General features: G+C 70.7%; 103 protein-coding genes, 1 tRNA gene, 2 pseudogenes and 1 riboswitch (2 of these 107 only partly in view). Of the genes and pseudogenes, 62 read left to right on the plus strand and 44 right to left on the minus strand.

Annotated elements, in window-relative coordinates:
• The 3 genes from QF037_RS27505 to QF037_RS27515 form a co-directional block, all read left to right on the plus strand.
• Positions 1-928, plus strand: the 3' end of a protein-coding gene (locus tag QF037_RS27505; protein ID WP_307029649.1) for an SUKH-4 family immunity protein. The gene continues 1,745 nt to the left of window position 1, outside the view; the window shows 928 of its 2,673 coding nt (coding positions 1,746-2,673); its start codon lies beyond the left edge, outside the window; it ends in the stop codon at positions 926-928.
• Between the two features lie 195 nt (positions 929-1,123).
• Complete coding sequence (locus QF037_RS27510; protein WP_307029652.1) at positions 1,124-1,585, plus strand: carboxymuconolactone decarboxylase family protein; 462 nt, start codon at positions 1,124-1,126, stop codon at positions 1,583-1,585.
• Positions 1,586-1,721: 136 nt separating this feature from the next.
• Entirely contained in the window at positions 1,722-2,606 is an 885-nt protein-coding gene (locus QF037_RS27515; protein WP_307029654.1) for a cellulose-binding protein, read from the plus strand.
• A 37-nt stretch (positions 2,607-2,643) separates the two neighbouring features.
• Here QF037_RS27515 and QF037_RS27520 read toward each other — a convergent pair whose 3' ends face one another.
• The gene (locus tag QF037_RS27520; protein WP_307029656.1) at positions 2,644-4,263 is read right to left on the minus strand and encodes a sodium/solute symporter; all 1,620 of its coding nucleotides are present in this window, start codon (positions 4,261-4,263) and stop codon (positions 2,644-2,646) included.
• A complete protein-coding gene (locus QF037_RS27525; RefSeq protein ID WP_307029657.1) occupies positions 4,260-4,670 on the minus strand; it encodes a DUF485 domain-containing protein in 411 nt (136 codons plus the stop codon). Before QF037_RS27525 ends, QF037_RS27520 begins: the two co-directional genes overlap by 4 nt.
• Positions 4,671-4,929: 259 nt before the next feature.
• Here QF037_RS27525 and QF037_RS27530 point away from each other — a divergent pair, with 259 nt between their 5' ends.
• Complete coding sequence (locus QF037_RS27530) at positions 4,930-5,319, plus strand: hypothetical protein (RefSeq protein ID WP_307029659.1); 390 nt, start codon at positions 4,930-4,932, stop codon at positions 5,317-5,319.
• A 28-nt stretch (positions 5,320-5,347) separates the two neighbouring features.
• On the opposite strand, the gene QF037_RS27535 is transcribed toward QF037_RS27530, so the two are convergent.
• On the minus strand, positions 5,348-5,848 hold the full coding sequence (locus QF037_RS27535) for a GNAT family N-acetyltransferase (RefSeq protein WP_307029661.1): 501 nt from the start codon (positions 5,846-5,848) through the stop codon (positions 5,348-5,350).
• Between the two features lie 19 nt (positions 5,849-5,867).
• Positions 5,868-7,373 carry an MFS transporter gene (locus QF037_RS27540; RefSeq protein ID WP_307029663.1) on the minus strand — a complete coding sequence of 502 codons (1,506 nt, stop codon included), beginning with the start codon at positions 7,371-7,373 and terminating at the stop codon, positions 5,868-5,870.
• Between the two features lie 408 nt (positions 7,374-7,781).
• On the opposite strand from QF037_RS27540, the gene QF037_RS27545 reads away from it, so the two are divergent.
• The 3 genes from QF037_RS27545 (at position 7,782) to mfd (ending at position 15,070) form a co-directional block, all read left to right on the plus strand.
• Positions 7,782-8,570: an ABC transporter ATP-binding protein gene (locus QF037_RS27545; RefSeq protein WP_307029665.1), complete on the plus strand. Its 789-nt coding sequence runs from the start codon at positions 7,782-7,784 to the stop codon at positions 8,568-8,570.
• Positions 8,567-11,131 (plus strand): ABC transporter permease, encoded by a 2,565-nt coding sequence (locus tag QF037_RS27550; RefSeq protein WP_307029667.1) that lies wholly within the window; start codon positions 8,567-8,569, stop codon positions 11,129-11,131. The genes QF037_RS27545 and QF037_RS27550 overlap by 4 nt, the downstream gene beginning before the upstream one ends.
• A 408-nt stretch (positions 11,132-11,539) precedes the next feature.
• Positions 11,540-15,070, plus strand: a complete 3,531-nt coding sequence (gene mfd / locus QF037_RS27555) for a transcription-repair coupling factor (protein WP_307029669.1) — start codon at positions 11,540-11,542, stop codon at positions 15,068-15,070.
• 96 nt (positions 15,071-15,166) lie between these two features.
• Here the strand turns inward: mfd and QF037_RS27560 are convergent, their stop codons facing one another.
• On the minus strand, positions 15,167-15,751 hold the full coding sequence (locus tag QF037_RS27560; RefSeq protein WP_307029671.1) for a TetR/AcrR family transcriptional regulator: 585 nt from the start codon (positions 15,749-15,751) through the stop codon (positions 15,167-15,169).
• A gap of 117 nt (positions 15,752-15,868) precedes the next feature.
• Here QF037_RS27560 and QF037_RS27565 point away from each other — a divergent pair, with 117 nt between their 5' ends.
• The gene (locus tag QF037_RS27565; protein ID WP_307029674.1) at positions 15,869-16,789 is read left to right on the plus strand and encodes an SCO6745 family protein; all 921 of its coding nucleotides are present in this window, start codon (positions 15,869-15,871) and stop codon (positions 16,787-16,789) included.
• A gap of 158 nt (positions 16,790-16,947) precedes the next feature.
• On the opposite strand, the gene QF037_RS27570 is transcribed toward QF037_RS27565, so the two are convergent.
• Positions 16,948-17,133: an antitoxin gene (locus QF037_RS27570; protein ID WP_307029676.1), complete on the minus strand. Its 186-nt coding sequence runs from the start codon at positions 17,131-17,133 to the stop codon at positions 16,948-16,950.
• Positions 17,134-17,333: 200 nt separating this feature from the next.
• Here QF037_RS27570 and QF037_RS27575 point away from each other — a divergent pair, with 200 nt between their 5' ends.
• Positions 17,334-18,065, plus strand: a complete 732-nt coding sequence (locus QF037_RS27575; protein WP_373463973.1) for an HNH endonuclease family protein — start codon at positions 17,334-17,336, stop codon at positions 18,063-18,065.
• A gap of 62 nt (positions 18,066-18,127) precedes the next feature.
• Entirely contained in the window at positions 18,128-18,877 is a 750-nt protein-coding gene (locus tag QF037_RS27580) for an N-acetyltransferase (protein WP_307029679.1), read from the plus strand.
• A gap of 6 nt (positions 18,878-18,883) precedes the next feature.
• On the opposite strand, the gene QF037_RS27585 is transcribed toward QF037_RS27580, so the two are convergent.
• Together QF037_RS27585 and QF037_RS27590 are read right to left on the minus strand one after the other, a co-directional pair.
• A complete protein-coding gene (locus tag QF037_RS27585; protein WP_307029681.1) occupies positions 18,884-19,687 on the minus strand; it encodes a hypothetical protein in 804 nt (267 codons plus the stop codon).
• Between the two features lie 156 nt (positions 19,688-19,843).
• Complete coding sequence (locus tag QF037_RS27590; protein ID WP_307029683.1) at positions 19,844-20,524, minus strand: hypothetical protein; 681 nt, start codon at positions 20,522-20,524, stop codon at positions 19,844-19,846.
• A 230-nt stretch (positions 20,525-20,754) separates the two neighbouring features.
• Here QF037_RS27590 and QF037_RS27595 point away from each other — a divergent pair, with 230 nt between their 5' ends.
• The 16 genes and pseudogenes from QF037_RS27595 to QF037_RS27670 all read left to right on the plus strand — a co-directional run bounded on the left by QF037_RS27595 (position 20,755) and on the right by QF037_RS27670 (position 40,090).
• Complete coding sequence (locus QF037_RS27595; protein WP_307029685.1) at positions 20,755-22,851, plus strand: N-6 DNA methylase; 2,097 nt, start codon at positions 20,755-20,757, stop codon at positions 22,849-22,851.
• Between the two features lie 226 nt (positions 22,852-23,077).
• Positions 23,078-23,713: a hypothetical protein gene (locus QF037_RS27600; RefSeq protein ID WP_307029688.1), complete on the plus strand. Its 636-nt coding sequence runs from the start codon at positions 23,078-23,080 to the stop codon at positions 23,711-23,713.
• Between the two features lie 38 nt (positions 23,714-23,751).
• Entirely contained in the window at positions 23,752-25,245 is a 1,494-nt protein-coding gene (locus QF037_RS27605; RefSeq protein ID WP_307037385.1) for a serine/threonine-protein kinase, read from the plus strand.
• 175 nt (positions 25,246-25,420) lie between these two features.
• On the plus strand, positions 25,421-26,065 hold the full coding sequence (locus QF037_RS27610) for a SurA N-terminal domain-containing protein (RefSeq protein WP_307029690.1): 645 nt from the start codon (positions 25,421-25,423) through the stop codon (positions 26,063-26,065).
• A gap of 88 nt (positions 26,066-26,153) precedes the next feature.
• Positions 26,154-27,140, plus strand: a complete 987-nt coding sequence (locus QF037_RS27615; RefSeq protein WP_307029692.1) for a nucleoside triphosphate pyrophosphohydrolase — start codon at positions 26,154-26,156, stop codon at positions 27,138-27,140.
• Positions 27,141-27,182: 42 nt separating this feature from the next.
• Positions 27,183-29,201, plus strand: coding sequence for a hypothetical protein (locus QF037_RS27620; protein ID WP_307029694.1), 2,019 nt, complete (start codon positions 27,183-27,185; stop codon positions 29,199-29,201).
• A gap of 4 nt (positions 29,202-29,205) precedes the next feature.
• Positions 29,206-29,490, plus strand: a complete 285-nt coding sequence (locus tag QF037_RS27625; RefSeq protein ID WP_307029696.1) for a tetratricopeptide repeat protein — start codon at positions 29,206-29,208, stop codon at positions 29,488-29,490.
• Positions 29,487-30,776, plus strand: coding sequence for a cytochrome P450 family protein (locus QF037_RS27630; RefSeq protein WP_307029698.1), 1,290 nt, complete (start codon positions 29,487-29,489; stop codon positions 30,774-30,776). Before QF037_RS27625 ends, QF037_RS27630 begins: the two co-directional genes overlap by 4 nt.
• A 215-nt stretch (positions 30,777-30,991) precedes the next feature.
• Positions 30,992-31,915 (plus strand): LysM peptidoglycan-binding domain-containing protein, encoded by a 924-nt coding sequence (locus QF037_RS27635; protein WP_307029701.1) that lies wholly within the window; start codon positions 30,992-30,994, stop codon positions 31,913-31,915.
• Positions 31,916-32,119: 204 nt separating this feature from the next.
• Positions 32,120-32,287, plus strand: a riboswitch (cyclic di-AMP (ydaO/yuaA leader).
• Between the two features lie 3 nt (positions 32,288-32,290).
• Positions 32,291-32,977, plus strand: a complete 687-nt coding sequence (locus QF037_RS27640) for a transglycosylase family protein (protein ID WP_307029702.1) — start codon at positions 32,291-32,293, stop codon at positions 32,975-32,977.
• Between the two features lie 353 nt (positions 32,978-33,330).
• Positions 33,331-34,626: a phosphopyruvate hydratase gene (gene eno, locus QF037_RS27645; protein ID WP_307029704.1), complete on the plus strand. Its 1,296-nt coding sequence runs from the start codon at positions 33,331-33,333 to the stop codon at positions 34,624-34,626.
• A 142-nt stretch (positions 34,627-34,768) separates the two neighbouring features.
• Positions 34,769-35,245 carry an FtsB family cell division protein gene (locus QF037_RS27650; protein WP_307029707.1) on the plus strand — a complete coding sequence of 159 codons (477 nt, stop codon included), beginning with the start codon at positions 34,769-34,771 and terminating at the stop codon, positions 35,243-35,245.
• Positions 35,246-35,290: 45 nt separating this feature from the next.
• Positions 35,291-35,695 (plus strand): annotated as a pseudogene (locus QF037_RS27655) (DUF501 domain-containing protein); the annotation flags it as partial.
• 234 nt (positions 35,696-35,929) lie between these two features.
• The gene (locus QF037_RS27660; protein ID WP_307037386.1) at positions 35,930-36,853 is read left to right on the plus strand and encodes a Ppx/GppA phosphatase family protein; all 924 of its coding nucleotides are present in this window, start codon (positions 35,930-35,932) and stop codon (positions 36,851-36,853) included.
• 420 nt (positions 36,854-37,273) lie between these two features.
• Positions 37,274-38,656 (plus strand): NAD(P)/FAD-dependent oxidoreductase, encoded by a 1,383-nt coding sequence (locus tag QF037_RS27665; RefSeq protein ID WP_307029710.1) that lies wholly within the window; start codon positions 37,274-37,276, stop codon positions 38,654-38,656.
• Between the two features lie 144 nt (positions 38,657-38,800).
• Positions 38,801-40,090, plus strand: a complete 1,290-nt coding sequence (locus tag QF037_RS27670) for an SAM-dependent methyltransferase (RefSeq protein WP_307029712.1) — start codon at positions 38,801-38,803, stop codon at positions 40,088-40,090.
• 53 nt (positions 40,091-40,143) lie between these two features.
• Here QF037_RS27670 and QF037_RS27675 read toward each other — a convergent pair whose 3' ends face one another.
• Complete coding sequence (locus QF037_RS27675; RefSeq protein WP_307029714.1) at positions 40,144-42,672, minus strand: ABC transporter permease; 2,529 nt, start codon at positions 42,670-42,672, stop codon at positions 40,144-40,146.
• The gene (locus tag QF037_RS27680; protein WP_307029716.1) at positions 42,672-43,496 is read right to left on the minus strand and encodes an ABC transporter ATP-binding protein; all 825 of its coding nucleotides are present in this window, start codon (positions 43,494-43,496) and stop codon (positions 42,672-42,674) included. The genes QF037_RS27675 and QF037_RS27680 overlap by 1 nt, the downstream gene beginning before the upstream one ends.
• A 391-nt stretch (positions 43,497-43,887) precedes the next feature.
• On the opposite strand from QF037_RS27680, the gene QF037_RS27685 reads away from it, so the two are divergent.
• The 3 genes from QF037_RS27685 to QF037_RS27695 all read left to right on the plus strand — a co-directional run bounded on the left by QF037_RS27685 (position 43,888) and on the right by QF037_RS27695 (position 46,535).
• Positions 43,888-43,970: transfer RNA gene (locus QF037_RS27685), tRNA-Leu, on the plus strand.
• A 268-nt stretch (positions 43,971-44,238) separates the two neighbouring features.
• Positions 44,239-45,414 (plus strand): 4-hydroxybenzoate 3-monooxygenase, encoded by a 1,176-nt coding sequence (locus QF037_RS27690; protein ID WP_307029718.1) that lies wholly within the window; start codon positions 44,239-44,241, stop codon positions 45,412-45,414.
• Positions 45,415-45,608: 194 nt separating this feature from the next.
• Positions 45,609-46,535, plus strand: coding sequence for a Bax inhibitor-1/YccA family protein (locus tag QF037_RS27695; RefSeq protein WP_307029720.1), 927 nt, complete (start codon positions 45,609-45,611; stop codon positions 46,533-46,535).
• Positions 46,536-46,606: 71 nt separating this feature from the next.
• Here the strand turns inward: QF037_RS27695 and QF037_RS27700 are convergent, their stop codons facing one another.
• Positions 46,607-46,837, minus strand: coding sequence for a DUF4287 domain-containing protein (locus tag QF037_RS27700; RefSeq protein ID WP_307029722.1), 231 nt, complete (start codon positions 46,835-46,837; stop codon positions 46,607-46,609).
• A 122-nt stretch (positions 46,838-46,959) separates the two neighbouring features.
• On the opposite strand from QF037_RS27700, the gene QF037_RS27705 reads away from it, so the two are divergent.
• Together QF037_RS27705 and QF037_RS27710 are read left to right on the plus strand one after the other, a co-directional pair.
• Entirely contained in the window at positions 46,960-47,253 is a 294-nt protein-coding gene (locus tag QF037_RS27705) for a hypothetical protein (protein WP_307029723.1), read from the plus strand.
• 181 nt (positions 47,254-47,434) lie between these two features.
• Positions 47,435-48,658: an RNA-guided endonuclease InsQ/TnpB family protein gene (locus QF037_RS27710; protein WP_307029725.1), complete on the plus strand. Its 1,224-nt coding sequence runs from the start codon at positions 47,435-47,437 to the stop codon at positions 48,656-48,658.
• Between the two features lie 57 nt (positions 48,659-48,715).
• Here QF037_RS27710 and QF037_RS27715 read toward each other — a convergent pair whose 3' ends face one another.
• The 3 genes from QF037_RS27715 to QF037_RS27725 form a co-directional block, all read right to left on the minus strand.
• Entirely contained in the window at positions 48,716-49,498 is a 783-nt protein-coding gene (locus QF037_RS27715; RefSeq protein WP_307029727.1) for a hypothetical protein, read from the minus strand.
• A 274-nt stretch (positions 49,499-49,772) separates the two neighbouring features.
• On the minus strand, positions 49,773-50,993 hold the full coding sequence (locus QF037_RS27720; RefSeq protein ID WP_307029729.1) for an acetyl-CoA C-acetyltransferase: 1,221 nt from the start codon (positions 50,991-50,993) through the stop codon (positions 49,773-49,775).
• Between the two features lie 146 nt (positions 50,994-51,139).
• The gene (locus tag QF037_RS27725) at positions 51,140-52,171 is read right to left on the minus strand and encodes an SGNH/GDSL hydrolase family protein (RefSeq protein WP_307029731.1); all 1,032 of its coding nucleotides are present in this window, start codon (positions 52,169-52,171) and stop codon (positions 51,140-51,142) included.
• A 148-nt stretch (positions 52,172-52,319) separates the two neighbouring features.
• Here QF037_RS27725 and QF037_RS27730 point away from each other — a divergent pair, with 148 nt between their 5' ends.
• Complete coding sequence (locus tag QF037_RS27730; RefSeq protein WP_307029733.1) at positions 52,320-53,705, plus strand: cystathionine beta-synthase; 1,386 nt, start codon at positions 52,320-52,322, stop codon at positions 53,703-53,705.
• Between the two features lie 576 nt (positions 53,706-54,281).
• On the opposite strand, the gene QF037_RS27735 is transcribed toward QF037_RS27730, so the two are convergent.
• Complete coding sequence (locus QF037_RS27735) at positions 54,282-55,145, minus strand: helix-turn-helix transcriptional regulator (RefSeq protein WP_307029735.1); 864 nt, start codon at positions 55,143-55,145, stop codon at positions 54,282-54,284.
• Between the two features lie 150 nt (positions 55,146-55,295).
• Here QF037_RS27735 and QF037_RS27740 point away from each other — a divergent pair, with 150 nt between their 5' ends.
• Positions 55,296-56,057 carry an SDR family oxidoreductase gene (locus tag QF037_RS27740; RefSeq protein WP_307029737.1) on the plus strand — a complete coding sequence of 254 codons (762 nt, stop codon included), beginning with the start codon at positions 55,296-55,298 and terminating at the stop codon, positions 56,055-56,057.
• A gap of 9 nt (positions 56,058-56,066) precedes the next feature.
• Here QF037_RS27740 and QF037_RS27745 read toward each other — a convergent pair whose 3' ends face one another.
• The 5 genes from QF037_RS27745 to QF037_RS27765 all read right to left on the minus strand — a co-directional run bounded on the left by QF037_RS27745 (position 56,067) and on the right by QF037_RS27765 (position 59,859).
• Entirely contained in the window at positions 56,067-56,504 is a 438-nt protein-coding gene (locus QF037_RS27745; RefSeq protein ID WP_307029740.1) for a hypothetical protein, read from the minus strand.
• A gap of 78 nt (positions 56,505-56,582) precedes the next feature.
• Positions 56,583-57,512 carry an ABC transporter substrate-binding protein gene (locus QF037_RS27750; RefSeq protein ID WP_307029742.1) on the minus strand — a complete coding sequence of 310 codons (930 nt, stop codon included), beginning with the start codon at positions 57,510-57,512 and terminating at the stop codon, positions 56,583-56,585.
• Between the two features lie 9 nt (positions 57,513-57,521).
• The gene (locus tag QF037_RS27755; RefSeq protein WP_307037388.1) at positions 57,522-58,184 is read right to left on the minus strand and encodes an ABC transporter permease; all 663 of its coding nucleotides are present in this window, start codon (positions 58,182-58,184) and stop codon (positions 57,522-57,524) included.
• Entirely contained in the window at positions 58,184-58,825 is a 642-nt protein-coding gene (locus QF037_RS27760) for an ABC transporter permease (RefSeq protein ID WP_307029744.1), read from the minus strand. The genes QF037_RS27755 and QF037_RS27760 overlap by 1 nt, the downstream gene beginning before the upstream one ends.
• Positions 58,822-59,859, minus strand: a complete 1,038-nt coding sequence (locus tag QF037_RS27765; RefSeq protein WP_307029745.1) for an ABC transporter ATP-binding protein — start codon at positions 59,857-59,859, stop codon at positions 58,822-58,824. The genes QF037_RS27760 and QF037_RS27765 overlap by 4 nt, the downstream gene beginning before the upstream one ends.
• Positions 59,860-60,001: 142 nt before the next feature.
• Here QF037_RS27765 and QF037_RS27770 point away from each other — a divergent pair, with 142 nt between their 5' ends.
• The 3 genes from QF037_RS27770 to QF037_RS27780 all read left to right on the plus strand — a co-directional run bounded on the left by QF037_RS27770 (position 60,002) and on the right by QF037_RS27780 (position 63,188).
• Entirely contained in the window at positions 60,002-61,588 is a 1,587-nt protein-coding gene (locus tag QF037_RS27770; protein ID WP_307029747.1) for an aromatic amino acid ammonia-lyase, read from the plus strand.
• Positions 61,585-62,514, plus strand: coding sequence for a MurR/RpiR family transcriptional regulator (locus QF037_RS27775; RefSeq protein WP_307029748.1), 930 nt, complete (start codon positions 61,585-61,587; stop codon positions 62,512-62,514). Before QF037_RS27770 ends, QF037_RS27775 begins: the two co-directional genes overlap by 4 nt.
• Positions 62,515-62,594: 80 nt before the next feature.
• Positions 62,595-63,188 carry a hypothetical protein gene (locus QF037_RS27780; RefSeq protein WP_307029750.1) on the plus strand — a complete coding sequence of 198 codons (594 nt, stop codon included), beginning with the start codon at positions 62,595-62,597 and terminating at the stop codon, positions 63,186-63,188.
• 3 nt (positions 63,189-63,191) lie between these two features.
• Here the strand turns inward: QF037_RS27780 and QF037_RS27785 are convergent, their stop codons facing one another.
• From QF037_RS27785 to QF037_RS27805, 5 genes are all read right to left on the minus strand, one after another.
• On the minus strand, positions 63,192-63,566 hold the full coding sequence (locus QF037_RS27785; protein WP_307029752.1) for a hypothetical protein: 375 nt from the start codon (positions 63,564-63,566) through the stop codon (positions 63,192-63,194).
• A gap of 35 nt (positions 63,567-63,601) precedes the next feature.
• Complete coding sequence (locus QF037_RS27790) at positions 63,602-64,087, minus strand: roadblock/LC7 domain-containing protein (RefSeq protein WP_307029755.1); 486 nt, start codon at positions 64,085-64,087, stop codon at positions 63,602-63,604.
• Between the two features lie 34 nt (positions 64,088-64,121).
• Positions 64,122-65,000, minus strand: coding sequence for a transcriptional regulator (locus tag QF037_RS27795; protein ID WP_307029756.1), 879 nt, complete (start codon positions 64,998-65,000; stop codon positions 64,122-64,124).
• Positions 64,997-65,383: a hypothetical protein gene (locus tag QF037_RS27800; protein ID WP_307029758.1), complete on the minus strand. Its 387-nt coding sequence runs from the start codon at positions 65,381-65,383 to the stop codon at positions 64,997-64,999. Before QF037_RS27800 ends, QF037_RS27795 begins: the two co-directional genes overlap by 4 nt.
• Positions 65,384-65,570: 187 nt before the next feature.
• A complete protein-coding gene (locus tag QF037_RS27805) occupies positions 65,571-66,974 on the minus strand; it encodes a diaminopimelate decarboxylase (RefSeq protein WP_307029760.1) in 1,404 nt (467 codons plus the stop codon).
• 115 nt (positions 66,975-67,089) lie between these two features.
• On the opposite strand from QF037_RS27805, the gene hutU reads away from it, so the two are divergent.
• From hutU to hutI, 3 genes are all read left to right on the plus strand, one after another.
• Positions 67,090-68,769, plus strand: a complete 1,680-nt coding sequence (gene hutU / locus QF037_RS27810) for a urocanate hydratase (protein WP_307029762.1) — start codon at positions 67,090-67,092, stop codon at positions 68,767-68,769.
• A 65-nt stretch (positions 68,770-68,834) separates the two neighbouring features.
• On the plus strand, positions 68,835-71,393 hold the full coding sequence (locus QF037_RS27815; protein WP_307037390.1) for a formimidoylglutamate deiminase: 2,559 nt from the start codon (positions 68,835-68,837) through the stop codon (positions 71,391-71,393).
• A complete protein-coding gene (gene hutI, locus QF037_RS27820) occupies positions 71,390-72,685 on the plus strand; it encodes an imidazolonepropionase (protein WP_307029764.1) in 1,296 nt (431 codons plus the stop codon). Before QF037_RS27815 ends, hutI begins: the two co-directional genes overlap by 4 nt.
• Positions 72,686-72,756: 71 nt before the next feature.
• Here hutI and QF037_RS27825 read toward each other — a convergent pair whose 3' ends face one another.
• A complete protein-coding gene (locus QF037_RS27825) occupies positions 72,757-73,662 on the minus strand; it encodes an RNA polymerase sigma factor SigF (RefSeq protein ID WP_307029765.1) in 906 nt (301 codons plus the stop codon).
• Between the two features lie 240 nt (positions 73,663-73,902).
• Between QF037_RS27825 and QF037_RS27830 the strand changes: the two genes are divergently transcribed.
• The 6 genes from QF037_RS27830 (at position 73,903) to QF037_RS27855 (ending at position 79,526) form a co-directional block, all read left to right on the plus strand.
• Positions 73,903-74,280, plus strand: a complete 378-nt coding sequence (locus tag QF037_RS27830) for an STAS domain-containing protein (protein ID WP_307029767.1) — start codon at positions 73,903-73,905, stop codon at positions 74,278-74,280.
• Positions 74,281-74,515: 235 nt separating this feature from the next.
• Positions 74,516-75,031 carry an ATP-binding protein gene (locus QF037_RS27835; RefSeq protein WP_307029769.1) on the plus strand — a complete coding sequence of 172 codons (516 nt, stop codon included), beginning with the start codon at positions 74,516-74,518 and terminating at the stop codon, positions 75,029-75,031.
• A 336-nt stretch (positions 75,032-75,367) separates the two neighbouring features.
• A complete protein-coding gene (serS, locus tag QF037_RS27840) occupies positions 75,368-76,645 on the plus strand; it encodes a serine--tRNA ligase (RefSeq protein ID WP_307029772.1) in 1,278 nt (425 codons plus the stop codon).
• Between the two features lie 168 nt (positions 76,646-76,813).
• Positions 76,814-77,512 (plus strand): LPXTG cell wall anchor domain-containing protein, encoded by a 699-nt coding sequence (locus QF037_RS27845; RefSeq protein ID WP_307029773.1) that lies wholly within the window; start codon positions 76,814-76,816, stop codon positions 77,510-77,512.
• A 149-nt stretch (positions 77,513-77,661) separates the two neighbouring features.
• On the plus strand, positions 77,662-78,477 hold the full coding sequence (locus QF037_RS27850; protein ID WP_307029775.1) for an LPXTG cell wall anchor domain-containing protein: 816 nt from the start codon (positions 77,662-77,664) through the stop codon (positions 78,475-78,477).
• A 2-nt stretch (positions 78,478-78,479) separates the two neighbouring features.
• Positions 78,480-79,526, plus strand: coding sequence for a hypothetical protein (locus tag QF037_RS27855; RefSeq protein WP_307037392.1), 1,047 nt, complete (start codon positions 78,480-78,482; stop codon positions 79,524-79,526).
• Here QF037_RS27855 and QF037_RS27860 read toward each other — a convergent pair.
• Positions 79,516-81,153 carry a transposase gene (locus QF037_RS27860; protein WP_307029777.1) on the minus strand — a complete coding sequence of 546 codons (1,638 nt, stop codon included), beginning with the start codon at positions 81,151-81,153 and terminating at the stop codon, positions 79,516-79,518. The two genes, QF037_RS27855 and QF037_RS27860, sit on opposite strands and share 11 nt — an antisense overlap.
• Positions 81,154-81,352: 199 nt before the next feature.
• On the opposite strand from QF037_RS27860, the gene QF037_RS27865 reads away from it, so the two are divergent.
• Positions 81,353-82,639 (plus strand): hypothetical protein, encoded by a 1,287-nt coding sequence (locus QF037_RS27865; protein WP_373463822.1) that lies wholly within the window; start codon positions 81,353-81,355, stop codon positions 82,637-82,639.
• 88 nt (positions 82,640-82,727) lie between these two features.
• Here the strand turns inward: QF037_RS27865 and QF037_RS27870 are convergent, their stop codons facing one another.
• Both QF037_RS27870 and QF037_RS27875 read right to left on the minus strand, forming a co-directional pair.
• A complete protein-coding gene (locus QF037_RS27870) occupies positions 82,728-83,540 on the minus strand; it encodes an alpha/beta hydrolase (RefSeq protein WP_307029779.1) in 813 nt (270 codons plus the stop codon).
• A gap of 95 nt (positions 83,541-83,635) precedes the next feature.
• Positions 83,636-85,132 carry an oligopeptide:H+ symporter gene (locus QF037_RS27875; protein WP_307029781.1) on the minus strand — a complete coding sequence of 499 codons (1,497 nt, stop codon included), beginning with the start codon at positions 85,130-85,132 and terminating at the stop codon, positions 83,636-83,638.
• Between the two features lie 325 nt (positions 85,133-85,457).
• On the opposite strand from QF037_RS27875, the gene QF037_RS27880 reads away from it, so the two are divergent.
• Together QF037_RS27880 and QF037_RS27885 are read left to right on the plus strand one after the other, a co-directional pair.
• Positions 85,458-86,135, plus strand: coding sequence for a response regulator transcription factor (locus QF037_RS27880; RefSeq protein WP_266826134.1), 678 nt, complete (start codon positions 85,458-85,460; stop codon positions 86,133-86,135).
• A gap of 142 nt (positions 86,136-86,277) precedes the next feature.
• Positions 86,278-87,549, plus strand: a complete 1,272-nt coding sequence (locus QF037_RS27885) for an ATP-binding protein (RefSeq protein WP_307029784.1) — start codon at positions 86,278-86,280, stop codon at positions 87,547-87,549.
• A gap of 9 nt (positions 87,550-87,558) precedes the next feature.
• Here QF037_RS27885 and QF037_RS27890 read toward each other — a convergent pair whose 3' ends face one another.
• Entirely contained in the window at positions 87,559-88,116 is a 558-nt protein-coding gene (locus tag QF037_RS27890; protein ID WP_307029786.1) for a GtrA family protein, read from the minus strand.
• Positions 88,117-88,311: 195 nt separating this feature from the next.
• On the opposite strand from QF037_RS27890, the gene QF037_RS27895 reads away from it, so the two are divergent.
• From QF037_RS27895 to QF037_RS27905, 3 genes are read left to right on the plus strand one after another with little or no spacing between them, the layout of a single operon-like run.
• Complete coding sequence (locus QF037_RS27895) at positions 88,312-89,451, plus strand: 5-(carboxyamino)imidazole ribonucleotide synthase (protein WP_307029788.1); 1,140 nt, start codon at positions 88,312-88,314, stop codon at positions 89,449-89,451.
• Positions 89,448-89,972, plus strand: a complete 525-nt coding sequence (gene purE / locus QF037_RS27900; protein ID WP_307029791.1) for a 5-(carboxyamino)imidazole ribonucleotide mutase — start codon at positions 89,448-89,450, stop codon at positions 89,970-89,972. Before QF037_RS27895 ends, purE begins: the two co-directional genes overlap by 4 nt.
• Before the next feature lie 5 nt (positions 89,973-89,977).
• Positions 89,978-91,156, plus strand: a complete 1,179-nt coding sequence (locus QF037_RS27905; RefSeq protein WP_307029793.1) for a dipeptidase — start codon at positions 89,978-89,980, stop codon at positions 91,154-91,156.
• On the opposite strand, the gene QF037_RS27910 is transcribed toward QF037_RS27905, so the two are convergent.
• Complete coding sequence (locus QF037_RS27910) at positions 91,105-92,244, minus strand: alkene reductase (RefSeq protein ID WP_307029794.1); 1,140 nt, start codon at positions 92,242-92,244, stop codon at positions 91,105-91,107. The two genes, QF037_RS27905 and QF037_RS27910, sit on opposite strands and share 52 nt — an antisense overlap.
• A gap of 56 nt (positions 92,245-92,300) precedes the next feature.
• Here QF037_RS27910 and QF037_RS27915 point away from each other — a divergent pair, with 56 nt between their 5' ends.
• On the plus strand, positions 92,301-92,660 hold the full coding sequence (locus QF037_RS27915) for a MerR family transcriptional regulator (protein ID WP_307029796.1): 360 nt from the start codon (positions 92,301-92,303) through the stop codon (positions 92,658-92,660).
• Positions 92,661-92,763: 103 nt separating this feature from the next.
• Complete coding sequence (locus tag QF037_RS27920) at positions 92,764-93,882, plus strand: dipeptidase (protein WP_307029798.1); 1,119 nt, start codon at positions 92,764-92,766, stop codon at positions 93,880-93,882.
• Between the two features lie 64 nt (positions 93,883-93,946).
• Here the strand turns inward: QF037_RS27920 and QF037_RS27925 are convergent, their stop codons facing one another.
• Both QF037_RS27925 and QF037_RS27930 read right to left on the minus strand, forming a co-directional pair.
• A complete protein-coding gene (locus QF037_RS27925) occupies positions 93,947-94,330 on the minus strand; it encodes a VOC family protein (RefSeq protein ID WP_307029800.1) in 384 nt (127 codons plus the stop codon).
• A 17-nt stretch (positions 94,331-94,347) separates the two neighbouring features.
• Positions 94,348-94,710 (minus strand): VOC family protein, encoded by a 363-nt coding sequence (locus QF037_RS27930; protein ID WP_307029802.1) that lies wholly within the window; start codon positions 94,708-94,710, stop codon positions 94,348-94,350.
• Between the two features lie 89 nt (positions 94,711-94,799).
• Between QF037_RS27930 and QF037_RS27935 the strand changes: the two genes are divergently transcribed.
• Positions 94,800-95,300 (plus strand): CGNR zinc finger domain-containing protein, encoded by a 501-nt coding sequence (locus QF037_RS27935; protein ID WP_307029804.1) that lies wholly within the window; start codon positions 94,800-94,802, stop codon positions 95,298-95,300.
• Positions 95,301-95,310: 10 nt separating this feature from the next.
• On the opposite strand, the gene QF037_RS27940 is transcribed toward QF037_RS27935, so the two are convergent.
• From QF037_RS27940 to QF037_RS27965, 6 genes are all read right to left on the minus strand, one after another.
• Positions 95,311-96,006: a cupredoxin domain-containing protein gene (locus QF037_RS27940; protein ID WP_307029806.1), complete on the minus strand. Its 696-nt coding sequence runs from the start codon at positions 96,004-96,006 to the stop codon at positions 95,311-95,313.
• Positions 95,985-96,476 carry a YceI family protein gene (locus QF037_RS27945; RefSeq protein WP_307029808.1) on the minus strand — a complete coding sequence of 164 codons (492 nt, stop codon included), beginning with the start codon at positions 96,474-96,476 and terminating at the stop codon, positions 95,985-95,987. The genes QF037_RS27940 and QF037_RS27945 overlap by 22 nt, the downstream gene beginning before the upstream one ends.
• 113 nt (positions 96,477-96,589) lie before the next feature.
• On the minus strand, positions 96,590-97,573 hold the full coding sequence (locus QF037_RS27950; protein ID WP_307029810.1) for a cupredoxin domain-containing protein: 984 nt from the start codon (positions 97,571-97,573) through the stop codon (positions 96,590-96,592).
• A gap of 27 nt (positions 97,574-97,600) precedes the next feature.
• Positions 97,601-98,902, minus strand: a complete 1,302-nt coding sequence (locus tag QF037_RS27955; RefSeq protein ID WP_307029812.1) for a copper resistance CopC/CopD family protein — start codon at positions 98,900-98,902, stop codon at positions 97,601-97,603.
• Positions 98,899-99,513, minus strand: coding sequence for a hypothetical protein (locus tag QF037_RS27960; RefSeq protein WP_307029814.1), 615 nt, complete (start codon positions 99,511-99,513; stop codon positions 98,899-98,901). Before QF037_RS27960 ends, QF037_RS27955 begins: the two co-directional genes overlap by 4 nt.
• A gap of 426 nt (positions 99,514-99,939) precedes the next feature.
• Positions 99,940-101,283 (minus strand): UDP-glucose dehydrogenase family protein, encoded by a 1,344-nt coding sequence (locus QF037_RS27965; RefSeq protein ID WP_307029816.1) that lies wholly within the window; start codon positions 101,281-101,283, stop codon positions 99,940-99,942.
• Between the two features lie 189 nt (positions 101,284-101,472).
• Here QF037_RS27965 and QF037_RS27970 point away from each other — a divergent pair, with 189 nt between their 5' ends.
• From QF037_RS27970 to QF037_RS27995, 6 genes are all read left to right on the plus strand, one after another.
• A complete protein-coding gene (locus QF037_RS27970) occupies positions 101,473-102,630 on the plus strand; it encodes an acyl-CoA dehydrogenase family protein (protein ID WP_266826168.1) in 1,158 nt (385 codons plus the stop codon).
• Between the two features lie 218 nt (positions 102,631-102,848).
• Positions 102,849-103,379: a hypothetical protein gene (locus QF037_RS27975; RefSeq protein WP_307029818.1), complete on the plus strand. Its 531-nt coding sequence runs from the start codon at positions 102,849-102,851 to the stop codon at positions 103,377-103,379.
• Entirely contained in the window at positions 103,345-104,385 is a 1,041-nt protein-coding gene (locus tag QF037_RS27980) for a tyrosine-type recombinase/integrase (RefSeq protein ID WP_307029820.1), read from the plus strand. The genes QF037_RS27975 and QF037_RS27980 overlap by 35 nt, the downstream gene beginning before the upstream one ends.
• Positions 104,386-104,554: 169 nt before the next feature.
• Positions 104,555-104,914: a four-helix bundle copper-binding protein gene (locus QF037_RS27985; RefSeq protein WP_307029822.1), complete on the plus strand. Its 360-nt coding sequence runs from the start codon at positions 104,555-104,557 to the stop codon at positions 104,912-104,914.
• 71 nt (positions 104,915-104,985) lie between these two features.
• Complete coding sequence (locus QF037_RS27990) at positions 104,986-105,483, plus strand: CbrC family protein (protein ID WP_307029824.1); 498 nt, start codon at positions 104,986-104,988, stop codon at positions 105,481-105,483.
• Between the two features lie 38 nt (positions 105,484-105,521).
• Positions 105,522-106,310, plus strand: a complete 789-nt coding sequence (locus tag QF037_RS27995; protein WP_307037396.1) for a class I SAM-dependent methyltransferase — start codon at positions 105,522-105,524, stop codon at positions 106,308-106,310.
• Here the strand turns inward: QF037_RS27995 and QF037_RS28000 are convergent.
• Positions 106,291-107,574 (minus strand): LCP family protein, encoded by a 1,284-nt coding sequence (locus QF037_RS28000; protein ID WP_307029826.1) that lies wholly within the window; start codon positions 107,572-107,574, stop codon positions 106,291-106,293. The genes QF037_RS27995 and QF037_RS28000 overlap by 20 nt on opposite strands.
• Positions 107,575-107,693: 119 nt before the next feature.
• Here QF037_RS28000 and QF037_RS28005 point away from each other — a divergent pair.
• Positions 107,694-108,243: pseudogene (locus QF037_RS28005) on the plus strand (acyl-CoA thioesterase).
• A 34-nt stretch (positions 108,244-108,277) separates the two neighbouring features.
• On the opposite strand, the gene QF037_RS28010 reads toward QF037_RS28005, so the two are convergent.
• A complete protein-coding gene (locus tag QF037_RS28010; protein ID WP_307029828.1) occupies positions 108,278-109,720 on the minus strand; it encodes an LCP family protein in 1,443 nt (480 codons plus the stop codon).
• 126 nt (positions 109,721-109,846) lie between these two features.
• On the opposite strand from QF037_RS28010, the gene QF037_RS28015 reads away from it, so the two are divergent.
• Positions 109,847-110,875, plus strand: a complete 1,029-nt coding sequence (locus QF037_RS28015; protein WP_307029830.1) for a glycosyltransferase family 2 protein — start codon at positions 109,847-109,849, stop codon at positions 110,873-110,875.
• 56 nt (positions 110,876-110,931) lie between these two features.
• On the opposite strand, the gene QF037_RS28020 is transcribed toward QF037_RS28015, so the two are convergent.
• From QF037_RS28020 to QF037_RS28030, 3 genes are all read right to left on the minus strand, one after another.
• Positions 110,932-111,351 (minus strand): spore-associated protein A, encoded by a 420-nt coding sequence (locus QF037_RS28020; protein WP_307029832.1) that lies wholly within the window; start codon positions 111,349-111,351, stop codon positions 110,932-110,934.
• Between the two features lie 115 nt (positions 111,352-111,466).
• Positions 111,467-113,023 (minus strand): LCP family protein, encoded by a 1,557-nt coding sequence (locus QF037_RS28025; protein WP_307029835.1) that lies wholly within the window; start codon positions 113,021-113,023, stop codon positions 111,467-111,469.
• Positions 113,024-113,291: 268 nt separating this feature from the next.
• On the minus strand, positions 113,292-113,856 hold the end of the coding sequence (locus QF037_RS28030) for an LCP family protein (RefSeq protein ID WP_307029837.1). Its footprint extends 1,052 nt past the window's final position; only the last 565 of its 1,617 coding nucleotides appear in the window; the start codon falls outside the window, past its right edge; it ends in the stop codon at positions 113,292-113,294.

The raw sequence follows: 113,856 nt of genomic DNA on the forward strand, positions 1-113,856 counted from the left end.
GCAGGACGGGTCGGAGCAGCAGCTGATCCGGCGTTCGGCGCCGGGTACGCCGCACCCGGAGTGGCAGATCTTCCATGAGCTCCGGGGGATGAACATCCCGCCGGACCAGGTGCTGGAGCTGCACACGGAGCTGGAGTCGTGCGCGCTGCCGGGCGCCTACTGCGCGCGGATGATCCGGGAGCAGTGGCCGCAGGCGAGGATCGCGAGCATCGCGCCGTACGGCACGGATCACGCGAGCCGGCAGCAGGGGATGCAGCAACTGCTGGCGCACCAGGGTGAGTTGCACCAGGTGGCGGACGGTCCGGCGCGTCCGGCGCCCGTCCGCGCCCCGCTTCCCCCGGTGCAGCCGGCGCCGCCGATCCCGCCGGAGAGCATCGCGCAGGAGATGGCGGGGGCGTTCGGGCCGGGAGTGTTCCGGTTCGAGCAGGCCGCGGTCTCCCGGCAGGGCGTGCCGCCGGTGGTGGCGCACTCCCTGGTGGCCGCGGGGCTGCCGATGGACATGGGCCCGTTCTTCTGGGCGCAGGCCCAGCCGGGGCGGCCGGTGCCCACGCTCGCCGAACTGGCGCAGGAGCGGGGGGTGCAGCCGGCGGCGGACGCGGGGTCGTACCTCGTCATGGGCAGTGACTTCGGCAAGGCGATCTGTGTGCAGTACGGGACGGCGAACATCGTCGCCGTGCCGGTGGAGGCCGGGCCCGGCGGTGCGCCGGTGCCGCCGCAGTTCGTGAACACGGGACTGCCGGAGTTCCAGCGGTGCCTGGCGCTGCTCGGGCGGATGTGGCGGCTCAGGTTCGGGCTGAACCAGGAGCAGGCGGGCCGTTGGACCGTCGACTTCCAGGCCCAGCTGGCCTCGCTCGACCCGGCGGCGCTCGGTTCGCCGGAGAGCTGGTGGTCGGTGCTGCTGGAGCAGATGTGGGACGGCCTGCTGTGAGGCGGCGCCTTCACTGAGACCGATCCGACACGGTCTGACACCGTCTGAAGGAGCCGGGCCCGGTCATCGCGACCGGGTCCGGCTTTCTGCTGTCTCCGCAGGGCGCCGAAGTTCTTCCGCCGCACGGTCACATCCGTCCTCCGCGCTCCGTCAGTGGAGTGACAGCAGCTCACCACTTGCTTCAGGAGGCAGACCATGAAGGCACGCATGACGAACCCGGCGTACGTCCTCCCCAGTGCGATGAACGGCATCGGCACGCTCTTCCAGTCGATCGGCGAGAGCGGCCTGGACCAGGAGCTGTCGGAGCTCGTGGGACTGCGGGTCAGCCAGATCAACGGGTGCAGCGCCTGTGTGCACGCGCATGTGCTGAATCTGCGGAAGGCCGGGACGGGCGAGGAGCGGATCGCGGCGGTCGCGGCGTGGTTCGAGGCGCCGTTCTTCAATGACGCCGAGCGGGCGGCGCTGCGGCTGAGCGAGGCGATGACGAGGCTCTCGGACCGGTCTCACGAGTCCGTGCCGGACGAGCTGTGGGACGAGGTGGCCGACCACTTCGACGAGAAGGAACTGTCCGGCCTGATCCTCTTCGTCTCGCTCATGAACCTGTTCAACCGCGTCAACACGACGATCAAGGAGCCCGCGGGCACCACCTGGGGCTGAGCCTCGTCCGCCCGACCGCAGAGGGGCGGCCGTGACCTCTGTGCGGAGTGTCGCGTTATGCACATTTCTGCCTGATACATCAAGATATGCGCGAAATCGTCATTTCGCACACATCTCGATGGAGAGGGGTCCCAGGATGAGCGGCACATCTGTCCCGTCCCACGGCTTCATGGCCGTACGGCGTGGCTACCGCCCCGAACAGGTCGACGCGTACGCCGCGGCGCTCTCCCAGGACCGTGACATCTCCTGGGAGCGCGCCGCCCGTCTCACCGTGCTCGCCAAGGAGATGGAGGCGGAGCTCGAAGGGTTGCGCGAGAGGGTCGCGCGGCTCGCTCCGCAGACGTACGAGACGCTCGGGGAGCGTGCGCGCCGGCTCTTCCAGCTCGGGCAGGAGGAGGCCGCGGCCGTGGGTGACGCCGCGCGACAGGAGGCGCGGCGCCTCGCGGAGGCGGCGCGGGAACGTGCGAACGGCGTGCGGGACGCGGCACAGGCGCACGCCGACGCCGTACGCGCCGACGCGGAGGAGCGCGCCCGGCAGCGCCTGCTCGTCGCGCGCGCCGAGGCCGACGAGATCCGTATCGCCGCCCGGCGCGAAGTGAAGGAAGGCCGCACGGAGGCGCTCGCCGCGTTGCGCGAGGTACGGCAGCGCACCATCGGGATGCTCGCCGAACAGGACAAGGAGCACGCCGAGCGCTGGGCCGAGGCGGAGCGCGAGGAGGCCGAGCGGGCGGCGGCGCTCGACGCCCGGCACGCCGAACAGGTGGCCCGCGCCGAGGCCGCGCTGTCCGAGGCGAAGCAGGCGTTCGCCGACGCGGAGACCTCCGCCAGGCAGCGCCAGGAGGAGGCACACGTACGTGCCGCCGAGATCCTCGCCGAGGCGCGCGTACGGGAGGACCGGATCGCTCGTGAGACGGAACGTGTGCTGCGTGAGCACGGCGAGCGCTGGGACGACGTACACGCCCACATCGACCTCGTACGCAACAGCCTGACGACACTGACGGGGCGCGCACCGGCAGAGTAGGACGCGCGCACGCCCCCTGGGGCACCCGGCCCGACGGTCACTCCTCCCGTCGTACCGCCCCCGCCAGGATCCACCCCTCCACCGCTTCGTACTGCCGTCGCTGCTCCTCCGCCGTGCGCCGCCCCGACGCCACCGTCCCGAGCCAGCCGAAGGCGAAGCCGGCCGGGATGGAGACGAGGCCGGTGGTGGTGAACGGGAACCAGTTGAAGTCGGCGTCGGGGAACGCGGAGACGGGAGAGCCGGAGACGAGGTTGGTGCCCGGCATCAGCAGCAGCACCGTCAGGGAGCCGCCGATCAGGGTGCAGAGCAGGCCCGTTCGGGTGTAGCGGCGCCAGAACAGGCCGTAGACCAGGGCGGGGGCTATCGCCGAGGCGCCCAGGCAGAAGGACAGGGTCACCAGAGGCTGCAGACTGCGGTGCTGGACCAGCGTGGCCAGCAGGATCGCCGGGATGCCGACGGCCAGTGCCGAGACCCGGGCCAGGGTCATCTCGCGGCGCGTCGAGAGTTCCCGCGCCCGGACCGCGAACACGTCGTGGGCGAGGGAGTTGGCGCAGGCGAGGATCATGCCGGCGACGGAGGCGAGCAGGGTGAGGAAGAGCGCCGTGGTGACCGTCGTGAACAGCAGGGTCTCCGCCGTCGAGACGTCCGCGCCGAACACCGCCCGGGAACCCAGCAGATACGCCGTGTTGCCCTGCGGGTCCGCCTCCGCGATCGCCGCGCGCCCGATCAGGGCGGTGGCCCCGAACCCCACGATCGTGATGACGAGCACGAACAGCACCACCGCCGACACCGCCCAGGACATCGAGCGGCGTACCTGGCGGGCGCTGGAGGCGGTGTACATACGCATGGTGACGTGCGGGAGGCAGGCACCGCCGACGACCACCGTCAGCTGCGAAGTGATCATGTCCAGCCGGGGGTTGGACCCGCCCGCGAACTGCAGCCCCGACTCCAGGAAGGCCGGTCCCACCCCGCTCTGCGCGGCGGCGGCGTCGAACAGCGTGCCGGGGTTCCAGTCGAACCGCCGCAGCATCAGGACGGCGACCACGGCGCCCGAACCGAGCAGCATCACGATCTTCAGGATCTGGATGAGAGCGGTGCCCTTCATCCCGCCGATGGCCGCGTAACTGATCATCAGCACGCCGAGCCCGATGATGCAGCCCGTCTGCAGCCCCTCGCCGGAGAAGCCGAGGATGAAGGACAGCAACTGCCCCGTCCCCGCGAGCTGGACCAGCATGAGCGGCAGCAGCGCCGCTAGCGTCACCGCGCAGGCCGCGATCCGCACGGAACGCCCCGGCATGCGCCGTGCCAGCGCGTCGCCCATGGTGAACCGGCCCGCGTTGCGCAGGGGTTCGGCCAGCAGGAACATCAGCAGCATGAGCGACAGCGCGGTGCTGAGGGCGAGGACGATCCCGTCGTAGCCGCACAACGCGATCACCCCGCCCGTGCCGAGCACGGTCGCGGCGGAGATGTAGTCGCCCGCGATGGCGAGGCCGTTGCGCAGGGAGCCCAGGGATCCGTAGCCGGTGTAGAACTCGTCCAGGTCGTCCCTGTCGGGCCCGGTCATCACACACAGCAGCAGCGTGATCGTGGCGACGGCCGAGAACGCCACCAGGGACATCGCCTGCGCCGAGTCGCTGAAGCCCGTCTGTCCCGTCATCGCGTCGCTCCCCGCTTGGCGTCCAGCTCGGACTGCTTGCGGATGCGGTCGGCGAGCGGGTCGACGCGAACCCGGGCCGTGCGCTCGTACAGGACGATCGCCAGCCAGGTGACCGGGAGTTGGAACAGGGCCAGCAGCAGACCGGTCGGGGGTGCGTCGCCGATGCGCCCGGTCATGAAGGACGGGGCGAACGCGGACAGGATGAGGAAGAGGGTGAAGTAGCCGAGTGCGGTGAGGGTCGCGACGCGGCGTTGCCAGCGGTAGGCGCTGCGCAGGATCCGCAGATCGCTGTGGTGCCCGAGCGCCTCGTGGCGGGGACGGTGTCCGGGGGCTCGGCCGGGAGCGTGTTCGGGGGCGAAGGGCGGCTGCCAGGGGTAGGTGGGCGGTGGGGCCGGGTCGTAAGACATCCCGGTGGCTCCTTGCGTGGCTCGGGGCCCGGTGCGGACCGCAGGGAGTTGGGAGGTGGGGTGAGCGGAGCCACGCACGCTACTCGTTGGTAGTCGGATGCGGGAGATGGTTCACCAAACTGATTGGTCGGTACGCGCTTACTTCTCTGACCTCGGGTGTTACCCGGATTAACTCAGATTTTTGAGTGGTGTGAACGGCTACTTCAAGTGAACGAGCGCTACGGACGGATACGATGCCGGCTCTACCGGGGGAGTGTTGATGTCCGACGTACGTGAAGCCGTCATGCCCAGACAGGTGCGGGGCGCTCAGGTTCTGCTGTTCGTGCTCGCCGTCGGCGGCCTCGTCTCGATGCTCGCGCTCTCGGACGGGCTCACCGCTTATGGACAGGGCGAGATGCTCGCGCCCTGGTCGCTGGTGTGGGTGTGCGCCCTGCTTGCCCTCACCTACGACGGGGGCGCTCGGGGCGGGGTACGGATCACGACCATCGTGCTGATGGTGTTCATGGTGCTGCCGACCATCACGAGGATGGGCGAGGCGGTGGGGGTGGGGCTGTTTCTGGACGCCGCGCTGCGGATCCTGCTCGGGGTGCCTGTCGTCGTGCTGCTGTTTCTGCCGGAGTCGACGGCATGGTTCGACCGGGAGCGGTGAGGGGTCGGGCCGGTCGCGTCCTGGTCCCTCAGTGTCCGAGGAGCACGCGCGCGTAGCGCACTCCCGGGCGTTCCATCAGGGTGATCCGCTCGGTGAGCACGAAGCCGTTGCGTTCGAGGACGGTCCGGGACGCGGTGTTGTCCTCCGTCGTCTTCGCCGTCAGGGAGCTCAGGCCGTACGACGTTCCCGCCATCCGGCACACCTCGCCCACCGCCGCCGTGGCGACCCCGCGTCCCGCGGCCCGTTCGCCGACGCGGTACCCCAGCTCCGCCGAACTGCCCGCCGCATCCATGAGGTTGAAGCGGCCGAGCAGCGAACCCTCCGCGTCCAACAGGACATGGAAGTGGCAGTCGCCGGACTCCTGCTCGTCCAGCATGGCACGGTGGCGGGCGGCGAATCCCTCCGGTGTGAAATAGGCGTCGCCGCGATCCGGCACCGAGCGCGCGAAGTACTCCCGGTTCTCCCGCTCGAAGGCCAGCAGGGCCGCCGCGTGGTCCGGCCGCAGCCGTTCCAGTCTCAGGTCCGCCATGTCCGCCACCGTACGCAGCTCACTCCGTGATCACCGGAAATTTCCGTGGCGCCAGCACCAGCAGCACCACGAACGCCAGCGCCGCCGCCCCCGCCGCCCCCAGATACACCGCGTGCACCGCGTCCGCGATCGCCCGCCGCAGCGGCTCCGAACCGGCGCCCGAATCCAGCGCCCGGGTCACGGAGTCCAGATCGCTCGCGCCGCCCAGCCGCGCCGACAGCACCCCGTTGGCCACCGCGCCGAAGAGGGCCGCGCCGATCGTCTGGCCGGTCTGGCGGCAGAAGAGGACCGACGCCGTGGTCGTGCCGCGCTCCGACCAGACCACCGTCGACTGCACGCCGATGATCAGCGGCAGTTGGAAGAGGCCCAGCGCGGCGCCCAGAAGCAGCATCAGGAGGGTCGGCTGCCAGGCCCGGCCGGGGTACGGCAGGAAGGGGAAGGCGAAGAGGATCAGCGCCGCCGCTCCCATGCCCAGCATGGCCGTGTTGCGGAAGCCGATCCTTCGGTACACGTGTTGGCTGAGGGCCGCCGACACCGGCCAGCTCAGTGTCCAGACCGTCAGGACGAAGCCGGCCGCCACCGGTGCCAGACCGAGGACGGACTGGGCGTACGTCGGGAGGAAGACCGTCGGTGCCACCATCAGCAGGCCCAGCGCGCCCAGGGCCAGGTTGACCGCCGCGATGGTGCGGCGGCGCCACACCCAGCCGGGGATGATCGGCTCGGCGGCCCGGCGTTCGACCAGGACCACCACAGCGATCAGGGCAAGTCCCGTGCCGAACAACGCCAGTGACGGGGCCGACAGCCACGGCCAGGCCACCCCGCCCTGCACCAGCGCCGTCAGCAGGACGCCTCCGCAGGCGAACACCGTCAGGGCGCCCGCCCAGTCGACACGGGGGCGGCGGGCGGGGGAGTCCCGTTTCGGTTCGTGCAGGTAACGGGCTATCAGCCAGAGGGCGAGTGCTCCCACCGGCAGGTTGACCAGGAAGATCCAGCGCCAGTCCGCGTACGCCACGAGCAGGCCGCCCACACCCGGGCCGGCCACCGCCGACACCGCCCACACCGTGGACAGCTTGGACTGGATCTTCGGGCGTTCCTTCAGGGGGTAGAGGTCGGCGGCCAGGGTCTGGACCGTGCCCTGGAGCGCGCCGCCGCCCAGGCCCTGCACGATACGGAACGCGATCAGCGAGCCCATGTTCCAGGCGACCGCGCAGAGCAGGGAGCCCAGGAGGAAGAGCGCCGCGCCCGCGATCAGGACCGGCTTGCGGCCGAAGGTGTCGGAGAGCTTGCCGTACACCGGGAGTGACACCGTCACGGCCAGCAGATAGCCCGAGAAGAGCCACGAGAAGACGGAGAAGCCGCCGAGGTCGCCGACGATCTGCGGGACGGCCGTGGAGACGATCGTCGAGTCGAGGGCGGCCAGGGCCATCGCGAGCATCAGCGCGGCGACGACGGCGCCGCGGCGGCGCGAGTCCTTCGGGCCGTCGGCCCTCGCCGCGGGCTGTATCTCCGTGTCCCCCCGGCCCATGAGATCCCTTCCCCCTGCATCTATCCGCCGCGCACACCTTCTCACTTGACCCTCACGTCGCGGCAGGGCGCAGCCTGATCGGGGCCGCGGGTGGAGCTGACCCCTAGATCGGCTCCACCCTCGGGTGGATCGCCCCTAGGGGTACCTCCGTACTACGGCTGGGGGAGGGTTCGTACCGCCGGAGGACGTGAGGGCACCCGGCCCGTCCTTAACCTGGCTTTACGCCGCTGGGGGGCGGTGCACCGCAGCAGCGGGGGTGGGGTTTTCCCCACCAGAAGACGGCGCTCAGCACCAGCGCGCCGGACCACCCGCCGCGGCCAGACTCATCACCACAGCAGCACGTACGACTCGGCACGGATCGAAAGAGATCAGTGCGCGCCAATTCCTGACCGACATAGGAGATATACCGTGACATCGGCTGTGACCATCACCAGGCACGGGGGCACTGGAGGGACTACGGCCGTTGCCGCGCGGGCGCGGCAGGTCGTCAAGGCGTACGGGGCCGGCGAGACCCGTGTCGTCGCCCTCGACCATGTGGACGTGGACATCGCACGCGGGCAGTTCACCGCGATCATGGGGCCCTCGGGCTCCGGCAAGTCCACGCTCATGCACTGCCTCGCCGGACTCGACACTGTCACGTCCGGGCAGATCTATCTGGACGACACCGAGATCACCGGGCTGAAGGACAAGAAGCTCACGCAGCTGCGCCGGGACCGGATCGGGTTCATCTTCCAGGCGTTCAACCTGCTCCCGACGCTCAACGCCATAGAGAACATCACGCTGCCCATGGACATCGCCGGCCGGAAGCCGGACAAGGCGTGGCTGGGGCAGGTCGTCGACACCGTCGGGCTGAGCGACCGGCTCAAGCACCGGCCCACCCAGCTCTCCGGCGGTCAGCAGCAGCGAGTCGCGGTGGCCCGGGCGCTGGCCGCGCGGCCCGAGATCATCTTTGGTGACGAGCCGACCGGGAACCTCGACTCCCGTGCGGGCGCCGAGGTGCTGGGCTTCCTGCGCAGGTCCGTGTCCGAGCTCGGGCAGACCATCGTGATGGTCACGCACGACCCGGTCGCGGCCTCGTACGCCGATCGTGTGCTGTACCTCGCCGACGGCCGGATCGTCGACGAGATGTACAAGCCGACCGCGGACGCCGTCCTGGACCGCATGAAGGACTTCGACGCCCGGGGACGGACGTCATGACCGTCCTGAAGACCTCGATGCGCAACTTCTTCGCGCACAAGGGGCGTATGGCCCTGTCGGCCGTGGCCGTGCTGCTGTCGGTGGCGTTCGTGTGCGGCACGCTCGTCTTCACCGACACGATGAACACGACGTTCGACAAGCTGTTCTCGACCACCGCGTCCGATGTCACGGTCTCCCCGAAGACGGCCAAGAGCGACGACACCCCGCAGAACGGCAAGCCCGAGTCGCTGCCGGCCTCCACGGTCCAGCAGGTGACGAAGGCGGACGGCGTCAAGTCGGCCGAGGGCGCGGTCAGTTCGATGAACGTGACCGTCGTCAACAGCGACAACAAGAACATGGGGTCGTCGACCGGAGCGCCCACCATCGCGGGCAACTGGACCAAGAGCGACCTGCGTTCGATGGAGATCACCTCCGGACACGCGCCACGCGGGCCCACCGAGACGATGGTCGACGCCGACACCGCCGACAAGCACGACCTGAAGATCGGCGACGAGCTGCGCACCATCTCCGTCATCGGTGACTTCAAGGCGAAGATCGTCGGCATCGCCACCTTCAAGATCACCAACCCCGGTGCCGCGATCGTCTACTTCGACACCGCCACCGCGCAGCGCGAACTCCTGGGCGCCGAGGGCCGGTTCACCCAGGTCTACGCCACCGCCGCGGCCGGCGTCAGCGACACCCAGCTCAAGCAGAACGTCACACAGGCCCTGGACGGCACGTACAAGATCCAGACGGCCAAGGAGAACGCCGACGAAAACCGTGAGGGTGTCGGCGAGTTCATGAACGTCATCAAGTACGCCATGCTCGGCTTCGCCGGGATCGCGTTCCTGGTCGGCATCTTCCTGATCATCAACACCTTCTCCATGCTGGTCGCCCAGCGGACCCGCGAGATCGGCCTCATGCGGGCCATCGGTTCCTCCCGCAAGCAGGTCAACCGCTCGGTGCTGGTGGAGTCGCTGCTCCTCGGCATCGTGGGCTCGATCCTCGGTGTCGGCGCCGGTGTCGGTATCGCCGTCGGGCTGATGAAGCTCATGGGCATGGCCGGCATGAACCTCTCCACCGACGACCTCACCGTCAAAACGACCACCCCGGTCATCGGCATGATCCTCGGCGTCGTGGTCACCGTCCTCGCCGCCTACCTGCCCGCCCGCCGGGCCGGCAAGGTCTCCCCGATGGCCGCACTGCGCGACGCCGGTACACCGGCCGACGGCAAGGCGGGCCTGGTGCGGGGCATCATCGGGCTGGTCCTGACCGGTGCGGGCGGCTTCGCCCTCTACGCGGCCGCCACTGCCGACACGGCGAAGGACGGCTCGCTGCTGCTCGCCGGCGGCGTGGTGCTGACCCTGATCGGCTTCGTCATCATCGGCCCGCTGCTGGCGGGTGGGGTCGTACGGGTCATCAGCGCGGTGATCCTGCGGGCCTTCGGCCCGGTCGGCCGCATGGCGGAGCGCAACGCGCTGCGCAACCCCCGTCGTACGGGTGCCACGGGCGCCGCCCTGATGATCGGCCTCGCCCTGGTGGCCTGCCTCTCGGTGGTCGGCTCCTCGATGGTCGCCTCGGCCACCAGTGAGCTCGACAAGTCGGTCGGCGCGGACTTCATCGTCCAGGGCGGCCAGCGGATCGTCCCGCAGGCCCAGAAGGCGATGGAGCAGAGCCCGGACCTCGCGCACGTCACCTCGTACAAGGAACTCGAGGCGACCCTGACCTCGCCCGACGGCAAGAAGGACACCAAGGGCGTCACCGCGGCCGACCCGACGTACGCCCAGGACCTGCGCCGCCCGACGACGGCCGGCACCCTGTCCGCCGCGTACGGCGAGAACGCCATGTCCGTCGGCTCCGACTACGCCAAGGACCACGGCATCCGCGTCGGCGACACCATCACCGTCGCCTTCAAGGGCGGCGACACGGCGAAGCTCAAGGTCGCGGCCATCACCGACGACAGCGGGGCGCTGGACCAGGGGGCGCGTTACCTCAGCATGGCGACGATGAAGCAGTACGTCCCCGCCGACCAGATCCCGCCGAACTCGATCATGTTCGCCAAGGCCAAGGACGGCCAGGAGAAGCAGGCCTACGCGGCCCTCAAGGACGCGCTCCACGACTACCCGCAGTACCAGGTCCGCGACCAGACCGACTACAAGGAAGAGCTCAAGGACCAGGTCGGCCAGCTCCTCAACATGGTCTACGGCCTGCTGGGTCTCGCGATCATCGTGGCCATCCTCGGCGTCGTGAACACCCTGGCCCTCTCGGTGGTGGAACGCACCCGCGAGATCGGCCTGATGCGCGCGATCGGCCTCTCCCGCCGCCAGCTGCGCCGCATGATCCGCCTGGAGTCGGTGGTCATCGCCCTCTTCGGCGCCCTGCTGGGCCTGGGCCTGGGTATGGGCTGGGGCGCCACCGCCCAGAAGCTCCTCGCCATGGAGGGCCTCAACGTCCTCGACATCCCCTGGCCCACCATCATCGGCGTCTTCATCGGCTCGGCCTTCGTGGGCCTCTTCGCGGCCCTCGTCCCGGCCTTCCGCGCGGGCCGCATGAACGTCCTCAACGCCATCGCGACCGAATAGCCATATCGCACGGGGGAGCAGGACCCGGCGCCGAGAAGTCACGGGGGACTTCTCGGCGCCGGGCGTTTTCGTGCAGGGGGTTTGCCAGGTGGCTGGGTCTTTCGATGCCGGTCCAGGTATTTCAGCCCGTCCGGCGTTTGAGGACGAGGCCCTTTGGGCCGAGGGGGTCCAGGGGGCGGAGCCCCCTCGGGGCGGGGTCGAAGGGGCGGCAGCCCCTGGAGGATGGGACGGGTAGGGGCGGCGGGGGCGAAAACCGCCGGGCGTCGGCGCGGACGCGGGGTGTGAGGAGAACCGGCGTTATCCACAGCCCCGGCACCCGCGACCGCGGCGACGTACGCTGGATACCCCCCGGCCGGTCACCGCGTCGGGCGATTCGCGTTGCCCACCCTCGGACGAAAGCCGCCCCGAATGAGCCTGCACGGTCTGCTCGACGCCGTCGTCAAGGACACCGCCCTCACGGAAGCCATCGCCGCGGCCGCAGACGGCAACCGCATGCACGTCGACCTGGTCGGCCCCCCGGCAGCCCGCCCCTTCGCGATCGCCGCACTCGCCCGAGAAGCCGGCCGCCCCGTACTCGCCGTCACGGCGACCGGCCGCGAGGCCGAGGACCTGGCCGCGGCCCTGCGCTCCCTGCTCCCGCAGGAGGGCGTCGTCGAGTACCCCTCGTGGGAGACCCTCCCGCACGAACGCCTCAGCCCCCGCAGCGACACCGTCGGCCGCCGCCTCGCCGTCCTGCGCCGCCTCGCCCACCCCCGCCCGGACGACCCCGAGACGGGCCCGGTGTCGGTGGTCGTGGCCCCGGTGCGCTCCGTGCTCCAGCCGCAGGTCAAGGGCCTCGGCGACCTCGAACCGGTCGCCCTGCGCACGGGCCGGACCGCCGACCTGAACGCCGTTGTCGACGCCCTCGGCGCCGCCGCCTACGCGCGCGTGGAGCTCGTGGAGAAGCGCGGAGAGTTCGCCGTACGAGGCGGCATCCTGGACGTCTTCCCGCCCACGGAGGAACACCCGCTCCGGATCGAGTTCTGGGGCGACGACGTGGAGGAGATCCGCTACTTCAAGGTCGCCGACCAGCGCTCCCTGGAGGTCGCCGAGCACGGCCTGTGGGCTCCGCCCTGCCGCGAGCTGCTCCTCACCGACGACGTACGCGCGCGTGCACGCGCCCTCGCCGAGCTCCACCCGGAGCTGGGCGAACTGCTCGGCAAGATCGCCGAGGGGATCGCCGTGGAGGGCATGGAGTCCCTCGCGCCGGTTCTCGTCGACGAGATGGAGCTCCTGGTCGACGTACTGCCCAAGGGCGCCATGGCCGTCGTATGCGATCCGGAGCGGGTACGCACGCGTGCCGCGGATCTCGTGGCGACGTCGCAGGAGTTCCTGCATGCCTCCTGGGCGGCCACGGCGGGCGGCGGCGAGGCGCCGATCGACGTCGGCGCGGCCTCCCTGTGGTCGATCGCGGACGTCCGGGACCGGGCGCGCGAGCTGGACATGATGTGGTGGTCGGTGTCGCCGTTCGCGGCGGATCTGGAGCTGGAGGCGGACACCCTCAAGCTCGGCATGCACGCCCCCGAGACCTACCGCGGCGACACCGCGAAGGCCCTCGCCGACACCAAGGGCTGGCTCGCCGACGGCTGGCGCACGGTCTTCGTGACCGAGGCGCACGGCCCGGCGGCCCGCACGGTCGAGGTGCTGGGCGGCGAGGGCATCGCGGCACGCCTGGAGGCGGAGCTGGGGACGATCGCCCCGTCCGTCGTGCACGTGGCGTGCGGCTCGATCGACTACGGCTTCGTCGACCCGTCGTTGAAGCTCGCCGTGCTCACCGAGACCGACCTGACCGGCCAGAAGGCGGCCGGCAAGGACGGCGCCCGGATGCCCGCCCGGCGCCGCAAGACGATCGACCCGCTGAGCCTGGAGGCGGGCGACTACATCGTCCACGAGCAGCACGGCGTGGGCCGCTACATCGAGATGGTGCAGCGCACCGTGCAGAGCGCCACGCGCGAGTACCTCGTCGTCGAGTACGCCCCCGCCAAGCGCGGCCAGCCCGGCGACCGTCTCTACATCCCGACGGACCAGCTGGAACAGATCACCAAGTACGTGGGCGGCGAGGCCCCGACCCTGCACCGGCTGGGCGGCGCCGACTGGACGAAGACGAAGGCCCGCGCGAAGAAGGCCGTCAAGGAGATCGCGGCCGACCTCATCAAGCTCTACAGCGCGCGCATGGCGGCGCCCGGGCACACCTTCGGCCCGGACACCCCGTGGCAGCGCGAGCTGGAGGACGCGTTCCCGTACGTCGAGACCCCGGACCAGCTGACGACCATCGCCGAGGTCAAGGAGGACATGGAGAAGTCGGTCCCGATGGACCGTCTGATCTGCGGCGACGTCGGCTACGGCAAGACGGAGATCGCGGTCCGGGCCGCGTTCAAGGCGGTGCAGGACGGCAAGCAGGTCGCGGTCCTCGTACCGACGACCCTGCTGGTGCAGCAGCACTTCGGCACCTTCTCCGAGCGCTACTCGCAGTTCCCGGTGAACGTGCGGGCGCTCAGCCGCTTCCAGACGGACACCGAGGCGAAGGCGGTCCTGGAGGGCCTGCGCGAGGGCTCGGTGGACGTCGTCATCGGCACCCACCGGCTGTTCTCGTCGGAGACCAAGTTCAAGGACCTGGGCCTGGTCATCGTCGACGAGGAGCAGCGCTTCGGCGTCGAGCACAAGGAGCAGCTGAAGAAGCTGCGCGCCAACGTCGACGTACTGACGATGTCCGCGACCCCGATCCCCAGGACCCTGGAGATGGCGGTCACGGGCATCCGCGAGATGTCGACGATCACGACCCCGCCGGAGGAGCGCCACCCGGTACTGACCTTCGTCGGCCCGTACGAGGAGAGGCAGATCGGCGCGGCGATCCGCCGTGAACTGCTGCGCGAGGGCCAGGTCTTCTACATCCACAACAGGGTCGAGTCCATCGACCGCGCGGCCGCCCGTCTGCGCGAGATCGTGCCGGAGGCCCGGATCGCGACGGCGCACGGGCAGATGTCGGAGACGGCGCTGGAGCAGGTGGTGGTCGACTTCTGGGAGAAGAAGTTCGACGTGCTGGTGTCGACGACGATCGTGGAGTCGGGCATCGACATCTCGAACGCGAACACGCTGATCGTGGAGCGGGGAGACAACTTCGGCCTGTCGCAGCTGCACCAGCTGCGGGGCAGGGTGGGCCGCGGCAGGGAGCGTGGCTACGCCTACTTCCTCTACCCCCCGGAGAAGCCCCTGACGGAGACGGCCCACGAGCGTCTGGCGACCATCGCCCAGCACACGGAGATGGGCGCGGGCATGTACGTGGCGATGAAGGACCTGGAGATCCGAGGCGCCGGAAACCTGCTGGGCGGCGAACAGTCCGGCCATATCGCGGGCGTCGGCTTCGACCTGTACGTCCGCATGGTCGGTGAGGCGGTGGCCGACTACCGGGCCTCCCTGGAGGGCGGTGTCGAGGAGGAGCCGCCGCTCGAGGTCAAGATCGAGCTCCCGGTCGACGCCCACGTCCCGCACGACTACGCCCCGGGCGAGCGGCTCCGCCTCCAGGCCTACCGCTCGATCGCCTCGGCCAACACCGAGGACGACGTCAAGGCCGTACGGGAAGAACTCGTCGACCGCTACGGCAAGTTGCCGGAGCCGGTGGAGAACCTGCTGCTCGTGGCGGGCCTTCGCATGCTGGCACGCGCGTGTGGCGTCGGCGAGATCGTCCTCCAGGGCACCAACATCCGCTTCGCACCCGTGGAGTTGCGCGAGTCGCAGGAACTGCGGGTCAAGCGGCTGTACCCCGGGACCGTCATCAAGCCGGCGGCGCATCAGGTGCTGGTGCCGCGGCCGAAGACGGCGAAGGTGGGCGGCAAGCCGTTGGTCGGGCGGGAACTGCTGGGCTGGGTCGGGGAGTTCCTGGCGTCGATCCTGGGGTCGTAGCCGGCGGGGGCGGGAGTGGGCAGCGGCTGTCGCATCAGCCGCGACCACTGCCGCCTTCCTGACGAACCCACTCACGCGGCCCGGAGCAGCCCTCGCTCACGTGGCCCGGAACAGCATCCCCGCCAGTGTCCGGAAGACCTCCTCCGGATCCCTGCCGTCCACCGGCCCGTCCAGGTTGTGTCCGAGCAGCAGCGTGGCGAAGCCGTGTGCGAGGGACCAGGCCGCGACACCCGCGAGGCGCGGCTCGATGCCCTCGGGGTCCACCCCGGACACGGCCTCGCGCAGGGCGTCGCCGGTGAGGGCGCGGGCGGTGCTCAGTTCGAGGTCGTCCGCGCGTAGCAGTCCCGGCGAGAACATCACCTGGAAGTGCGCCGGGTGCTCGCGCGCGAAGCGCACATAGCGCACGCCCGCCTCCTTGAGGTCGGGCGCCTCCCGCAGTGCGGTCGCCAGCAGCCCGAATCCCTCCGCCGCGATCGCCGTGAGCAGGCCGGTGCGGTCCCCGAAGTGATGGGCGGGGGCCGCGTGCGACACCCCGGCCCGGCGGGCGAGGTCGCGCAGGCTCAGCGCGGACGGGCCGTCGGCGGCGATGACGTCCAGCGCGGCGGTGAGGATGGCGCGGCGCAGATCGCCGTGGTGATAGGGGCGGCGCGAGGCCGGTTTCGTGGTGTCCGCGGATGCCATGGACAGCAGCGTACGCCCAATCTAGTCATTGACAAGTTGGTGCGGCTCGGCCAATCTTGTCAGTGTCAAGTTGTGGAGCTGGTCCGAAGCACGTGGATACGACGAGGGAGTCATGTCATGTCGCAGCACGAGAGCGAGATCGGTACCGGTACGGGTAGGGGTACGGTCACCGCCGGCGTCGCCCCGGCCCGCGTACGCCAGCTCTGGCACCTGCTGGAACCCCTGCATGCGGTGGTGTACTACGCGCCGGAGGTCTTGGAGGAGGCGGCGGCGCTCGGCTACGACACCAAGGAGCGCTGGCCGAGTTACTTCCCGCTCCGCGCGGCCCCGTTGGGCGCGGTGGGCGCCGAGCGGGTGACCTCCGCGTTCTACAGCTTCAGCCCCCGCATGGTCGCCGAGCACATCGGCTCCGCGTGGAGCGTCGCGAGCCCCGAGGCGGTGCTGGCGGCGCGGCTGCGAGGCGTCGACAGGGCGTACCGGGAGATATTCGGCGAGCGCGTCGACAGCCCCGAACTGGCGGAGGCCGCCGCTCTCGCCCGCCGGGCCGCCGAAGCGGTGAACAGCGCGGGCCGCCCCCTCGCCGCTGCCAACGCCGAGCTGGAGTGGCCCACGATCCCGCACCTCCAGCTGTGGCACGCGGCGACGATCCTGCGCGAGCATCGCGGCGACGGCCATCTCGCCGCCCTGCTCATCGCCGGCCTCGACCCGGCCGAGTCGCTCGTCTCCTTCGCGGGGACAGGCGCCGCGTCCGTCGAGCGCTTCGGGAGCCGCGGCTGGAGCGACGCGCAATGGTCGGCCGCACGCGAACGCCTGACCGCCCGAGGCCTGGTCGACGAGGACGGCACCGCAACGGACACCGGCCGCGCCCTGCGCCACCAGGTCGAACAGCACACCGACGAACTCGCCGCCGCCCCCTGGCAGTCCCTCGGCCAGACCGACACCGACCGCCTCGTCGAACTGCTCGGCGACTTCTGGGTGGCGGTGCTGTCCTCGGGCCTGCTCCCTTCGGAGACGACGCTGGGGATAGGCAAGGCCTGAAGCCTGGGAGGGCGATGAGGTCGCCCGCAAACGCGAGGCCGTCCGCGGGAGTTGTGGCTCCGGGGGCGGCCTCGGTTGCAAGGTGGTCAGGAGACCCCGGTCGACCGGTGCTGTGCGCCCGGAAGGGGTCTCGTGCTCCTCCGTGGGGTCTGCCGGTCTTACGGCTGTTCGGGCCTGTCGCGATCCATTCCCATCGCGCCTTCGGCCCTCTGCTGCCCGTCGTCGACCTGGCTCTCGTACTTGTTGCCCGTCTTGTCGTTGACCTTGCGTTCCGCCGCGTCGGACATGTTCTTGGCCTTGTCCTGCGCCGTGCGGTTGCTCTTGAACCTGTCGAGGATGCCCATCCAGAGCTCCTTCCGGAGGTGACTCAGCAATGACGATACGCCCGACCTGAGAGGTATGCCCCTTGAAGCCCTATATGGTCTGGACCTCTTGGCCAGTACCGTGAGAGCGGGCACGACCGGCTCGTGCGGGTGGACCAGGAGAACAAGGGGAGGGACGCACCGTGACGCGTCTGAGGGGCGGGGCCGCGGGCGCCGCGGCGATGCTCGGCATGGTCGTACTGCTCGCCGGTTGTGAGGGCGTGGAACTGCCCGCGGACAGCGAGCCGTCCGGCTCCGGCCCGGCCGTGAGCTCCGGCCGCGCGGTGAGCCCGCTGGACAACCCGGACGGCACCAAGGCCGGCCTCGCGGCCATCACCACGGACGCCGACAGAGCCAAGGCGCGCGCCTTGATCGAGAAGGTGGAGACCAAGGGCCGCGGCCCCAAGACGGGCTACGACCGGGACGAGTTCGGCTACGCCTGGATGGACTCCGCGCCCGGCGGCATCCCCTTCTCCCGCAACGGCTGCGACACCCGCAATGACCTCCTCCAGAGGGACGGCGAGGACGTCCGCTTCCGCTCCGGTTCGGACTGCGTCGTCGTCTCCATGACCCTGGCCGACCCCTACACCGGCAGGGAGATCGACTGGGTCAAGTCCCGTGCCACGGCGGTGCAGATCGACCATGTGATGCCGCTGTCGTACGACTGGCAGATGGGCGCCTCGCGCTGGGACAAGGGCAAGCGCGAGGACATCGCCAACGACCCGCTCAACCTCATACCGGTGGACGGCCCGACCAACGGCTCCAAGAGCGACTCGGGACCCGCGTCCTGGCTGCCCCCGAACAAGCAGATCCGCTGCTCGTACGTGGTGCGCTTCGCACAGGTCTCGCTGAAGTACGAGCTCCCTGTCACGAAGGCCGACAAGGAGATGATGCTGCGGCAGTGCGGGGGCTGACCCGGCTGGCAGAGCCGGAAAAGCGGTTCCCGGCCGTGGTGCCGCCCGCCTACGGTGACCGCATGGAACGGAAGGTGTCGAGTCTCGCCGAACGGCCCGACGACCACGGGCGCGTGGTCGCGATGGCCGACAGCTGGCCGGAGTTCGTCACCAGGGACCTGGTGGGCGACCACCACTACGGCCGGATCGCCAGGGAGTTCCCGGCGTATGTGCTGTTCGCCGAGGACGAGCGGGGCGAGGTCGTCGCCACCGGGTTCAGCGTGCCCTTCGCCCTCGGTACCGAGGACCGGGGCGAACTGCCCGCCCGGGGCTGGGACGAAGTGCTCCTGTGGGCCTTCGCCGACCGGCGTCGAGGGGTCCGGCCCGACACCGTCAGCGCGATCGCCATCAACGTCCGGCCCGACGCCCAGGGCCAGGGCCTGTCCGGCCGCATGCTGTCCGCGATGCGCGACAACGCCCGGGCGCACGGCTTCAGCGAGGTCGTCGCCCCCGTCCGCCCCAGCGCCAAGCAGCTCGAACCGCACACCCCCATCGAGGAGTACGCCCACCGCGTACGCCCCGACGGACTCCCGCACGACCCCTGGCTGCGCGTCCACGCCCGGGCCGGCGCCACCATCCACTCCGTGTCGCCTGCCTCCATGACGGTGGCCGGTTCGCTGGAGCAGTGGCGCCGCTGGACGGGGCTGCCCTTCGACATCCGGGGCGACATCGAGGTGCCCGGAGCGCTGGTGCCGGTGCGGTGCGAGCCGGAGCGGGGCTACGCGGTGTACGTGGAGCCCAATGTGTGGATGCGGCATCCGCTGCAGCCGTAGGGCGGTTCAGGCGCCCAGGGCGTCGAGGTCGAGGATCTCGCCGCCGGGCTTCTGCGCGGGGACGGGCTCGTCGTACTCGCCGAAGGTCAGGGTGCCCGGGTCGCTCGCGGAGGCGCTGTCCACGCGCAGCAGATACGGCTTGCCCTCGGTGGCGACGTAGAGCGTGTAGCGCTCCTTGCCCTCCCGCTCGTGCAGCACGATCGCGGGCGTGCCGTCCACGGTGGTCGTCTTGGAGCGCGAGGCGTCCGAGTCCACGTCGTCGGCGTCGCCGAGCACCGTGTCCAGGTCGCAGAAGCCCGTGATCTCCTTGGCGTCCTCGCCCTTCGCGGACATCTTGGTCCACTTCCCGGCCAGCAGCGCCACGGCCGCGTCCACGTCCGACTTCTTCTCGCCCTTGCTCTGGGCGCGCAGGAAGGCCTCGTCGTACTTCATGTAGACGGTGTCGCCGACCTTGATCAGATCGGCCTTGCCCTGGCCGCCCACGCTCATCGTGCCCGCGCATTCGCCCTGCTTGTTCAGGGCCATGTCGATCTCGATGGTGCCCCCGGACCCGTCGTCGGAGATGTTCCCCTTCATCCGCAGCGACGAGGCGCCGGTCGTGGCCTCGACGGCCCGGTCGGCGATCTCGCCGCCGGTCAGTCCGGCGAACGGCTCCTTCGCCTTGCTCGGACTGCTCGACGGGCTGGAACTGCGGGCTTTGCCGTCCGCCTTGTCCTTCCCGGACCGGCCGGACTGGTCCGACTGGCAGCCGGTGAGCGCGAGGGTGGTCGCGGCGGTGAGGCAGAGGGCGGCAAGTGCGGTACGACGCATGGGAACTCCTCGGTGGTGTCGCGGTGTGGTGAGCGGGCGCGGCGGGACGCGCGGCGTGCGGAAAGGGAGCGCGGAAAGGGAGCGCGGAAAGGGAGCGAGGTCCGGCGGGTACTGCCGTGGGTCGGCCCCGCCGGACCGCGCCGTAGGTGGCCGGCGTCAGCCGGTCTTCTTCCAGTCCGTGCAGCCGGACGTCTTGAAGTAGGTGTCCGAGGCGCTGATCGTGACGACGGCCGAGCCGGTCACGTTGTCGTTGGCGATGATCGAGTCGAGCCCGTGCTCGGCGTCCTTGGTGCGCTCCCAGTAGCACATGTCGTCCTTGTTGCCGGTGGACTTGTAGGTGCCGGGGGCGATGTCGGCGCCGACTCTGAACATGCCGCCGTCGCCGGCCATCGTGGCCGCGGGGGAGCCCTTCGCCTTGGTGTCGACGGCCTCCCAGTCGTTGCAGTCGCTCGACTTGAAGAGCTTGTCGGAGGCCTTGACGGTGACGTAACTGGTGCCGGTGACATTGTCGTTGGCGAGCAGGGAGTCCATCTCGCCGGAGGCGTCCTTGGCGCGCTCCCAGTAGCACATGCCGTCGTCGTTGCCGCTGGTGCGGTAGGTGCCGGGCTTGATGTCCGAGCCGACCTGGAAGTCGCCGTCCCCCTCGAAGGCGACCTTCTTCTCCTCGGCCGCCTTCGCCGCCTCCTTCTCGCCGCCGGGCTTCGCCTTTGCGGACGCCGAAGAGCCCTTGTCGCTGCTCGTGGAGTCGCTGCTGTCGTCGCCGGAGTTCGCCGAGACGGCACCGATGACGACGATCCCCACGACGGCCCCCAGCGCGACCTTGCCCTTCATGCCCATGACTGTGTCCCCTCCCACACGGTGACAGCCGCCTTTCGGCTGCCCTTCGTTCGCTGGGTCAATAAGACCAGAGCGTGTGAACCGAGTCAACACGGTTCACGCAATGGTGGGAGTACACGGCCGTGAAGGGGTAGATCTTGCGTACGCCGCTATGCTCGGCGTCACACGCGGAGCGCAGTCAGCTGCGGGGACGCGCGGGGCCACGCAGGACGACGAGGGGAGCCGGGCCGGTGCAGGACAACGCCACAGAGGTGACCGCCGCCGGGATCGCCCGGCTCGCCGGCGTCGGCCGCGCCGCCGTCAGCAACTGGCGCCGCCGCCACGCCGACTTCCCCAAGCCGGTCGGCGGCACCGAGACCAGCCCCTCCTTCGCCCTCGCCGAGGTCGAGAGCTGGCTGCGTGACCAGGGGAAACTCGCCGAGGTCCCGCTACGCGAACGGGTCTGGCAGCAGCTCTCGGGCCACCCCGAGGGCCCGGTCACCGCCCTCACCCACGCCGGCTGCGTCCTGCTCCTCATCCACGACCGCCCCACCGTCTGGCTGGACGCGAGCGCCGGCTCCGACGCGCGGCTGGCGGCGATGCTGCCGGGGGCGCTGGAGGAGGTCCTGGCACCACGGTTCGGTGCTGCGGCGGCTGTGAACACCTCGGACGCCGTGAACAGCCCCGGCGCTGTGAACACCTCACCCTCGGTGAGCCCCCGTGCTGCCCTTCACACCCCCCTCGGCCCCGAGCTCCTCCCTTCCGTCCCCCTCCTGCGCGGGGCCGCCGAGCTCGCCGCGGAGCTGGGCGCCCGGCAGACCTTCGAGTTCCTGCTCGGCCGCCACCTCGACGCCAACCCGCGCCAGTACACGCTCACCCCCGCCGACCTCGCCGGCCTCATGGCCGACCTCGCGGGCCCCGCCCGCACCGTCCTCGACCCGGCCTGCGGCACCGGCGCCCTGCTGCGCGCCGTCACCGCCCGCGCCGACCAGGAGCTGTACGCCCAGGACAGCGCCCCCGAACTCGCCGCCCTCACCGCACTCCGGCTCGCCCTGCAGACCCGCGCCCACGTGCACGGCGCCACCGGCGACACCCTGCGCGCCGACGCCCACCCCGAGCTGCGCGCCGACGCCGTCCTGTGCCACCCGCCGTTCAACGAGCGCAACTGGGGGCACGACGAACTCGCCTACGACGCCCGCTGGGAGTACGGCTTCCCGGCCCGCACCGAGTCCGAGCTGGCCTGGGTGCAGCACGCGCTCGCCCGCCTCAAGGACGGCGGCACCGCCGTACTCCTCATGCCGCCCGCCGCCGCCTCCCGCCGCTCGGGCCGCCGTATCCGCGCCGACCTGCTGCGCCGGGGTGCGCTGCGCGCGGTCGTCGCCCTGCCGGTCGGCGCGGCACCCCCGTACAACATCCCGCTCCACCTGTGGGTGCTGCGCCGCCCCGAGAAGGCGCCGGCCCAGCCCGAGGTGCTGCTCGCCGACACCGGCCAGTTCGCCACCGAAGGGCGCGGCGGCCCCGACTGGCGGGAGGTGCGGGAAGCGGTGCTCGACGCCTGGCGCGCCTTCGACCGCGCGGGCACCCTCCAGGAGCGGCCCGGCCTCGCGCGGGCCCTGCCCGTCATCGACCTCCTCGACGACGACGTGGACCTCGCCCCGGCCCGCCACCTCCCGCCCGCCACGGCGGCCGACGGCGCGGAGGCGCTCACGGCCGTGCGCGAGCGCCTCGGGGAGACCCTGCGCCTGACCACCGACCTCACCCCGCTGCCCGCCGACACCGCACAGCCCGCACGCTGGCCGCTCACCACCGTCGGCGAACTCGCGCGCGGAGGCGCCCTGGTGATGCGCACCGGCGGGAACGGCGGCCACGCGCGCGTGCCCGTCCTCACCGACCACGACGTCATCGCCGGCACCGCCCCCTCCGGCACGCTCCCCGAGAGCGACGAGGAGGCCGTGCTCGTCGAGCCGGGCGATGTCGTCGTGCCGGTGCTCGGCGGCGGCTCGATGGCACGCGTGATCGACGACGCGAGCGGGGGCGCCGCCCTCGGGCGCAGCCTCGTGCTCCTGCGCCCCGATCCCACGGCGCTCGACCCCTGGTTCCTCGCCGGCTTCCTGCGCGGCACCGCCAACAACCGTCAGGCCAGCAGCTACGCCTCCACCGCGACCCGCCTGGACGTGCGCCGTCTGCAACTGCCCCGGCTCCCGCTCGACGAACAGCGGCGCTACGGCGCGCGCTTCCGCACGCTCGACGAGTTCGAGCGGGCGCTACGGCACGCGGGCCGGCTCGGGAACCAGCTCGTGCGCGGGATGTACGACGGCCTCACCGACGGCACGGTCGCACCCGACTGACGCCCGACTGAAGCCCGGGTGGCGCCCGGCGGTTGCGGAATCAGGCCCTCCGACCGCCCCCGCCGTGACCTGCGCCGCCGTACGACGTGATCAGCACGACAACGGTTCGGTACAACCCTGGACCGCATGTCGTTGTCGGCCTATACGCTCGAAGCGACAATCGCAGGAACGGGGTTGCCGGGCGTCGGCCGCCCACGTACGCCCACCTCAGGCACCAGGAGCTGTCATGCATGGCCACGGCTACACGCAGCCGGTGAAGCAGCCGCCCCATCCGGCGTTGCTGGTCTTCCTGCGCGTGCTGTTCGTGGTGATCTCGATCTTCTCCGTCGGTCTGCTGGCCTGGTCGATGCTGCTGCGTCTGGCGCTTGTGACCCGCCGGTGGCTCGACTGGGGCCTGTTCGTGGCCTCGTTCGTCGCGATCGTCACCGGACTGGTGCTGCTCGGCATCGAGGGCGGCGAGGAGATCCACACCGTGGGCGGCTGGACCGGCCTGGTCCTGCTCCTGGGCACCCTCATCGCCACGATCGCGTACTACCTCTCCGCGGACATCCGCCACTTCCATCAGCTCCGCTACGGCGCCTACGGCCCGCAGCCCGCCCCCGCGTACGGCTATCCGCAGCCCCAGTCGCCGTACACCGCCGCGACCGTGCCGCAGACGCCCGCGCCGATCCCGCGGAACCCGCTGCCGCCCCCGCCCGCACCCCGCGACGCGGCGCCCCACGCGCCCGTGCCCCCGGCGCAGCCGCCCCAGCGCCCCGCGCCCGCCCGCATCGACCAGGTACGCGCCGAGCTCGACGAACTGAGCGACTACCTGCGCCGGCAGGACGGCAATCCCAACGGCGGCTATGAGGGCGGAAGGTGACCGTGACGACAGGACGTGTCGTCGCAGGCCGCTATGAACTGTCCACGCTCATCGGACAGGGCGGCATGGGACAGGTCTGGACGGCCTACGACCAACGGCTCGACCGGCGCGTGGCGGTGAAGCTGCTGCGCCCCGACAAGGTGGCCGGGCAGGAGGCCGACGAGCTGCGCCGCCGGTTCGTCCGCGAATGCCGGGTGACCGCACAGGTCGACCACCCCGGACTCGTCACCGTGCACGACGCGGGCAGCGAGGGCGAGGAGCTGTTCCTCGTCATGCAGTACGTCGACGGCGCGGACCTCTCCGACCACCTCGCCGAGCACGACCCCTACCCCTGGCAGTGGGCCGTCGCGGTCGCCGCGCAACTCTGCGCCGTGCTGAGCGCCGTGCACGCCGTGCCGATCGTCCACCGCGACCTCAAGCCGCGCAACGTGATGGTGAAACAGGACGGCACCGTCACCGTCCTCGACCTCGGCGTCGCCTCCGTCATGGACGCCGACACCACCCGGCTCACCCACACCGGCACCCCCATCGGCTCGCCCGCCTACATGGCTCCCGAGCAGGCCATGGGCGGCGCGGTCGGCCCCTACACCGACCTGTACGCACTCGGCGTACTGCTCCACGAACTCCTCAGCGGCGACGTCCCGTTCTCCGGCTCCACGGCGCTCGGTGTGCTGCACCGCCACCTCTACGAGCCCCCGCTCCCCGTCCGCCGCCTGCGCCCCGAAGTCCCCGAGGCGCTCGAGGCGCTCGTCCTGCGGCTGCTCGCCAAGGACCCGCAGCACCGGCCCGCCAGCGCGCAGGAGGTGTACGAGCACCTGTCGCTGCTCCTGCCCGCGCGCGGGACCCCCACAGGGGCGCCCCTCGACCCCACGCGCCCCTTCCTTCGCCCGCACGCGCCCTGGCCGGACCGCGCCCGCACCCCCGCGCCCCAGCCGGCGCCCGCCGCGCCGCACGCGCCCCCCGCCGAGAAACCCGATGTCGCACGCGCCGTCGACGAGGTCAAGCGCCTCCTCGGCGAAGGCCGCATCACCCAGGCCGTCGACATCCTCGGCGCGATCCTGCCCGCCGCCGCCGAACAGCACGGCGAGCACTCCCCGGTCGTACGCACCCTGCGCAAGCAGTACGCCGCCACGCTCATGGACGACGGCCAGTACCGGCGCGCGCTGCCCGAACTGCGCCGCCTCGCCGACGAACGCGCCGCCGAGGCCGGCCAGGCCGACCCCCAGTCGCTGCGCTTCCGCTACGAGGCCGCCCAGTGCCTGGAGCAGCTCGGCGAACCGGCGGCGGCACTCGCCGAGTACCGCGCGCTGCTGCCGTACTACGAGAACCAGTACGTGGCCGGCGACCCCGAGCTCGCCCACGACGTCCGCCGCCGCATCGGCCACCTCCTGCTCGCCCTCGGCGACCGCGCCGCCGCCCACGACACCCTGGCCCGTCTCGTGCACGACGTGGAACGCCTGCACGGTCCCGGTCATCCGCTCGCGGTGGAGGTCCGGCGCACGCTGGAGTGGCTGGGGCAGGTGCGCGGCTGAACGCGGCGGCGGCGGCCGCACACGGATGCCGCCCCGCGTTCGTCGACAGAGTGCGTCGGTGCCCGAAGTCCTGGTGAATCGTTGGTCGAATGGGTTGGCCAGAGCTTGTCCACTGCCTACCATCGATCACCGCAAGACTTTGTGCACCGTCGCACAATCTCCTCGGGAGGCTTCCTTGCACCGCCGCCGTCGCACCGCGCTCCTCCTCTCCGCCGCGATCGTCGCGGCGCCCCTCCTCACCGCCTGCGGAAACGACGCGCATCCGGGTGCGGCAGCCGTCGTCGGCGGCCAGCGGATCACCGTCGCCCAGCTGGAGACCAGGGTGAACGAGGTGCGCGAGGCTCAGCGCGCCGCGGTGCCGGACGAGGCGCAGTACGCGCAGGCCATCGCCAAGACCGGCACCCTCAGCCGGGACACCCTGCACAGCATGGTCCTCGACCAGGTCCTGCACCGCGCGGCCCAGGACGCCGGGGTGACGGTCACCCGCAAGGAGATCCAGGACATGCGCACCGGCCTGGAACAGCAGGCCGGCGGCGCCAAGGCCCTGGAAACGGCCTGGCTCCAGCGCTACGGCATCGCCCCCGAGCGCCTCGACGAGAACCTCCGCCTCCAGCTCGAGGCCCAGAAACTCGCCGCCGTCCTCGGCACCGACACCGGCAAGGCCGACTTCTGGCAGGCCCTGGCCAAGGCGTCCAAGAAACTCGACATCGACCTCAACCCCCGCTACGGCACCTGGGACGACGCGAAGAGCAGCCGCGTCGACGCGAAGACGCCGTGGGTCCGCGAGGTCACGGCGACGGGGACACCGGAGACGGCGTAACGCCAACGCCGGTCATACGATCCCACCGCGCCTCCGGGTCTGTGGACAACTGATCGGCTCTGTCGGCGGTGTGGGTTAGCTTCGAGCTGTGAACACCACCAGCCCCGAATCCGCCCCGGCCGCCCCCGGCCGCATCGTCCTGCTGACCACCAGCCACCGTGTCGCCCCCGGCCTGCTGTCCTGGCCCGCCTGGCAGGCGCTGCACGCTGCCGACCGGGTGCTGTGCGCGGACGGTGCGCACCCGCAGCTGCCGTATCTGCGTGAGGCCGGGATATTGGTCGACGAGGCCTCCCCGACCGCGGAGGAACTGGTCGAGGCGTGCGCGGGCGGCCACACCGTGGTCGTGGTCGCGACGGGCGAGGGCGAGCCCCGGCTCACCGACGGCCTCGCCCGCCTTGCCGGCTCGGGCCGCGTGTCCATGCCCGACCTGGAACTCCTCCCCGCCTCCTACGACCTCCCGGGCGCCCGCCTCCTCGACCTGATCCAGGTCATGGACCGCATCCGCGCCGAGTGCCCCTGGTCCTCCCAGCAGACCCACAAGGGCCTCGCCAAGTACGGCATCGAGGAGGCCTACGAACTCGTCGAGGCCATCGAGGAGGGCGACCGCGACGAACTCCGCGAAGAACTCGGCGACGTCCTCCTCCAGGTCGTCTTCCACGCCCGCATCGCCGAGGAGGACCCGGACGCCCCGTTCTCCATCGACGACGTGGCGGGCGGCATCGTCACCAAGCTCATCCACCGCCACCCGCACGTCTTCGGCGACGAGACCGCGACGACCCCCGAGGAGGTGAAGGAACACTGGCTGCGCACGAAGGCCATAGAGAAACAGCGGGAGTCGGTCACAGACGGCATCCCCCTCGGCCAGCCGGGCCTGGCACTCGCCGCCAAGCTGGCGTCCCGGGTCCGCACGGCGGGGCTGGAGGTACCGCTTCCCACCGGGGAGGGCATCGGGTACGAGCTGCTCGCGCTGGCGGCGCGGGCGGAGGCGGACGGCGTCGATCCCGAGGCGGCGCTGCGGAGCGCGGCGCGGGCCTATCGGGATGCGGTTCGCGCTGCTGAGGGAGTCGGCGCTTAGTACCGTTGCGTGCACGGGTGAGTGCGAGGCGTGGGGGCGGGCGTGACAACGGAGTTGGAGGACCTGCGGGATGCGCTGCTGCGGGTGATCGAGAGCTCGCCGGCCGGGAGGCAACGCGTCACGGAAGTGATGGCGCGGTCGCTGGTCCCCGGGTTGTTCGAAACCTGGATGCAGCCGCAGAAAGGAGGGAACTGGGCCGCCCTGCAGACCAGTTCCCTGGAGCAGCTGCGCCGTTACGACCAGGGAGTGTTCGCCGACCTCCAGGCTGTCGCGGCCGAGCAGGACTCCGTGCCCCGGCAGACCGGTACCGCCTCTGGTGTCGCGGCTGGCGGGTCCCGATCCATTGCCGCGGGTGGTGACATCGGCGTCGCCATCACCGGCGACTTCGCGACCCACGTCGCCGGTGACCACATCGACTTCCGCGACGCCACGTTCCACGATCAGGTCATCGGCGTCCAGCACGTCCGCAACACCTACGAGAACCGGTCGGGTGTGCCGCACCCCGTGGTCGAGGACTGGCCGTCGGCGAAGGACGTGGAGCCGCTCGCGCACGGTGTGAGGCCGACGCGCCGGGTGCAGGGGCTGCCGTTGCTCCCGCCGTATGTCTGGCGGGACGCGGACGGGGCGGTGCGGGCCGCCGTCGAGCAGGCCGGGGCGGGCGGTGGGCTCGTGGTCGTGCTGGGGGAGCCGTTCGCCGGGAAGACGCGCACGGCGCTGGAGACGGTGGCCGAAGTCCTCCCCGGCGCGCGGGTGTTCGCGCCCGCGCGGGGCGAGGATCTGCGGGCCTTGCCCGCCGTGCTGCGGGGTCGGCCCGACTCGTTCGTGCTGTGGCTGGACGACCTCGACACCCACCTCGGCGACGGACTGGAACCACGGCTGCTGGCGCAGTTGACCGGTCAGGGGGTCGCGGTGCTCGCCACGCTGCGCGAGGACGCGTACGACGACTGCCGCAACACTCCGCGCGGGCGGGTCCTGGACCTGGCCCACATGGTCGAGCTGCCGCGGGAGTGGAGCGAGGCCGAGCGGGAGCGGGCCGGGACGACGGGCGATGCCCGTATGACGGAGGCCGCCCGGTGCAGCGGGGCGGAGGGCATCGCGGCCTATCTGTCCGTCGGGCCGTTGCTCTGGGAGGAATGGCAGCGGGCGCGTCGGGCCGACCGGCATCCGCGCGGCCACGCGTTGGTGCGGGCCGCGATCGATCTGGCGCGGTGCGGGCTCCAGGGGCCGGTGTCGCTGGACCTGCTCGTGACGGTGCACGAGGCGTACGACGGCGTGGCGGGCATGGAGCGGGAGTCGGTCGACGACGCCCTCCTGTGGGCCGCCGAGAAGCGGCACGGGGCGCTGCGCATGCTGCGGCGGAGCGGCGCGCGGATGTGGGAGGCGGCGCCGTATCTCGTGGAGACGGCGGCCCAGGACGCGAGTTGCCCGGCGGTGGACGCGTCGGTGTGGCGGTGGGCGCTGGAGGCGGCGCGGGGGGATGCGGCGTACGACTTCGAGGTGGTGGCCCGCCGTGCCGGGGAGGTGTTTCGGAGCGCGGCCGACGCTGGGGACAGCCGGGCGATGTTCGACCTGGGGCTGCTGGCCGAGAGTCTGGGGCGGGACGGCGAGACCGAGGGGTGGTTCTGGCGGGCCGCCGAAGCCGGGCAGACGGAGGCGGCAGGGCGACTGGGACGGCTGTTCGTGGAGCGGGGCGAGGCGAAGGACGCAGAGCCCTTCCTGGAGGCGGCCGCCGAGGCGGGGGATGCCGGGGCGGCGGCGCTGCTGGGGAAGGTGTTGCTGGAGCGGGCGGGGCAGTGGCTGCGGGCGGGTGCGGCAGGCCATGATCTGGAGGCGCACCACCTGCTCGGCGATCTGTACTTCGCCGGCGGGGACGACGACGGCGCCTGGGACCAGTACGTCGCCGCGGCCACGGCCGGACGAGCCGAGGTCGCCATCAGCTTCGCCAGGTGGCACATGGTGCACAACGAGCGAGAAACAGCCAAGGTCTGGCTCCAACGCGCGGCGGACGCGGGCAGCGAGTCGGGCGGCCGAAGCGTTGAAGCGCGGTTGGGACAGGCCTGACACCTTGGCGAATGCCGAGTCCTACTTCGAGGACACCGACGGCTTCCCCCTGGACATCGCCCACCACGGCGTCGTACTGGAAAAGCAGGGACGACTGGACGAGGCCCGCACCCGGTACGAGGAGGCGCACGCGTCCGGCGACTCCTTCGGCGCGTACCGCCTCGCCGTCCTCCTCGAAGCGCAGGAGAAGCCCGACGAGGCCACAACCTGGTACCGGACAGCCGCCGACATGGGCCACCCGGGCGCGAGGAAGGTCCTCGACGGAAACCCGGATACGGTCAAGGAGTGACCGACCAGCCCGCGCCCACCCGCCCCACCCCCGATCCCCCCGAGCTCTTCACCTGGGAGTTCGCGACCGACCCCTACCCCGCGTACGCCTGGCTCCGCGAGTACGCCCCCGTGCACCGGACGAAGCTGCCCAGCGGGGTGGAGGCCTGGCTGGTCACGCGTTACGCCGACGCCAAGCAGGCCCTCGCCGACCAGCGGCTCAGCAAGAATCCGGCGCATCACGCCGAGCCCGCGCACGCCAAGGGGAAGACCGGGATCCCCGGTGAGCGCAAGGCCGAGTTGATGACGCATCTGCTGAACATCGACCCGCCGGACCACACCAGGCTCCGTCGGCTCGTCAGCAAGGCGTTCACGCCCCGCAGGGTGGCCGAGTTCGCCGGCCGGGTCCAGGAGTTGACCGATCAGCTCATCGACCAGTTCGCGGAGAAGGGGTCCGCCGACCTCATCCACGAGTTCGCCTTCCCGCTCCCCATCTACGCGATCTGCGACCTGCTCGGCGTCCCGCGCGAGGACCAGGACGACTTCCGGGACTGGGCGGGCATGATGATCCGGCACGGGGGAGGGCCGAGGGGCGGTGTGGCGCGGTCCGTCAAGAAGATGCGCGGCTATCTGCTGGAACTCATCCACCGCAAGCGCGAGGGGCTCCCGGCCGACCCCGTCCCCGGCGAGGACCTCATCTCCGGTCTCATCCGCGCCTCGGACCACGGCGAGCACCTCACCGAGAACGAGGCCGCGGCGATGGCCTTCATCCTGCTCTTCGCCGGCTTCGAGACCACGGTCAACCTCATCGGCAACGGCACGTACGCGCTCCTCACCCACCCCGAGCAGCGCACCCGCCTCCAGGACTCCCTCGCCGCCGGGGAGACCGACCTCCTGGAAACCGGCGTAGAGGAGCTTCTCCGTTACGACGGTCCCGTGGAACTCGCCACCTGGCGCTTCGCCACCCGGCCGCTCACCATCGGCGGACAGGACATCGCGCCCGGCGACCCCGTCCTCGTCGTACTCGCCGCCGCGGACCGGGACCCGGAACGGTTCGCCGATCCCGACGTCCTCGACCTCTCGCGGCGCGACAACCAGCATCTCGGATACGGCCACGGCATTCACTACTGCCTCGGCGCCCCGCTGGCCCGTCTGGAGGGCCAGACCGCGCTCGCCACTCTCCTCACCCGGATGCCGGACCTCCGACTCGAGGTGGATTCGGCCGATTTGAGGTGGCGTGGGGGTCTCATCATGCGCGGACTGCGCACCCTGCCGGTCGAGTTCACGCCCACGAGCCGGGCCCGGTAATCGGCTTCCCGTCGATTCCATGCGCGGCTTCGCGCCAACTCGCGTGTCCCCGCGGCTCCTTGCGAACATGACCAGCCCTCAACTCTGTGATCTTCACGTGATCTACGCGGCATTAACTTGTGACAAGTGATCGACTGCCGATACGTTCACGCATCAGCGCGGCGACTGTCTCCACCCGCCGCGCCGGTCACTGTTGTCTCGCGAAAGGCCTCCGCATGCTCACCGGGAACGGTCGTCACCGTCGCCCCCGCCAGGCTCCGGCACTCCTCGTCGCGGCCGGAGTGACCGGCTCCGCCATCGCGATCCCGCTTCTGGGCGCCACCGGCGCGAGCGCGGCCGAGGGGAGCACCTGGGACCAGGTCGCCAAGTGCGAGACCGACGGTTCCTGGAGTGCGAACAAGGGTGACGGCTATTACGGCGGGCTCAAGCTGTCCCAGGAGAACTGGGAGAAGTACGGCGGCCTCGACTACGCCACGAGTCCCGACCTCGCCAGCCGCAACCAGCAGATAGCCGTCGCCGAGAAGGTCCTCGCGGACCAGGGTGTCGGCGTCTGGGGCACCTGCGGTCTGCTGAACGGGCTGAGCAAGGACTCGGCCTCGGACGACGTCGACACCGGCGTCGGGAGCGGCACCCCGTCGGCGTCCGAAGAGTCGGACTCATCCGAATCGTCCGATTCCTCCACCTCGTCCGGACTCTCCAACTCCTCCGGATCATCCGACTCGTCGACCGGGTCCTCCGCCGACCGGAGCCCCTCGCCCTCGGCGTCGACCGAAGCGGACAACTCTTCCAAGTCGGACACCTCCGACCCTGGCGCCGAAGACTCACAGCCGTCCGACAGTCCATCCACAGCACCGACAAAGGGTGCCGAATCGGACAACTCATGGCAAGAAGGCGGCTCTTCGGCTCTCGTCGACACCGGCGCCCTCTCCGCCCCCAAGGAGAGCACCGGTCGGCACCGTGGCGCGAGCGCCGACGAGGGGTCCTACACCGTCCGCGACGGCGACACGCTCGCCTCCATCGCCGACTCCCTTGACGTCGACGGCGGATGGCGCCGGCTCTACACCGAGAACAAGCAGGTCATCGGCGCCGACCCGAGCAGCATCGAGCCCGGTCAGACCCTCGTACTCGGTAGCGAATAGGGCGAAAACCCCTGGAGAATGCCGGGAGTTCACTCCACACTTCGCATCAAATGTCCGGTTTGATGAAAGTGTGGGATGAGTCTCAGAAGCCCTGATCGTCTTTGAAATTCGGCGGATTCCCTGTCTACGGTCGACACCGCTCGTCACCACGAGCCCCGGCTGCCGCAACGCCGAATCCTGCCAGCGGCCGTACGGGAACAGTCGTCGCGTCAAGCGCCGTAGGCAGGAGCGGGGGACCCAAGGTAAGTGCCGGGCCCAGCAGTTCACGCTGGACCGGCTTGGGGTGAAGTCGCGCATCGCGAGATGCGCGGCCGGGCAACTCAACCGGCCCGAACCCGACAGCTCACCTCGCAGGCGTCGGTGAGGGGATCCACCATGCTGTTTTCCGCCAAGGGCAAGCACCGTCGCCCGTCCAAGGCCACCCGCGCCGCCGCGCTCGCCGGAGTCACCGGTGTCGCCATCGCCGCCCCGCTGCTGGCGGCCGGCAACGCCTCCGCCGCCACCGCCTCCGAGTGGGACACCGTCGCCCAGTGCGAGTCGGGCGGCAACTGGGCCATCAACACCGGCAACGGCTACTACGGCGGTCTGCAGTTCTCCGCCTCCACCTGGGCCGCGTACGGCGGCACCGCGTACGCCGCGCAGGCCAACCAGGCCACCAAGGCCCAGCAGATCGAGATCGCCGAGAAGGTCCTCGCGAGCCAGGGCAAGGGTGCCTGGCCGTCCTGCGGCGTCGGCCTGTCGAGCGCGAGCTACAACGGCGGCGGCTCGTCGAGCTCCTCGGGCAGCTCCTCCAGCGACAGCGGCACCAGCACCCGCTCCTCCGAGCAGCAGGCCTCCCGCTCCTCCGAGCGCCCGGCCGCCAAGAAGACCGTCACCACCCCGACCGGCAAGAAGGTCAAGAAGGGTGACGGCGAGTACAAGGTCGTCAAGGGTGACACCCTCAGCTCCATCGCCGAGGAGCACGACGTCAAGGGCGGCTGGCAGAAGGTGTTCAAGCTGAACAAGGACATCGTCAGCGACGCCGACTTCATCTACCCGGGCCAGCAGCTGCACCTCAAGTAGCAGCTGCACCACGACCAAGGGTCCGCGGCACTCGAGCAGGACCCGGCTGAACCACAGCGCCCTCACATCCGTGGTCCTCATACTGAAGGCCTCGTGAGGGTCCCCCCGTCCCCACGGGCTCCCCGCTCCGGTGCGTTTTCCCCCGTACGCACCGGGGCGGGGTTTTTTCTGCGCCGGTTTCCGCGCCGGATCTGCCAGGTTTCCGAAACCGTCTTTGTTCCGTTCGAAAACAATTTACTCTCGGTTCTGTCCACGGGGCGGTCCGCACGGTGGCCGATCGCCCGGAGCCGGTTAGGCTCGTCTCGCAGAACACACCGCGGTCCCGGCGGACCGTGTCACATCCCAAGAAGGAGATGCTCGTGCCGTCCATCGACGTCGTCGTAGCCCGGGAAATCCTGGACTCCCGAGGCAACCCCACGGTCGAGGTCGAGGTCGGCCTCGACGACGGCAGCACGGGTCGTGCCGCCGTTCCCTCCGGTGCCTCCACCGGCGCCTTCGAGGCCATCGAGCTCCGCGACGGTGACCCCAACCGCTACGGCGGCAAGGGTGTCGAGAAGGCCGTCCTCGCCGTCATCGAGCAGATCGGCCCGGAGCTCGTCGGCTACGACGCCACCGAGCAGCGCCTGATCGACCAGGCGATGTTCGACCTGGACGCCACCGACAACAAGGGCTCCCTCGGCGCCAACGCCATCCTCGGCGTCTCCCTCGCCGTCGCCCACGCCGCCTCCGAGGCCAGCGACCTCCCGCTCTTCCGCTACCTGGGCGGCCCGAACGCGCACCTGCTGCCCGTTCCGATGATGAACATCCTGAACGGCGGCTCACACGCCGACTCCAACGTGGACATCCAGGAGTTCATGATCGCCCCGATCGGCGCGGAGTCCTTCTCCGAGGCGCTGCGCTGGGGCGCCGAGGTCTACCACACCCTCAAGAAGGTGCTGAAGACCAAGGGCCTGTCCACCGGCCTCGGCGACGAGGGCGGCTTCGCCCCGAACCTGGAGTCCAACCGCGCCGCCCTCGACCTCATCATCGAGGCCATCAAGCAGGCCGGCTACGTCCCCGGCGAGCAGATCGCGCTCGCGCTCGACGTCGCCGCGTCCGAGTTCTACAAGGACGGCAAGTACGAGTTCGAGGGAAAGTCCCGCTCGGCCGCCGAGATGACCGAGTACTACGAGGAGCTTGTCTCCGCGTACCCGCTCGTCTCCATCGAGGACCCGCTGTACGAGGACGACTGGGCCGGCTGGAACACCATCACCGCGAAGATCGGTGACAAGGTCCAGATCGTCGGCGACGACCTGTTCGTCACCAACCCCGAGCGCCTGGCCCGTGGCATCGAGGAGGGCTCGGCGAACGCCCTGCTCGTCAAGGTGAACCAGATCGGCTCGCTGACCGAGACCCTGGACGCCGTCGAGATGGCCCAGCGCAACGGCTTCAAGTGCATGATGTCCCACCGTTCCGGCGAGACCGAGGACGTCACCATCGCCGACCTCGCCGTCGCGGTGAACTGCGGTCAGATCAAGACCGGCGCCCCGGCCCGCTCGGACCGCGTCGCCAAGTACAACCAGCTGCTGCGCATCGAGGAGATCCTCGACGACGCCGCGGTGTACGCCGGCCGCTCCGCGTTCCCCCGGTTTCGCTCTGCGAACCAGTAAGCACAGCCGCTCTGCGAACCAGTAAGCACAGCAAGGGCTGATCTCGGCAGGGCTAAGGCCTAGCCAGTCGTACGTACGTCCCCGCACCGGTCCCGTACCGTGTGCGGGGACGTACGCGCGTGTGTGAAGGAGGGGCGGGGACATGGCCGTCAAGGACCGGGACCGGTTCTCCACCGCGACCAGGATCCGGCTGCTCGGCGAGCAGACCGCGGCCCGGGTCTACCGTTCCCAGACCAAGCGGCAGGCCCGCCGCTCCCGGCTGACCGGCCGGGCGGCACTGCTCGCGCTGGTCCTGTGCTCGCTGATCGTCGCGCTCGCCTATCCGATAAGGCAGTACGTCTCCCAGCGCGCCGAGATCGCGGACCTCCAGCGGCAGCAGGAACAGGCCCGGCAGCGGGTCGAGCAGCTGCGGGACCAGAAGGCACGCTGGCAGGACGACGCGTACGCCGAGCAGCGGATCCGCGAGCGGCTCCACTACGTGATGCCGGGGGAGACGGGGTTCATCGTCGTCGACCCGGGCTCGGCGCGGCAGTCGCGGGCCGACCTGGGGGCGGCCGACCGCCCCTGGTACTCCAACGTCTGGGACGGGGTCGACAAGTCCGACGCCTCCGACCAGTGAACCGACCTTTTCCGCAGTAAGACAGCAGAGAGACTTTCGTACGGCATGGAAACGCCCCCGCCGACCACCGAGCGCACCGAGCCCACCGACGCCGACGTCGAGGCCTTCAAGCAGCAGCTCGGGCGTCCGCCGCGCGGCCTGCGCGCGATCGCGCACCGCTGTCCGTGCGGCCAGCCGGACGTGGTGGAGACGGCCCCCCGGCTCCCCGACGGCACGCCCTTCCCGACGACGTACTACCTGACGTGCCCGCGCGCCGCCTCGGCGATCGGCACGCTGGAGGCGAACGGCGTCATGAAGGAGATGACGGAGCGGCTCCAGAGCGACCCGGAGCTCGCCGCCGCCTACCGTGCCGCGCACGAGGACTACATCGCGCGCCGTGACGCCATCGAGGTCCTGGAGGGCTTCCCGAGCGCGGGCGGCATGCCGGACCGGGTGAAGTGCCTGCACGTTCTGGTGGGGCACTCCCTGGCCGCGGGGCCCGGTGTGAACCCGCTGGGCGACGAGGCGATCGAGATGTTGCCGGAGTGGTGGCGCAAGGGTCCGTGCGTGCAGCCGCTCGTGGCTCCCGACCCGGCGGACGAGCTGCCGGGCGCGGAGGGCGTGGTCTCCGATCCCGCCGAGGCCCGCAGCGGCTCCTTCGCCGACGCCCCGCCGGCCCCCGAGGGGTTCAGCCGGGTCGCCGCGGTGGACTGCGGTACGAACTCCATCCGCCTCCTCGTCGCGGACGTCAACCCCGCCACCGGTGAGCTGCTGGAGCTGGACCGGCGGATGACGATCGTGCGGCTCGGCCAGGACGTGGACCGGACCGGCAGGCTGGCCCCGGAGGCGCTGGAGCGGACGTTCGCGGCCTGCCGGGAGTACGCGGACGTGATCCGTGAGCTGGGCGCCGCCACGGTGCGGTTCGTCGCCACCTCGGCCTCCCGGGACGCCTCGAACCGGGACGAGTTCGTCCAGGGCGTGGTCGGCATCCTCGGTGTCGAGCCCGAGGTCATCTCCGGTGAGCGGGAGGCGGAGTTCTCCTTCATGGGCGCCACCAAGGAGCTGACCGGCCACGACGGGTTCGCCGAGCCGTATCTCGTCGTGGACATCGGCGGCGGCTCGACGGAGTTCGTGGTCGGGGACGACCGGGTGCGTGCCGCCCGTTCCGTGGACATCGGCTGTGTGCGGATGACCGAGCGGCATCTCGTCCAGGACGGGGCCGTGACCGACCCGCCCTCGGAGGCGCAGATCGCCGCCATGCGCGCCGACATCGAGGCCGCCCTCGACCTCGCCGAGGAGTCCGTGCCGCTGCGTGAGGCGCGCACGCTGGTGGGGCTCGCCGGGTCCGTGACCACCGTGTCGGCGATCGCGCAGGAGCTGCCCGCGTACGACTCGGTCCGTATCCATCACTCCCGGGTCTCCCGTGAGCGGGTCCGCGAGATCACCGAGTGGCTGCTGCGCTCGACGCACGCCGAGCGCGCGGCCGTGCCCTCCATGCACCCCGGGCGCGTGGACGTCATCGCCGCGGGGGCTCTCGTACTGCTCTCGATCATGGAGCGGACCGGGGCCGAGGAGGTCGTCGTGAGCGAGCACGACATCCTCGACGGCATCGCCTGGTCGATCACGTAGCCCTCTGCTGAGCAGGCAGAACAACGTATGAGCACGTCTGAGGGGCCCTTCGGGGCCCCTCCGTCGCGTGCCGTCGGAAAAGTTCGTGAAGTTCTTCACAAGGAAATCGGTCCTGTGGGGCGACGAATGTGGCCCGGTTGACCCTTCCGGGGTCCCGACACCCCTGTGAACACGTTCAAAACAGCGAGATGCGGACCCTCTGCGAGGGGGTCGCGCGAGATCGTTTCGAAGGTCTCACGAAGCCTCCGAAAGCCCGGAGAGGCAGCTCACGCGGCATTGACAACGGCCCGCCCTACACACCGGTTCCCGGTCCGCGCCATGACCTGGATCACGCGAGTCGCGGAGGATAACACACACCCCGTCGGAGCTTGTGAAGGGGCGCACGAGCGACCCCCCTGGGGCGGGTGGATACTCGATGGCATGAGCACCACGGAGCGTCCCAGGATCCTCGTAGTAGGCGGTGGGTACGTAGGCCTGTACGCAGCTCGGCGCATTCTCAAGAAGATGCGCTACGGCGAGGCGACCGTCACGGTCGTCGACCCCCGGTCGTACATGACCTACCAGCCCTTCCTCCCCGAAACCGCCGCCGGCAACATCTCCCCTCGCCATGTCGTCGTCCCGCTGCGACGCGTGCTGCCCAAGGCGGAGGTGCTCACCGGCCGGGTCACCACCATCGATCAGGACCGCAAGGTCGCCACGATCGCCCCGCTGGTCGGCGAGGCGTACGAGCTGCCCTTCGACTACCTGGTCATCGCGCTCGGCGCGGTCTCCCGCACCTTCCCGATCCCCGGCCTCGCCGAGCAGGGCATCGGTATGAAGGGCGTCGAGGAGGCCATCGGCCTGCGCAACCACGTCCTCGAGCAGCTCGACAAGGCCGACTCCACCACCGACGAGGAGATCCGCCGCAAGGCGCTCACCTTCGTCTTCATCGGCGGCGGCTTCGCCGGTGCGGAGACCATCGGTGAGGTCGAGGACCTGGCCCGCGACGCGGCCAAGTACTACAAGACCGTGTCCCGCGAGGACATGCGCTTCATCCTGGTCGACGCCGCGGACAAGATCCTGCCCGAGGTCGGCCCCAAGCTCGGCCAGTACGGCAAGGAGCACCTGGAGAGCCGCGGTGTGGAGATCTACCTCTCCACCTCGATGGACTCCTGCGTCGACGGCCACGTCGTGCTGAAGAACGGGCTGGAGGTCGACTCCAACACCATCGTGTGGACCGCCGGCGTCAAGCCCAACCCGGTCCTGTCGCGCTACGGCCTCCCGCTCGGCCCCCGCGGCCACGTGGACACCGCCCCGACCCTCCAGGTCCAGGGCACCGACTACATCTGGGCCGCCGGCGACAACGCCCAGGTCCCGGACGTCGCCGCCCGCAAGGCCGGCGTCGAGAACGCCTGGTGCCCGCCGAACGCCCAGCACGCGCTGCGTCAGGCCAAGGTCCTCGGCGACAACGTGGTCTCCGGCATGCGGGGCTTCCCGCAGAAGGAGTACGCGCACTCCAACAAGGGTGCGGTGGCCGGTCTCGGCCTCCACAAGGGTGTCGCGATGATCGTCATGGGCAAGATGAAGATCAAGGTCAAGGGCCGTCTCGCCTGGTACATGCACCGTGGCTACCACGGTCTGGCGATGCCGACCTGGAACCGCAAGGTCCGCGTCTTCGCCGACTGGACCCTCGGCATGTTCCTCAAGCGCGAGGTCGTCTCCCTCGGCGCGATGGAGCACCCGCGCGAGGAGTTCTACGAGGCCGCGAAGCCCGTGCCGGCGGCCGCGAAGTCGGAGCAGAAGACCGAGGCGAAGGCCTCCTGACCCGCTCCGGTCACCGAACCACCCGAAGGACCTCCCGCCATCCGTGGTGCGGGAGGTCCTTCGGCGTTCCCGGGATTGCGTCCTGGCATGTCGTTGTTTAAGCAGGTGGACAAAAGCGGGATCCTCGTCACGGAGGTGTGCGCCATGTCCGATGCCGCCCTGCGGCTGAACAACCACTTGGAACAACTACTGGGAAACCCCCTCCCGGTGCGCATCCGCGCGTGGGACGGATCCCAGGCAGGCCCGCCGGGCGCCCCCGTGCTGGTCGTGCGCAACCGCCGAGCCGTCCGGCGGCTGCTGTTCAAGCCCGGCGAGCTCGGCCTCGCGCGCGCCTGGGTCGCCGGCGACCTCGACATCGACGGCGATCTCTACACGGCCCTCGGCCTCATCTCGGGCCTCGTCTGGGAACGCGACGAGGACTCCAGGAGCCTCTCCGAGGCGCTGCGCGACCCCCGTGCACGGTCCGCCGTACGCGGCCTCGTGCAGCTCGGCGGAGTTCCGCTGCCGCCCGCCCCGCCCCGCGAGGAGGTCCGCCGCCGCGGTCACCTCCACACCAGACGCACCGACAGACGGGCCGTCAGCCACCACTACGACGTCGGCAACGACTTCTACGAGATCGTCCTCGGCCCGTCGATGGTCTACTCGTGCGCCTACTGGGAGTCCCCCCGCGGCACACTCGAGGCCGCCCAGCGCGACAAGCTCGAACTCGTCTGCCGCAAACTCGGCCTGACACCCGGTCAGCGACTTCTCGACGTCGGCTGCGGCTGGGGATCGATGGCCGTCCACGCCGCCCGCGAGCACGGCGTGAGCGTCGTCGGCGTCACCCTCTCCCAGGAACAGGCCGCCTACGCCCGTAAGCGCGTCGCCGACGAGGGACTCACCGACCGGGTCGAGATCCGCGTCCAGGACTACCGGGACGTCACCGACGGGCCCTACGACGCGATCGCCTCCATCGGCATGGCCGAACACGTCGGCGCCGACCGCTACCTGGAGTACGCCCGAGACCTGTACGCCCTCCTGAAGCCCGGCGGACGGCTCCTCAACCATCAGATCGCCCGCCGCCCCGAACGCGAGGAGACCACCTACCACGTCGACGAGTTCATCGACGCCTACGTCTTCCCCGACGGCGAACTCGCCCCCCTCGGCACCACCGTCACCCAACTGGAGCGCGCCCGGCTGGAGGTGCGCGACGTCGAGTCGATCCGCGAGCACTACGGCCTCACCCTGCGCCGCTGGGTCGCGAACCTGGAGGCCGACTGGCCCCGTGCCCAGCGGATCGCGGGCCCCGGCCGGGCCCGGGTCTGGCTCCTCTACATGGCGGCCTGTGCCCTGGCCTTCGAACGCAACCGCATCGGCGTCAACCAGATCCTGGCCGTCCGGCCACCGGCGTCCGGCGCGTCCGGGCTGCCGCTGCGGGCACGCACCTGGAACTGAACGGACGAAAGGGGCCCGCCGCTTGCACGCGACGGGCCCCGAGCAACGTACGGCTATTCCGACTTGATGGCCGTCAGCATGTTCAGCCGGGACGCGCGCCGCGCCGGCCACAGGGCCGCCAGGACACCGACCGCCGCCGCCAGCAGCAGGAAGAGGCCCATCCTGGTCCACGGTAGGACCAGCTCGTACGTCGCCATCTTGGTGCCCAGCAGCTCGCCGGCCGCCCAGCCGAAGAAGACGCCCAGGCCGATACCGAGCACCCCGCCGAACAGGGAGATCACCAGGGACTCCAGGCGGACCATCCGCTTGATGCCCTTGCGGTCCAGGCCGATCGCGCGGAGCATGCCGATCTCCTGGGAACGCTCGAAGACCGACATGGCCAGGGTGTTGATGACCCCGAGGACCGCGACGATCACCGCCATGGCGAGCAGGCCGTAGAGCATGTTCAGCATCAGCGTGAACATCTGCGCGATGTCGTCGGACAGGTCCTGCTTGCTCTGGACCTTGATGGCCGGGTTGGTGCCGAGGGCCTTCTCCAGCTTGTCCTTCGTCGCGCTCGTCGCGCCGTCGGACGTCTTCACCATGACCATCATGTCGGCGGTGTCCGGCAGATGCGGGGTGAGCGTGGCGTTGTCGACGAGGACACCGCTGAAGAACTCGTTGCCCTCGTAGACCCCGGCGACCGTCAGCTTCTGCTTCTTGCCGTCCTCGTAGGCGACGGTGAAGCTCGAACCGGCCTTCCAGCCACGCTCCTCGGCACGATCGGCGTCCACGACGATCCGCGTGCCGCCCACCTTGAACGCGCCGTCGTCGACCTTGAGGTCGGTGAGCTTGCCGAACGAGGCTCCGTTGACGCCGGTCAGGTACTCCGTCTCGCCGCCGATGCGGGAGGGGGAGTTGCGCATCGGGCTGATCTCGGTGACGTCGTCGACCCGGGTCAGCTCCTTCGCCACGTCCGGCGAGAGCTCGTTGCCGTTGGCCATCGACACGACGTAGTCCGCGCGGATCGCCGACGACGCCATCTTGTCGATCGACTTCTGGAGGCTGCCCGCCATCACCGTCATACCGGTGATGAGGGTCAGGCCGATCATCAGCGCGGAGGCGGTGGCAGCGGTACGACGGGGGTTGCGGACCGAGTTCTGACGGGCCAGCTTGCCCGCCGTGCCGAAGATCCGCAGGACGGGCGCGGCGGCCGCGATCAGCGGGCGGGACAGCAGCGGGGTCAGGATGAACACACCGATGATCAGCAGGACCGCGCCGAGGCCCATCGGGGCCTGACCGTCCGAGCCCTCCATCGTGGTGGCCGCCAGGACGACCGCGACACCGGCACCGCTGAAGAGGGCGCCCAGGGTGTTGCGCAGCACCAACGACTTGGTGGTGGCCTGCGCGTGCACGCTGCTCATCGCGGCGACCGGCGGGATCTTCGCGGCCCGGCGGCCCGGCAGCCACGCCGCCAGCATGGTGATGAGGACACCGACCGCGAGGGCGGTGGCGATCGTGCCTCCGGAGATGATCAGCGGGCCGTCGGGGACGGTGGCGCCCAGGGTGCCCATCAGCGAGCGGAGCCCGGCGCCGATGCCGATGCCCGCGACCAGACCGGTCACCCCGGCGACCGTGCCGACCACGAACGCCTCGATCAGCACCGACCGCGTGACCTGCCGACGCGAGGCGCCGACGGCCCGCAGCAGCGCGAGTTCCTTGGTGCGCTGGGCGACCAGCATGGTGAAGGTGTTGGCGATGATGAACGTGCCCACGAAGAGCGCGATGCCCGCGAAGACCAGCAGACCCTGCTTCAGCCCGGCCATCGACGCGGAGATCATCTCGGCCTGGTCGTCGGCGAGTTGCCGCCCCGTCGTGGTCTCCACGAGGTTCATCGGCAGCGCCTTGTCGAGGGCGGCCTTCAGCGCGGTCTGGGAGGTGCCGGAGGCGGCCTTCACATCGATCTGGTCGTACGTGCCGGTCTTGCCGAACAACGTCTGCGCGGTCGCCGTGTCGAACAGGGCGAGGCTGCCGCCGGCTGCGACATTGCCGTCGTCGGTGGTGAAGATCCCGGTGATCTTCGGTGCGAGGACCGGCCCGTCGACGGAGATCCGCACCGTGTCGCCGACCTTGTAGCCGGCGCGCTCGGCGGTCTCGGAGTCGATGGCGACCTGGTTCCTGCCGTGCGGTGCCGCACCTTCCTTCAGCGGGTACCGCGGGTCCTTGTCCCCCCAGTAGTTCCCGCCCTGCGACTGGAAGCCGCCGCCGATGAGCTTGCCGTCCTTGTCGGCGATGGCGGTGAAGCCGTTGACGACGCCGATGGCCGAGGCGGCCCCGTCGGCCTTCGCGGTTTCGTCGAGCAGCGCCTGGGTGAGTTCGGGGGTCTTGCCGACCTTGTCGCCCTTGCTCTCCTGGTAGTTGGGCTGCACGGCCACGTCAACCTGGTCGAAGCCCTTGGCCGAGCTGTTCTGGTAGGCGTTCGAGATGGTGCTGGTGAAGACCAGCGTCCCGGACACGAAGGCCACGCCGAGCATCACGGCGAGCACCGTCATGAGCAGCCGGGCCTTGTGCGCGAGGACGTTGCGCAGGGCGGTGCGGAACATCAGGAGGTACGGCCCTTCGCGTCGAACTCGGGGGTCTGGGGCCGCGCGGCGGAGCCGCTGGTGTTGCCGCCCCCAGGAAGGAGGCGCATGAAGTCCAGGACCGAGTCCGCGGTCGGCTGGAGCATCTCGTCCACGATCCGCCCGTCGGCGAGGAAGACGACCCGGTCCGCGTACGCGGCGGCCACCGGGTCATGGGTCACCATCACCACGGTCTGCCCCAACTCCCTTACGGAGTTGCGGAGAAAGCCCAGCACCTCGGCGCCGGAGCGCGAGTCGAGGTTTCCGGTGGGCTCGTCGCCGAAGATGATGTCGGGCCTGGAGGCGAGGGCACGGGCCACGGCGACGCGCTGCTGCTGGCCGCCGGAGAGCTGGGAGGGCCGGTGGGAGAGCCGGTCCTTCAGCCCCACCATCCGGATCACCGAGTCCAGCCACTCCTTGTCCGGCTTACGGCCCGCGATGTCCATGGGGAGCGTGATGTTCTCCAGCGCGGTCAGCGTCGGCAGCAGGTTGAACGCCTGGAAGATGAAGCCGATCTTGTCCCGGCGGAGCCTGGTGAGCTGCTTGTCCTTGAGGGAGCCCAGCTCGGTGTCGCCGATGCGCACGGACCCGGAGGAGAACGTGTCCAGTCCGGCCACGCAGTGCATCAGCGTGGACTTGCCGGACCCCGACGGGCCCATGATCGCGGTGAACTCGGCCTGCCGGAACTCGACGGAGACCCGGTCGAGGGCGACCACCTGGGTCTCGCCCTGTCCGTAGATCTTCGACAGATCCGTGGCGCGAGCGGCCACGGTGGTGGCTCGGCCGGCGATGGGAGTGGTGGTCACGGGTGGGCGCTCCTGACGGGACGACGACATGTTCGGGGACGTGATCCATCGTCTCGGTACCCCGGCGCCGTGTAGTCAGCCGCTGTTCCGGTTCCGGGGGGCGACTTGCGGCTGACCGCGCCCGGCCGTGTCATACCTGGGGATGACGGGAGCCCCTGAGGGCGGGCCAGGTCGAGAACAGGTGGAGCCCCCTCGTTCGGGCGGTGAAATTCCGTCATTCCGCATGCGCGGCCGACCGTCACGCGTAAGGCTATTGGCAAGTGCGGATGGCCCGTTCCATGGGCTGATGCGCCCTCAGACGTCAATAAAATAAGACAACATCGGTCCGCCCGTCCGCTGTTCGGGGGATGTATCCCGATAGGCTCGAACCTCGACGCGGAGCCCATGGCCTGCCCGGATGGTGGAATGCAGACACGGCGAGCTTAAACCTCGCTGCCCCTCGCGGGCGTACCGGTTCAAGTCCGGTTCCGGGCACCTCCGACCTTTTCAGGACCCGTAGGCAGACACCGCTTCCGGTGGGATCCTTCCTTCAGTACATCGCGACAGTGCGATGGCGCGGCCAACCTTCCCGCGAACCCCCCGGCGTTCTGCCCCGCACCGACCGTTGACACACGGCGCCACCCGCCGCAGACTCGCGAGAGCAATTGGGTGAAGTAAATTTCACTACACGAACAACAGCCATCAATCACGAGCCACGACTCACGCGAACAGCGGCAATGACGCCCACCGAAGGGAACGACCGATGCGCACCACCGTCGGCATCATCGGAGCCGGCCCCGCCGGCCTCCTCCTCGCCCGGCTGCTCCACCGCGCCGGCATCGACTCGGTCGTCCTCGAAAGCCGCGACCGCTCCTACGTCGAGCAGCGCCAGCGGGCCGGGATCCTGGAGCAGGGGACCGTGGACGTGCTGCGGGCCGCCGGGGCCGGGGAGCGGATGGAGCGGGAGGGGCTGCGGCACGACGGGATCGAGCTGCGGTACGACAGGAAACGGCACCGGGTCGACTTCCCGGCCCTCACCGGCGGGCGGTCGGTGATGGTCTACGCGCAGACCGAGGTGTGCAAGGACCTCATCGCCCTCCAGCTGAAGGAGGGCGGGCCGCTGCTCTTCGAGGCGGAGGCGCTGGCCGTGGAGGGGGCGGACGGGGACAGCCCGAGCATCCGGTTCCGGCACGAAGGGCGCGAGGACGTTCTCGAGTGCGCGTACGTCGTCGGGTGCGACGGGTTCTGGGGCGTCTCGCGCAAGGCGATCCCCGAGGCGCTGACCCGGGTCTTCGAGCGGACGTACCCCTTCGGCTGGCTCGGCATCCTCGCCGACGTCCCGCCCTCCCACGACGAGCTGGTCTACGCCCGCCACGACCGCGGCTTCGCCCTGCTGTCCATGCGGTCGCCGTCCGTCTCGCGGCTCTACCTCCAGGTGCCCGAGGGAACCGACGCGCAGAGCTGGGGCGACGAGCGGATCTGGGACGAGCTGGAGCGGCGCTTCGAGACCGACGACGACTGGCGGCTCCAACGGGGCCCCATCACCCAGAAGTCCGTCACGCCCATGCGGTCGTACGTCCACGAGCCCATGCGGCACGGCCGGCTCTTCCTCGCCGGGGACGCCGCCCACATCGTGCCGCCGACCGGGGCCAAAGGGCTGAATCTCGCCGTGGGGGACGTCGTCACCTTCGCGCGGGCGCTGACGCATGAGAAGGAGACGGGGTCCACCGAGCTCCTCGACACCTACTCCGAGACCTGTCTGGCCCGCGTCTGGCAGGCCGAGCGGTTCTCGTACGACATGACGACGCTGCTGCACCGGGCCCCCGACGCCACCCCCTTCGAGGACCGGCTCCAGGTGGCGCGGCTGGAGCGGATCGCCTCGTCCGAGGCCGCCGAGACCGATCTGGCCGAGGGATACACCGGGTTCCCGTTCGCGTGAGTGATCTCCGCCCGGTCGCGGCGATGTACCGGCTTGGTCATGAAGCTGCCCCTCCGTGGCCGGGAATCAGCGGGCCGCGTAGCGTGTTGGCGAGCACAACAAGGGAAAGATCCTCCCCAAGCATTAGGGTCAATCCTTTGCCTACCTATTACTCTTGAGCCAAGGCCCACACGAAGTGGCCATGGAGGAGTGAAATGAGGAGCAGCAACCCGGTCTTCTCGCGACGGGGGTTCAGCCGCGACAACGGCTACGCGGGCTTCAATGCCCAGCCGCAGGCCGGGGGCGCCGCTGTAGGCACGCAGGCCAACCCCTACGCGCAGGGCAACCCGTATGCCCAGCCGCAGGCGGACCCCTACGCGCAGAACCCGTACGCGCAGAATCCCTACGCCCAGCAGGACCTGCAGCACGGCGCGCCGCCGCAGGCCCCGGCCACCACCGGCCGGATGACCATGGACGACGTCGTCCTGCGCACCGGCACCACCCTCGGCATCCTGGTCGTCACGGCCGCGGTCGCCTGGGCAGCCCTGCCGGTCGACGACGCCAACATCGGCCGGTCGTACGGCATCGCCATCGGCGCCGCCCTGATCGGCATGGTCCTGGCGCTCGTCCAGTCCTTCAAGCGCAAGGCCTCGCCCGCGCTGATCGTCTCGTACGCGGCGTTCGAGGGTGTCTTCCTCGGCGTCGTCTCCAGCGTCGTGGACAACCGCATCGCCAGCGGTGCGGCCATGCAGGCGGTGATCGGCACGCTCGCGGTCTTCGCCGCGGTCCTGGTGGCGTACAAGGCGGGCTGGATCCGCGTCAACCGCCGGTTCTACGGCTTCGTGATGGCGGCCGCGCTCGGCTTCGTCCTGCTGATGATGGTGAACCTGCTGTTCGCCGCCTTCGGCGGCGGTGACGGCCTCGGCTTCCGCAGCGGCGGCCTCGGCATCGTCTTCGGCATCATCGGCGTCCTGCTCGGTGCGTGCTTCCTCGCCCTCGACTTCAAGCAGGTCGAGGACGGCATCGCCTACGGTGCCCCGCGCGAGGAGGCCTGGCTGGCGGCGTTCGGTCTGACGATGACGCTGGTCTGGATCTACCTCGAGTTCCTGAGGCTCATCGCGATCCTCAACAGCAGCGACTGACGCACCCCGCGTGCGTGAAGGGGCCCCGGGTTCTCCCGGGGCCCCTTCGTCGTCTGGGTGCGTGCGCGCGCCTAGAGGAGGTTGCGCGCGGCCCTCCTCAGGTCGTACTCGTGGATGAGCGCTTTCGCGTGGCCGTAGGCGAGGTTGTGTTCGTGGCGGAGCCAGCTGACCTTTTCCTCGAAGCGGAAGAGAGCCGGGCCGTCTTCGACGGTGCGGAGCCAGTCGGAAACTTCACGACCGGTGCAATGGGGGATGCGGGCGAGCAGATTGCGGTGGGTCTCCTCGGAGAGGACGTGGGACATCGGCGCCTCCGGACGCAAAGGGGATGTAAGCCGGTCCTTCAGGTCACCGTGCCTGAGCGTTCGCCCGTTGGCAACAGTCCCGGTGTGGCGCGTACGGTGTCGCCGTGGCCGATACAGCGCGTTTGACGCAAGCCGTGGATCACTTCGCCGACCGGTTGAGGGCAGCCTCCCAGAGCCGGTTGCAGCGGGGGGCCGCCACCGAGGCACTGGGGCTGGCCAGGGAGTTGGTCCGCCGGGCGCAGCTTCTCGAAGATCCCTCGAAGGAGCCCCGGGAGATGCCGGACGCCGGGATGTTCGCGGCCGCGGACCAAATCACCGTGGCCGTGCACGACTTGGCCCTCGTCCTGACGGACGAGGGCCAAGTCGATGAAGCCGTGCAACTGGTGGAGGAGGCGCAGAAGCGCGCCGGGGTCTGAGCTACCGGGATTCCTTCGCAGTGCTCCGGGGTTCACCCCGGGGGTGAAGCGAATCTCACGCCTGCGACGCGGAGCGTCGCGGTGTCGTTCCGGCGGGGCCGGATTGTACTGCGGTGACGGTGAAGGTTCGCTCGAATGTTCTTGGTGACGGTACTCGTTCGACGTGCCTAGTGTGATCGTCATGCAGCTCCGGTACGCGTTTCGCCTGTACCCGGATGCCGGTCAGCGGATCGCGTTGGCGAGGGCGTTCGGGTGCGCCCGCGTCGTGTTCAACGACTGCGTACGGGCCCGTGAGGACGCCCGCAGGGCGGGCAGGCCCTTCCCGAAGGCCGGTGAGCTGTCCATCCGTCTGATCACCGAGGCGAAACGGACCATGGAGCGGTCCTGGCTGGGCGAGGTCTCCGCGGTCGTGCTCCAGCAGTCCCTGCGGGATGCCGAGAGTGCCTACAAGAACTTCTTCGCCTCCCTCAAGGGCACCCGCAAGGGCCCCAAGCTGGGTGCGCCCCGGTTCAAGTCCCGCAAGGACGCCCGGCAGTCGATCCGGTTCACCGCCAACTCCCGCTGGAACATCACCGCCACCGGCCGGCTCAACCTGCCGAAGATCGGAGCGGTGAAGGTGAAGTGGTCCCGCACCCTGCCCGCCACGCCCACCTCCGTCACCGTCATCAAGGACAGCGCGGGCAGGTTTTTCGCGTCGTTCGTCATCGACACCGACCCCGTGGCCGACGCGGCCCGGATGCCCGCCACCGGCCAGAGCATCGGCATCGATCTCGGGCTCACCCACTTCGCCGTGCTGTCCACCGGCGAGAAGATCGACTCCCCGCGGTTTCTGCGCCGGGCGGAGAAGAAGCTGAAGAAGGCCCAGCGCGAGCTGTCCCGCAAACAGAAGGGATCGAACAACCGCACCAAGGCCCGTCTCAAGGTCGCCCGCGCCCACGCCAAGGTCACCGACGCCCGCAAAGAGTTCCACCACCAGCTCTCCACCCGGCTGATCTCCGAGAACCAAGGAATCGCCCTGGAGAGCCTGGCGGTGGCAGGACTCGCGCGTACCCGGCTGGCCAAGTCCGTCTACGACGTGGGCTGGACGGCATTCGTGAACATGCTGGAATACAAGGCGGAACGGTACGGGCGCACCCTGGTCAAGATCGGCCTGTTCGAGCCGACAAGTCAGGTCTGCTCCACCTGCGGGGTCAAGGACGGTCCCAAACCCCTCACCATTCGGGAATGGACGTGTACCGCCTGCGGCACCCTCCACGACCGGGACCACAACGCCGCACTCAACGTCAAACAGGCCGCCGGACTGGCGGCAACAGCCTGCGGAGCGCCGGTAAGACCAGAACCTGTTCTGGCACAGCGTGAAGAAACAGGAAGCCACGGATTCTCCACCGGAAACCGTGCCGCGTAGCGGCACGGCAACCAGTCGAGAAGGCCAGAATCCTCGCCCTTCAGGGCGAGGAGCATGTCAAAGGCTCGCTATGACCCTGTCGGCCAGGATGTAGACGTTCTCCTCGCCGCACGCGAAGGTCAGGGTGTACGCGCCCGACACTCCCGAACCGCCCAGCAGTATCGGGGTCTCGCCGGCCGTCAGGGCCGCCGAGAGGCGCTCCGCGGTCTCCCGGTGACCCGGGGTCATGCAGAGCGTGGTGCCGTCGGTGAAGACATAGACGTCGAGGGTGCCCAGCGGGCCCGGGCGGACGTCGGCCAGTTCCACGCGACCGGCGGCCAGTTCCTCGAGGGTGGCCACCGTGCGCTCATGGTCGTTCACCACCGGCGACTGCACCGGGACGAAGTCCGGGTGGGAGGGGTGGCGGCGGCGGGCCGCGGCCAGCTCCGGGGAGTCCCCGGCGAACTCGTCGATGTCGGCCGTCGGCTCGGAGACCGGCTCCAGGCCCACGAAATCGGCCTGGCGGGGCAGGAACAGCTCGCTGTCGGGCAGGCCGAGCAGGGTGGGCGCGTCGGAGGCGTCACGGGCCTCCTGGGCGGCCCAGAACGCCCGCGCCTCGGCAAGCTCCCGCTCCCGCTCCTCGGCGAGGGCCTCGGCCACGGCGGCCCGTATCTCAGCGGCGTCGGCGGAGTGGCGGGCGGCGGGCACGAGACCGTGCGCGGCGGCCGTGTTCGTCCTGGCGAGCTCGGTGTGCAGGGCCGCGACCTGGCGGCGCAGCTGCATGAGGGTGCGCAGGACGGCGACGGCCACGGCGCCCGTGGCGGCCGTGGTGACCAGCAAGGCGATCGGCATGGCGCTCACTGACGTACTCCCGGTTCAAAGTCGACCCCCGACTTCCTACATCAGCTTGAAGGGCGGACTATCCCGCTGTCAGTGCGTAACGTCACGAAACGGGCAGGGCTTTGGGCCCGGGGTTTAGTGCGAGAACGGCTCTGACCTGCGTAAATCCCTTCCCGAAGGGAGATAGGTCACATCCTGGGGGAGATTGGATCACAAAACGGCCCAGAACCCTGGTGGTTCAAGGGTTCTGGGCCCGGGCCTCACGCGGAGTACCCGTGGGATCACGGGCAGTTGGTCAGCTGAGGCGCTCGATGACCATCGCCATGCCCTGGCCGCCGCCGACACACATCGTCTCCAGACCGAACTGCTTGTCGTGGAACTGGAGGGAGTTGATGAGCGTGCCCGTGATACGGGCGCCGGTCATGCCGAAGGGGTGGCCGACGGCGATGGCGCCGCCGTTGACGTTCAGCTTGTCCAGGTCGATGCCGAGGTCGCGGTAGGAGGGGATCACCTGGGCGGCGAACGCCTCGTTGATCTCGACCAGGTCGATGTCGTCGATGGTCAGACCCGCGCGGCGCAGGGCCTGGGTGCTCGCCTCGACCGGGCCGAGGCCCATGATCTCGGGGGACAGGCCCGACACGCCGGTCGACACGATGCGGGCGAGCGGGGTGAGGCCGAGCTCGCGGGCCTTGGTGTCGGACATGATGACGACCGCGGCGGCGCCGTCGTTGAGCGGGCAGCAGTTGCCGGCGGTGACGAGTCCGTCGGGACGGAAGACGGGCTTGAGGCCGCCGACGGCCTCCAGGGTGACGCCGGCGCGCGGACCGTCGTCCTTGCTGACGACCGTGCCGTCGGGAAGCGTCACCGGGGTGATCTCGCGCTCCCAGAACCCGTTCTTGATGGCCTCTTCGGCGAGGTTCTGCGACCGTACGCCGAACTCGTCCATGTCCTGGCGGGTGACGCCCTTGAGACGGGCGAGGTTCTCGGCGGTCTGGCCCATCCCGATGTAGGCGTCCGGCACGAGGCCGTCCTCGCGCGGGTCGTGCCAGGTCGTGCCCTCCTGCTGCGCGACCTCGACCGTGCGGGCCTCGGCCTCGGCGAAGAACGGGTTGTGCGTGTCCGGGAGGCTGTCGGAGTTGCCCTTGGTGAAGCGGGAGACCATCTCGACACCGGCCGAGATGAAGACGTCGCCCTCGCCGGCCTTGATGGCGTGCAGGGCCATACGGCTCGTCTGCAGCGAGGAGGAGCAGTAGCGGGTGACCGTACAGCCGGGAAGGTGGTCCATCCCCATCTGCACGGCGACGATACGGCCGAGGTTGTTGCCCTGCTCGCCGCCGGGCAGACCGCAGCCGAGGTGCAGGTCGTCGATGTCCCTCGGGTCCAGCTCAGGAACCTTGGCCAGGGCCGCCTGGATGATCGTGGCGGTGAGGTCGTCCGGGCGGAGGTCCTTCAGCGAGCCCTTGAAAGCGCGGCCGATGGGCGAGCGGGCGGTCGAGACGATCACTGCTTCGGGCATGACGACTCCATTGGCGTACGAGGTTCTTCGGGGCACGGGCTGGTTGGGAAGTTACCCGTACGTATGGACGAGGTCACGGGTATGGGGGTGTGACCCTGACCGCAGTTTACTAAGCGCTTGCTTTCCTCGCCCCCGCCGGGCCGGAGTCAGGGCTGTGCCGGGGTCCGCTCCGGTTCCGTCACCGATACCCGGCGGCGCTTCCTGCGCTTCAGCAGGGCCCAGGGCCCCTTCGGACCCGTCGGCATCGCCGCCGTCACCTCGGTGCCGGGCTCCGCGACCGCCTCCGCGGCTGCTCGGGCCACCGGCAGGAAGCCCTCGCGGCGGGAGACGTCCGGGCGCTCTTCCTCCGCCGGCCACAGACCCAGGGTCGCGCAGACCGTGGGCAGGACCGCCATGGCCGCCGTCGCGTACCCCTCCGCCGAGGGGTGGTAGTTGTCCGGACCGAAGAGCTCGCGGGGGTTCGCCGCGAACTCCGGGCCGAGCAGGTCGCCCAGGGACACCGTGCGGCCACCCTGTTCGACCGTGCCGATCGTCTGGGCGGCCGCCAGCTGCCGCGAGGCCCGGCGGGCCAGCCAGCGCAGCGGCTGCTGCACCGGCTCGATCGAACCGAGATCGGGGCAGGTGCCGACCACCACCTCCGCACCCGCCGTACGCAGCCGGCGCACCGCCGCCGCCAGATGGCGGACCGACTGGGTCGGCGCGATGCGGTGCGTCACGTCATTCGCGCCGATCATGATCACGCAGACGTCCGGCAGCCGCCCGGGGTCCGCGAGGATCAGCGCCACCTGACGGTCCAGGTCGTCGGAGCGGGCCCCGGGGTTCGCCACGTTGCGCAGCTCCACCGGGCGCTCCGCCACCGCCGCCAGCCCCGACGCCAGCAGCGCCCCCGGAGTCTGGCCCGAGCGGTGCACGCCCTGGCCCGCGGCCGTGGAGTCGCCCAGCATCGTCAACCGCAACGCGGGTACACCCGGTGTGGTGTACGCGATGCCGTACAGGCCCTGCGCGTTCGGCACATGCGGCGACGGACCGTTGCCGTTGCCCACCTGCCGCTTGGCCAGCCGCACCTCCGCCAGCAGCAGCCCCACGGCCGCCGCGCCCACCAGACCGATCCCGCCGCCGCCGTACGCCGCGCCGGCCGCGATCCGCCGGGCCACCCTGGCCCTCGACATGCTCGTCATACGTCGCCGCCACCTCCGTGCTAGCCGTACACCCACTCCTTGCCCCGTACAGGCCGTCGTCCAATCTCAACGGCGAGTGAACGACCGCTCCGGGCTTTAGGCTGGCGGAACACTTAGACCACATCTTTTGCAGCATCCGGAGACAACGGTGCAATTCCACGACTCGATGATCAGCCTCGTCGGCAACACCCCGCTGGTGAGGCTCAACAACGTCACCAAGGGCATCCAGGCGACCGTCCTGGCCAAGGTGGAGTACTTCAACCCGGGCGGGTCCGTGAAGGACCGCATCGCCCTGCGCATGATCGAGGCGGCGGAGGAGAGCGGCGCACTCAAGCCCGGCGGGACGATCGTCGAGCCGACCAGCGGCAACACCGGCGTGGGCCTTGCCATCGTGGCCCAGCAGAAGGGGTACAAGTGCATCTTCGTGTGCCCCGACAAGGTGAGCACCGACAAGATCAACGTGCTGCGGGCCTACGGGGCCGAGGTCGTCGTCTGCCCCACCGCGGTCGACCCCGAGCACCCGGACTCGTACTACAACGTCTCCGACCGGCTCGTCCGTGAGACGCCGGGTGCGTGGAAGCCCGACCAGTACTCCAACCCCAACAACCCCCTGTCCCACTACCACTCCACCGGCCCCGAGCTGTGGGAGCAGACGGAGGGGAAGATCACCCACTTCGTCACGGGTGTGGGGACGGGCGGCACCATCTCCGGCACCGGCCGCTATCTCAAGGACGCCAGCGACGGCAAGGTGAAGGTCATCGGCGCCGACCCCGAGGGGTCCGTGTACTCCGGCGGCTCCGGGCGGCCGTATCTCGTCGAGGGCGTCGGTGAGGACTTCTGGCCGACCGCCTACGACCGGACCGTCGCCGACGAGATCGTCGCCGTGTCCGACAAGGACTCCTTCCAGATGACCCGCCGCCTGGCCAAGGAGGAGGGGCTGCTGGTCGGTGGCTCCTGCGGCATGGCCGTCGTGGCGGCGCTGCGGGTGGCCGAGCGGCTCGGTCCCGACGACGTCGTCGTCGTGCTGCTGCCCGACAGCGGTCGCGGGTACCTGTCGAAGATCTTCAACGACGAGTGGCTGGCGTCCTACGGATTCCTCGAGGAGTCGGAGCCGGCCGCGAGCGTCGCGGATGTCCTGAGGCACAAGGCGGGCGCCATTCCCAGCCTGGTCCACATGCACCCGGAGGAGACGGTCGGTCAGGCCATCGAGGTGCTGCACGAGTACGGCGTCTCCCAGATGCCGGTGGTCAAGCCGGGGGCCGGGCACCCCGATGTCATGGCGGCGGAGGTGATCGGCTCCATCGTCGAACGGGACCTCCTGGACGCCCTGTTCACCCAGCGCGCCACCCTCGCCGACCCGCTGGAGAAGCACATGTCCTCGCCTCTGCCGCAGGTGGGATCCGGTGAGCCGATCGAAGACCTCATGGCGGTCCTGGGCCGTGCGGACGCCGCGATCGTGCTGGTCGAGGGCAAGCCGACCGGAGTGGTGACGCGTCAGGACCTTCTCGCGTACATGGCGCGCGCCGCTCAGTGAGGCGGACGGGGGTGCCGAACGCAAGCACGGCACCCCCGGAGGCCCTTCCGCTCAGCTCACGGGCGTGATCCGAAGGATCCCGGGAACGAACGCGGCCCGACGCGACCGACCGGGCGGAAGAAAGAAGGGCCGCCGGGTGACGTCGTGGCCTTGGCCCCGCCGGCCTTCCTCGCCAAGAGGGGAAGTGACGGTGAACGTCCGGTGAACCGGTGGGGTGGCGGGCGGACTTTCGGTTGTCCACCGAAGTGGTGGACTTCGCGGAAGTGGTACGAGCGCGTCACGTCCGCGCAGCACACGCTTAACACGGGTCGGGCACATTAGTGGATGTCGGCAGGGCGGGAGCGGCTCCCCGCCCAGGCCGGCACCCAAACGGCGTCACAGGACCTCCGGAGCGGCTCCCGGACCTCCACAGACGCCTTGGACGCGAGGCCCGGCCTGACCCGGTCAGCGTCCCTCGCGGGGACCGCCGTCGTCCCGCCCCCCGGCAACGGGGGTGCGGCGGTCCCCGCGAAAGCTCCTTTCTGCGCCTGAACCGGCGCCGCTCTCGCGGACGTGGTCGCCCGCCGTCGTGGTTCCTCAATCAGGGGTTGCGGCCGTCGTCGCTTTCCAACTGCCCAGCAACTGCAACCGCTCCGCCGTCTCCGACCCCGGCTCCGGTGTGTAGACCAGTAGTGTCAGGTCGCCTTCTCCCGGGAGCGTCAGCGTCTCGTAGGGGAGCACCAGTCGGCCCGCGGCCGGGTGCTGGACGCGCTTCACGCCGTAGGCGCACTCCCTGACCTGGTGGTCGGCCCACAGGCGGCGGAAGTCCTCGCTCTTGAGGGAGAGTTCGCCGACGAGTGCGGTCAGCTGCCGGTCGTTCTGGTGGTGGCCGGCCTGGACCCGCAGATGGGCCACGGACTGGGCGGCCACGGCCTGCCACTCCGGGTAGAGGTCATGGGCCGCGGGGTCGAGGAAGACCTGGCGGGGGATGCTGCGGGCCTCGGCCGTCGTACCGCTGTAGCCGAAGACGGCGTCGGCCAGGGCGTTCCAGGCCAGGACGGTCATACGGCGGTCCAGGACGAAGGCCGGGGTGCGGTCCATGCTGTCGAGCAGCAGCTGGATGCCCGCGCGGACCCGGGGCGCGGCCGGGCGCGCGCCCTGTTTACGGGGCCGGGCCACCGCGTGCAGATAGGCGTGTTCCGTCTCGTCGAGGCGCAGTACGCGCGCGACGGCGTCCAGGACGGCATCGGAGACTCCCCCAGACTTCGTCCGGGAGGGACCCCCAGGGCCTCTGCCCTGTTCCAGACGGATGTAGTAGTCGACGCTCACGCCCGCCAGCTGCGCCACCTCCTCGCGGCGCAGACCGGGTACGCGGCGCCGCCCGTGCGAGGGCAGCCCCACTTCCTCCGGCTGGATACGAGCACGGCGTGTGCGCAGAAAGTCTCCGAGGTCCCCGTCCATGAGTTCGATCGTAGGGGAGCGGCGGGCTGCGAACCTGGTACTGGCAGACCCAGGAAAAGCGCATCCCTGGGTACGGCGGACCGGGCGGCGCAGGGTGGTGGTCGTCGCCGGGGGCGCCCGGCGGACTTCCGGCCACTGAGGAGCACCGCAATGTCGTACGAGAATCTGTCCGGCCGTACCGCCGTCGTCACCGGGGCCGCGAGCGGGATCGGTGAGGCCATCGCCGTACTGCTGGCCGCGCAGGGTGCGAAGGTCGCGCTGCTGGCGCGGCGTCAGGAGCGGCTGGACGCCGTCGTCGAGAAGATCCGCGCCGATGGCGGGCAGGCGCTCGCCGTGGTCGCCGACGTGACCGACGACGGTTCGGTGGACGCGGCCGTCGAGCGGATCCATGCCGCCTACGGGGCTGTCGACCTGGTGGTGAACTCGGCGGGCGTGATGCTGCCGAACCCGGTCGACGACGGGCGCGTCGACGAGTGGCAGCGGATGATCGACACCAATGTCACCGGGGTACTGCGGATGATCCGGGCCTTCACCGCCGATCTGGTGGGCACCGCCGCCGAGGGGCGGACCGCGGACCTCGTGAACATCTCGTCCATCGGTGCGCACATCACGTTCCCCAACTACGCGGTGTACGGGGCCACCAAGGCCGCGCTGACCTATCTCTCGCAGTCGCTGCGGAGTGAGTTCGGGCCGCGCGATGTGCGGGTCACCAACGTCGAGCCGGGGCTGACGCAGACCGAACTCGCCTCGCACATCGACAGCGACGGGCTGCGGGAGCAGCTCGGCGGGATGGTCGACGCGGTGGGCACGCTGTCGGCCGAGGAGGTCGCCGACGTCGTCGCATACGTCGCCAGCCGTCCCCGGCACGTCAACCTGCGGCAGATCATGGTGCTGCCGACCCGGCAGGCGTGACCCGTCCGGTCAGTCCTTCCAGGCGTCGTCGTCCTTGTGGTGACGGCGGCGGCCCCGGAACAGCTCCGGGTTCGTGCGGACCGCCTGGAAGGCGTTGACGCCCACGATGCCGGCCCAGGCGACCAGGAGGCCCGGGAGATGGGCGATGCCGCCGCCGATCGCGGACAGCGGGATCGCCAGGACCATGGAGACGATGCCGAAGCCGAAGCGCTCCCCCCAGGAGTCCGTGGGCTTCGGCGACCGGGAGCCCCGGGCCACCACCATCTGCTGCTCGGCCATCTGCCGGCGCACCCGGCGCTCCACCGCGCCGTCGATGCGCTGGTCGACCTTCTCGAGGAAGGAGTCGACCAGCGCGGACTCGTACTCCTCGCCCAGTTCCCTGCGGGCCTGCAGGGTGGCGTCGAGTTCCTTCTTCAGGTCGGCGTCCCGCGCGTCCATTCCGCTCATGGAATCCAAGTTAGGCAGCGCCGACGCCCGCCGCACTGGGGATATCCCCCGTGTTGATGGTCGGGTTCAGCCCCTCGGTCAGCTCAGTCCGTGCTGGGTGGCGTAGCTGTTCGCCACGTCCTCCGGGTCCTTCTTGTCCTTGTCGACCTGGCGGTTGAGTTCGGTGAGCTGGGCCGTGGTGAGGACGTTGCCGAGGCGGGCGAGGGCCTTGCGGACCGTGGAGTCGGCCTTGCGGTCGGCGATGAGGGGGACGATGTGCTGGCTGGGGATGAGGTTCTTGGGGTCGGTCAGCACGACCCAGTCGTGGGCCGCGATGTCGGTGTCGGTGGTGAAGAGGTTCGCCACGTCGACGTCGCCCTTCTTCAGGGCGCCCTTGACCAGCGGGCCGTCCGAGTCGAGGGACTTGAACTCCTTGAACTCGACGCCGTACACGTCCTTCAGCCCGACCGCGCCCACCCGGCGCTTCTTGACCTCGGGGGCGGCGCCGATGACCAGTTCGCCGTTCTGCTTCGCGAGGTCGGCCAGGGTGGTCAGGCCGTACTTCCGTGCGGTCGCCCGGGTGACGACGAAGCAGTCGGAGTCGGCCGCCTGCCCGTACGGGAGCACCTGGAGTCCGGCGGGCAGGGCCAGGGTGAGGGCGTTCTGCATGGTGCCGGGCTCGGACGACGCGTCCTTCGGGGCGAGGTAGTTGAGGAGGGCGCCCTGGTACTCGGGCAGCAGGTCGATGTCGCCCGCCTTGAGGGCCGGGATCACGATCTCGCGGGTGCCGAGGTTGGGGCGGACCTTCACCTTTACGCCGGCCTGCTGGAGCACGGCCGCGTACAGGTACCCGAGGACCTGGTTCTCGGTGAAGTTGGCGGTGCCGATGGTGACTCCGCCCTTGCTGGAGCCGCTCCCGCCGGAGGCCGTGCCGCCGCCGTCGAGGGAGGTGACGCCGCTGGAACAGGCGGCGAGGGCGGGGACGGAGGCCGCTGCGAAGAGGCCGCCGAGGAGGGTGCGTCGGTTCATCGGGGGTCCTTAAGCGGTGCGGTGGCGGAAGAGGAAGCGCTGGAGGGCGGAGAGCGAGAGGTCGAGGGTTACGGCGATCACGGCGACCAGCACCGCCCCGCCGAGCACCTGGACGAGGTCGCGCTGGGCCAGGCCGTCGAAGACGTAGCGGCCGAGGCCGCCGAAGGAGACGTACGCGGCGATGGTCGCCGTGGCGACGACCTGGATCAGCGCCAGGCGCAGGCCCGTCATGACCAGGGGGAGCGCGAGCGGCAGTTCGACCTGGAACAGGACCTGGTGGCCGCGCATGCCCTGGCCGCGGGCGGCGTCGCGGACGTCCGGGTCGACCGCGGTCATCCCGGCGTAGGTGTTGGTGACGATCGCCGGGACCGCGAGGGCGACCAGGGCGACGTACACCGGCAGCATCGACAGGCCGCCGGCCAGGAAGACCAGGACGACCAGGCCCACGGTCGGCAGCGCGCGGCCGAAGGACGCGAGGTTGATCGCGATGAAGGCGCCCTTGCCGGTGTGGCCGATCAGCAGGCCGAGGGGGAGGCCGATCGCGGCCGCGATGAGGGTCGCGAGGAGCGAGTACTGGAGGTGCTCGGCGAGGCGGTGGGCGATGCCGTCCGCGCCGGACCAGCTCGCGCCGCTGGTCAGCCAGGTGCCGAGGTTCTTGAAGAGTTCGTACATCAGGCGCGCCGCCTCTTCCACGGGGTGAGGACGTACTGGAGGGCGACCAGCAGGGCGTCCGCGACCACCGCGAGGAGGATCGTGAGGACCACGCCCACGATCACCGGCGTCGGGAAGTTGCGCTGGAAGCCGTCGGTGAAGAGCTGGCCGAGTCCGCCGTCGCCGATGTAGGTCGCGACGGAGACGAGGGAGATCGACATGACCGTCGCGATGCGGACGCCCGCCATGATCACGGGGAGCGCGAGCGGGAACTCGACGGTGAGGAGCGTGCGCAGCGGGCGGGTGCCCATCGCCCTCGCCGCCTCCTTGGTCTTGACGGGGACCGAGTCGAGGCCCTCGACGGTGTTCCGGAGCAGTACGACCAGCGTGTAGACGGTCAGACCGATCACGGTCGTGGTGCGGGTGAGGCCGCTGACCGGCAGCAGCAGCACGAAGATCGCGATCGACGGGATCGTGAACAGGACGTTGGAGACGCCGAGCAGGAAGCCGCGCAGGAGCCGGATCCGATGGGCGATCACCGCGAGCGGGAGCGAGATCAGGAGGCCGAAGAAGACGGCACCGAGGGCTGCCTGCAGATGGGAGATCGTGAGGGTGGTGAGGTCGTCGGTGTGGTCGCCGATCCATGACCAGTCGATGGTCATGCGGTCACCACCCGGGCCTCGCTGTGCGCCTGGCCCGCGTGCGCGTGGATGTCGTCGCGGGAGGAGACGCCGGTGAGGACGCCGTCCGCGTCGACGCGGGCTATCAGGCCGGTGGGGGAGGCGATGGACTCGTTGAGGGCCGACAGCAGGGAATCGTTGTCGGTCAGCGGTCGTACGGGGATCTCGGTGTCCTTCGCGGCCCAGCGCAGGGGCTTGTCCGCCGCGTCGAGGACGAGGGACCACGTGCCGCCCTCGGGCGCGGGGCCCTGCGGGACGTTCGCCAGGGTCTTCAGCGAGAGCAGCTTCAGGCCGCGCTCGGCGCCGAGGAAGTCGGCCACGAAGTCGTCGGCGGGGCGGGCGAGGAGTTCGGCGGGGGTGGCGCACTGGACGAGGTGGCCGCCGACGCGGAAGACGGCGATGCGGTCGCCGAGCCGGACCGCTTCGTCGATGTCATGGGTGACGAAGACGATGGTCTTGCCCAACTCCTTCTGGAGCCGCAGGAGTTCGTCCTGGAGCTGGGTGCGTACGACGGGGTCGACCGCGCCGAACGGCTCGTCCATGAGCAGCACCGGCGGGTCGGCGGCGAGGGCGCGGGCCACGCCGACGCGTTGCTGCTGGCCGCCGGAGAGCTGGTGCGGGTAGCGGCGGCCGGCGTCCGGTGCGAGGCCCACGGTCTCCAGGAGCTCGGCGGCCCGGGCCCGGGCCTTCCTGCGGCCGTGGCCGAGGAGGAGCGGCACGGTGGCGATGTTGTCGAGCACCGTGCGGTGCGGGAAGAGGCCGGCCTGCTGGATGACGTAGCCGATGGAGCGGCGCAGTTCGGCCGCGTCCTGGCGGGTGATGTCCTTGCCGCCGACCTTGATGGTGCCGGAGGTCGGCTCGACCATCCGGTTGATCATTCTGAGGGTGGTCGTCTTGCCGCAACCGGAGGATCCGACGAGGACGGTCACGCCGCCTTCCGGCATGTCGAGGGTCAGGTCGTGGACTGCTGTCGTGCCGTTGGGGAAGCGCTTGTGGACCGTGTCGAACTGGATCATGAGATGTCCCTTGCCCGGGCTGTATAACGTCATGCAGAGTTCTCTGTAGCTGAATAACTTGTCAACGGGTTGATGTAAAACCGGCGTAACGGATGACCGACAGGCAAGATCATGTGTCCTGATTGAGGGGAGTTTGGGCTTGATGTCGTCTCATATCGTGGACGCACCAGGTTCTGTGCACACCGGTTTGGTGGTCCTCGACGGGATCGGACTCGGCGTCGCGGACGTCGTGCGGCTCGCCGACGGGGCCGCGCGACCGGTGCCCGGGACCGATGCGATGAAGCGGGTGACCGAGTCCTGGGACGCCGCCCGGCAGATCGCCGCGACCGGACGCGTCTACGGCCGCTCCACCGGTGTCGGCGCCAACCGGAACGAGTCCGTGCCCACCGAGGCGGCCGCGGAGCACGGGCTGCGGCTGTTGCGCAGCCACGCCGGGGCGATCGGGGAGGAGCTCCCGGCGAGGCAGGTCCGCGCGATGCTCGCCGTCCGTGCGAACCAGCTCCTCGCGGGCGGGGCGGGGCTGCGGCCGACCGTGGTCACCGCGCTGTGCGAGGCGCTGGAGAGCGGGGCGTATCCGGTCGTCAACGAGTTCGGCTCGGTGGGGACCGGAGACATCGCCGCGCTGGCCCAGGTGGGGCTGGCGTTGGCGGGGGAGCACCCGTGGCGGAGCGCGACGGGAGCGGGCGGGGGGCTTTCCGGCACCTCCGGCGGGCTCGGTGTGGGTGGTTCCGGTGTGCTCCGAGGCTCGGTCGGTGCCCCCGAGGCGCAGCTCCTGGACAACAACGACGCCCTCGCCTTCATCAGCAGCAACGCCCTCACCCTCGGGCAGGCCGCCCTCGCCCTGCATGAGCTGCGGGGGCTGCTGGAGGCCACGCAGGTCGTCGGGGCGCTGTCCCTGCTCGCCGTGGACGGGTCGCACGAGGCGTACGCGGCGCCCGTGCACGCCGCCCGGCCGCACCGGGGGTCCTCCGAGGTCGCCCGGCGGATGCGGGAGCTGATCGGTGCCGACGAGCGGCCCACCCCGCCGCTCGGGCGGATCCAGGACCCGTACGGCTTCCGGTGTCTGCCCCAGATCCACGGTCCCGCACATGACGCGGCCGACGCCCTGGAGGAGGTCGTCGCGATCGAGATCAACGCGGCCGCGGAGAACCCGCTGATCACCCCCGAGGACATGGCCGCCTACCACCACGGCGGTTTCTACCAGGCCCAACTCGCCCTCGCCCTGGACCACTTCAGGCTGGCGCTGACCCAGGTCGCGCGGCTGTCGACGTCACGGCTGTCCACCCTCAACGAGCCCGCCTACACCCGCCTGCGCCCCTTCCTCGCCGACCACGAACCCGCCTCCTCCGGCGTGATGATCCTGGAGTACGCCGCCGGCGCCGCCCTCGGCGAGCTGCGGGCCTTCTCGGCACCCGCCTCGCTCGGTCACGCTGTACTCTCCCGGGGCGTCGAGGAACAGGCCAGCTTCGCCTCGCTCGCCGCACGGCAGACACTGCGGGCGTGCGGTGCGTACCGTCTGGTGGTGGGCTGCGAACTCGTCGCCGCCGTAAGGGCGCTGCGCCAGCGCGACCTCGGCCCCGACCCGGACCTCCCGGTGGGCCGCGCGCTGGAGCTCGCCATGTCGGTGCTCGACGAGAACCAGGCCGACCGGCCGCTCACCGACGACGTGACGGCGGCGACCACACTGCTCGACCGGTTCACGGACATCTGGAGGGGGAGCGAGTCATGAGCGCGGAGAAGGCCGCGGAGCGGGGCGAGCGGGGCGGCGAGCACGGTGGCGAGCCGGGTGCCGAGCGCGCCGGCGAGAAGGCCACGGCCGTGGCCGACAGCCCGGCCGCACGGCTCCAGGCGCTCTTCGAGGGGCACCGGCTCACACCGACCCAGCGGCGCATCGCGCACAGCATGGTGCGGCGCGCCGCCGACGTGCCGTTCCTGTCCAGCGTCGAGCTGGCCGAGCTCGCCGGGGTCAGCCAGCCGTCCGTCACCCGCTTCGCGGTCGCCCTCGGCTTCGACGGCTACCCGGCCCTGCGCAAGCACCTGCGCGAGGTCGCGCCCGCCGAACAGAGCGCGGCCTCGGCGTCGTACAACGAATACCAGCAGGCCGTCGAGGCCGAGATCGAGAACCTCCGGCACCTGGCGGAGCTGCTCGCCGACCCGCGGCCCGTGCAGAAGGCCGGACGGCTCCTCGCCGCCTCGCGTCCGCTGCCGGTGCTGGGCCTGCGGGCGGCCGCCTCCCAGGCGTACGGCTTCGCGTACTTCGCCGCTAAGGTCCATCCGGACGTACGGCTGCTCCACGAGGGCGGCACGATGATCCACGACCGGATCGACGCCGCCGTCCGCGCGGGCGCCTCGACGCTGCTGTGCTTCGCGCTGCCCCGGCATCCGCGGGAGGTCGTGGACACCCTCGGGTACGCGAAGGAGGCCGGCCTGAGCGTCGTCACCGTCGCCGACTCCGCGTTCGCGCCGGTCGCCAAGGTGTCCGACCTGCTGCTGCCGGCCGCCGTGGGCACGGGGCTCGCCTTCGACACCGCGTGCGCGCCGATGCTGCTCGGGCGGGTGCTCCTCGAGGCGATGTGCGACGACCTGCCGGATGCCCAGGCGCGGCTCGAGGAGTTCGACGCGCGGGCGGCGGCGCGGGGACTTTTCGTGGAATGACGCCTCTTTAAGGCGCGTCTCACGTTCGCTTACTATTCTGCGCCGCCAAGGACTGTGCCAGAGCGACGAGGAGGCGGAACGTGGCACGCGGAGATCGCAGAGCTCAAGGTCTGGCCCGGGTGGCCGTGGTGGTGCGCGCGGGGGCGGCGCCGCTGTGGTGGGCCGGGGTGTTCGCGGCCGGTGTGGGGGTCCTGGTGCCGGGGCTGACCGGGCGCCGGATCGGCGTCCTGGCCGGGGCGGCGCTGTTCATCGTCGCGGCGGCCCTCGTGGCGTACCGCCGTCGCAGGCGTTACACCGGTCTGACCCGCGGTGCCGCCCGCGCCGGCAAGCACGATGTGCTCCAGGACCGCGCGGTGACCGTACGGAACTGGCGCCGCGGCCACCGCTGGTGGCTGCTGCTCGCCTTCGCGGCCGCGCTGGGCAGCTCCTTCGTCGTGCCCGCGGCGGGCGGCATGCTGCTCGCCGGGACCGGCGTGGGACTGTGGCTGAAGGCCGCGTGGCTCGGGCGGCGCGAGCGGGCCGAGGAGGCCCTGCTGTGGGTGCGGGTCGACTGGCTCGACGCACGCGGCGGACGCCCGGCCGGCAAGGCGGTCAAGGCGTACCGCGGCACCGGCATCGCGGCGGGCGACGCGGCCCCGGGCGGGGCGCGCCGCCGCGCCGCGGCACTGGTCTGAGCGTCAGACCTCCAGGTCCTCCTCGATCTTCCGCAGCTGATGGCGGGCCATCGCCAGGTTGGCGCGCTTGGCGTCGAGGACCAGGTAGATGAACAGTCCGTTGCCGCCGCGGCCGCTGATCAGACGGAGCAGGTGGTACTGGTCGGAGAGGGTGATCAGGATGTCCTCGATCTGTCCCTTGAGCCCCAGGTGCTCCATGGTGCGCATCTTGGCGCGCACCACGTCGGTGTTACCGGCGGCCGCGACGTTCAGGTCGAAGCTCTTGCTGCCGCCCATCGTGCCGAGTGCCATACCGCTGGTGTAGTCGACGAGGGCGACTCCGGTCGCGCCCTCGATGGAGGCGAGAGCTTCCTTCAGACAGGTTTCGGTGTTGGCCATGGTGGGTGTGCCCCTCTGGTCGGGTCTGGTCGGGTTCAACTTTCGGTGGATGTGCGCGCGTTGGTGGTACGTGGCGTGCGCGCCGTTCTCGTTCGTGGGGTGCCGGTCCGGGCGGGCGCCCGGGCCGGTTTCGCGGGTGTCTCGACGGGGGCCCGGGAGTCGACGAGCTCCCCGATGCGGGCACTGGCGCGCCGGCCCTCCAGATGCAGCCGCCCGATGCTGACGCTGTCCTGGGCGAGCAGGGTCAGGACGGCCGTGCGGCCCGCCGCGTACGTCGACACATAGCCGTAGGCCCCGCGCACCAGCAGTTCGCGGAAGTCGCCCTGCCCGGTCGCGTCGGCCAGCCGTAGGGAGACACCGAGCGCGGCGGCGGTCAGCGCGGCCATGCCCTCGGGCTCGACACCGGGTGTGTCCTGGGCGATGACGAGTCCGTCCACGCTCGCGGCCAGGGCGCCGGTGAGGTGCGGCACCCGACTTCTCAACCGGCGCAGCTCGTCCAGGATTTCGGGTTCGGCCGCCATCAGGTCTCTCCTCTCGGCGCGTGCCCGCTGCCGCTCAAAGGGACTCCAGCGCATCTCTGAGCCTCTTCAGCAACGTGATGTCGGGATCGGCGACCTCGGGCATGGCCGCGTCGGAGGGGAGCAGGGGGCCGCGGGTGGCCAGGGGTATCGGCGTGCCGCGGCTCGCGGGGCCGGGTCTGCGGGGGGCGGCCGCCGGGTCGCGGGTCACGACTCCGGCCGCCGCCAGCCGCCGTACGTCCACCAGGGTGTGGAACGCCGGGCGGCCCAGCCGGTGGGCGATGTCCGAGGCCGCGCGGACGCCGTCGACCAGGTGCAGCACGGCACGCTGGCGGGCCGTGAGGCCGGGGGCGGCCAGGGCGTCGGAGGGCAGCAGTGGCGCCTCGTCGGTCGTGGGGTCGGGCCAGATGCGGTGCAGCAGGTCGCGGCGGCGCAGCGTCTCGTGCTCCAGGGCGGCCACGGTGACCGGGCGCACGGCACCGAGGCGGCCGGCGCCCGTGAACCGGAAGCGGCCCGGGCTGCTGCTGGGCGCCAGCGCGAAGTAGGCGGCGTCGTACAGCGCCTCCAGGTGGCACAGCTCCAGCGCGCCCCGGGTGAGCAGGCCGCGTCCGGCCAGCAGGAGGCCGGCGCCCGGAGCGCCGTCGGCCTCGGCGACCGCCTTGCTCCAGGTGTCGGCGTCCAGCGTGCCGTGGGCCGTGAGGAGCACGTCGAGGCCCGGCGCCGACGGGCTCTCGGCGTGCACCACCCGGCCCTCGGCCAGATGCAGGGTGCCGCGCTCGCGGACGAGGACGCCGGTGGCCCGCTCGGCGGCGAGCCGGGTCAGCATCGGTGAGACGCCGCCCCAGGCGCGGTCGCGGGCCTCCACCTTGTCCCGCACCGGCAGCCTGGGCGGCGGTGGGGTCCTGACCGCCGTCATCCGAGCACCAGCCGTCCGGTCATCTCACCGAGGCGGATCCGGGCCAGCGCGAGGTTGCCCTCCACGCGGGCCAGCCACAGATGCAGGAAGACGCTGCTGTCGAAGGACGTCCGGACGAAGCACAGGACGTGGTAGCTGTCCCGGTTGCTGATGATCACGTCCTCGACCGGTGGGTCGGTGACGTCGTCGTCCGGGGCGAACGCCCGGTGTTCGGCGGCCAGTCGGGCCAGCTCGGCCACCTCCGCGGCGGCCGCCTCGTGGTCGCCGCCCGGTGACTCCCCGGCGGTGCCCAGAGCCAGCCCGCTCGTCCAGTCGACCAGCGCGACGCCCCGGGCACCGGGTAGTTGCATGGCTTCCAGCAGACACTCGTCGATTCCGGGCACCGCGGTTCCCCTCCCGCATGGGGTTCGGCTGAGTGACGCCGAAACTACGCAGGGTGTGCGTGAGGGGTGAGGATTCTGGCATTTTCCAGTGGAACATGCGTCAGATGACTAAGGTGGGTCAACTGAGCTCGTTTTCGGGACAGTTGACGCACATGTCCACCGGCGTGCGTCAACGGCGCGCGGTTGTTCAGAGGGTGGTGAGCCCGGACGCGTGCGCCCCTCCGGATTCGGCCACGATCTCGTCCAGGGTCTGCGGCGTACGGACGGTCGCGAAAGCGACCCCGCCACCGTCGCCGTCACCACGGCCGTCAGTCGGGCCGAAGCCGTAAATCCCCGGCCGGGCCAGGGAGTTGTACGCGTAGTGATGCGCGAAGTAGTACGCCCCCGTGTCCAGTGCCGCCGCGTAGTCCCCCTGCTCCAGCAGCGGCAGGGCCCGCCCCTCGGCGAGCAGATCCCCGGCGAAGCAGGCCGGCCCGGCGATGTCCTGCACCACCTCGGGCCCCTCTTTGGGCCGCCCCTTCGCGTCGTACGCCGCGATCCTGAGCGGCCACGACCCCGGCACATACACCGTCCGCGTCGCCACCTGCACCCCCGCGTGGGTCACCGCGACCGCCCGCCCGCCCGCGCTCTTGGCGTACTCGACCCGCGCCACGATCGTCCCGTGCTTGGCCAGCAACGACCGCCCGAACTCGGTGACCAGCCCGTACCGCCCGTCGAACAGCCCCGGCACCGTCTCGCTCAACAGCCGCGCGTACTGCGCGTACGTCGGCGCCGTCGCGTCCGAGGCGAAGTTCACCGGCAGCCCGCCACCGATGTCGACCGTGTCGATCTGCCGCCGCCCGATGCTCCGGTTGATCTCCTCGGCGAGCGCGTACGTCTCCGCGGCCCCCTGCGTCATCAGCGAGAGCGGGATGCCCTGGGAGCCGGTGTGCGCGTGCAGCCGGGTGAGCCAGGGGCGGTCGGCGTAGGCGCGCACGATCCACTCCCGGGCGCCCTCGTCCCGGAGCGCCACCCCGAACTTCGAGGTCGCCGTGGCCGTGGACGTCGCTCCGATCGAACCCCCGCCGACCTGCGGGTTGACCCGGATCCCGATGGGGGAGCGGCTCGTGGCGGACCGCATCATGGCGTCGATACGGTCCAGCTCCTGCGGATTGTCGGCGTTGACGGCGATCCCCAGCGCCAGCGCCTCCCGCAGCTCGGCCGGCGTCTTCGCGGGCGAGTCCAGAACGGTCATCTCCGGACGCAGCCCCGCCGCGCGCGCCAGCGCCAGCTCGCCCGGACTGGCCACCTCCGCGCCGATCCCCGCCTCCCGTAGCAGCCGCAGTACCGGCACCAGCGGGGTCGCCTTCACCGCGAAGGCGTGCAGCACTGGGGTGCCGGGCGCGGTGACCGCGTCGAACGCCGCCCGCAGCTCGGCCGCCGACTCCCGGATGCCGGTCACGTCCAGAAGGCCGACGATGGGGTGGCCGAGCCCCAGCAGCCCCTGCTCCACGGCGGCCCGCACCGCCTCGTCCCGCCGTACCGCGCGTGCCAGGTGCTCCCCGTCGCCGTTGTCCACGCCGTCCCCCGTCAGGTCGATGTCCGTGCCCATGCATCCAGCCAAACACCGGTTCCCGCCCCATGCCGAAGGACCGCGCTATTGACTAGATCTATTCAGAAAGTCAAGATGTGAATAACAGCAGCAACAGTCCGCTAGGAGGCAGACCATGTCAGGACCCCGCCCCGTCCGAGCGTCACGCGGTACGGAACTGAGCGCCCTGGGATGGCAGCAGGAAGCCGCCCTGCGGATGCTGCAGAACAACCTCGACCCCGAGGTCGCCGAGCACCCCGACAAGCTCGTCGTCTACGGCGGCACGGGCAAGGCGGCCCGTGACTGGCGCTCCTTCGACGCGATGGTCCGCACACTGCGCACCCTCAAGCAGGACGAGACGATGCTGGTCCAGTCCGGCCGGCCCGTCGGCGTCATGCAGACCCACGAGTGGGCGCCGCGCGTGCTGATCGCCAACTCCAACCTCGTCGGCGACTGGGCGAACTGGGAGGAGTTCCGCCGCCTGGAGGCCCTCGGCCTGACCATGTACGGCCAGATGACCGCCGGCTCCTGGATCTACATCGGCACCCAGGGCATCCTCCAGGGCACCTACGAGACGTTCTCCGCCGTCGCCGCGAAGAAGTTCGACGGCACCCTCGCCGGGACGATCACCCTCACCGCCGGCCTCGGCGGCATGGGCGGCGCCCAGCCGCTCGCCGTCACCATGAACGACGGTGTCGCGATCTGCATCGACTGCGACCCGCGGGCGATCGAGCGCCGGATCGAGCACCGGTACCTGGACGTACGGGCGGACAGCCTCGAGCACGCGCTCCAGCTGGCGGTCGAGGCCCGTGACCAGCGCAAGCCGCTGTCCATCGGCGTCCTCGGCAACGCGGCGGACCTGGTGCCCCAGCTGCTCGCCATGGGCGCTCCCATCGACATCGTCACCGACCAGACCTCCGCCCACGACCCGCTGGCGTATCTGCCGACCGGCCTCGCCTTCGAGGACATGGCGGACGCCGCGGCGAAGGACCCCGCCGGGTTCACCCAGCGCGCCCGGGAGTCGATGGCCCGGCACGTCGAGGCCATGGTCGGCTTCATGGACGCCGGCGCCGAGGTCTTCGACTACGGCAACTCGATCCGCGGCGAGGCCCAGCTCGCCGGGTACGAGCGGGCGTTCGCCTTCCCCGGCTTCGTCCCCGCCTACATCCGGCCGCTGTTCAGCGAGGGCAAGGGCCCCTTCCGCTGGGCGGCCCTGTCCGGCGAGGCGTCCGACATCGCGAAGACCGACAAGGCGATCCTGGAGCTGTTCCCCGAGGCTGAGTCCATTCACAACGCGTCCCTGCACCGCTGGATCAAGATGGCGGGGGAGCGGGTCCACTTCCAGGGCCTGCCCGCCCGTATCTGCTGGCTCGGCTACGGCGAACGCGACAAGGCCGGCGAACGCTTCAACGACATGGTGGCCTCGGGTGAGCTGGCGGCCCCGCTGGCGATCGGCCGCGACCACCTCGACTCGGGTTCCGTCGCCTCCCCCTACCGCGAGACCGAGGCCATGCTCGACGGCTCCGACGCGATCGCCGACTGGCCGCTGCTGAACGCCATGGTGAACGTGGCGTCCGGGGCGTCGTGGGTGTCCATCCACCACGGTGGCGGCGTGGGCATGGGGCGGTCGATCCACGCGGGCCAGGTGTCCGTGGCCGACGGCACGAAGCTCGCCGGCGAGAAGCTCCGGCGGGTGCTGACGAACGACCCCGGCATGGGGGTCATCCGGCACGTGGACGCGGGATACGACATCGCGGCGTCGGTCGCCGACGAGCGGGGCGTGCGGGTGCCCATGCGCGAGGGTGACGACGCGTGACGGTGAGCGAGAGCGCCCTGCGGGACGGCCGCCCACAGCCCGGGGCCGGCAGTTCCTTCCACAGCATGTGGAGCGAGCTTCGCCCCATCGGCCGTCACCCCGACTCCCACGGCTACCGCCGCTACGCCTGGACCGGCGCCGACGGCGAGTGCCGGGCCTGGTTCAAGGAGCAGGCCGAGGCCCGCGGGCTGACCTACGAGCTGGACCGCAACGGCAACCAGTGGGCCTGGCTCGGGGACCCCTCCGCCGGGGACGCCGTCGTCGCCGGGTCGCATCTGGACTCCGTGCCGGACGGTGGTGCCTTCGACGGCCCTCTCGGCGTCGTGTCCTCCTTCGCCGCGCTCGATGAACTCCGCGCCCGCGGGGCGACGTTCACCAGGCCCCTCGCCCTCGTCAACTTCGGCGACGAGGAGGGCGCCCGGTTCGGGCTGGCCTGTGTGGGGTCGCGGCTCACCTCGGGGCAGCTCACCGTGGAGCAGGCGCACCGGCTCACCGACGGGGACGGGGTCACGCTCCCGAGGGCCATGGAGGCCGCCGGGTACGACCCCGACGCCCTCGGCGCGGACCCGGAGCGGCTCTCCCGCATCGGCGCCTTCGTCGAGCTGCATGTCGAGCAGGGCCGGGCGCTGGACCTGTCCGGCGACCGGGTCGGGCTCGCCAGCGCCATCTGGCCGCACGGGCGGTGGCGGTTCGACTTCCGGGGCGAGGCCAACCACGCCGGCACCACCCGGCTCGTCGACCGGCGCGACCCGATGCTGTCGTACGCCGAGACCGTCCTCGCCGCCCGCCGCGAGGCCGAACTCGCCGGTGCCGTCGCCACCTTCGGCAAGATCTCCGTCGAGCCCAACGGCGTCAACGCCATCCCGTCCCTCGTCCGCGGCTGGCTCGACTCCCCGCGCCGCCGACCAGGAGAGCCTGGACGCCGTCGTCGGCGGGGTCGAGAAGGCCGCCCGCGAGTACGCGGCAGCCCACGGCATCGACCTCGACGTGGTCCGCGAGTCCTTCACCCCCGTCGTCGAGTTCGACCACGCCCTGCGCGACGAACTCGCCCGCATCCTCGGCGGGAGCGGCGGCACCGACCTCAAGGTCCCCGTCCTGGGAACCGGCGCCGGACACGACGCCGGGATCCTCTCCGGGCACATCCCGACCGCCATGCTGTTCGTACGCAACCCCACGGGCGTCTCGCACTCCCCGGCCGAGTTCGCGGCCGAGGACGACTGCGTGGCCGGGGTACTCGCACTCGCCGACGTACTGGAAGGGCTGGCCTGCAGGTGACCCGGAAGACCTACTGGCTCGAACACGCCTGGCTCGACACCCACGTCGAGCCGGGCGTGGCCGTGGCGACCGAGGACGGGCGCATCGCCACCGTCCGCACCGACACACCCACCCCGCCCCCCGGCGCCGAGATCCTGCGCGGCCTCACGCTGCCCGGCCTCGCCAACGCCCACTCGCACGCCTTCCACCGCGCCCTGCGCTCCACCGTCCAGGTCGGCTCCGGCACCTTCTGGACCTGGCGCGAGGTCATGTACGCCACGGCCGACCGGCTGACCCCGGAGAACTACCACGCCCTCGCCCGGGCCGCCTACGCCGAGATGGCCCTGGCCGGCATTACCGCGGTCGGCGAGTTCCACTACGTCCACCACGCCCCCGGCGGCACCCCCTATGCCGACCCCAACGCCATGGGCGAGGCCCTCATCGCGGCCGCCGCCGATGCCGGTATCCGCATCACCCTCCTCGACACCGCCTACCTCTCCTCCGGCATCCTGAACAAGCACAGCGGACAGCCGCCCAACACCCACCAGCTGCGCTTCTCCGACGGCAGCGCGGACGCCTGGGCCGAACGCTGTTCAGTTCTCAAGGAACGGGATCACGCGCGGATCGGGGCGGCCGTCCACTCCGTACGGGCCGTGCCGGCCGGCCAGTTGGCGACCGTGGCGCAGTGGGCCGAGGAGCGGCGGGCCCCGCTCCATGTCCATCTGTCCGAGCAGACCGCCGAGAACGACGCCTGCCGGGCCGCCCACGGATGCACCCCCACCCAGCTGCTCGCCGAGCACGGCGTCCTCGGCCGGCGCACCACCGGCGTCCACAACACCCACCTCACCGACGAGGACATCGCCCTCATCGGCGACTCCGGCACCGGCACCTGTATGTGCCCCACGACGGAACGCGACCTCGCGGACGGCATCGGACCCGCGGTCGCCCTCCAGAGGGCGGGCTCCCCGCTCTCCCTCGGCTCCGACAGCCACGCCGTCATCGACCTGCTCGAAGAGGCACGGGCGATGGAGCTCAACGAGCGCCTGCGCACCCGCACCCGGGGCCACTGGACCGCCGCCGCGCTGCTACGGGCCGCCTCCGCCGACGGTCACGCGGCCCTCGGCTGGGACGGGGCGGGCACCCTGGAGGCCGGCGCGCTCGCCGACTTCACGACCATCGCCCTCGACTCGGTCAGGACGGCAGGGTCGCTGCCGCGGCTCGGGGCCGAGACGGCCGTATTCGCCGCGTCGGCAGCAGACGTGTCGCATACGGTCGTGGGAGGTCGCCATGTCGTACGGGACGGGGTCCACTGCCTCGTACCGGATGTGCCGAAGGCCCTCGCGGACGCGGTCGAAGCCCTGCGCGGATGACTCCGGGCCGCGCGCCCGCTCGGCCCGCCCCTGTCCCCGAACCCGCCCCCACCGCCGACCAGGCCACCAAGGACGCCATGAGCAACGCGACGACCGTCAGCCCCGCCCATTCCGCGAGCACCGCCAGCACGCTCATCACCAACATCGCCGCCCTGGTCACCAACGACCCCTCTCTAGGTGACGGATCCCCCCTCGGACTGATCCAGGACGCGGCCGTCGTCATCGAGGGCGACCGCGTCGTGTGGACCGGTGATCAAAGCAAAGCACCCGCCACTGACAACCGGGTCGACGCGGCCGGCCGGGCGGTCGTCCCCGGCTTCGTGGACTCCCACTCCCACCTCGTCTTCGCGGGCGACCGGACGCAGGAGTTCAACGCCCGGATGTCGGGGCGGGCGTACAGCGCGGGCGGCATCCGGACGACGGTCGCGGCGACCCGGGCGGCGAGCGACGCCGAACTGGAGGCCAACCTCACGCGCTACCTCGCCGAGGCCCTCCGTCAGGGCACCACGACCTTCGAGACGAAGTCCGGCTACGGCCTGACCGTCGAGGACGAGGCCCGTGCCCTGCGCATCGCCGCCGCGCACACCGAGGAGGTCACCTACCTGGGCGCGCACATCGTCCCGCCCGACCACGCCGAGGACCCGGCCGCCTATGTGGACCTCGTCACCGGCGAGATGCTCGACGCCTGTGCCCCGTACGCCCGTTGGATCGACGTCTTCTGCGAGAAGGGCGCCTTCGACGGCGACCAGGCCCGCGCGATCCTCACGGCCGGCAGGGCGAAGGGGCTGCACCCGCGCATCCACGCCAACCAGCTCTCCCACGGCCCGGGCGTCCAGCTCGCCGTCGAACTCGACGCCGCCAGCGCGGACCACTGCACCCACCTCACGGACGCCGACGTGGAGGCACTGGCGAACAGCAGCACCGTCGCCACGCTCCTGCCCGGCGCCGAGTTCTCCACGCGCGCGCAGTGGCCGGACGCCCGCCGCCTGTTGGACGCGGGCGTCACGGTCGCCCTCTCCACGGACTGCAACCCGGGCTCGTCCTTCACGTCGTCCGTCCCGTTCTGCATCGCCCTCGCGGTACGGGACATGGGCATGACCCCCGACGAGGCGATCTGGTCGGCCACGGCGGGCGGCGCGGCGGCCCTGCGCCGCGACGACATCGGCCGCCTCACGCCGGGCGCCCGAGCCGACCTCACCCTCCTCGACGCCCCGAGCCACGTCCACCTGGCCTACCGGCCGGGGGTGCCGCTGGTCGCCGGGGTATGGCGACGGGGCGTGCGCGAGATCTGAGCAAAAACGTCAGATCCGCCCGCACGCCCCGCACTCACCACCGTCATGCCCCGCGCTCGCACCGGGTGGGGTCACTCCTCGACCGTCAGCCCCTTCCGCAGCCGCACCAGCGTCCGCGACAGCAGTCGTGACACGTGCATCTGGGAGATCCCGAGCTCGTCGCCGATCTCGGACTGGGTCAGGCCCGCCACGAACCGCAGGGAGAGGATCTTCCGGTCCCGGGGCGGGAGTTCGGCGATCAGGGGCTTCAGGGACTCGACGTACTCGATGCCCTCGATGCCGTGGTCCTCGTAGCCGATCCGGTCGGCCAGGGCGCCCTCGGCGTCGTCCTCCTCCGGCTGGGCGTCCAGGGAAGAGGCCGTGTACGCGTTGGACGCGGCCATGCCCTCGACGACCTCGTCCTTGGTCAGGCCGAGGCGCTCGGCCAGTTCACCCACCGTCGGGGCGCGGTCCAGCCGCTGGGCCAGTTCGTCGCCCGCCTTGGCGAGGTCGAGCCGGAGCTCCTGGAGCCGGCGGGGCACTCGCACCGACCAGGACGTGTCGCGGAAGAAGCGCTTGATCTCACCGACGATGGTTGGCATCGCGAAGGTGGGGAACTCCACACCTCGGGAGAGTTCGAAGCGGTCGATCGCCTTGATCAGGCCGATCGTGCCGACCTGGATGATGTCCTCCATCGGTTCGCTGCGGGAGCGGAAGCGGGAGGCGGCGAACTTGACCAGGGCGAGGTTGAGCTCGACGAGCGTGTTGCGGACGTACGAGTATTCGTGGGTGCCCTCCTCCAGCGACTCCAGCCGCGCGAAGAGGGTCTTGGAAAGGGCCCGTGCGTCCACCGGCCCCACCTCGTCGAACGGGGGGATCTCCGGAAGCCCGGCAAGTGGGTCGTCCTGCTCGATGGGATCCAGATGTTCCGGGGGGGATGTCGACGTCGCTGTCGGGGTATGCGAGGCGTCGAGCCGGGGTGACATGATGTCCTCCATCGTTCTCGGCATATGGGCTGCCGAAGCCATTTGCGTGCACTGCGGTGTGCGGCGCCTCCAAAGCCGGCCGTGTCGAGTACGTGTCCTTACTAGCCCTACCCGCTTTCCTGACCCCACCGCAAGTGCATTCTGTTCGGATATGTCCGTTTGTGTGCAGATGTTCGGGTGTCGAGGCGTGAAGGGAAGGCGTAGTGTTCGTGGGCGTCAGGAGCAGCCACGACGTCGGGAGAGAGAGACGGCATGGACCGCGGGACGGTCGGCAGCGCACAGTCTGGCCGGCTTCTGGTCGAGGTGCGGAAACAAGGCGCCAGCGCCGTTGTGACCCCGGCGGGTGAGTTGGATCACCACACCGCCGATCTGTTGCGTGAGCCACTCGAGGCCTGCCTCGACGACGGCTTCCATCGGCTGGTGGTGGACTGCTCGCGTCTGGAGTTCTGTGACTCCACCGGGCTCAACGTACTTCTCGGCGCACGACTGAAGGCCGAGGCCGCCGGTGGCGGAGTCCATCTCGCCGGGATGCTGCCCGTGGTGGCACGCGTCTTCGAGATCACCGGCGCCGATGCGGTGTTCACCGTCCATGACACGCTCGAAGCGGCCCTGGCCGACGAGACCGGCTGAGCCGGTCCGTCGGGCCTCGTGGTGCCCCGGGCGTCCCTGTGCGCCCGGTGCGTTCCACGCGCGTCCGCCTCGCGAGGAAAGGCGCGGGCCGAAACAGGGGGGTGTTCCGCCGGTTCGGTCGGGCAGGAGACATCCTGAAAAAGACGTCAGGCGCGGCGACGGATCCATCGTCGATCTACGTACTGAACTCTGACTATTGAATTGTGAACTGGTGAATCGGTGAGGTGAAGCGCTGATGAGCAGCACCCGGCCTTTCTCGCCGGGCGACCGCGGCCCGGAGGCCGACGGCGCTTCCGGGGTGTCCGAAGGGGGTGCGGCCGTGCCGCCCGAGTCGTCGGCGGGCCGGCAGGTCCGCAGACTGAGCTTCGACGGCGCGAGCGGCGTCGTCCCCCTGGCCCGCGACTTCGCCCGACAGGCGTTGTACGCGTGGGGCTGGCTGCCCGCCACAGGCGCCGACCAGCGGGCCGCCGCCGAGGATGTCCTGCTCGTCGTCTCCGAACTGGTCACCAACGCCTGTCTGCATGCCGAGGGCCCCGACGAGCTGTGGATCGCGCTCGACAACAAGGTGATCCGCGTCGAGGTCTCCGACAAGGGCAACGGCCAGCCGGCCCCCCGCACCCCGCACCGCGCGGGCCGCCCCGGCGGCCACGGCATGTTCATCGTGCAGCGCCTCTGCCTGGACTGGGGTGTGGTCCGCAGCCCCGGACTGGCGGGCAAGAAGGTGTGGGCGGAGCTGGGCGCACCGGCGTAATCCGGTTGGCGGGCCGGGCGCGGCCCCCCTACCCTCGACCGCAACGCGCTGACGGAGACAAGTAGCCCCGGGCCACGCGAGCAGAGAGAGCCGCCGACAGCTGTGAAGGCGGCCTCGCGGTCCCGGTGCGAATCCACTCCCGAGTGCGGGGAGGAAATGCCCCGCCGGCCGGCCCCCGTCATCGGGCCCGAACGAGACCGTCGTATCGGCCGCAGCGATACGGCTCTACGACGGTGAAGACGTGGTGGCACCGCGAGCACCCTCTCGCCCACGTCCCGAGGGGCCCACCCCGGGGCGGCGCCTGCCGCTTCGGCAGCACCGGACGGAGCGGGCACCATGCTCGACGTCACCCTCATCCGACAGCACCCCGACCGAGTCCAGGACGCCCTGCGCAAGCGCGCCGTGGACGCCGACATCCCCACCTTCCTCGCCCTGGACGCCGCGTTCCGCGAGGCCCGTACCGCCGTGGAGCGGCTGCGTGGGGAGCGGCGGCGGATCTCGGCCGACATCGCCGTACGACGCCGGGCGGGCGAAGCCGCCGAGGAACTCCAGGCCGACGCCAAGGAGCTGACCGACCGGCTGGCCGCGGCCGAGACGGAACTCGCCCGGCTGACGCGGGAACACCGGACGTTCCTGGACGCTCTGCCCAACCTCCCGGACGACGACGTCGTCGCGGGCGGCAAGGAGAACAACCAGGTCGTACGGGTCACCGGAACCCCGCCCCAGTTCGACTTCGACGCCAAGGACCACGTCCGGCTCACCGAGGAACTCGGCCTCGTCGACCACAAGCGCGGCACCCGGCTCGCCGGCAGCGGCTACTGGGTCTACCGGGGCGACGGCGCCGCCCTGGAGTGGGCGCTGCTCAACCACTTCCTCGACACCCACCGCCGCGCGGGCTACGAGTTCGTGCTGCCGCCGCACCTGCTCACCTACGAAGCCGGTTATACGGCGGGGCAGTTCCCGAAGTTCGCCGACGAGGTCTTCCGCACGGACGACGACCACTTCCTCCTGCCCACCGCCGAGACCGCCCTGGTGAACCTGCACCGCGGCGAGACCCTCGACGAGGCCGAGCTCCCGCTCAAGTACGTGGCCTACACGCCCTGTTACCGCAAGGAGAGCGGCAGCCACCGCACCGCCGACCGGGGCACCCTGCGCGGCCACCAGTTCAACAAGGTCGAGCTGTTCCAGTTCGCCCGCCCCGAGGACTCGGAAGCCGCCCAGCGGGAACTCCTCGCCCGTGCCGAGGAGTTGGTCGCCGGGCTCGGACTGCACCACCGGGTCACCCAGCTCGCCGCCGAAGACACCAGCCCCGCCCAGGCCAAGACCTACGACGTCGAGGTCTGGCTGCCCAGCCTCGGCGCGTACGCCGAGGTCAGCTCGGTGTCGAACGCCCGTGAGTACCAGGCCCGGCGCGGCGGCATCCGCTACCGGCCGGCGGGCGGCGCCAAGTCGGCGTACGTCCACACCCTCAACGCCTCGGGCCTCGCCACCAGCCGGCTGCTGCCCGCTGTCCTGGAACAGCACCAGCGGGCCGACGGAACGGTCGAGGTGCCACGGGTGCTGAGGCGCTGGGGAGCCCCCGAACTCCTCCGTCCTCGGGTTACCCGGGGTTAGCTCTCCACTCGAACCTCCTCTCGTGCGCGCCGGATCGTCACAACTCCGGCGCGCACCTTGTCTTCCCTCCTTGCGAGCCCGGGCGTACCTTGACGGCCCATCTGATGTGCCGTCAGGTACTCGCGCAAGGCAGGAACCAGTCAGGGAAACGAGTAAGGGAGCGGAACCGTGTCGTACCGGAAACGAACCGCCGCGCTCGCGTCCACCGCGGCCCTGGCCGGCTCGGTGGTGCTGATGGCCGCCCCCGCCGCCCGGGCCGAGGTCGTCGACGTCAAGTACCAGTGCAAGACGCCGATCGGCGACAAGAGCGCCGTCTCGCCCATCGACATCAAGGGCGTCAAGAGCGGCAGCGGCTACAAGATCACCATGTCCTGGCAGAAGGGCGTCTCGTCCAGCCCGGTCGACCTGGGCAAGGGGTCGATGAAGCCGAGCGCGGTCATCCAGCTGGGCGGTGCGGAGAAGGGCACCCTGAAGGTGACCGGCTCGGCCAACCAGGCGGTGGTGCCCGCCAACACCCCCATCAAGATCAATGACTTGAGCGGGACGTACACGCCGAAGGAGTCCGGCAAGGTCACCTTCACGGCGGGTGTGCTGACGATCATCGCGCTCGGTACGACGACGACGTGTACGCCGACGAACAGTCCTGGGCCGTCTCTGAGTCTCGATGTGACCGCCGCGGGTGGCTCCGCCGGGGGTGCGCAGGGTGGGTCCGGCTCCGATTCCGACTCCGGTTCCGGTGACTCGCTTCCGCAGACCGGGCCCGAGGATTCGGCGATCGCGCTCGGGACGCTGGGCGGCACGGTGTTGCTCGCGGGGGCGGCGGGGTCGTTGTGGGTTACGCGGAGGCGTCGGCGTTCTGCTGGGTGAGGGGCGCCTTCGGGGGTGCCGCGCCGTGGCCTCTTGCGGCTGCGGCGCCGTTGTCGCTGGTCGCGCCCGCGCGGCGGTAGCCGCAGATCGATACAGCCCCGCGCCCCTGACGGGGCGCGTATCTCAACGCATGATCTACGGAGCCGCCGATGTCGTTCGCCCTTCGGGTCATGGGGCTGACCTTGCTCGCTCTGCTCTTCGCCGCTCCGGGCGCGGCTGCCGCCGACGGGTGGTCTGTCGCGCCCTCGGGTGGGGCGCGGCCGGCGTTCTATGCCGAGGGTGAGCCCGGGGTGGTGCTGGAGGACACGGTGGCGTTGGTCAATAGGGGGGAGCGGGCTGTTGACGTCTCGCTGTCGGGCGTCGGTGCCCGTGTCGTCTTCGCCGGCTCCCGGCTCCGGCTGGTTCCGGGGACGCGTACCGAGGTGCCCTTCACTGTGACCGTTCCGGACGAGGACGGTGCCGCCGGGATCGTGGTCCGGGACTCCGACGGGCGTACCCGGCGGGTGGCCGTTCACCTCCGGGCCGCGGTGCCCACCGTGTCCGCGCTGACCGTCGAGCACCTTGCCGTGCGCGGGGACCGGATCACGTACGAGCTGGTCAATCGGGGGACGACGCCCCTCGTGCCCACGCTCGCGGTCCGCGCGGACGGAATCTTCGGCCGGGTCCTCGACCGGGCCCCGCGCACCCTGTCGGCCGAGCTGGCGCCGGGGCGGCGGCTCAGGCTCAGCGAGCCGTGGAGTGCGCCCGCGCTGGACTCCGTCGAGGTGCGGCTGACGGTGACGGCGGCGGGCGGGGTGCGGGACACGGCGAGTGTGTCGACGGGGAGCGGGCCGTGGGGGGCGGGGGTCGCCGGGGCGGTGGCCGCCGGGGGTGCGCTGTTCGTCGTACGACGTCGAAGGCGCCGTCAGGGCGACGCGCCTGAACCCCCTTGTGCCGAGGTCGAGTTGACGGGAGCGGTGTCGTGAAGGTGCGGATCCTGGTGCTGGCGGCGCTCCTGGCGCTGGTGTCGGTCGGGTCGTTGCCCGTCCAGGCCGCCGAGCGGCCCACCGTGAAGCTCTCCAAGTCCCAGGCGGGGACCGGCGGTTCGATCACCGTCACCGGCAGCGGCTGGCGTTCGAAGGCGCTGCTGATGATCCTGGTCTGCGGTCAGGCCGTGCCGTCACGGGGTGTGCCCGGCGGCACCAACTCCTGTGCCAACGCGGACGGTCGGGCCGTCACCACCGATGCCGACGGCCGTTTCAGCAAGAAGCTGCCGGTCGCCGAGCCGCCCGTGCCCTGCCCCTGTGTGGTGCACGTGGCGACGGTGACCGGGGCGAAGGCCGAGGCCGACGCCATCTTCCAGGTCGCCGGACACGCGGTGGAGCCGCTGCCCGCCGAGGCCTCCGGCGGGCGGCTGTCGGTGCTCACCGACACCCGGCTCGACGGCTCCAGCGGACTGCTGACCTGGTTCGGGGCCCCGCCCGTCCGCACCCTCGTCTTCACCGTCGGCAACGTCGGCACCTCGGAGATCAAGAACCCCCTCTTCCAGGTCGGCACCTCCCACGGCGTGTTCGCGCCGCAGTGGGAGGAACAGCAGTGGCGCGGCACGATCGGGCCCGGAAAGAAGGCGCGCATCGAACTGCCCGTCGAACTCACCGGCGGCGCGCACGGTGACTACACCGTGTCCCTCAAGTACGGCGGCAAGGTCCTCGCCGAACAGCCCTGGGGCGTGGGCCGGCCCTGGGGCGTGACCGTGTTCTGGATCCTGGTCTGTCTGGTCGTGCCCGCCGCGCTGTTCCGTATCGGGATGGCCGTGATCGACCGGGCGCGGCCGCACCGGTCCGGCCGCGCACGGACCCCGGTCCGGCTGCGACTGCCCGAACTCACCCTGCGGCTCCCGGGGTTGCACATCCCGGACCGGGAGCCGCCGCCCCCTTCGACCCTGCCGTGGTTCACCCCGGACTCCGATCCGGGCGCCGCCGGCCGGCTCTCCGCACCGCACGACGACAACTCCACGACCGTTCCTAGAGACTGAGCGGGAGTGAGTCCTGTTGCCAGAACTCATGCTCAGCCGAACGCCCCGAACGGTGCTGAGCGTTCTGGTGGCCCGCGTTCGCTCCGCGGTCCGGCGGCACGGATCGTGTCCGTGGTCCGGAGATGTGGGGGCGGGTTCCCTCACGCCCAGGGACTCCTGGTCCGGCCTGGACGGTCCGATGCCCGACACCATCGCTCTGGTGGTGCCGGGGCGGTGCCGTCCGTCGCCGGATCGGGCGTCCCTGGGCGCGCCGTCCGATCGCCACGGCGGCCGCGTCGTGGCGAGTCGTCTTCCTGTTTTCGTGGGTGAGGGGCTTTTGCCAGTGCTGGGCGCCCCACTTGGAGGTGTAGGCGGGGTCGACCGCGACGATCGTGATGGCGGTCTGGTCGGCCATGGAGGTGAGCCGGGCGCGGAGCCTGCCGGTGGGCATGCCGGAGATCAACTGCCTGAACCGTTTGCGTCGGCCGTGTTTCTCACGGGTCTTCTCCGCGGCGAAGTCCAGGTCCTCGACCGCGATCGCCTTCACGCCGCAGGTGCGGGCCCAGTGCAGCAGCCGGGTCAGAGCGTGGCGGACCTGAGCGTCCCGATGCTCGGCGGTGCCGGTCAGGTCGAAGGCGAAGCGGCGCGGGCTGCCGGCCGGGTTGCCGTGGGTGTCCAGGCGCCAGGCGGCCAGGTGATCGGCGTTCATGTCTACGCCGATCACACCGTGCGCGAGGGCGGCGGCCATCGGGACGGTCCGGGAAATCGGGAGCTGCCAGGAAGCGGTCAGATACCAGCGGCCACGGTCCACATCGAGGTGGATGCGGTAGGCGACCGCCCGGTTCGCCGCCACCCGGTCCGCCCACTCCTGCCCCCGGTGCGGGAAGCCGACCCGGCAGGCCAGGACGTACCGGCCGTGCGGGGCGTTGGCCAGATGTGTGAGCGGCGCCGGGAGTTTGATGCTCACCTCGCCGTCCGGGCTGACACGGATCGTCTCGTTGCCGTATCGCTTCCCCGACTCGCCGTCCGCCTGCAGGAAGCAGCGCTCTGCCTCCCACCGCCGACGCCAGTCGGCCTCGGTGAGCTGGGCGTCAGACAGGTGGTGGCGGGTGCGGGCCAACCGTTTCCCGCCGCGCACCACGTGTACGGTCCCGGCCTCGCGGTCGGCCCGCACGCGCTCCAGACGGCCCTCCAGGACGTGCAGGCGGCGGGTCTTGGCGTGCCACTCCCGCCTGCTGCGATAACCACCGGGCGCCTTCTTCGAGCCCTTCGCGCCGACCGGCAGCGACAGCCGGTGCGCGATCGTACGGATCCCCGCCTCAAGGCACTGGATGTGGGCGAGCTGGCAGCGGCGGGCCAGCGCCCACTGATCATGCGTGGCCTTGGTCAGCGACCCGGCCCACCGGGACGACGACGCAGCCGTCAGCTCCCGCTTGCGGGCCGCCGACGTCGTTGCGGAGTGCCCCAGACCCTCCGTACACCGCACCTTCAAGTCCCGGGAGGCCAGCGAGCCGAGGTGCGCACCGACCAGCGCGAGGACCTTCTCATCGGCGGGCGTGAGCTGCTTGAGACGGGTCCGGACCGCCACCCCCGAGGGACCGGGCACGACAAACGACGCCGCAACCTCCCGCAACCCGTCCACCCCCATACAGCCCCCGAGAACCCGTTCATCACACCCAACGAACACCGCGCGGAAAGGTCACACATTCGACGACCGAACCCCGATTCCCCTCGCGGAAAGCAGCACCCAGCAGCGCGTCAGACCCCTGCGCGCTCACTCACACCAGAACGCACTCGTACTCAGTCAAACTCCAGCAGTTCCCAACCCCCACCAGAAAGGGATCCACGTGAGACAGCGAAGGAGAGTCCTGCCGGGCGCGAGAGTCGCGCTCGCGCTCGGCTGTGCGGGCGCGCTGATCGGTGTGGCCGCGGGGCCCGCGCAGGCCGCCGAGGTGTCGTTCGCCACCAAGTGCGTACCGCCCGCGGCCTCCGGGCTCGACCCGGTCGACGGCACCACCAAGGTCGAGATCACCGCGCCGGCCACCGCCAAGGTCGGCGACGAGGTCGAGGTGGTGTGGAAGTTCGTCCAGGCCGCATCCAAGAACCCCGACCTCATCGACCTGCCGGCGAACTCCGTCAAGCCGTCCGGCACCCTCAAGGCGGCCGGCGCCCAGAGCGCCGACGTCCCGATGGCGGGCCCGCAGGAGAACCCGGCCATTCCCAAGGGCGGCGCCATGGTCCTCTCCGACATGAAGGGCAAGCTGAAGCTGACGACGGCCGGCGAGGTCACGCTGACGCCGGACGCGTACAAGATCACTGCCTTCAGCACGGACACGAACTGCACGCCGACGGAGACCGTGCAGTCGGCGGCGACCATCAAGGTCGAGGCGGGGAACGGGAGTTCGTCACCGAGTCCCACCCCGAGTCCGACCGAGAGCGAGAGCACGTCCCCGACGCCGACGGAGACTGCCACGCAGAGCCCTTCCTCCAGTCCGTCCGAGACCGGCGGCGGGCAGACCGACTTCACCGGCGAGGTCGTCGACATCCCCTACACCTGCGAATCGCCCATCGGGACACAGAAGGCGACCTCCACGATCCAGATCAACGCCAAGAAGAACGGCGGGGACTTCGACATCACCGTCCAGTTCAAGAAGTCGCCGATGAACAGTCCGGCGCCCATTCCCGCGGGCAAGCTCCAGCCGTTCATGAACGTCGTGCTGGGCGGCGCCGACGAGGGGTCGGTGTCGGTGGAGGGGCCGGTCAACGCCGAGGAGATCAAGTCGGGGGACCCGATCGAGATCCCGGACATGACCGGTACCTACAAGCCGGGGGCCACGGGTGAGTCGACGCTGTCGCCGGGGGTGCTGACGATCAAGGCACTCGGTACGACGACGACTTGCACGCCGGACAAGACGTCAGTGTCGCTGACTCTGGACACGGCCGAGCAGGAGGGTGGGGCGTCCGGTGGATCGTCGTCCACGGGGGGTGGCGGTTCGTCGTCCTCCGGGGGGCTCGCCGCGACGGGGTCCGAGGACCATGGCGCGTTGAAGGCCCTGGGGTTGGTGGCCGGTACGGCCGTTTTGTTGGGTGCGGGTGTGTTCACCTTCCTTCCGGGGCGGCGGCGTCTGCGGTGACGGGGCTGCGGGCCGGTGGGGGCTTGTCGCGCCCACGCGGCGGTAGCCGCACATGGAACACAGCCCCGCGCCCCTAGGTCGGTTGCGCCTACGCGTGTTTCACCAGCCAACGTAGGACCAGCTCGTCCACCTGGCTCATGAGGGCGCCTCCATGGGAGGCGCCCTCCAGTGTGCGGACGGTCGCGTCCCTGTGACCCAACCGCCGTTCCGCTGCCGCCAGTTCCGTCGAATGGGCCGGTGGTACGAAGTCCCGCTTCGAGTGGATGAGCAGCATCGGGGCGTCGTTCGGGCCGGAGGCGTGGGTGCGGGCCGCCAGGTCGGTCCAGCGGGACCAGCACCGGGGGCCCGTGCGGTCGGGGTCGCAGCCGACCAGGCGCTGCCCCTCCTGGCGTAGGCGGCGCTGCTGGGCCGTGGCTCCGGGGCGGCCGCCGTCCACCCAGGCGCGGTAGGGGGAGGCGACCGGGGAGAGGGCCACCACGCCCCGGACCAGCGATCCGCCCGCGCCGTACGTCGCCGCGTCCAGGGCGAGCTGGCCGCCCGCGGAGGAGCCGAGCAGCAGGGGCCGGCCGGGGGAGTCGGCGGCGATCCAGCGCAGAGCCGCCCGGACGTCCTCGCGTTGCGCGGGCCAGCGGGCGTCGGTGTTCAGCCGGTAGTCGGTCTCGTAGACGCGGAAGCCCCGGGCCGCCAGCCACCGTGCCGTGCGGCTCCAGTCGGCGTCCTCGGCCCAGTACCCGCCGTGCAGGATCACCAGCGGCGGGGCGCCCCGGTCGCCGTAGACCGTGATCGTCTGCCGTTCGTGGCCGCCGTACGGGATGGTCTCCGGGGCCGCCTCGACGACCGCGCCGGACGACGACATGAGGAAGCCGAGGGCCGCGGCCACGGACAGGAACGTACGACGCATGCTCCCGATGGTGTGGTGCGGTCCTCGAGCGCGGCCGGAAAACCCCGAAGGGCCACCGCACCGGGTGGTGAGGCGGCCCTTCGTTCGAAGAAACGTCAGTGCACGGAGCCCATGAGCTCCTTGACGCGGCTGCGGTACATCCAGACCGCGACACCGGCGACCACGGCGAGCGTGGCCTCCAGGGCGACGATGCCCGTCTTGTTGAGGTCGACGCCGGCGATGGAGAGCAGACCGGTCGTGGCGTCACCGGCGGTGACGGCCAGGAACCAGACGCCCATCATCTGGGAGGCGTACTTGGCCGGGGCCATCTTCGTCGTCACCGACAGGCCGACCGGCGACAGAAGCAGCTCGCCCACCGTCTGGACGAAGTAGATCGCCACCAGCCACGCCGCGGCCGCCTTGTGACCGCCCTCGGCGATCGACAGCGGGGCGAGGAACAGGAAGAAGGACGCGCCGACCAGGACCAGGCCCGAGGCGAACTTCACGATCGTGCTCGGCTCCTTGCCGCGCCGGTTCAGCGCGAGCCAGAACCAGGCGAAGACCGGGGCCAGCGCCATGATCAGGACCGGGTTGACCGACTGGTACCAGGAGACCGGGAACTCCCAGCCGAAGATGGTGTTGTCGGCGGAGGAGTCGGCGAAGATCGACAGGGTCGAGCCGCCCTGGTCGTAGATCATCCAGAACACGGCCGCGGCGACGAAGAACCAGATGTACGCCGACATCGAGCGCTGCTCGGTGCGGTCCAGGTCCTTGTCGCGCTTGATGCGGCCCAGCACCATCACCGGGATGATCAGGCCGAGCAGCGTCAGCGGGACCAGGATCCAGTTCAGCGTGTAGTGGCCGGAGAAGCCGACGATCGCGTAGAAGACCACGGCGACGGCGGCCCAGATCGCGGCCTTGCGGAGCGTGGAGGCCTTCTCCTCGGCGGACAGCGGCGTCGGTACGACGCTGGAGCGGTCCGCGAGGTGACGGGAGCCGATCAGGAACTGGCCGAGGCCCAGCGCCATGCCGAGCGCGGCGAGCGCGAAGCCCAGGTGCCAGTTGACGTTCTCCCCGATGGTGCCGATGACCAGCGGCGCGGCGAACGCGCCGAGGTTGATGCCCATGTAGAAGACGGTGAAGCCACCGTCGCGGCGCGGGTCGTCCTTGCCCTCGTAGAGGTGGCCGACCATCGTCGAGATGTTGGCCTTCAGCAGACCGGAGCCGATCGCCACGAGGCCGAGACCGGCGTAGAAGGTGCCGGAGTTCGGCAGGGCCAGGGTGAGGTGGCCGAGCATGATGACGCCACCGGCGACGGCGACGGTCTTGCGGGGACCCCAGACGCGGTCGCCGAACCAGCCGCCGGGCAGCGCGAGCAGGTACACCAGCGACACGTACACGGAGTAGATCGCGGTCGCCGTCGCGGCGCTGAGGTGGAGGCCGCCCGGGGCGACGAGGTACAGCGGGAGGAGAGCCCTCATGCCGTAGTAGGAGAAACGCTCCCACATCTCGGTCATGAAGAGAGTGGCCAGTCCGCGGGGGTGGCCGAAGAAGGTCTGCTCGGTGCCGGGGGTGCCCGGTCGGGCCGAGTCCTTCGTCAGGCTGGACGCCATGGTCGTTCCTTGCTGGTGGGGACGCGCAACGTGTTTCCAGGCCGACGGTGGCCGGCCCGCACACAAAAGAGACCCTCAGCCGAACTGCTCTGCCAAAGGTCCCCGTGCTGCAAAAGGCGTCTTTCACCATACGGCAGGACAGTGCCGGAAATGAAAGGACTTGAGAGATGGATCACAGGTGTCAGGGAACCGTACACACCTTTTCCAAGGCTCTTACCGGGTTCTCACCGTCAAGACATAGGTTCGTACCAGAACGCCCCATGGTAAGAATCACGGGCTTGCGATCACACCCCAGCTTCTGTCAAGGGCGGTCTACCATCAGCTCATGACCCGTGTACTGCTCGCCGAGGACGATGCGTCCATCTCGGAGCCGCTGGCCCGCGCACTGCGACGGGAGGGGTACGAGGTCGAGGTGCGCGAGGACGGCCCCACCGCCCTCGACGCCGGCATCCAGGGCGGCATCGATCTGGTCGTGCTGGACCTCGGACTCCCCGGCATGGACGGCCTCGAGGTGGCACGCCGACTGCGTGCCGAAGGCCTCACCGTGCCCATCCTCATCCTGACCGCGCGTGCGGACGAGGTGGACACCGTCGTGGGGCTCGACGCCGGCGCCGACGACTACGTCACCAAGCCGTTCCGGCTCGCCGAACTGCTCGCCCGTGTCCGGGCCCTGCTCCGGCGCGGTGCGGCGGAGCCGGCGCAGCCGCCGGCGACGCACGGGGTGCGGATCGACGTGGAGTCCCACCGTGCGTGGATGGGCGAGGAGGAGCTTCAGCTGACGGCCAAGGAGTTCGACCTGCTGCGGGTCCTGGTGCGGGATGCCGGGCGGGTCGTCACGCGTGACCAGCTCATGCGCGAGGTCTGGGACACGACGTGGTGGTCGTCCACCAAGACGCTCGACATGCACATCTCGTGGCTGCGGAAGAAGTTGGGCGACGATGCGGCCAACCCCCGTTACATCGCCACCGTGCGTGGAGTGGGCTTCCGGTTCGAGAAGAGCTGAGCTTCGTCGGCGGCCGCGGGCCCGTGGGGGCTGGTCGCGCCCACGCGGCGGTAGCCGCACATCGGGACAGCCCCGCGCCCCTAGGGGGTTGACCGTGCCGTCGGCACAAAGCTCAACGTAAGTCACCTGCCCGGAGGGCCCCGTGCGTCGCCGTCTTATTCAGTCCACCCTCGCTGTCGTGCTGGTCGTCATCGCTGTCTTCGGTGTGAGTCTCGTCATCGTCGAGACGCGGACCATCAGCAACAGTGCCCAGGAGCGGGTCGACTCCGAGGCCGTGCGGCTGGCCAGCATCGTGGACAGCCGGCTGCTCGGGGAGCAGACCGTCGACGCGCGGGTGCTGAAGGAGCAGGTCGCCGGGGACCGGTACGCCGTGATCCGGATCCCGGGAGAGCCCGTCATCGAGGTCGGCACCGAGGCGACCGGGGACGTCATCAGCGCCACGGAGACGGGCGAGGAGGGCGAGACGGTCACCGTCCAGGAGCCGCGCTCGTCGGTGACCCGGGAGGTCGGCCGGACCCTGCTGATCATCGGGGCGGTGGCGCTGCTCGCGGTGATCGCGGCCGTGCTGCTCGCCGTACGGCAGGCCAACAAGCTGGCGTCGCCGCTGACCGACCTCGCCGAGACCGCGGAACGGCTCGGTTCCGGCGACCCGCGCCCCCGGCACAAGCGCTACGGCGTCCACGAGCTCGACCGGGTCGCCGACGTCCTGGACTCCTCCGCCGAGCGCATCGCCCGCATGCTCACCGCCGAGCGGCGGCTGGCGGCGGACGCCTCCCACCAGCTGCGCACGCCGCTCACCGCCCTGTCCATGCGGCTTGAGGAGATCACCCTCACCGAGGACCTGGACACGGTGAAGGAAGAGGCCACCATCGCGCTCACGCAGGTGGAACGCCTGACGGACGTGGTGGAGCGGCTGCTCACCAACTCCCGCGACCCCCGTACCGGCTCCGCCGTCTCCTTCGAGCTCGACGAGGTCATCCAGCAGCAGCTCGCCGAGTGGCGCCCCGCCTACCGCAGCGCGGGCCGCGCCATCGTGAGCTCCGGCAAGCGGCATCTGCGCGCGGTCGCTACACCGGGCGCGGTGGCGCAGGTGCTGGCGGCACTGATCGAGAACTCGCTCATGCACGGTGGCGGCACGGTGGCGCTGCGTACCCGGGTGACCGGCAACCAGGCGGTCATCGAGGTCACGGACGAGGGGCCGGGGGTGCCTGCGGACCTGGGCGCGCGGATCTTCGAGCGGGCGATCAGCGGGCGGAACTCGACGGGTATCGGCCTCGCCGTGGCCCGGGACCTCGCGGAGGCCGACGGAGGGCGTCTGGAGATGCTCCAGGCGCAGCCGGCGGTGTTCGGGCTGTTCCTGTCGCGTACGCCGGTGCAGAAGCCGGTACCGGAAGCGGAGCCGACCGTACGGTGACCGGGCGGCTCAGCCGACCCGCTGCCTGCTCCGCTGCTTCGGCCGCCGGGTCTGCACCGCTTCCGCCTCGGCCAGGAACGATTCCGCGCTGGCGACCACCTCGGGTCCCGGCAGGGTCTTGAACACCCACGACCGGTAGGACCAGAAACGGAACAGGGTGGCGACGCCGATGCCGACGAACTTGAAGATGTTGCTCTGCAGCGGGCTGTCCCAGCCGAACCCGTACGTCGCCGCGTAGAGCACGCCGTTCTCGATCACCAGACCGACCGCGCTGAACAGCAGGAAGAGGGTCAGCTCCTTGGTGCGGCCGCTCTTGTCGCGCTCCCGGTAGGTGAAATACCGGAAGCCGATGTAGTTCGAGATGATCGCGACGACCGTGGCGACCACACTGGCGCGCACCACCGGGAGGTCGGTCGTGTGCCGCACCAGGTTGAAGACGAGAAGGTTGACGAGCAGACCCGCTCCGCCCACGGCGCCGAACTTGGCGGCCTCGCGCACGAGCCGGTCGACGCGTTGTCGTACCGCGCTCGGAGGCGCCGCATGAAGCGCCGAGGAACCACGTCCCATGGTCGTGCCTGCCCCGTCCGTCCGGTTTCGTCAACCAAGCCATGCTAACCACCCCCCTGTGCAAACGCTTGTGGACGAGCTCACAGATTGGGAACAGGACGTGAAGACGGGTGCGGCTTTCGGGCCAGATCGGCGGAAATGGCGTGCACAAGAGACGGAATCCGGCCGCCCCGATATGGCCGATACCCTAGGAGCGTGACGTTCCCGGTAGTCGGCATGGTCGGCGGAGGCCAGCTCGCTCGTATGACACACGAGGCAGGCATCCCGCTCGGCATCAGGTTCAAGCTCCTCAGTGACACCCCGCAGGATTCCGCGGCGCAGGTCGTAGGTGATGTCGTCATCGGCGACTATCGCGACCTCGACACGCTGCGTGACTTCGCGCGGGGCTGCGATGTGATCACCTTCGATCACGAACACGTACCCACCGAGCACCTCCGGGCGCTGGAGGCGGACGGCATCCCCGTGCGTCCCGGGCCCGACGCGCTCGTGCACGCCCAGGACAAGGGCGTCATGCGAGCGAGGCTCGACGCGATCGGGGTGCCGTGTCCACGGCACCGGATCGTGAGCGACCCGGCGGACGTGGCCGCCTTCGCGGCGGAGGGGGACGGCTTCCCGGTCGTCCTCAAGACCGTCCGCGGCGGCTACGACGGCAAGGGTGTGTGGGTCGTCGACAGCGTCGAGGAGGCCGCCGACCCCTTCCGGGCCGGTGTCCCGGTCCTCGCGGAGGAGAAGGTCGACTTCGCCCGTGAGCTCGCCGCCAACGTCGTACGGTCGCCGCACGGCCAGGCCGTCGCCTACCCGGTGGTGGAATCCCAGCAGGTCAACGGCGTGTGCGACACCGTGATCGCCCCGGCGCCCGACCTGGACCCGGCCCTCGCGCTCAAGGCCGAGGAGATGGCGCTGAGCATCGCCAAGGAACTGGACGTCGTCGGCCACCTCGCCGTCGAGCTGTTCCAGACCCGCGACGGCCGCATCCTGGTCAACGAGCTCGCGATGCGCCCGCACAACTCCGGCCACTGGACCCAGGACGGCGCGATCACCTCCCAGTTCGCCAACCACGTCCGGGCCGTCCTCGACCTGCCCCTCGGCGACCCGCGCCCCCGCGCGAAGTGGACGGTCATGGCGAACGTCCTCGGCGGCGACTACCCGGACATGTACTCCGCGTACCTGCACTGCATGGCCCGCGACCCCCAGCTGAAGATCCACATGTACGGCAAGGACGTGAAGCCCGGACGCAAGGTCGGCCACGTCAACACCTACGGCGACGACCTCGACGACGTGCTGGAGCGCGCCCGTCACGCAGCCGGCTACCTGAGAGGCACGATCACCGAATGAGCCCAGTTGTAGGCATCGTCATGGGGTCGGACTCCGACTGGCCCGTCATGGAGGCCGCCGCCCAGGCGCTCGACGAGTTCGAGATCGAGTACGAGGTCGACGTCGTCTCCGCCCACCGCATGCCGCGCGAGATGATCGCGTACGGCGAGGAGGCGGCCGGACGGGGCATCAAGGTGATCATCGCGGGCGCCGGCGGCGCGGCCCACCTGCCGGGCATGCTCGCCTCCGTCACCCCGCTGCCGGTCATCGGCGTGCCGGTCCCGCTGAAGTACCTGGACGGCATGGACTCGCTGCTGTCGATCGTGCAGATGCCGGCCGGTGTGCCCGTCGCGACCGTCTCCGTGGCCGGCGCCCGCAACGCGGGCCTGCTGGCGGCCCGGATCCTCGCCGCCCACGACCAGGAGCTCCTCGGCCGGATGAAGGAGTTCCAGCAGGAGCTGGGCGAACAGGCCGCCGAGAAGGGCAAGCGGCTGCGCGCCAAGGTCGAGGGGCCGGGCAACGGCTTCGGTTTCGGGAAGTGACGGCTGTGAGCTCCGTGGAGACCGCCCGGGCACTGCTGCGGGAGTTCCCCGTCGTCGACGGCCACAACGACCTGCCCTGGGCGCTGCGCGAACAGGTCCGCTACGACCTCGACGCCCGGGACATCGCCACCGACCAGAGCGCCCATCTGCACACCGACCTCGCCCGGCTGCGGGCCGGTGGCGTGGGCGCGCAGTACTGGTCGGTGTACGTCCGCTCGGACCTGCCGGACGCGGTGCCGGCGACGCTGGAACAGATCGACTGCGTACGGCAGTTGATCGACCGGCACCCGGCCGACCTGCGGGCCGCGCTGAGCGCGGCGGACATGGAGGCGGCGCGGGCGGAGGGCCGTATCGCGTCGCTGATGGGGGCCGAGGGCGGCCACTCCATCGCCAACTCCCTTGCCACGCTACGCGCGGTGTACGCGCTCGGGGTCCGCTACATGACCCTCACCCACAACGACAACAACGACTGGGCGGACTCGGCGACCGACGTGCCGCGCGTCGGTGGGCTGTCGGCCTTCGGCCGTGCGGTGGTGCGGGAGATGAACCGCGAGGGCATGCTCGTCGATCTGTCGCATGTGGCGGCCACGACGATGAGGGACGCGCTGGACTCCACACTCGCGCCGGTGATCTTCTCCCACTCGTCGTCGCGGGCGGTGTGCGACCACCCGCGCAACATCCCGGACGACGTCCTGGAGCGCCTCCCCGCCAACGGCGGCATGGCGATGGTGACCTTCGTGCCGAAGTTCGTGCTCCAGGCCGCGGTGGACTGGACGGCCGCGGCGGACGAGAACATGCGCGCCCACGGCTTCCACCATCTGGCGACCACTCCGGACGCGATGAAGGTCCACCGCGCCTTCGAGGAGCAGCGCCCGCGCCCCGTCGCCACGGTCTCCACGGTCGCCGACCACCTGGACCACATGCGCGAGGTGGCGGGCATCGACCATCTCGGCATCGGCGGCGACTACGACGGCACGGCCTTCACCCCCGACGGCCTGGACGACGTCTCCGGCTATCCGAACCTGATCGCGGAGCTCCTGGACCGCGGCTGGTCCAGGTCCGACCTGGCCAAGCTCACCTGGCAGAACGCGGTCCGGGTGCTCGGCGCCGCCGAGGACGTGGCCCGGGACCTTCAGGCGACGCGCTCGCCGTCGAACGCGACGATCGAGTCGCTGGACGGCTGAGCGGGCTCTTCGGTGAGTTCGTCGAGGGCGGGGTAGTCGGTGTATCCGGCCGCCCCGCCCACGTACATCAGGTAGCGGTCCCGAACGGGGTTGAGGGGCGCGCCCGTTCGCAGCCGCGCCACCAGGTCGGGGTTGGCGAGGAACGGACGTCCGAGGGCGACGAGATCGGCTCCGGCGGCGAGGGCGCGCTCGGCGGCGTGACGTACTTCGCCGGCCGAGAAGTCCTTCAGCACCGGGTTCGCGATCAGGGTGCCCGGCCACTGCGCGCGGATCCGCTGGAACAGGGTCGAGTCCGGGTCGGCGTACACGATGTGCAGATAGGCGAGTCCGAGAGCGCCGAGTTTCTCGACGAGCGGCGGATAGATCTCCTCCGCGTCGCCCTCGTCGATGCCGTTCACGGTGACGCCGGGGGAGATGCGTACGCCCACCCGCTCGGGGCCGATCGCGGCGGCGACGGCCTCGACGACCTCCGCCGTGAAGCGGGTCCGCTCGGTGCCGTAGGCGTCCGTGCGCCGGTTGGTGTTGGCGGACAGGAACTGGTGCAGGAGATGGCCGTTGGCGGAGTGCACCTCGACGCCCTCGAATCCGGCCTCGATCGCGTTGCGCGCGGCCGTGGCGAAGTCGGCGGCGGTGGAGCGGATGTCGTCGGTGGTCATCTCCCGCGGTGTCACGGCCTGTTGGTGGCCCTCGGGCGTGAAGATCGTCTCCGGGAGCGGGACGGGAGAGGGTGCGACCGGGGTGTGCCCGCTGGTGGCCGGGTGGCCCACCCGGCCGCCGTGCTGGAGCTGGAGGAACATCTGGCCGCCCGCCTTCCGTACGGCGTCCGTGACCTGCCGCCACCCCGTCACGTGCCGCGGGGCGTGGATCGCCGTGATGTTCGGGTACGTCTGCCCGACCGCGTTCGGCGTCGCGGCCTCGGCGATGATCAGGCCGGCGGAGGCGCGCTGGGCGTAGTAGGTGACCATGAGGGGGGAGGGTGTGCCGTCGTCCTCGGCCCTGTTGCGGGTCATCGGGGCCATCACCAGACGGTTGGGGAGGGCCAGGGAGCCGAGGCGGGACGGTGCGAGGAAGTCCGTTGTCTGCGTCATGACCGTACGGTAGAACTTGACACTGATGTCAGATTCAAGCCCGGGGGTGGCTGCGCATGCGGATCGGTCAACTGGCCCGGCGGACCAATGTCAGCGAGCGGTCCCTGCGGTACTACGAAGCCCAGGAGCTGCTGCGCGCCGACCGGACCCCCGGCGGGCACCGTGACTACCCGGAGGCGGCCGTCGACCGGGTCGTGCGGATCCAGGAGCTGTTCGCGGCCGGACTGCACAGCAGCCGGATCGCTCAGTTGCTGCCCTGTATGCGGGACACCGACGGCGGCCCCTCCGCCGTCGCCACTCCGCGGCTCGTCGCCGACCTCACCGCGGAGCGCGACCGCATCGACCGGATGATCGCCGACCTGGTCCGCTCCCGGGACACCCTGGACGAGGTGATCGACGCGGCGCAGGGTCGCTGAACCGGAGTACCCCCGAACGCCCCGCCCACCAGGAAGCCTTCCGCCCCCCGTGCGACGGTGACCGTACTGCTGATGCCGCCCATCACGACGTACGGAGCCCGCCATGGCAGACCTCCAGGACGAACTGCACTCCACCAGCGAGGTCGCCGGGCTCGACGACCTGCCCGACCCGTTCGTCGAGTCGGAGCCCTACACGCCGGTCTCCGATCCGGACACCGAACCCCTGGAGCGGGCGCACGTCATCCTCGCCGCGCATCCCGTCGCCGACGGGTACAGCGGACTGCCGTGGGCGCTGCGGCATCTGCCGTGGTTAGACCTGGAGATCGGCGAGAGTTCCGTCGACACCGATGTGCCGCGGCTGCGGGAAGGGCATGTCGGCGCGCTGTTCTGGTCGCTGCATCTGCCCGAGAGCATCGGCGGCGACCGGGCCGTCGGCGCGACGCTGGAGCAGCTGGACCTGGTGAAGACCGTCGTCGGGGCCCATCCGGAGGGGCTACGGCTCGCCCGTACCGCCGGGGAGACCGCCGATGCACGGCACTGCGGCCGGGTCGCCGTGCTGCTCGGGCCCGCCGGTGCCGCCGCGCTCGGTGACTCGCTCGGCATCCTGCGCTCGCTGCGCGCCCTCGGCCTGCGTGTGCTCACTCTGTCCGGCGTGACCTGGGCGAGCGAGGCGGGTCTGACCCGGTTCGGCGAGGAGGTGCTGCGCGAGATGAACCGGCTCGGTGTCCTCGCCGATCTCTCGGGCGCCTCCGCCGAGACCGCCCGCCGCGCTCTCGCCGTGTCCAAGGCGCCGGTCGTGTGCACCCGCTCCGCCGCCCGGGCCCTGCGCCCCCACCCGGCGAACCTCCCCGACGACCTGCTCGCCGAGCTGGGAGCCGCCAAGGGGCTGTGCATGGTGCCGCTCACCGCCGAGCAGACCGGCCCGTCCGTGCGGGACGTCGCCGACCACCTCGACCACGTCCGCTCCCTCGCGGGCGCCGAGTGCGTGGGCCTGTCCGGCACCTACGACGCCGGCACCGCCCATCCGCAGGACCTCACCGACGCCTCCTGCTACCCGCACCTGATCGCCGAACTCCTGCGCCGCGACTGGTGCGAGTCCGACATCGCCCTGCTGGCCTGGGGCAACGTCCAGCGTGTACTGCGCGGCGCCGACTTCGCGGCCCGCGCGGCCCAGGAGCGCCGCGAGGCGTCGACGGCGAGGATCTCCGACCTGGACGGCTAGCGGCATACCGATCGAGCGGGACGATCCGGCGCCGTCCTCGTCGGTCTCGGCGGCGGCCCACCGGTCACGCGTGCTCGATCCGGCAGAGGCAGAACGGATGCCCCGCCGGATCGGCGTACACCCGGAAGTCCTCCTTGTCCTCCGCGTGCAGCGGACGCGCGCCCAGGGCCAGTACCTCCCGTTCCGCCGCGTCGATCTCCTCCCATGTCGACCCGCCGTCGAGGTCGATGTGGAACTGCTGCGAGTTGCGGTCCGCCCGCGGCCACTCCGGGGGTGTGAACCCGGGTGCCTGCTGGAAGGCGAGCCGTGGTGCGCCGGGGGTCTCCAGGACGACCCAGTCCGCCTCCTCCACGCGGGGGGTTCCGCCCACGATCGCCGCGTAGAACTGGGCGAGCGCGAGCGGGTCGGGACAGTCGATCACGACGGAACGGAAACGAGCCACAGTCACGGCGGACCCTCCAGGTCTCAGCAGGCGCACAGACAGAACGGGTGCCCCGCCGGGTCCGCGTACACACGCCAGGTGCGTGAGCGGTCGGCGGTGTCCAGCGGCCGGGCGCCGAGGGCCAGCACTTCCTTCTCGGCCGCGTCCATGTCGTCGACGGTCAGGTCCAGGTGGAACTGCTGCGAGTTGTGGTCCGCGCGCGGCCACTCGGGCGGTACGAATCCGGAGGCGGCCTGGAAGGCCAGCGACGGTCCGCCGGGCACCTTCAGGTCCACCCAGTCGCCGTCGCCCTCGACGGTGCCGCCCACCACCTCGGCGTAGAAACCGGCCAGCGCACGGGGGTCCGGACAGTCCAGGACGACGACGCCCAGTGTGGCGAGAGCCATGACTTCCTCCTCGAAGCGGGGTTACCTCTATAGCCGGGTAACCGGTAACCGTTACTGCATGCTGCCCCATAGGCGGTAACGTCGCAAGCATGAGTGAACGATCGGCCGCGCCGGGGGGCCTGGCTCTGGTGGAGTCCCTGGTCAACACCCTCGACCTCGAGTCGGGCGCCGACGCGCTCGACACGGCGGACGGCCGGACGCGCTTCGGACTCACGGAGGAAGAGGCCGCAGGCGCCCGTGAGCTGCGCGAAGCACTGCGCGCGGCCCTGCTCGCGCACGCCGGCCACCCGCCGCACCGCGCGGTGACCCCGCTCGGCGAGCTGCTGGCGGCGGCGCCGCTGGTCGTGACGGTCGACGCGGGCGACGGCTCGGCCGCGCTCGCGCCCGCCGACGACGCGCCACTGCTCTCCCGGGTCGCGGCGGCCGTCGCCGAGGCACTGGTCGCGGGGACCTGGCTGCGGCTGAAGGCCTGCGAGGCCGCCGACTGCCACTGGGCCTACTACGACCGCAGTCCCGCGGGCCGGGGCCGCTGGTGCTCGATGCAGGTGTGCGGGGCACGCGCGAAGATGCGGCGCTACCGGGCGAGGTAGCGCCGCACGGTCAGTCCTCGGCGCCGGACGCGGCCGCCCGGGAGCCGACCAGGAGCAGACAGAGGACGGCCACCCCGGCGATGAGTCCGGTCAGGAGCAGCAGGGGTTGCAGGGGGCGGGCCGCGGCCACGGGTTCGGTCTGCGGGGCCGCCGCCGCGACGGGGGGCGAGGTGCTCGGCGACTCCGACGGCGAGGCCGGTGCGGAGGGCTTCGAGGACGTGCCGGCGGCCCGGTGCGTGGTCGGGGCCGTCCGGGTCGGCATCGGCATGGCCTCGTGCGAAGTGCCGGTTCCGTGCTGGTGGGTGGGGGTGGGCGTCGGCTTCGGGGTGGGCTTCGGTGGCGCCAGCACCGTGATCCGCGCCGTCATGTCCGGATGCACCGTGCAGTAGTAGCCGTACGAACCGGCCACGGTGAACGTGTAGGTCCAGCTCTGCCCCTTGTTCAGCATCGGGGAGTGGATCGAGACCGGACCGGACGTCGTCTTCACGTCGTGCGGCGCCGTGTCCCCGTTGGTCCAGGTCACGGTGGACCCGACAGGCACGGTGAGGGAGGCGGGCGCGAAGGCGTACCCCTGCATCGCCACCCGGTACGAGGCCGCCGAGGCCTGCCCCGGTGCCAGGAGCAGCAGTGCGACGAGGGCGACGAGGGCGAGTACGGCGCCGAGCGCCGCCCGCCGGGCCGCCCTCACGCGGACTCCGCGGCGCACGTGAACTCCGCCGCGACCAGCAGCCGCAGCCGCGTGGCCGGCCGGCGCCACGGCAGCCGGAACCCGGTGGCCCGGCGCAGCAGCCGGTACGGCATCAGGGCCGTGCCGACGACGAGGAGCAGGTCGTCGGTGCGCTCGGCGACCCGCAGCCGCAGCAGCACCGGGAAGGCGACACCGCGCAGTTCGAGGTCGCCGGTGACCTGGAGGTGCCGGCCGCCGTCGAGCGGCGCGATGTGCGCGCCGGTGAGGACGGCGGGCGGGTCCAGCAGCTCGAAGCGCAAGGAGGGCCGGGCGTCCGGGTCGTCGTCCGGCACGGTCAGCGAGGCGTCGGCGAGGGTGAGGCGGCGGCGGAAGGTGGGCAACGGGCCGTACCGGGCGGCGAGTTCGACGAGCGAGCGGCCGGGCGCGACGGCGTACCGCCCGGGCCGGGGGAGGTGCCGCTGCTCGGTGGGCAGCGTGACGGTTCTCATCCGGGGGCTCCTTGAAAGCGGTTCCCGTGGGGAGGCGGGGGCGTGGAGAATGGGGAGCGGCGCCGGTCCGGCCGACTGAGCCTCGGCCGGACCGGCGTTCGTCCCCGGGAAGGTCAGCAGCTGCCGGTGACGTAGCTCTCGGTGGGTGCGAGCAGGTGCTCGGCCCAGACCGTGTGCATCTTCACGTAGCTGTCCGGGTTCAGCAGATCGGTGACCTGCTGCCCGAGCGACTCCTCCAGGTGTGCCTTGTTGATGTGGTCGAGCAGCACGCTGAGCGTGTCGTCGGCGACCGCCCCGCCACCCGAGGTGAGCGGCGTCAGGATGCTCTCGATCCACACCGTGTGCGTCTTGATGTAGGAGTCGAGCGCGAGCGCGTCCTGCACCTGCTGACCCGGAGAACGCTCCAGGTGGGCCGCGTTGAGGTGCTGAAGGATCGGGAGCAGGACGTCCTGGACGCTCGCGCACTGCCCGTCGCCGCCGTCACCGGAACCGCCGGTCGGCGTGGCGGTCGGAGCGGTGGTCGGCGCCGTGGTGGGCGTGGCCGTAGGTGCGGCCGTGGGCGTGGCGGTGGGCGCCGCGGTCGGCGTGGGCGTCGTTCCGCCGCCGCCGTCGGACGGCTCGACGACCTTCACCGACGCCACCATGTCCGGGTGCACGGCGCAGTAGTACTCGTACGTCCCCGCCGCGGTGAACGTGTACGACCACGAGTCGCCCTGCTCCAGCGTGCCCGAGTCGAACTTCTTCGGGCCCTTGGTCGTGGTGACCGTGTGCGGAACGCTGTCGTGGTTCGTCCACCGGACCGTCTGGCCGACCTCGACGACGAGCTGCTTCCCGTCGCCGAACTTGTTGTTCATGATGTCGACCTGGTGGTCCGGCGCGGCGGCCGCGGCCTGCTGGGCCTCGGCGGCGGCTGCGGGCGCCTGAGCCACGCCCGCAGCGGTGTCCGAGGCGGCCGTCGTGCTGCCGCCCGCGGCTGCCTGGAGCAGCCCCAGACTGAGCACGGCGGCCAGCGCCGCCCCGAGCCCCGCGACGAGCAGGGCCCGGTTTCCGGCGGGCGGACGGCGCCGCCGTTCGCCGGTGTCTTTGGTGCGTGTCACTGCAACTCCTTTTGCTTGCGGGTGAGTTCAACGGCCGGGATTGGCCGTGACCAGCAGACTCGTCACGGCGAGCACGACGAGGACCAGCCCCGTCTCGGCCGCGACCGAGTAACCGAAGGGCCGCACGGTGGCGGCGTCGCCGCGCAGCAGCACGGCGAGATCGAGGCGGGTGCGCACCCACCGGCGGCTGCTCTGCGCGATCAGCAGCACGGCCGCGAGGACGGCCGCCTTGACCAGCAGCAGATGCCCGTACGAGGTGTGCAGCAGACCGTCGTACGACCCCACGACCTGCCACGCGAGCACCAGCCCGGCGCCGACGATCGCGGTGACGGCGACGGCCGCCAGCCGGGAGTAGCCGGGCACCACCTCCGCCAGCTCGCCCGCCCGCCGGCGCGGCAGCACCGCCACCGTGAGCATGGCGAGCCCGCCGATCCACAGGGCGGCACCGAGCAGATGGAGCAGATCGGCGAGGGCACCCCAGGTCGGCTCGCCGCCCTCGGAGTTGTGCCCGCTCATCCCGGTCGCCCGCAGCAGGCCGACCGACACCGCGAGCGCGCCCACCCGCCAGCCCGGCGAGCGGGAGGTCCGCGCCCCGCCCTGGAGCAGCGCGCCCAGCACCACCGCCGCCAGCACCCACAGCAGCCCGCGTGCGGCGAGCGTGATGCCCGGCCCGGTGGTCAGGACGTCGGCGTACGACGAGGGACGCAGCGCGTCCCGCAGACCGCCGAAGGAGACGTAGGCGCCCTCCAGTCCGATGCTCGCCACCGTCGACAGCACCCCGCCCGTCCACGCCAGCGCGAGCAGCGCCCGCGCCCGCGGCACACCCGCACCGCGCGGCCACAGCAGCGCGACGAAGGCGAGCCCGCCGACGAACAGGGCCAGCGAGAGATAGCCGGTCCAGCGAGCGGCGACGAGGCCCTTCCGCACCGAGGGGGAGAGGGCGGGTGCGGCCTCGTCGCCGCGGTCCTGGGCGGCCGGTACCGCGACCCCGAAGGAGATCCGGCCGGAGGAGGCGTGACCGTCCTCCTCGTCGACGACCGACCAGGTGACGGCGGTCCCGCCGTCGCCGGACCGGGGGAGGGCGACCCGCACGCTGTCCTTGCCGAGGCGGGACACCGGGAGCCGGTTGCCGTCCACCGTCACGACGCGTACGTCGTCCAGGGCGACCGGCTCGTCGAAGACGAGGGTGAGCCGCTCGGGGGCGCGCTTCAGCTCGGCGCCGTCCGCGGGCGTGGAGCGGACCAGTTCGGTGTGGGCGGCGGCGGGGGTGGCGAGGAGGACGGGGGCGAGCAGGAGGAGCAGGAGGACGGCGGCGCGGCGGAGGGTCATGGCGTGGCCTCCGGCAGCGGGGGCGCGCTGATGCCGAGGAGACCGGGGACGGATACGGGGGCGAGTCCGACGCAGGGGGAGGGCTCCGCCGACGGGGTCGCGGTGGGGGTGGGGGCGGCGAGCAGCCCCGTCAGGGTGCCGGTCAGGCCGGTGAGCAGCGGCTGGGCCAGCCGTACCTCGCCGTCCGCGCAGGTGTCGGAGGGCGGCTCCGTCGTCGGGCCGGACGGCGAGGGGGCGGGGGTGGCCGGGGCGCCGGGGGAGCCGCCGTGCCCGGTGTGCCCCTCGCCCCGGTCCCCGGTGCCGTGCCCGGTGTGTGCGGCGCCGCCGCCGGTGCCACCGAGGCCGCCGATGGTGCCGTACCCGGGCAACTCCCCGGTGCCGACGGGGACCTGTCCGCCCGGGTCCTGCGGCGACGGCACGGCCGGGCTCTGCGGTGCCGTGGCGGCGGGCGGGGAGGTCGGGGGTGCGGCGGCCTCACCGGCACCGGAGGCGGTGGGGGCGCCGATGCCGGACGCGTAGCCGAGCACGATCACCACCGCGCCGACGAGCGCGCCCGCGACCAGCTCGTCACGGTGATCGCCCGGCCACTGCGCCCTGCGGAACAAGGGCATGGGTCACTCCTGTCATGGTCCGGTCAACCCGAACTGAGAGTGCTGCGAATGCGCACCAGTGGAGTGGAGGGTGGATTCCGCTTGGCTACGCGCCCGTTAACCGGTTGTTGCCTGCCTCTCTTCGAGGGGTGGCCCCGTTGTGAGAACGGGCTAGACCGCCTTTATTCCGCGCATTGTGAAAGTGAAGAATTCGGGGAGGCGAATCGATATTTCCGCCACACTGCTCGAATGAAATCGAACCCCGTTTGATGATTCCGGGGAGCCTGGCATATGCAGCCGAACGAAGGGCCTGCTGCCCAGTACTGAAGCGGTCTGACAGGCCCGGGCAAGACGAAGCGGGCCACCGCTTTTATGTACGGAGACCCGCTCGCCGAGTATTTCTTTGCCGCGTTATTGCGTAATTCCGAATTCCGCCGCCGGGCAGGCTCAGGCCGTCGGCCGGCCCATGGCCCGGAACGACCATCCGGCCTTGCGCCACACCTCCGGGTCGAGCGCGTTCCGCCCGTCCAGAATCAGCCGCGTCGCCGCGACCTCGCCCAGCGCCGCCGGGTCCAGCTCACGGAATTCCTGCCACTCCGTCAGATGCAGCACGACATCGGCGCCCCGGACGGCCTCGACGGCGGAGTCGGCGTACCCGAGCGTCGGGAAGACCTGACGGGCGTTCCCCATGCCCTTCGGGTCGTACACCGTCACCTGGCCGCCCTGGAGATGGATCTGGCCGGCGACGTTCAGCGCCGGCGAGTCCCGGACGTCGTCCGAGTCGGGCTTGAAGCTGGCGCCGAGCACCGCGACCCGCTTGCCGAGGAACGACCCGCCCCCCAGCGCCTCCCTCGCCAGCTCCACCATCTGCCCGCGCTGACGCATGTTGATCGAGTCGATCTCGCGCAGGAACGACAGCGCCTGGTCCGCGCCGAGCTCACCGGCGCGCGCCAGGAAGGCCCGGATGTCCTTGGGCAGACAGCCGCCGCCGAAGCCGATGCCGGCCCGCAGGAACTTCCTGCCGATCCGGTCGTCGTACCCGATGGCCTCGGCCAGCTTGACGACATCGCCGCCCGCGGCCTCGCACACCTCCGCCATCGCGTTGATGAAGGAGATCTTCGTGGCGAGGAAGGAGTTCGCCGAGGTCTTCACCAGCTCGGCGGTCGGGAAGTCGGTGACGACGAACGGCGTCCCCTCGCCGACCGGCGTCGCGTACACCTCGCGCAGCAGCTTCTCGGCCCGCTCGCTGCGCACCCCGACCACGATCCGGTCGGGGTGCAGGGTGTCGCCGACGGCGAAGCCCTCGCGCAGGAACTCCGGGTTCCAGGCCAGCTCGGCGTCCGCACCGGCGGGCGCGTGCTCGGCGAGGTACGTGGCGAGCCGGTCCGCGGAGCCGACCGGAACGGTGGACTTGCCGACGACGAGGGTGGGGCCGGGGAGGTGCGGCGCGAGCGAGGCGATCGCGGAGTCCACGTACGACATGTCGGCGGCGTACTCGCCGTGCCGCTGCGGGGTGTTCACGCAGACGAAGTGGACGTCACCGAACGCACCGACCTCGGCGAAGTCCATGGTGAAGCGGAGCCGCCCGGTGGAGCCCTCGATCCCGGCGACGTGCTTGCGCAGCAGGTCCTCCAGGCCGGGCTCGTACATGGGGACCTCGCCGCGCTGGAGCATGGCGATCTTCTCGGGTACGACATCCAGCCCCAGCACCTCGAAGCCGAGCTCGGCCATGGCCGCGGCGTGGGTGGCGCCGAGATAGCCGGTGCCGATCACGGTGATCTTGAGGCTCATGGGTGCTCCAGAGAGGGACGTCGTTCGGTGCGCTGCCCGATCCTAGTAGGGGCGTGACGGGCCCTTCGGCGGGCAGCTCTCCCTCTGTCGCCAAGCTCACGTATCACTCGCGTGAGCGGGCCCCTAAAATTTGAGTTACTTAACGGTAATTAGCGTCGGCACCGCAGCGCATTTGGAGCGTGAGACACCTTGGCCGGATCGGCTGACTTCGACCTGTACCGCCCGTCCGAGGAGCACGACATGCTCCGCGACGCCATCCGCTCGCTGGCCGAGGCGAAGATCGCGCCGTACGCCGCCGCGGTGGACGAGGAGGCCCGCTTCCCGCGGGAGGCCCTCGACGCTCTGGTCGCGAGTGACCTGCACGCGGTACACGTGCCCGAGGAGTACGGCGGCGCGGGCGCGGACGCGCTGGCCACGGTGATCGTGATCGAGGAGGTCGCGCGCGTCTGCGTCTCCTCCTCCCTGATCCCGGCGGTCAACAAGCTGGGCTCCCTGCCCGTCATCCTCTCCGGCTCCGAGGAGCTGAAGAAGAAGTACCTGGGCCCGCTCGCCAAGGGCGACGGCATGTTCTCGTACGCGCTCTCGGAGCCCGACGCGGGCTCCGACGCGGCCGGCATGAAGACCAAGGCGGTCCGCGACGGCGACCACTGGATCCTCAACGGCGTGAAGCGCTGGATCACCAACGCGGGCGAGTCCGAGTACTACACGGTGATGGCCGTGACGGACCCGACGAAGCGCTCGAAGGGCATCTCCGCCTTCGTCGTCGAGAAGTCCGACGAGGGCGTCTCCTTCGGCGCCCCCGAGAAGAAGCTCGGCATCAAGGGCTCCCCGACCCGCGAGGTCTACCTCGACAACGTCCGCATCCCCGCCGACCGCATGATCGGCGAGGAGGGCACCGGCTTCGCCACGGCGATGAAGACCCTGGACCACACCCGCATCACGATCGCGGCGCAGGCCCTCGGTGTCGCCCAGGGCGCCCTCGACTACGCCAAGGGCTATGTCCAGGAGCGCAAGCAGTTCGGCAAGGCGATCGCCGAGTTCCAGGGCATCCAGTTCATGCTCGCCGACATGGCCATGAAGATCGCCGCTGCCCGCGCCCTGACGTACCAGGCCGCGGCCGCCTCCGAGCGCGGCGACTCCGACCTCACCTTCCAGGGCGCGGCGGCCAAGTGCTTCGCCTCGGACGTCGCGATGGAGGTCACCACGGACGCGGTGCAGCTGCTGGGCGGGTACGGGTACACCCGGGACTACCCGGTGGAGCGCATGATGCGCGACGCCAAAATCACACAGATATACGAAGGAACGAACCAGGTCCAGCGGATCGTGATGGCCCGCAACCTGCCGTAACAGCTGGTCGGCTTGATGACTGAGGGGTATCCGCGTTGTGGGTACCCCTCACTCTTTCGGGTTACCGAGCACATGAAACATGGATGATGGCAAGTGCTGTGTCTTAACTTCTTGGTGTGGCCGGGGGCTTCCTGGCACACGGCGGCCGTCGTATGCCGCGCTACTTTCGACCCGTGACCGAAGCATCATCACGTGGAGATCTGCCCGAGGGATGGCGTGTGGACGGAGACCAGCTCGTCCATGAAACCGAGTTGCACGGCTGGAAGCTGACTGTCGTCAGCCTGCTCGACGCACCATGGGACGGCCCGGCGAGCCTCCGTATCGAGCCGCCCGACGACCCGGCGGTCGCCGTCGGGACGGACGGCATCACGGCGGAACTCATGCGGTCGATCTCCCTGGCGGAGATCCGCAGGACGGCGAAGGAGCTGAGGGCGCGCCTGGGCAGATCGGCCGACGAGGCCACTGCCGCGGCGGTGCTGCCCCGGGTCGAGACGGAGCGGGAGTACGCGTTGATGGCCCGTGAGTACGTGCGTCTGGTGCGGCAGGGGTACCGGAGTCCCGTCACGCGGTTGGCGTCCGCGTGGGGGCTGAGCCGGAACACCATCAGCGGCCGCATCCGACGGGCACGAGCCATGGGCTTCCTCGACGGGCCGCCGGGCAGACCCGCGGACCGCCTGACCGAGAAGGCCAGGCGGCACCTGGAGGGGGAAGCGCGTGACGCGCAACGTGACCGGACCGACCGAAGGTGAGCAACTCGTAGCGGTCTTCGAGCGCTGGGCCACCACGAGAGGGGTGGAGAACAGCAGCGTCAAGCAGTACCGCACGTTGCTGAATCGGTCGGTGGAGCCATACTTCGGGGCTGACGGCATCAAGTGCGTCACTCCCCAACGGATCGAGACGTGGGTGCAGTGGATGAGCCATACCTGCGGCTACAAGCCGTCCACAGTCCGATTCCGCTTCAACATCCTCATGTCGGTGTTCAGCTGGGCGATCGAGCAAGGCCTGGCCGACGCCAACCCGTGCAGGCAGGTGACCTTCCCCGTGAGTGGCGCCCGGACCTACCGAGAGCAGCGCGCGGAGGTCCACGTCCCCGATACGAAGACGGTGCTGGCCGTCATCGCGGCTGCCCCGAGGCGCTATTGCGGGATGCTGTGGCTGATGGCCGGATGCGGGTTGCGGCTCGGCGAGGCCATGGGCCTTGGCCGCGACCGTATTTGCTTCAGCCAGAAGTCGATCACGGTCGACCGGCAGGTCGCCTGCGACCGCGACACCGGATCGGGCCGTTACGGCAGCATGCGGCTGCGGCACACCAAGTGGCGGGAAGACGGAGAGCAGGGACGTCTAGTTCCGCTCCCCGATGTGGTGGCGCTGGCCCTGCGCCGCCATCTCAGGGATCACCCCACGTGGGGCGAGGCGGACCTGTTGTTCAGCAACGCCACAGGCACTGGCTTGCTGTATCCGTACTACTGGTACAGCCGAATCTGGCGTCCCGCACTCACCGCCGTCGGCGTCGAGTACTTCAAGTCGCACAGCCTCCGGCACTTCTACGCGGCTTCGCTGTTGCGGCAGGGCGTCCCGGTCTCGGAGGTCTCTGCCTGGTTGGGACACACCTCGGTGAGCTTCACCGAGAGGTACTACTCGGACCTGATGCCCGACGCTCCCGACCGCGCACGACTCGCGATCGATGGCGCCCTGGGAGCCCGCAGACCGGAGGCGCTCGCCACTGACTCGCCCGGCTTGTTCGGAGTGGCGTAGAAAGCCATAACCCCAATGGCCCTTCCCGGGGAAATGGCCGGGATCGCACGCTTGCGCCGCTTACGTTCCGGATTGGTGCCGTCCGCCCGATGGCGCCCGGCGCCGTCCAGGCGTAGGACAGAAGGGCGACGGAGCCCGGCCAGGGCTCCCGCACCCCCCAGGAGGAGCCATGACCCAGCCCGGAATGACCGCGATGAGCAAGGAGATGCAGGACTGCGTCGAGGCGTGCATGTCCTGCCACAGCATGTGCGAGGAGACCATGAGCTCCTGCATGCAGATGGGCGGCCAGGCCCAGATGCAGATCATGCGCGCGCTGATGGACTGCGCCGAGACGACCCGCATGTGCGCGGACATGATGATGCGCCGCTCGCCGATGTCGGCGGAGATGTGCGCGATGTGTGCCAAGGCCTGTGAGATGTGCGCCGAGGCGTGTATGGGCATGCCGGACGACGAACAGATGATGCGCTGTGCCGAGGCGTGTCGTCGCTGCGCGGAGATGTGCCGGACGATGGCGGGCGCCACGATGTGAGGCGGGCCTGAGGCCGTTCCAGGGGCACCCTGCGGGGTGCCCCTGACCCTTTGTGCGGCAGGCTGTTTTCCATGACCGCCCTGCCCGCGTTCCGCTACCACCCCGATCCGCTCGCCACCGGCTCCGTGATGCCGTCCGAGGCGCCGTGCGACTGCTGCGGGCAGCGCCGCGGGTTCGTGTACGACGGTCCGGTGTACGCCGTCGACGACCCCGGCGCCCTGTGCCCGTGGTGCCTCGGGGACGGCAGTGCCGCCGAGCGGTACGAGGCGCAGTTCACGGAGACCGAGGGGCGGGTGCCGATGGAGGTGCGGCTCGAGGTCGATCGGCGCACCCCCGGCTTCCGCGGCTGGCAGCAGGAGCGGTGGCTGACGCACTGCGGGGACGCGGCGGCGTTCCTGGGGCGGGCGGGGGCCACGGACGTACGGCGTCACCCGGACGCCCTTGCCGACCTCGTGGCGGAGTTCGGTGCGGAGTTCTGCGCCGCCCTGGACACCGACGGGCAGCCCACGGCGTACCTCTTCCGCTGTCTCCACTGCGACCGGCACCTCGCCTACGCGGACTTCACGTGAGCGGCCCGGCGGAGGCCTTCGACGCCGCCGAGCGCGGGATGTGGGACGGGCGGGCGCAGGTGTACGCGGGGAGCTTCGCCCGGCTGTGCGCCCACCCGGTCGAGGCGCTGCTGGACGCCGCCGGGGTCGGGGAGGGGACGTACGTTCTCGACGTGGGCACCGGGACCGGTACGGCGGCTCTGGCGGCCCTGAAGCGCGGGGCGCGGGTGCGTGCCGTGGACGCCGACGCCGGCATGGTGGCCGCGGCCCGGGAGCTCGGGGCCGACGCGAGCGTGGCCGCCCTTCCCGAACTCCCCTATGGCGACGGCGAGTTCGATGCCGTCGTCGGCAACTTCGTCCTCAACCACGTGGGCCGTCCGCGGGCCGCCCTCGCCGCCCTCCGGCGCGTCCTGCGGCCGGGCGGACGGCTGGCACTGACGATCTGGGGTGCCGGGCGCGGGGCCGGACAGGACCTGCTCGGCCGGGCCTGTGAGGCCGCGGGGGCGGTCCGGCCGGCGTATCTGCCACGGCTCGGCCCCGGGGAGGACTTCGTCCGTACGGCGGACGGACTCGCGGGACTGCTGACGGAGGCCGGGTTCGGGGACGCGGCGGCAGACGAGCTCGCCTGGGACCACCGGGCCGGCGTCGAGGAGTGGTGGAGCGGGGCGGCGGGCGGCGTCGCCACCATCGGGCTGGTCGTCACCTCGCAGGCCCCGGAGACCGTCGTACGGATCAGGCGGGAGTACGAGCGACTGAGTGCCGAATTCGCCGAAGGGGAGGGCCGGCTGGCCCTCCCCCATCGTGCGCTGCTCGCCTCGGGCCGGCGGCTCAGTTGCCCGAGACCGTGACCGTCTCGTCGTTCTTCAGCTGCTCCACGAGGGTCTTCACCTTCGCCTTGTCCCAGACGAGGTTGCCGTTGGCGGAACCGGAGATCGGCATGTTCATGGACTTGCCGTCGCCGCTGTTGACGCTCTTCATGGCCCAGAACATCTCGCCCAGGTCGAACAGGCCCATGTCCTTGTCGACGATGAGCGAGTCGAGGCCGGCGCCCATGGTCGGGTAGAGCTTGAAGGGGTTCAGGAGCGTGCCCGGGGTGGCGACCTGGTTGGCGAGGGCGGCGAGGAACTTCTGCTGGTTCTTCGTGCGGTCCAGGTCGGAGGCCTTGAGGGCGTACCGGGTGCGGACGAAGGCCAGGGCCTCCTCGCCGTTCAGGGTCTGCTTGCCCGCCTCGAAGTCGGCGCCGGACTTGGTGTCCTTCATGCCGCCCTTCGGGATGGTGATCTCGACGCCGCCCACCGCGTCCACGATGTTGGCGAAGCCCGCGAAGCCGATCTCGACGTAGTGGTCGATGCGCAGCCCGGTGTTGAACTCGACGGTGCGGACCAGCAGCTCGGGCCCGTCCTCGGCGTACGCCGCGTTCAGCTTCACGTGGCGGCCGGTGCCCTGGTACGTCTTGCCGGACTCGGAGCCCTTGAACGTCGGGATCTCCACGTCCGAGTCACGCGGCAGGGAGATCAGCGTGTCGCCGTTGCTGCCGGTGTGCAGGATCATCATCGAGTCCGTGCGCTTGCCCTCGGCGGACCCGGTGTGCAGCTTCTTCTTCTCCTCGGCGGACATGCCGGCACGGCTGTCGGAACCGACGATCAGGTAGTTCGTGCCCTCGCCCGCGTCCGGCCGGTCGATGACCTTGGAGAGGTCGACCTCGCGGTTGAGCTTGGAGTCGGCCCAGAAGTAGGTGCCGATCGTCGTCACGACCAGGACGGTCACCACGGTGATCGCCGTCCACTTGATACGGCGGCGCCAGTTCGGCGCGGGACGCGGCTCGCGCGTACCGCCGCCGGGACCGCCCGGTCCGCCACCGCCGTAGACCTGGCCGGTGTTGTAGCCGCTGTCGTAGCCGTCGACGGCGGTGTCATCGGCGTACGACGGCTGCTGCGGGACCCCGCCGCCGTAGGGCGGCGCGGACTGGCCGGGGCCGCCCCCGTACCCACCCGAGGCGGGCCGGCGGACCTGCCGCATGGCGCGCGCACCTTCGGGCTGTGCGCTCGCGCTGCCGCGTCCGTACCGGTTGCCGCGGTTCTCGTCGGACCATGCCTCGGGCCAATCGTTCATGGGGCCCAGTGTGCAGGGAACGACTGTGCCCTTTACAAGGGTCGTAGGAAAATCAGGCCACTGCTGTTGCGAACCCAACACAAAGTCCGCGATGGAGGCCTCGGCATAAGGTGGAGGCCATGACAGACCAGGCCCCCTCAGCGGAGTCCGATATTCCGGGCAAGCCCACCTCCGCGTCCCGCACCACGCTCAGCCACATCATGACCCACAACGACACCAACCTTCTGGGGACGGTGCACGGTGGCGTGATCATGAAGCTGGTCGACGACGCGGCGGGCGCGGTGGCCGGACGGCACTCCGGCGGGCCCGCCGTCACCGCCTCCATGGACGAGATGGTCTTCCTGGAGCCGGTCCGCGTCGGTGACCTCGTCCATGTGAAGGCCCAGGTCAACTGGACCGGCCGGACCTCGATGGAGGTCGGGGTGCGGGTGCTGGCCGAGCGGTGGAACGAGTCCGACCCGGCCACCCAGGTCGGCTCCGCCTACCTCGTCTTCGCCGCGGTCGACGCCGACGGCAAGCCCCGCATGGTGCCGCCCGTCCTCCCGGAGACCGAGCGCGACAAGCGCCGCTACCAGGAGGCCCAGATCCGGCCGCACCCACCGGCTGGCCCGGCGCCGCGCGATCATGGAGCTGCGGGAGAAGAGGGCGGCGGAGGGGTTCGAGGACTGAGGAGAGCCTATAGGGGGCTGAAGAGGAGCGCCGTTCACAGGCACCCCACCTCATCCCCCGTGACCACCCCGAACTCCCCCTGATACGGATCTTCCGCCCGCACCTTGCGCACCTTCTCGAAGTCCGTCCCGGCGATCACCTTCAGTACCGGTCCCTGCCCCTTCACCGCCCGCAGTTCGCTGCCCGGCAGGGCCGCCGCGAGGGACTTCGCGGAGCGGTCCCAGCGGGGGTCGTAGGCGACGACCGTGCGCTCGACGGTGCGGTTCGCGGAGGTCACCGGCTGGCGGGTGGTGCGGAAGCCGGTCGCGGCGAGCTGGGAGTCGACGCGCTTGCCGAGACCGGCGGTGGCGGTGCCGTTCTCGACCTGGACGCGGATCTGCTGCGGGGCCACCCCCACGCGTACGGCCTTGCTCCTGGGCTTGTGCGCGGCCAGCGGCCTGTCGTCGCGCAGGGCCTGGAAGAGGCGGCCGGACTTCTTCGGGTCCCACTTCAGGGTGGAACCGACGCCCTTCACGGCGTATCCCATCCGCCCGATCGGGACCGTGGTGAACTCCGAGGAGGAGGGGGAGAAGCTGCGCATCGCCCGCCCGAGGTCCAGCAGTTCGTCCGTGCCGAAGCCGTTGTCGGCGCGTACCGAGCCGAGCACGGCCCGGGCGATGTCCCGGAACCTCATCGGGTTCAGCAGGATCCCGGAGGAGGTGGCCCGGTCGATCAGCGCCGCCATGAACCGCTGCTGGCGCTTCATCCGGCCGAGGTCGGCGGCGCCGTCGATGTGCCGGGAGCGGACGTACTGGAGGGCCTCGCCGCCCATGAGGGTGTGGGTTCCGGCGGGGAGGTCGAGTCCGGTGTACGCGTCCTTCAGCGGGTCGGCGGTACAGATCTCCACGCCGCCGAGCACGTCTACCGTCTTCATGAAGCTGGTGAAGTCGACCTCGAGATAGTGGTCGATCTTCACATGGGTCATGTTCTCGACCGTGCGCACGGTGAGGTTCGGGCCGCCCTCCGCGTACGCCGCGTTGAGCTTGACGGGGTGGCCGTGGTGCGGTTTTCCGGTGGTCTGGTCGGTGTGCGCCGGTGTCATGGCGTACGAGTCGCGCGGCAGGCTCACCACGCTCGCGCGCTCCCGGTCCTCCGAGATGTGCACGATCATGACCGTGTCGGTGCAGTGGCAGGGGGCGCCGCCGAGCCGGTACTTCAGCCGCTCGGCCTCGGTGATCTTGTCCCGGCCGTCGGTGCCGACCAGCAGCACGTTCATGCCGTGGCCGGCCCTGGGCCGGTTCTTCATGTCCTTGAAGGGGTCCACGCGCGCGATGTCCGCGTCCAGGCTCGACAGGACCGCGTGTCCGATCCCGGCCGAGGCGAGGACCACCACGGAGAGCGTCGTGACCACCCGGGCGGCCCAACGGGGTTTGCGCCGTCGTACGGGCGGCCGTGGTCGGGGCCGGTGCGCGGGGGAGCGGCGGGGCGGCGTGGGCATGGGGGACACCTCCGCGAGGGCCGTACGTGGGATCATCAGCACCGTAGGCCCATACGATCTGCGGCCGCCGGAACCACCTGGGCGGGGCGCATCGGTGTCCCCCGTTCGCGGTAACGTGAGCCCCCTATGAACGCCAAGCCCGACGTGCAGCTCCCCGCCGTGTCTGTGATCATGCCCGTCCTCAACGAGGAGCGGCACTTGCGCGGAGCCGTCCAAGCGATCCTCGCGCAGGAGTACGCCGGCGAGATGGAGGTCGTGATCGCCCTCGGTCCGTCCACGGACCGCACGGACGAGATCGCCGCCGAGCTCGTACGCGAAGACCCGCGCGTCCACACCGTCCCCAACCCGACCGGCCGCACGCCCGCCGCCCTGAACGCCGCGATCAAGGCCTCGCGCCATCCGATCGTCGTCCGCGTCGACGGCCACGGCATGCTCTCCCCGAACTACATCGCGACCGCCGTGCGGCTCCTGGAGGAGACCGGCGCGCAGAACGTCGGCGGCATCATGCACGCCGAGGGGGAGAACGACTGGGAGCACGCGGTCGCCGCCGCGATGACCTCGAAGATCGGGGTCGGCAACGCCGCCTTCCACACGGGTGGCGAGGCCGCGCCCGCCGAGACGGTCTATCTCGGCGTTTTCCGCCGTGAGGCCCTGGAGCAACAGGGCGGCTACAACGAGGAGTTCATCCGGGCCCAGGACTGGGAGCTGAACTTCCGGATCAGGGAGGCCGGCGGGCTGATCTGGTTCTCGCCGGAGCTGAAGGTGTCGTACCGGCCGAGGCCGTCGGTGAAGGCGCTCGCCAAGCAGTACAAGGACTACGGCCGCTGGCGGCATGTCGTGGCCCGCTACCACGCCGGCTCCATCAACCTGCGCTATCTCGCCCCGCCGGTGGCGCTGTGCGCGATCGTGGCCGGTCTGGTGGTCGGCGCGACCCTGACCCCGCTCGGCTTCGTGATCCCCGGCGGCTACCTCGCGGCGATCGTCCTCGGGTCGCTGCCCGCGGGCAAGGGCCTGCCGCTGAAGGCACGGCTGCAGATCCCCGTCGCGCTGGCCACCATGCACATGTGCTGGGGCTTCGGCTTCCTGACCAGCCCGAAGTCGCTGGCGAGGCGGGTCATCGCGTCGCGGCGGCCGGCGGTGCTGACGGAGGCCTAGGACGGTGTCGAAGGCCCCCCTCCCGGCGCGGGAGGGGGGCCTTCGAGGTCCGCGGCTCAGTCGCAGTGGACGCCGTAGTCGATGCGCGTGTAGTTGGAGGCCGCGCGGCCGCCCCAGTCGATGCACTTGCCCGCGGCGGAGAGGTACAGCGGGCCCGCGTAGTACTTGAAGGTGCCGGAGTCCTCCTCGCTGGACTTCCACACGGCGTCGGTGCGGTGCAGCCGCAGGTTGGCGCCCAGGACCATGGGCGTCCCCTGGGTGTCGCTGACGGTGACGACACAGTTCTTGCCGCTGGCGCCGCTGTAGGTGAGGTAGGCGGTTCCGTCGCCGACGTCCATGGTGTCGATCACGCTGTAGCCGGACCCGCAGGTACCGGCGTAGGAGGCCGCCGAGGCGCTTCCGGTGGCGGCGATCGTGCCGGCCGCGGTGAGACCGAGGACGGCCACCGCGGAGCCGATCCGCTTGATCGTGAGCATGGTTGAGCTCCTGTCAGGTGTTACTGCAGAACCGACATGATCATTTCATGAACGGCGAAGGCCCCTTCCGCGGGGGAAGGGGCCTTCGCCGTGGGCAAGTTCAGCAGGGGTCCGGCTACCAGGTGAAGTCGGGATTGACGTGCATGCAGGCCTTGGTGTCCGCGCCGTTGAAGGTGTCCTCCGACTCGGGCAGCGAGTCGTCCTCCGCCGCGGCCTTGTAGGCCGTACCCGAGCGCCAGTCCGCGCCCACGACCAGGGTGACCCCGGAGACGTCCGTCGACTTCTTCACCGAACTCATCGGAATCCCCAGGGACTTGGCGACCCGCTGGGCATCGCCCTCCAGGTCGGCGCTCGGGTAGCGGACGACCGTCTTGCCCTGGCTGGGAAGCACCGAGGAGTCCGACTTGGCCGCGGTGAACCCCTTGCCGACGAGGATCCCGGTCACATCGCCGGCCCGCCCCGTCACCGCCGTCTGCGTGCTGGTGCGGGTGCCGTTCCGCACCTGGACGGCGATCTCGTCGTCTGCGGCGGCCGGATCGTCGGAGGTCTCGTCCTGGGTCTTCTTCTTGTCCTTGCCGTCGAGCGCGATGTCCTCACGGACCAGCCGGAACACCTTCTCCGCTTCCTCCGGCTTGGGCACCACCCGGTTGCCGTCCGAGGCGTACTGCCACGGCATCGTCGTCATGGTGATGCGCTTGCTGGGGACCTGCCGCAGCTCGTTGCTCAGGTCGTACAGCTTCGTCACGCTGCCCAGACCGTCGTCCACCGTCAGTGCCTCGGTGGCCGTCTCGGCGAGTTTGCGCAGCTTGTTCGGGCTGCTCAGCGTCGCGTTCTCGCGCAGCTCGCGGACCATCGCGTTCATGTACTGGTGCTGGGCCTTGGCGCGCGCGATGTCGGTGTTGTCCTCGAAGCCGTACCGCGTGCGCAGCCACTGGAGCGCCTGCTCGCCCTTGATGTACGTGGTGCCCTTCTCCAGCTCCAGGCCCGAGCCCTTGCCCGAGGAGGTGTGCGAGCGGATGTTGGCGTCCACACAGACCGGTACGCCGCCGATGGCGTCCGCCATCGACACCACGCCCGCGAAGTCGACCATGATGAAGTGGTCGATGTGGATGTCGGTGAGCTTCTCCCAGGTCGCCACCGTGCAGCCGGGGCCGCCACGGCCGAGGGAGTCGTTCGTCATCTCCGAGGTGAGCGCCGAGTAGGTCTTGTCGGTGTCGGGGTCCGTGCACTCGGGTATGTCGACCAGTGTGTCGCGCGGCATGCTGACCACCGACATGTTGGAGCGGTCCGCCGAGACGTGCAACAGCATCTGGACGTCCGCGCGCGGCGCGGTGTTGTACGTGTCCTTGGCGCCGCCGAGCTTCTGGTTCTCCTTGCTGTTCCGCGCGTCCGAGCCGATCAGCAGGATGTTCAGAGGGGTCTGCCCGGCGGCGTTCGCCTCCGTCTTGGCCGCTCTGTCCTTGGCGTTGCCGAGGTTCAGGTCGTCCTTCTTGATGTTGCCGTTGAGGTGCCGGTAGTAGAGATAACCGGCGCCCGCGGTGCCGAGTATCACCACCGACAGCACGATCGCGGACCAGCGCAGGGCGCGACGTGCCCGTCGTCGGCCGTCTTTTCCGCGCCGTCTCCCGCCGTGCCCGGCCGGCGGCCCCGGGTCCTGCGGTGTGAGGGACATCGTGTCCTCCACCGCGGGAACCTCGCCGCGCACACTTTGCGCCAACTCCCTGCCCTCCCCAGCCTGCGCCTGACGGACTGCCGAGCTCCCCAGCCCGGCGGTCGGCTGTGTGCCTGTCCGCCTCGTCGGAAGCGTACGCGAGAACCGTTGTCGAATACGTTGTCGAAGCGCTGTTCGAGCTCCGGAACCTGAGCACGCTGCATCATTCTGCAGCCAGTTAGGAGTTTGCTGTGGGGTCCGGGAAGCCGGCTCGGCCGGACGCCGGCCGCTACCAGCGGTACGGCTTGTACACGTCCATGCATTTGCTGCTGTCCGCCCCGTTGAGCTCGTCGGAGGTCGACGGCAGGTCCCCGGCCTTCGGGTCGGACTTCTTCGGGTACGTGGTGCCTTCGCGCCAGTCGGCGCCCACGACCAGGGTGACCCCGGAGACGTCCGTCGACTTCTTCACCGAACTCAGCGGAATTCCCAGGGACTTGGCGATCCGCTGGGCATCGCCCTCCAGATCCGCGCTCGGATAGCGCACCACGGTCCGCTCCTCGGCGAGCCCCGCCGTGGTGTCCGCCGACGCGCGGGCGAAGCCCTTCTCCGCCAGCAGCCCGCTGACGGTCCGCGCCCGTCCGTCGACCGGACCGAGCGAGGAGGACCGCGTGGCGTTCTGCACCAGGACGCCGATCTCGCCGTCCGCCGCCGCCGGATCGTCGGAGACCTTCTCCTCGGCCTTCTTCTTCCCCGAGTCCGTCCCCTTGTCGTCGAAGGGCACGTCGTCGCGGAGCATCTGCCACATCTTCTCGGCGTCGGCTTCCTGCGGAACCAGGTGGTTCCTGTCCTGCGGA

Origin of the sequence: Streptomyces canus, assembly GCF_030815415.1 — a bacterium.
In the GTDB taxonomy this organism is placed as follows: domain Bacteria; phylum Actinomycetota; class Actinomycetes; order Streptomycetales; family Streptomycetaceae; genus Streptomyces; species Streptomyces canus_F.

What these genes read in the sequence shown, in the direction of transcription:
- QF037_RS27510 (WP_307029652.1), top strand. Translation starts at nt 1,124, where the DNA reads ATGAAGGCACGCATGACGAACCCGGCGTACGTCCTCCCCAGTGCGATG.
- QF037_RS27515 (WP_307029654.1), top strand. Translation starts at nt 1,722, where the DNA reads ATGAGCGGCACATCTGTCCCGTCCCACGGCTTCATGGCCGTACGGCGT.
- QF037_RS27520 (WP_307029656.1), bottom strand. Translation starts at nt 4,263, where the DNA reads ATGACGGGACAGACGGGCTTCAGCGACTCGGCGCAGGCGATGTCCCTG.
- QF037_RS27525 (WP_307029657.1), bottom strand. Translation starts at nt 4,670, where the DNA reads ATGTCTTACGACCCGGCCCCACCGCCCACCTACCCCTGGCAGCCGCCC.
- QF037_RS27530 (WP_307029659.1), top strand. Translation starts at nt 4,930, where the DNA reads ATGTCCGACGTACGTGAAGCCGTCATGCCCAGACAGGTGCGGGGCGCT.
- QF037_RS27535 (WP_307029661.1), bottom strand. Translation starts at nt 5,848, where the DNA reads ATGGCGGACCTGAGACTGGAACGGCTGCGGCCGGACCACGCGGCGGCC.
- QF037_RS27540 (WP_307029663.1), bottom strand. Translation starts at nt 7,373, where the DNA reads ATGGGCCGGGGGGACACGGAGATACAGCCCGCGGCGAGGGCCGACGGC.
- QF037_RS27550 (WP_307029667.1), top strand. Translation starts at nt 8,567, where the DNA reads ATGACCGTCCTGAAGACCTCGATGCGCAACTTCTTCGCGCACAAGGGG.
- mfd (WP_307029669.1), top strand. Translation starts at nt 11,540, where the DNA reads ATGAGCCTGCACGGTCTGCTCGACGCCGTCGTCAAGGACACCGCCCTC.
- QF037_RS27560 (WP_307029671.1), bottom strand. Translation starts at nt 15,751, where the DNA reads ATGGCATCCGCGGACACCACGAAACCGGCCTCGCGCCGCCCCTATCAC.
- QF037_RS27565 (WP_307029674.1), top strand. Translation starts at nt 15,869, where the DNA reads ATGTCGCAGCACGAGAGCGAGATCGGTACCGGTACGGGTAGGGGTACG.
- QF037_RS27570 (WP_307029676.1), bottom strand. Translation starts at nt 17,133, where the DNA reads ATGGGCATCCTCGACAGGTTCAAGAGCAACCGCACGGCGCAGGACAAG.
- QF037_RS27575 (WP_373463973.1), top strand. Translation starts at nt 17,334, where the DNA reads ATGCTCGGCATGGTCGTACTGCTCGCCGGTTGTGAGGGCGTGGAACTG.
- QF037_RS27580 (WP_307029679.1), top strand. Translation starts at nt 18,128, where the DNA reads ATGGAACGGAAGGTGTCGAGTCTCGCCGAACGGCCCGACGACCACGGG.
- QF037_RS27585 (WP_307029681.1), bottom strand. Translation starts at nt 19,687, where the DNA reads ATGCGTCGTACCGCACTTGCCGCCCTCTGCCTCACCGCCGCGACCACC.
- QF037_RS27590 (WP_307029683.1), bottom strand. Translation starts at nt 20,524, where the DNA reads ATGGGCATGAAGGGCAAGGTCGCGCTGGGGGCCGTCGTGGGGATCGTC.
- QF037_RS27600 (WP_307029688.1), top strand. Translation starts at nt 23,078, where the DNA reads ATGCATGGCCACGGCTACACGCAGCCGGTGAAGCAGCCGCCCCATCCG.
- QF037_RS27635 (WP_307029701.1), top strand. Translation starts at nt 30,992, where the DNA reads ATGCTCACCGGGAACGGTCGTCACCGTCGCCCCCGCCAGGCTCCGGCA.
- QF037_RS27640 (WP_307029702.1), top strand. Translation starts at nt 32,291, where the DNA reads ATGCTGTTTTCCGCCAAGGGCAAGCACCGTCGCCCGTCCAAGGCCACC.
- eno (WP_307029704.1), top strand. Translation starts at nt 33,331, where the DNA reads ATGCTCGTGCCGTCCATCGACGTCGTCGTAGCCCGGGAAATCCTGGAC.
- QF037_RS27650 (WP_307029707.1), top strand. Translation starts at nt 34,769, where the DNA reads ATGGCCGTCAAGGACCGGGACCGGTTCTCCACCGCGACCAGGATCCGG.
- QF037_RS27665 (WP_307029710.1), top strand. Translation starts at nt 37,274, where the DNA reads ATGAGCACCACGGAGCGTCCCAGGATCCTCGTAGTAGGCGGTGGGTAC.
- QF037_RS27670 (WP_307029712.1), top strand. Translation starts at nt 38,801, where the DNA reads ATGTCCGATGCCGCCCTGCGGCTGAACAACCACTTGGAACAACTACTG.
- QF037_RS27675 (WP_307029714.1), bottom strand. Translation starts at nt 42,672, where the DNA reads ATGTTCCGCACCGCCCTGCGCAACGTCCTCGCGCACAAGGCCCGGCTG.
- QF037_RS27690 (WP_307029718.1), top strand. Translation starts at nt 44,239, where the DNA reads ATGCGCACCACCGTCGGCATCATCGGAGCCGGCCCCGCCGGCCTCCTC.
- QF037_RS27695 (WP_307029720.1), top strand. Translation starts at nt 45,609, where the DNA reads ATGAGGAGCAGCAACCCGGTCTTCTCGCGACGGGGGTTCAGCCGCGAC.
- QF037_RS27700 (WP_307029722.1), bottom strand. Translation starts at nt 46,837, where the DNA reads ATGTCCCACGTCCTCTCCGAGGAGACCCACCGCAATCTGCTCGCCCGC.
- QF037_RS27710 (WP_307029725.1), top strand. Translation starts at nt 47,435, where the DNA reads ATGCAGCTCCGGTACGCGTTTCGCCTGTACCCGGATGCCGGTCAGCGG.
- QF037_RS27720 (WP_307029729.1), bottom strand. Translation starts at nt 50,993, where the DNA reads ATGCCCGAAGCAGTGATCGTCTCGACCGCCCGCTCGCCCATCGGCCGC.
- QF037_RS27725 (WP_307029731.1), bottom strand. Translation starts at nt 52,171, where the DNA reads ATGACGAGCATGTCGAGGGCCAGGGTGGCCCGGCGGATCGCGGCCGGC.
- QF037_RS27735 (WP_307029735.1), bottom strand. Translation starts at nt 55,145, where the DNA reads ATGGACGGGGACCTCGGAGACTTTCTGCGCACACGCCGTGCTCGTATC.
- QF037_RS27740 (WP_307029737.1), top strand. Translation starts at nt 55,296, where the DNA reads ATGTCGTACGAGAATCTGTCCGGCCGTACCGCCGTCGTCACCGGGGCC.
- QF037_RS27745 (WP_307029740.1), bottom strand. Translation starts at nt 56,504, where the DNA reads ATGAGCGGAATGGACGCGCGGGACGCCGACCTGAAGAAGGAACTCGAC.
- QF037_RS27750 (WP_307029742.1), bottom strand. Translation starts at nt 57,512, where the DNA reads ATGAACCGACGCACCCTCCTCGGCGGCCTCTTCGCAGCGGCCTCCGTC.
- QF037_RS27755 (WP_307037388.1), bottom strand. Translation starts at nt 58,184, where the DNA reads ATGTACGAACTCTTCAAGAACCTCGGCACCTGGCTGACCAGCGGCGCG.
- QF037_RS27760 (WP_307029744.1), bottom strand. Translation starts at nt 58,825, where the DNA reads ATGACCATCGACTGGTCATGGATCGGCGACCACACCGACGACCTCACC.
- QF037_RS27765 (WP_307029745.1), bottom strand. Translation starts at nt 59,859, where the DNA reads ATGATCCAGTTCGACACGGTCCACAAGCGCTTCCCCAACGGCACGACA.
- QF037_RS27770 (WP_307029747.1), top strand. Translation starts at nt 60,002, where the DNA reads ATGTCGTCTCATATCGTGGACGCACCAGGTTCTGTGCACACCGGTTTG.
- QF037_RS27775 (WP_307029748.1), top strand. Translation starts at nt 61,585, where the DNA reads ATGAGCGCGGAGAAGGCCGCGGAGCGGGGCGAGCGGGGCGGCGAGCAC.
- QF037_RS27785 (WP_307029752.1), bottom strand. Translation starts at nt 63,566, where the DNA reads ATGGCCAACACCGAAACCTGTCTGAAGGAAGCTCTCGCCTCCATCGAG.
- QF037_RS27790 (WP_307029755.1), bottom strand. Translation starts at nt 64,087, where the DNA reads ATGGCGGCCGAACCCGAAATCCTGGACGAGCTGCGCCGGTTGAGAAGT.
- QF037_RS27795 (WP_307029756.1), bottom strand. Translation starts at nt 65,000, where the DNA reads ATGACGGCGGTCAGGACCCCACCGCCGCCCAGGCTGCCGGTGCGGGAC.
- QF037_RS27805 (WP_307029760.1), bottom strand. Translation starts at nt 66,974, where the DNA reads ATGGGCACGGACATCGACCTGACGGGGGACGGCGTGGACAACGGCGAC.
- hutU (WP_307029762.1), top strand. Translation starts at nt 67,090, where the DNA reads ATGTCAGGACCCCGCCCCGTCCGAGCGTCACGCGGTACGGAACTGAGC.
- QF037_RS27815 (WP_307037390.1), top strand. Translation starts at nt 68,835, where the DNA reads ATGTGGAGCGAGCTTCGCCCCATCGGCCGTCACCCCGACTCCCACGGC.
- hutI (WP_307029764.1), top strand. Translation starts at nt 71,390, where the DNA reads ATGACTCCGGGCCGCGCGCCCGCTCGGCCCGCCCCTGTCCCCGAACCC.
- QF037_RS27825 (WP_307029765.1), bottom strand. Translation starts at nt 73,662, where the DNA reads ATGGAGGACATCATGTCACCCCGGCTCGACGCCTCGCATACCCCGACA.
- QF037_RS27830 (WP_307029767.1), top strand. Translation starts at nt 73,903, where the DNA reads ATGGACCGCGGGACGGTCGGCAGCGCACAGTCTGGCCGGCTTCTGGTC.
- QF037_RS27835 (WP_307029769.1), top strand. Translation starts at nt 74,516, where the DNA reads ATGAGCAGCACCCGGCCTTTCTCGCCGGGCGACCGCGGCCCGGAGGCC.
- serS (WP_307029772.1), top strand. Translation starts at nt 75,368, where the DNA reads ATGCTCGACGTCACCCTCATCCGACAGCACCCCGACCGAGTCCAGGAC.
- QF037_RS27850 (WP_307029775.1), top strand. Translation starts at nt 77,662, where the DNA reads ATGTCGTTCGCCCTTCGGGTCATGGGGCTGACCTTGCTCGCTCTGCTC.
- QF037_RS27860 (WP_307029777.1), bottom strand. Translation starts at nt 81,153, where the DNA reads ATGGGGGTGGACGGGTTGCGGGAGGTTGCGGCGTCGTTTGTCGTGCCC.
- QF037_RS27870 (WP_307029779.1), bottom strand. Translation starts at nt 83,540, where the DNA reads ATGCGTCGTACGTTCCTGTCCGTGGCCGCGGCCCTCGGCTTCCTCATG.
- QF037_RS27875 (WP_307029781.1), bottom strand. Translation starts at nt 85,132, where the DNA reads ATGGCGTCCAGCCTGACGAAGGACTCGGCCCGACCGGGCACCCCCGGC.
- QF037_RS27880 (WP_266826134.1), top strand. Translation starts at nt 85,458, where the DNA reads ATGACCCGTGTACTGCTCGCCGAGGACGATGCGTCCATCTCGGAGCCG.
- QF037_RS27890 (WP_307029786.1), bottom strand. Translation starts at nt 88,116, where the DNA reads ATGGGACGTGGTTCCTCGGCGCTTCATGCGGCGCCTCCGAGCGCGGTA.
- purE (WP_307029791.1), top strand. Translation starts at nt 89,448, where the DNA reads ATGAGCCCAGTTGTAGGCATCGTCATGGGGTCGGACTCCGACTGGCCC.
- QF037_RS27910 (WP_307029794.1), bottom strand. Translation starts at nt 92,244, where the DNA reads ATGACGCAGACAACGGACTTCCTCGCACCGTCCCGCCTCGGCTCCCTG.
- QF037_RS27915 (WP_307029796.1), top strand. Translation starts at nt 92,301, where the DNA reads ATGCGGATCGGTCAACTGGCCCGGCGGACCAATGTCAGCGAGCGGTCC.
- QF037_RS27920 (WP_307029798.1), top strand. Translation starts at nt 92,764, where the DNA reads ATGGCAGACCTCCAGGACGAACTGCACTCCACCAGCGAGGTCGCCGGG.
- QF037_RS27930 (WP_307029802.1), bottom strand. Translation starts at nt 94,710, where the DNA reads ATGGCTCTCGCCACACTGGGCGTCGTCGTCCTGGACTGTCCGGACCCC.
- QF037_RS27935 (WP_307029804.1), top strand. Translation starts at nt 94,800, where the DNA reads ATGAGTGAACGATCGGCCGCGCCGGGGGGCCTGGCTCTGGTGGAGTCC.
- QF037_RS27945 (WP_307029808.1), bottom strand. Translation starts at nt 96,476, where the DNA reads ATGAGAACCGTCACGCTGCCCACCGAGCAGCGGCACCTCCCCCGGCCC.
- QF037_RS27955 (WP_307029812.1), bottom strand. Translation starts at nt 98,902, where the DNA reads ATGACCCTCCGCCGCGCCGCCGTCCTCCTGCTCCTCCTGCTCGCCCCC.
- QF037_RS27960 (WP_307029814.1), bottom strand. Translation starts at nt 99,513, where the DNA reads ATGCCCTTGTTCCGCAGGGCGCAGTGGCCGGGCGATCACCGTGACGAG.
- QF037_RS27965 (WP_307029816.1), bottom strand. Translation starts at nt 101,283, where the DNA reads ATGAGCCTCAAGATCACCGTGATCGGCACCGGCTATCTCGGCGCCACC.
- QF037_RS27985 (WP_307029822.1), top strand. Translation starts at nt 104,555, where the DNA reads ATGACCCAGCCCGGAATGACCGCGATGAGCAAGGAGATGCAGGACTGC.
- QF037_RS27990 (WP_307029824.1), top strand. Translation starts at nt 104,986, where the DNA reads ATGACCGCCCTGCCCGCGTTCCGCTACCACCCCGATCCGCTCGCCACC.
- QF037_RS27995 (WP_307037396.1), top strand. Translation starts at nt 105,522, where the DNA reads ATGTGGGACGGGCGGGCGCAGGTGTACGCGGGGAGCTTCGCCCGGCTG.
- QF037_RS28000 (WP_307029826.1), bottom strand. Translation starts at nt 107,574, where the DNA reads ATGAACGATTGGCCCGAGGCATGGTCCGACGAGAACCGCGGCAACCGG.
- QF037_RS28010 (WP_307029828.1), bottom strand. Translation starts at nt 109,720, where the DNA reads ATGCCCACGCCGCCCCGCCGCTCCCCCGCGCACCGGCCCCGACCACGG.
- QF037_RS28015 (WP_307029830.1), top strand. Translation starts at nt 109,847, where the DNA reads ATGAACGCCAAGCCCGACGTGCAGCTCCCCGCCGTGTCTGTGATCATG.
- QF037_RS28020 (WP_307029832.1), bottom strand. Translation starts at nt 111,351, where the DNA reads ATGCTCACGATCAAGCGGATCGGCTCCGCGGTGGCCGTCCTCGGTCTC.
- QF037_RS28025 (WP_307029835.1), bottom strand. Translation starts at nt 113,023, where the DNA reads ATGTCCCTCACACCGCAGGACCCGGGGCCGCCGGCCGGGCACGGCGGG.